At 40.7% G+C, this 115343-nt stretch carries 96 protein-coding genes, 4 tRNA genes and 3 pseudogenes (1 of these 103 only partly in view); 44 read left to right on the top strand and 59 right to left on the bottom strand.

Annotation, left to right across the window (positions count from 1 at the left end; all coding sequences use genetic code 11):
* From G399_RS0118040 to G399_RS0118065, 7 genes and pseudogenes are all read left to right on the top strand, one after another.
* Positions 1–2066 carry the 3' portion of a TonB-dependent receptor gene (locus G399_RS0118040; RefSeq protein WP_006010923.1) on the top strand. The gene continues 250 nt to the left of window position 1, outside the view, so only the last 2066 of its 2316 coding nucleotides appear in the window; its start codon lies beyond the left edge, outside the window; its stop codon occupies positions 2064–2066.
* A 331-nt stretch (positions 2067–2397) separates the two neighbouring features.
* Positions 2398–2568 (top strand): annotated as a pseudogene (locus G399_RS23085) (IS21 family transposase); the annotation flags it as partial.
* 258 nt (positions 2569–2826) lie between these two features.
* A complete protein-coding gene (locus G399_RS23090; RefSeq protein WP_211229871.1) occupies positions 2827–3027 on the top strand; it encodes an ATP-binding protein in 201 nt (66 codons plus the stop codon).
* Positions 3028–3240: 213 nt separating this feature from the next.
* Complete coding sequence (locus tag G399_RS0118050) at positions 3241–4041, top strand: SDR family NAD(P)-dependent oxidoreductase (protein WP_006010927.1); 801 nt, start codon at positions 3241–3243, stop codon at positions 4039–4041.
* Positions 4038–4796: an SDR family NAD(P)-dependent oxidoreductase gene (locus tag G399_RS0118055; protein WP_006010928.1), complete on the top strand. Its 759-nt coding sequence runs from the start codon at positions 4038–4040 to the stop codon at positions 4794–4796. Before G399_RS0118050 ends, G399_RS0118055 begins: the two co-directional genes overlap by 4 nt.
* Positions 4797–4966: 170 nt before the next feature.
* Positions 4967–5584, top strand: a pseudogene (locus G399_RS22670) (SDR family oxidoreductase).
* Between the two features lie 68 nt (positions 5585–5652).
* Positions 5653–6600, top strand: coding sequence for an alpha/beta hydrolase (locus G399_RS0118065; protein WP_006010932.1), 948 nt, complete (start codon positions 5653–5655; stop codon positions 6598–6600).
* 395 nt (positions 6601–6995) lie between these two features.
* Here the strand turns inward: G399_RS0118065 and G399_RS0118070 are convergent, their stop codons facing one another.
* Together G399_RS0118070 and G399_RS0118075 are read right to left on the bottom strand one after the other, a co-directional pair.
* On the bottom strand, positions 6996–7745 hold the full coding sequence (locus G399_RS0118070) for an SDR family NAD(P)-dependent oxidoreductase (protein WP_006010933.1): 750 nt from the start codon (positions 7743–7745) through the stop codon (positions 6996–6998).
* A 15-nt stretch (positions 7746–7760) separates the two neighbouring features.
* Positions 7761–8993, bottom strand: coding sequence for a cytochrome P450 (locus tag G399_RS0118075; protein ID WP_006010934.1), 1233 nt, complete (start codon positions 8991–8993; stop codon positions 7761–7763).
* A 170-nt stretch (positions 8994–9163) separates the two neighbouring features.
* On the opposite strand from G399_RS0118075, the gene G399_RS0118080 reads away from it, so the two are divergent.
* The 3 genes and pseudogenes from G399_RS0118080 (at position 9164) to G399_RS22675 (ending at position 10758) form a co-directional block, all read left to right on the top strand.
* Entirely contained in the window at positions 9164–10204 is a 1041-nt protein-coding gene (locus G399_RS0118080; RefSeq protein WP_026843866.1) for an NADP-dependent oxidoreductase, read from the top strand.
* Between the two features lie 144 nt (positions 10205–10348).
* Positions 10349–10509 (top strand): annotated as a pseudogene (locus G399_RS23040) (transposase); the annotation flags it as partial.
* Positions 10510–10608: 99 nt separating this feature from the next.
* Entirely contained in the window at positions 10609–10758 is a 150-nt protein-coding gene (locus G399_RS22675) for a sulfotransferase (protein WP_425304086.1), read from the top strand.
* Between the two features lie 18 nt (positions 10759–10776).
* On the opposite strand, the gene G399_RS0118085 is transcribed toward G399_RS22675, so the two are convergent.
* The 3 genes from G399_RS0118085 to G399_RS0118095 are packed head-to-tail and all read right to left on the bottom strand — an operon-like array spanning position 10777 to position 14237.
* Complete coding sequence (locus tag G399_RS0118085) at positions 10777–11562, bottom strand: RMD1 family protein (RefSeq protein WP_006010936.1); 786 nt, start codon at positions 11560–11562, stop codon at positions 10777–10779.
* Position 11563: 1 nt separating this feature from the next.
* On the bottom strand, positions 11564–12784 hold the full coding sequence (locus tag G399_RS0118090; protein ID WP_006010937.1) for a GNAT family N-acetyltransferase/peptidase C39 family protein: 1221 nt from the start codon (positions 12782–12784) through the stop codon (positions 11564–11566).
* Entirely contained in the window at positions 12774–14237 is a 1464-nt protein-coding gene (locus tag G399_RS0118095) for a RimK family protein (RefSeq protein ID WP_006010938.1), read from the bottom strand. Before G399_RS0118095 ends, G399_RS0118090 begins: the two co-directional genes overlap by 11 nt.
* A 195-nt stretch (positions 14238–14432) precedes the next feature.
* Here G399_RS0118095 and G399_RS0118100 point away from each other — a divergent pair, with 195 nt between their 5' ends.
* On the top strand, positions 14433–14660 hold the full coding sequence (locus G399_RS0118100; protein WP_006010939.1) for a hypothetical protein: 228 nt from the start codon (positions 14433–14435) through the stop codon (positions 14658–14660).
* 107 nt (positions 14661–14767) lie between these two features.
* On the opposite strand, the gene G399_RS0118105 is transcribed toward G399_RS0118100, so the two are convergent.
* The 3 genes from G399_RS0118105 to G399_RS0118115 all read right to left on the bottom strand — a co-directional run bounded on the left by G399_RS0118105 (position 14768) and on the right by G399_RS0118115 (position 17909).
* Complete coding sequence (locus G399_RS0118105; RefSeq protein WP_006010941.1) at positions 14768–15619, bottom strand: LysR family transcriptional regulator; 852 nt, start codon at positions 15617–15619, stop codon at positions 14768–14770.
* A gap of 90 nt (positions 15620–15709) precedes the next feature.
* The gene (locus tag G399_RS0118110; protein WP_006010943.1) at positions 15710–15901 is read right to left on the bottom strand and encodes a hypothetical protein; all 192 of its coding nucleotides are present in this window, start codon (positions 15899–15901) and stop codon (positions 15710–15712) included.
* A 94-nt stretch (positions 15902–15995) separates the two neighbouring features.
* Complete coding sequence (locus G399_RS0118115) at positions 15996–17909, bottom strand: M1 family metallopeptidase (RefSeq protein WP_006010945.1); 1914 nt, start codon at positions 17907–17909, stop codon at positions 15996–15998.
* A 347-nt stretch (positions 17910–18256) separates the two neighbouring features.
* On the opposite strand from G399_RS0118115, the gene modA reads away from it, so the two are divergent.
* Genes modA through modC form a run of 3 tightly spaced genes read left to right on the top strand, consistent with a single transcriptional unit; the run spans position 18257 to position 20933 of the window.
* The gene (gene modA, locus G399_RS0118120; RefSeq protein ID WP_006010946.1) at positions 18257–19069 is read left to right on the top strand and encodes a molybdate ABC transporter substrate-binding protein; all 813 of its coding nucleotides are present in this window, start codon (positions 18257–18259) and stop codon (positions 19067–19069) included.
* A 59-nt stretch (positions 19070–19128) separates the two neighbouring features.
* The gene (gene modB, locus G399_RS0118125; protein WP_006010947.1) at positions 19129–19824 is read left to right on the top strand and encodes a molybdate ABC transporter permease subunit; all 696 of its coding nucleotides are present in this window, start codon (positions 19129–19131) and stop codon (positions 19822–19824) included.
* A 2-nt stretch (positions 19825–19826) separates the two neighbouring features.
* Positions 19827–20933, top strand: coding sequence for a molybdenum ABC transporter ATP-binding protein (gene modC / locus G399_RS0118130; RefSeq protein ID WP_006010949.1), 1107 nt, complete (start codon positions 19827–19829; stop codon positions 20931–20933).
* A gap of 47 nt (positions 20934–20980) precedes the next feature.
* On the opposite strand, the gene G399_RS0118135 is transcribed toward modC, so the two are convergent.
* Positions 20981–21445: a DUF2721 domain-containing protein gene (locus G399_RS0118135; RefSeq protein ID WP_006010950.1), complete on the bottom strand. Its 465-nt coding sequence runs from the start codon at positions 21443–21445 to the stop codon at positions 20981–20983.
* An 84-nt stretch (positions 21446–21529) separates the two neighbouring features.
* A tRNA-Pro gene (locus G399_RS0118140) sits at positions 21530–21606 on the bottom strand.
* A 137-nt stretch (positions 21607–21743) separates the two neighbouring features.
* Between G399_RS0118140 and G399_RS0118145 the strand changes: the two genes are divergently transcribed.
* Positions 21744–22427 carry a 2OG-Fe(II) oxygenase gene (locus tag G399_RS0118145; protein ID WP_006010951.1) on the top strand — a complete coding sequence of 228 codons (684 nt, stop codon included), beginning with the start codon at positions 21744–21746 and terminating at the stop codon, positions 22425–22427.
* Between the two features lies 1 nt (position 22428).
* On the opposite strand, the gene dcd is transcribed toward G399_RS0118145, so the two are convergent.
* Positions 22429–23028, bottom strand: coding sequence for a dCTP deaminase (gene dcd / locus G399_RS0118150; protein WP_006010952.1), 600 nt, complete (start codon positions 23026–23028; stop codon positions 22429–22431).
* A gap of 108 nt (positions 23029–23136) precedes the next feature.
* Entirely contained in the window at positions 23137–24270 is a 1134-nt protein-coding gene (apbC, locus tag G399_RS0118155; RefSeq protein WP_006010953.1) for an iron-sulfur cluster carrier protein ApbC, read from the bottom strand.
* A gap of 121 nt (positions 24271–24391) precedes the next feature.
* Here apbC and metG point away from each other — a divergent pair, with 121 nt between their 5' ends.
* A complete protein-coding gene (gene metG, locus G399_RS0118160) occupies positions 24392–26497 on the top strand; it encodes a methionine--tRNA ligase (protein WP_026843869.1) in 2106 nt (701 codons plus the stop codon).
* A 139-nt stretch (positions 26498–26636) separates the two neighbouring features.
* On the opposite strand, the gene recQ is transcribed toward metG, so the two are convergent.
* Positions 26637–28838, bottom strand: coding sequence for a DNA helicase RecQ (gene recQ, locus G399_RS0118165; RefSeq protein ID WP_006010955.1), 2202 nt, complete (start codon positions 28836–28838; stop codon positions 26637–26639).
* A gap of 94 nt (positions 28839–28932) precedes the next feature.
* Positions 28933–29697 carry a methyltransferase domain-containing protein gene (locus G399_RS0118170; protein WP_006010957.1) on the bottom strand — a complete coding sequence of 255 codons (765 nt, stop codon included), beginning with the start codon at positions 29695–29697 and terminating at the stop codon, positions 28933–28935.
* A 175-nt stretch (positions 29698–29872) separates the two neighbouring features.
* Between G399_RS0118170 and gloB the strand changes: the two genes are divergently transcribed.
* Both gloB and G399_RS0118185 read left to right on the top strand, forming a co-directional pair.
* A complete protein-coding gene (gene gloB / locus G399_RS0118180; protein WP_006010961.1) occupies positions 29873–30640 on the top strand; it encodes a hydroxyacylglutathione hydrolase in 768 nt (255 codons plus the stop codon).
* 135 nt (positions 30641–30775) lie between these two features.
* Entirely contained in the window at positions 30776–32422 is a 1647-nt protein-coding gene (locus G399_RS0118185; protein WP_006010964.1) for a lytic transglycosylase, read from the top strand.
* Positions 32423–32582: 160 nt separating this feature from the next.
* Here the strand turns inward: G399_RS0118185 and cysS are convergent, their stop codons facing one another.
* Complete coding sequence (cysS, locus tag G399_RS0118190; protein ID WP_026843870.1) at positions 32583–33974, bottom strand: cysteine--tRNA ligase; 1392 nt, start codon at positions 33972–33974, stop codon at positions 32583–32585.
* A 248-nt stretch (positions 33975–34222) separates the two neighbouring features.
* Here cysS and G399_RS0118195 point away from each other — a divergent pair, with 248 nt between their 5' ends.
* From G399_RS0118195 to G399_RS0118205, 3 genes are all read left to right on the top strand, one after another.
* Positions 34223–34717 (top strand): peptidylprolyl isomerase, encoded by a 495-nt coding sequence (locus tag G399_RS0118195; protein ID WP_026843871.1) that lies wholly within the window; start codon positions 34223–34225, stop codon positions 34715–34717.
* Between the two features lie 29 nt (positions 34718–34746).
* A complete protein-coding gene (gene lpxH, locus G399_RS0118200; protein ID WP_006010969.1) occupies positions 34747–35469 on the top strand; it encodes a UDP-2,3-diacylglucosamine diphosphatase in 723 nt (240 codons plus the stop codon).
* Positions 35470–35703: 234 nt separating this feature from the next.
* On the top strand, positions 35704–36591 hold the full coding sequence (locus G399_RS0118205) for a hypothetical protein (protein ID WP_006010970.1): 888 nt from the start codon (positions 35704–35706) through the stop codon (positions 36589–36591).
* Positions 36592–36647: 56 nt separating this feature from the next.
* Here the strand turns inward: G399_RS0118205 and miaE are convergent, their stop codons facing one another.
* From miaE to G399_RS0118275, 13 genes are all read right to left on the bottom strand, one after another.
* Positions 36648–37454, bottom strand: coding sequence for a tRNA isopentenyl-2-thiomethyl-A-37 hydroxylase MiaE (gene miaE / locus G399_RS0118210; protein WP_006010971.1), 807 nt, complete (start codon positions 37452–37454; stop codon positions 36648–36650).
* Positions 37455–37632: 178 nt separating this feature from the next.
* Positions 37633–38811: an MFS transporter gene (locus G399_RS0118215; protein ID WP_006010972.1), complete on the bottom strand. Its 1179-nt coding sequence runs from the start codon at positions 38809–38811 to the stop codon at positions 37633–37635.
* A gap of 23 nt (positions 38812–38834) precedes the next feature.
* Positions 38835–40295 (bottom strand): serine hydrolase, encoded by a 1461-nt coding sequence (locus G399_RS0118220; RefSeq protein WP_006010973.1) that lies wholly within the window; start codon positions 40293–40295, stop codon positions 38835–38837.
* 600 nt (positions 40296–40895) lie between these two features.
* Positions 40896–42503 carry a tetratricopeptide repeat-containing sulfotransferase family protein gene (locus G399_RS0118225; protein WP_006010975.1) on the bottom strand — a complete coding sequence of 536 codons (1608 nt, stop codon included), beginning with the start codon at positions 42501–42503 and terminating at the stop codon, positions 40896–40898.
* A 338-nt stretch (positions 42504–42841) separates the two neighbouring features.
* Positions 42842–45316 carry a TonB-dependent receptor gene (locus G399_RS0118230; RefSeq protein ID WP_006010976.1) on the bottom strand — a complete coding sequence of 825 codons (2475 nt, stop codon included), beginning with the start codon at positions 45314–45316 and terminating at the stop codon, positions 42842–42844.
* Between the two features lie 103 nt (positions 45317–45419).
* Positions 45420–46283, bottom strand: a complete 864-nt coding sequence (locus tag G399_RS0118235; RefSeq protein WP_006010979.1) for a carbon-nitrogen hydrolase family protein — start codon at positions 46281–46283, stop codon at positions 45420–45422.
* 98 nt (positions 46284–46381) lie between these two features.
* Positions 46382–48211, bottom strand: coding sequence for a MocR-like pyridoxine biosynthesis transcription factor PdxR (gene pdxR, locus G399_RS0118240; RefSeq protein WP_006010981.1), 1830 nt, complete (start codon positions 48209–48211; stop codon positions 46382–46384).
* A gap of 188 nt (positions 48212–48399) precedes the next feature.
* Entirely contained in the window at positions 48400–51471 is a 3072-nt protein-coding gene (locus tag G399_RS0118250) for an efflux RND transporter permease subunit (protein ID WP_006010983.1), read from the bottom strand.
* Positions 51464–54838 (bottom strand): efflux RND transporter permease subunit, encoded by a 3375-nt coding sequence (locus tag G399_RS0118255; protein WP_006010984.1) that lies wholly within the window; start codon positions 54836–54838, stop codon positions 51464–51466. Before G399_RS0118255 ends, G399_RS0118250 begins: the two co-directional genes overlap by 8 nt.
* Positions 54839–54852: 14 nt before the next feature.
* The gene (locus tag G399_RS0118260) at positions 54853–55968 is read right to left on the bottom strand and encodes an efflux RND transporter periplasmic adaptor subunit (RefSeq protein WP_006010985.1); all 1116 of its coding nucleotides are present in this window, start codon (positions 55966–55968) and stop codon (positions 54853–54855) included.
* A gap of 214 nt (positions 55969–56182) precedes the next feature.
* Positions 56183–56740, bottom strand: a complete 558-nt coding sequence (locus G399_RS0118265) for a sugar O-acetyltransferase (RefSeq protein ID WP_006010986.1) — start codon at positions 56738–56740, stop codon at positions 56183–56185.
* 104 nt (positions 56741–56844) lie between these two features.
* Entirely contained in the window at positions 56845–57405 is a 561-nt protein-coding gene (locus G399_RS0118270; RefSeq protein WP_006010987.1) for a LemA family protein, read from the bottom strand.
* Positions 57406–57413: 8 nt separating this feature from the next.
* The gene (locus tag G399_RS0118275; RefSeq protein WP_006010988.1) at positions 57414–58367 is read right to left on the bottom strand and encodes a hypothetical protein; all 954 of its coding nucleotides are present in this window, start codon (positions 58365–58367) and stop codon (positions 57414–57416) included.
* 421 nt (positions 58368–58788) lie between these two features.
* On the opposite strand from G399_RS0118275, the gene G399_RS0118280 reads away from it, so the two are divergent.
* A complete protein-coding gene (locus tag G399_RS0118280; RefSeq protein WP_006010990.1) occupies positions 58789–59394 on the top strand; it encodes a Yip1 family protein in 606 nt (201 codons plus the stop codon).
* 97 nt (positions 59395–59491) lie between these two features.
* Here the strand turns inward: G399_RS0118280 and purF are convergent, their stop codons facing one another.
* From purF to G399_RS0118340, 11 genes are all read right to left on the bottom strand, one after another.
* Positions 59492–61009: an amidophosphoribosyltransferase gene (purF, locus tag G399_RS0118285; protein WP_006010991.1), complete on the bottom strand. Its 1518-nt coding sequence runs from the start codon at positions 61007–61009 to the stop codon at positions 59492–59494.
* A gap of 11 nt (positions 61010–61020) precedes the next feature.
* On the bottom strand, positions 61021–61512 hold the full coding sequence (locus tag G399_RS0118290) for a CvpA family protein (RefSeq protein ID WP_006010993.1): 492 nt from the start codon (positions 61510–61512) through the stop codon (positions 61021–61023).
* Between the two features lie 156 nt (positions 61513–61668).
* Complete coding sequence (locus G399_RS0118295; RefSeq protein WP_006010994.1) at positions 61669–62406, bottom strand: SPOR domain-containing protein; 738 nt, start codon at positions 62404–62406, stop codon at positions 61669–61671.
* 46 nt (positions 62407–62452) lie between these two features.
* Entirely contained in the window at positions 62453–63793 is a 1341-nt protein-coding gene (gene folC, locus G399_RS0118300) for a bifunctional tetrahydrofolate synthase/dihydrofolate synthase (protein WP_026843873.1), read from the bottom strand.
* Positions 63794–63842: 49 nt separating this feature from the next.
* Positions 63843–64697 (bottom strand): acetyl-CoA carboxylase, carboxyltransferase subunit beta, encoded by an 855-nt coding sequence (accD, locus tag G399_RS0118305; RefSeq protein WP_026843874.1) that lies wholly within the window; start codon positions 64695–64697, stop codon positions 63843–63845.
* Positions 64698–64893: 196 nt separating this feature from the next.
* On the bottom strand, positions 64894–65673 hold the full coding sequence (gene truA, locus G399_RS0118310) for a tRNA pseudouridine(38-40) synthase TruA (protein WP_006010998.1): 780 nt from the start codon (positions 65671–65673) through the stop codon (positions 64894–64896).
* A 24-nt stretch (positions 65674–65697) separates the two neighbouring features.
* Complete coding sequence (gene rluB, locus G399_RS0118315; protein ID WP_026843875.1) at positions 65698–66597, bottom strand: 23S rRNA pseudouridine(2605) synthase RluB; 900 nt, start codon at positions 66595–66597, stop codon at positions 65698–65700.
* Between the two features lie 152 nt (positions 66598–66749).
* Entirely contained in the window at positions 66750–67349 is a 600-nt protein-coding gene (gene scpB, locus G399_RS0118325) for an SMC-Scp complex subunit ScpB (protein WP_006011003.1), read from the bottom strand.
* 199 nt (positions 67350–67548) lie between these two features.
* A complete protein-coding gene (locus tag G399_RS0118330; RefSeq protein ID WP_006011005.1) occupies positions 67549–68409 on the bottom strand; it encodes a segregation and condensation protein A in 861 nt (286 codons plus the stop codon).
* Positions 68406–69026 (bottom strand): L-threonylcarbamoyladenylate synthase, encoded by a 621-nt coding sequence (locus tag G399_RS0118335; protein ID WP_006011007.1) that lies wholly within the window; start codon positions 69024–69026, stop codon positions 68406–68408. Before G399_RS0118335 ends, G399_RS0118330 begins: the two co-directional genes overlap by 4 nt.
* 11 nt (positions 69027–69037) lie before the next feature.
* On the bottom strand, positions 69038–69880 hold the full coding sequence (locus tag G399_RS0118340) for a PHP domain-containing protein (protein ID WP_006011009.1): 843 nt from the start codon (positions 69878–69880) through the stop codon (positions 69038–69040).
* 449 nt (positions 69881–70329) lie between these two features.
* Between G399_RS0118340 and G399_RS0118345 the strand changes: the two genes are divergently transcribed.
* From G399_RS0118345 to G399_RS0118395, 11 genes are all read left to right on the top strand, one after another.
* The gene (locus tag G399_RS0118345) at positions 70330–71973 is read left to right on the top strand and encodes an anthranilate synthase component 1 (protein ID WP_006011011.1); all 1644 of its coding nucleotides are present in this window, start codon (positions 70330–70332) and stop codon (positions 71971–71973) included.
* A complete protein-coding gene (locus G399_RS0118350) occupies positions 71970–72593 on the top strand; it encodes an aminodeoxychorismate/anthranilate synthase component II (RefSeq protein ID WP_006011013.1) in 624 nt (207 codons plus the stop codon). Before G399_RS0118345 ends, G399_RS0118350 begins: the two co-directional genes overlap by 4 nt.
* Positions 72594–72710: 117 nt before the next feature.
* Entirely contained in the window at positions 72711–73763 is a 1053-nt protein-coding gene (gene trpD / locus G399_RS0118355; RefSeq protein ID WP_026843876.1) for an anthranilate phosphoribosyltransferase, read from the top strand.
* 31 nt (positions 73764–73794) lie between these two features.
* Positions 73795–75213 (top strand): bifunctional indole-3-glycerol-phosphate synthase TrpC/phosphoribosylanthranilate isomerase TrpF, encoded by a 1419-nt coding sequence (gene trpCF, locus G399_RS0118360; RefSeq protein WP_006011017.1) that lies wholly within the window; start codon positions 73795–73797, stop codon positions 75211–75213.
* A gap of 40 nt (positions 75214–75253) precedes the next feature.
* A complete protein-coding gene (trpB, locus tag G399_RS0118365) occupies positions 75254–76435 on the top strand; it encodes a tryptophan synthase subunit beta (protein WP_006011019.1) in 1182 nt (393 codons plus the stop codon).
* Positions 76432–77244 carry a tryptophan synthase subunit alpha gene (gene trpA / locus G399_RS0118370; RefSeq protein ID WP_006011020.1) on the top strand — a complete coding sequence of 271 codons (813 nt, stop codon included), beginning with the start codon at positions 76432–76434 and terminating at the stop codon, positions 77242–77244. Before trpB ends, trpA begins: the two co-directional genes overlap by 4 nt.
* Positions 77245–77278: 34 nt before the next feature.
* Positions 77279–77578 carry a YciI family protein gene (locus G399_RS0118375; RefSeq protein WP_006011022.1) on the top strand — a complete coding sequence of 100 codons (300 nt, stop codon included), beginning with the start codon at positions 77279–77281 and terminating at the stop codon, positions 77576–77578.
* Positions 77579–77655: 77 nt separating this feature from the next.
* Positions 77656–78072 carry an alternative ribosome rescue aminoacyl-tRNA hydrolase ArfB gene (arfB, locus tag G399_RS0118380; protein ID WP_006011024.1) on the top strand — a complete coding sequence of 139 codons (417 nt, stop codon included), beginning with the start codon at positions 77656–77658 and terminating at the stop codon, positions 78070–78072.
* A 174-nt stretch (positions 78073–78246) separates the two neighbouring features.
* Positions 78247–78513, top strand: a complete 267-nt coding sequence (locus G399_RS0118385; RefSeq protein WP_006011025.1) for a PepSY domain-containing protein — start codon at positions 78247–78249, stop codon at positions 78511–78513.
* Positions 78514–78575: 62 nt separating this feature from the next.
* Positions 78576–79253 (top strand): response regulator transcription factor, encoded by a 678-nt coding sequence (locus tag G399_RS0118390; RefSeq protein ID WP_006011026.1) that lies wholly within the window; start codon positions 78576–78578, stop codon positions 79251–79253.
* A 96-nt stretch (positions 79254–79349) separates the two neighbouring features.
* A complete protein-coding gene (locus G399_RS0118395) occupies positions 79350–80627 on the top strand; it encodes an ATP-binding protein (RefSeq protein ID WP_244877413.1) in 1278 nt (425 codons plus the stop codon).
* A 48-nt stretch (positions 80628–80675) separates the two neighbouring features.
* On the opposite strand, the gene G399_RS0118400 is transcribed toward G399_RS0118395, so the two are convergent.
* Both G399_RS0118400 and G399_RS0118405 read right to left on the bottom strand, forming a co-directional pair.
* Entirely contained in the window at positions 80676–81311 is a 636-nt protein-coding gene (locus G399_RS0118400) for a bifunctional 4-hydroxy-2-oxoglutarate aldolase/2-dehydro-3-deoxy-phosphogluconate aldolase (RefSeq protein WP_006011028.1), read from the bottom strand.
* A gap of 81 nt (positions 81312–81392) precedes the next feature.
* Positions 81393–82496, bottom strand: coding sequence for an AI-2E family transporter (locus tag G399_RS0118405; RefSeq protein ID WP_006011029.1), 1104 nt, complete (start codon positions 82494–82496; stop codon positions 81393–81395).
* A gap of 204 nt (positions 82497–82700) precedes the next feature.
* Here G399_RS0118405 and folX point away from each other — a divergent pair, with 204 nt between their 5' ends.
* Positions 82701–83066 (top strand): dihydroneopterin triphosphate 2'-epimerase, encoded by a 366-nt coding sequence (gene folX, locus G399_RS0118410; RefSeq protein ID WP_006011030.1) that lies wholly within the window; start codon positions 82701–82703, stop codon positions 83064–83066.
* Between the two features lie 5 nt (positions 83067–83071).
* Complete coding sequence (locus G399_RS0118415; protein WP_006011031.1) at positions 83072–83962, top strand: TIGR01777 family oxidoreductase; 891 nt, start codon at positions 83072–83074, stop codon at positions 83960–83962.
* A 51-nt stretch (positions 83963–84013) separates the two neighbouring features.
* Here the strand turns inward: G399_RS0118415 and G399_RS0118420 are convergent, their stop codons facing one another.
* Positions 84014–85597, bottom strand: coding sequence for a sensor domain-containing diguanylate cyclase (locus G399_RS0118420; protein ID WP_034897692.1), 1584 nt, complete (start codon positions 85595–85597; stop codon positions 84014–84016).
* A 117-nt stretch (positions 85598–85714) separates the two neighbouring features.
* Entirely contained in the window at positions 85715–85999 is a 285-nt protein-coding gene (locus G399_RS0118430; protein WP_006011034.1) for a hypothetical protein, read from the bottom strand.
* Between the two features lie 401 nt (positions 86000–86400).
* On the opposite strand from G399_RS0118430, the gene G399_RS0118435 reads away from it, so the two are divergent.
* On the top strand, positions 86401–87012 hold the full coding sequence (locus G399_RS0118435) for a flavin reductase family protein (RefSeq protein WP_006011036.1): 612 nt from the start codon (positions 86401–86403) through the stop codon (positions 87010–87012).
* 35 nt (positions 87013–87047) lie between these two features.
* Here G399_RS0118435 and G399_RS0118440 read toward each other — a convergent pair whose 3' ends face one another.
* Positions 87048–88556, bottom strand: a complete 1509-nt coding sequence (locus G399_RS0118440) for a flavin-containing monooxygenase (RefSeq protein ID WP_006011038.1) — start codon at positions 88554–88556, stop codon at positions 87048–87050.
* Positions 88557–89467: 911 nt separating this feature from the next.
* Here G399_RS0118440 and G399_RS0118450 point away from each other — a divergent pair.
* From G399_RS0118450 to G399_RS0118465, 4 genes are read left to right on the top strand one after another with little or no spacing between them, the layout of a single operon-like run.
* Positions 89468–90733 (top strand): hypothetical protein, encoded by a 1266-nt coding sequence (locus G399_RS0118450; RefSeq protein ID WP_006011040.1) that lies wholly within the window; start codon positions 89468–89470, stop codon positions 90731–90733.
* The gene (locus tag G399_RS21050; protein WP_006011042.1) at positions 90733–91170 is read left to right on the top strand and encodes a type 2 periplasmic-binding domain-containing protein; all 438 of its coding nucleotides are present in this window, start codon (positions 90733–90735) and stop codon (positions 91168–91170) included. Before G399_RS0118450 ends, G399_RS21050 begins: the two co-directional genes overlap by 1 nt.
* Positions 91163–92761 carry a sensor domain-containing diguanylate cyclase gene (locus G399_RS21055; protein WP_034897699.1) on the top strand — a complete coding sequence of 533 codons (1599 nt, stop codon included), beginning with the start codon at positions 91163–91165 and terminating at the stop codon, positions 92759–92761. The genes G399_RS21050 and G399_RS21055 overlap by 8 nt, the downstream gene beginning before the upstream one ends.
* Positions 92745–94658: a putative bifunctional diguanylate cyclase/phosphodiesterase gene (locus G399_RS0118465; RefSeq protein ID WP_006011044.1), complete on the top strand. Its 1914-nt coding sequence runs from the start codon at positions 92745–92747 to the stop codon at positions 94656–94658. The genes G399_RS21055 and G399_RS0118465 overlap by 17 nt, the downstream gene beginning before the upstream one ends.
* Positions 94659–94711: 53 nt before the next feature.
* On the opposite strand, the gene ilvD is transcribed toward G399_RS0118465, so the two are convergent.
* Positions 94712–96391, bottom strand: coding sequence for a dihydroxy-acid dehydratase (gene ilvD / locus G399_RS0118470; RefSeq protein WP_006011045.1), 1680 nt, complete (start codon positions 96389–96391; stop codon positions 94712–94714).
* 344 nt (positions 96392–96735) lie between these two features.
* Between ilvD and G399_RS0118475 the strand changes: the two genes are divergently transcribed.
* Positions 96736–97440: a DUF445 family protein gene (locus G399_RS0118475; RefSeq protein ID WP_006011046.1), complete on the top strand. Its 705-nt coding sequence runs from the start codon at positions 96736–96738 to the stop codon at positions 97438–97440.
* Positions 97441–97544: 104 nt separating this feature from the next.
* Here the strand turns inward: G399_RS0118475 and G399_RS0118480 are convergent, their stop codons facing one another.
* Complete coding sequence (locus tag G399_RS0118480; RefSeq protein ID WP_006011047.1) at positions 97545–99443, bottom strand: DNA topoisomerase III; 1899 nt, start codon at positions 99441–99443, stop codon at positions 97545–97547.
* 265 nt (positions 99444–99708) lie between these two features.
* Here G399_RS0118480 and G399_RS0118485 point away from each other — a divergent pair, with 265 nt between their 5' ends.
* Positions 99709–100326, top strand: a complete 618-nt coding sequence (locus G399_RS0118485) for a glutathione S-transferase family protein (RefSeq protein WP_026843878.1) — start codon at positions 99709–99711, stop codon at positions 100324–100326.
* Positions 100327–100381: 55 nt separating this feature from the next.
* On the opposite strand, the gene G399_RS0118490 is transcribed toward G399_RS0118485, so the two are convergent.
* Positions 100382–101380, bottom strand: a complete 999-nt coding sequence (locus G399_RS0118490; RefSeq protein ID WP_006011049.1) for an NADP-dependent oxidoreductase — start codon at positions 101378–101380, stop codon at positions 100382–100384.
* 283 nt (positions 101381–101663) lie between these two features.
* On the opposite strand from G399_RS0118490, the gene G399_RS0118495 reads away from it, so the two are divergent.
* Positions 101664–102632, top strand: a complete 969-nt coding sequence (locus G399_RS0118495) for a sensor domain-containing diguanylate cyclase (protein WP_006011051.1) — start codon at positions 101664–101666, stop codon at positions 102630–102632.
* A 76-nt stretch (positions 102633–102708) separates the two neighbouring features.
* On the opposite strand, the gene G399_RS0118500 is transcribed toward G399_RS0118495, so the two are convergent.
* Together G399_RS0118500 and G399_RS0118505 are read right to left on the bottom strand one after the other, a co-directional pair.
* Positions 102709–105225, bottom strand: coding sequence for an ABC transporter permease (locus G399_RS0118500; protein ID WP_006011055.1), 2517 nt, complete (start codon positions 105223–105225; stop codon positions 102709–102711).
* A gap of 1 nt (position 105226) precedes the next feature.
* Complete coding sequence (locus G399_RS0118505; protein WP_026843879.1) at positions 105227–105919, bottom strand: ABC transporter ATP-binding protein; 693 nt, start codon at positions 105917–105919, stop codon at positions 105227–105229.
* Positions 105920–105938: 19 nt separating this feature from the next.
* On the opposite strand from G399_RS0118505, the gene G399_RS0118510 reads away from it, so the two are divergent.
* Positions 105939–106676: an arylesterase gene (locus tag G399_RS0118510; protein WP_006011058.1), complete on the top strand. Its 738-nt coding sequence runs from the start codon at positions 105939–105941 to the stop codon at positions 106674–106676.
* A 134-nt stretch (positions 106677–106810) separates the two neighbouring features.
* On the opposite strand, the gene G399_RS0118515 is transcribed toward G399_RS0118510, so the two are convergent.
* From G399_RS0118515 to gltX, 10 genes are all read right to left on the bottom strand, one after another.
* Entirely contained in the window at positions 106811–108343 is a 1533-nt protein-coding gene (locus tag G399_RS0118515) for an acyl-CoA carboxylase subunit beta (protein ID WP_006011059.1), read from the bottom strand.
* Between the two features lie 160 nt (positions 108344–108503).
* Positions 108504–108728, bottom strand: a complete 225-nt coding sequence (locus tag G399_RS0118520; RefSeq protein ID WP_006011060.1) for a helix-turn-helix transcriptional regulator — start codon at positions 108726–108728, stop codon at positions 108504–108506.
* 2 nt (positions 108729–108730) lie between these two features.
* Entirely contained in the window at positions 108731–109210 is a 480-nt protein-coding gene (locus tag G399_RS21410) for a hypothetical protein (protein ID WP_026843881.1), read from the bottom strand.
* A 46-nt stretch (positions 109211–109256) separates the two neighbouring features.
* On the bottom strand, positions 109257–110549 hold the full coding sequence (locus G399_RS0118530; protein ID WP_006011062.1) for an amidohydrolase family protein: 1293 nt from the start codon (positions 110547–110549) through the stop codon (positions 109257–109259).
* Positions 110546–111958 carry an amidohydrolase gene (locus G399_RS0118535; RefSeq protein WP_006011063.1) on the bottom strand — a complete coding sequence of 471 codons (1413 nt, stop codon included), beginning with the start codon at positions 111956–111958 and terminating at the stop codon, positions 110546–110548. Before G399_RS0118535 ends, G399_RS0118530 begins: the two co-directional genes overlap by 4 nt.
* Before the next feature lie 262 nt (positions 111959–112220).
* Positions 112221–113147: a tRNA dihydrouridine(16) synthase DusC gene (gene dusC / locus G399_RS0118540; protein WP_006011064.1), complete on the bottom strand. Its 927-nt coding sequence runs from the start codon at positions 113145–113147 to the stop codon at positions 112221–112223.
* Positions 113148–113306: 159 nt separating this feature from the next.
* Positions 113307–113382: transfer RNA gene (locus G399_RS0118545), tRNA-Glu, on the bottom strand.
* Between the two features lie 146 nt (positions 113383–113528).
* A tRNA-Glu gene (locus G399_RS0118550) sits at positions 113529–113604 on the bottom strand.
* A gap of 140 nt (positions 113605–113744) precedes the next feature.
* Positions 113745–113820, bottom strand: a tRNA-Ala gene (locus tag G399_RS0118555).
* A 95-nt stretch (positions 113821–113915) separates the two neighbouring features.
* A complete protein-coding gene (gltX, locus tag G399_RS0118560; protein ID WP_006014478.1) occupies positions 113916–115325 on the bottom strand; it encodes a glutamate--tRNA ligase in 1410 nt (469 codons plus the stop codon).
* Positions 115326–115343: the final 18 nt, after the last annotated feature.

Genomic DNA, 115343 nt, shown 5'->3' on the forward strand with positions numbered 1-115343 from the left:
TTGAATTAGGAAAAATGCAATTTGGTGGTGGCGCAATTACGGCCGGTATTCGTGGTATTAGCTATGCAGAGGTTGAGAGAACATTTGAACCAGCAGTAGGGGTATCTGTCGATGGTGTCTTTTTTGGTACGGGTGTTGGTGCCATGGCAGATATGTTTGATGTTTCCTCAATTGAAATATTACGTGGACCGCAAGGTACACTCTTTGGTCGGAATACGATGGGTGGTGTTATAAACATAAAACGTAAAAAACCAACAGAAGAACTCGGTCTAAAAGCAGAAATTGGTTACGGTTCTTATAATGCGACGCATGTAAAAGCAGTATTTAACACTGGCATGCTTAACGATCAATTAGCAGCAAAGTTTTCCGTTTTCAAAAATCAAAACGATTTGTTCACCAAAAACTTCTATACAGGTCAACATGAAGATGGACTCGACCAATTAACGTTAGCCGCTAAAATCTTATATACACCAACTGATGAAGTAGAAATAATTCTTGCTTATGACAAGGTAGACGATAACTCAAATTATCCTCAAATAGTAAACCTTAGCGGAAGCAATAACTTATTCTGTTTTGGATTACCTGCAGCTGTCCCCGCATTAGGTAATACTTCATGTCAATCTGGTACTGCCGAATTAGCTGCTACTAAAGGTTACGATTATGATGATAATGATGTCGATTTTTCGAATAGTCCATTCACTGCTTCTATACAAAGCGATCTTTGGAGTCTTAATGTCTCAGTTGATATTAATGATGAATTAACATTCGAATCAATTACAGGCTATCAAGATGTAAAAGATAGGCTTATTGGCGAAGTTACTGGTATTCCAGATTTATTAGGATCTGTAGGTGTATTCGTAGTAGACAGACAACAAGAATATGACCAACTGAGTCAAGAAATAAGATTATCAAGTGACTACAGTGGTCCAATTAACTTTGTAAGTGGTTTATATTATTTTGAATCAGAATATTCTATGCAGCCACAAACAGGTATCTTCTTTGGCTCTGAAGTCTTCAAGTCTTTTGTTAATCAAAAATTAAACGCTTTTGCTGCTTTTTCTGAGGTTAACTATGAAATATCGCCAAAGCTTAGATTAGCTGTAGGCCTAAGATATACCGTGGAAGAAAAAGAATTTTCGATTAATAGGCTCGAGCGTAACCCAGCAGATCCGACAGATGAGAGGATAGCTTATGAATGTCCAAATCCTTCTTCTAGTTATGAACCTTGCGTTGATCCTAAAGAAGATTGGTCAAAACTGACACCTAGAGTATCTGTAGATTATAAAATTACAGATGACCTTATGGCATATGCTTCTTATTCACAAGGTTTCAGAAGCGGCGGTTGGGTAGGTCGAGCAGCAACTGAAACTGCTATTGGCACTTTTGAGCCTGAAGTATTAAACAGCTATGAAACAGGCTTTAGAAGTGAGTGGTTAGATAATTCTCTTAGAATTAACGGTACTGTTTTTTATATGGATTATAAGGATAAGCAAGAAGATTTTACAATTGCTTATACGGATGTTTTTGGCACTTCTAGTACAACTTCGAAAGTCGAGAATGGAGCATCAGCTACAGTAAAAGGCTTAGAGCTTGAAATTCGATATTCTCCAACTTTAGACTTAATAATCAATTCAGCTTTAGGTCTTTTAGATGCAGAATATGATAAATACAATGCACCTGAAGGTCCTAATGGAAGTGAAATTAACGTAGCCGACCAGCGACATTATCGTTTTGCCCCTGATTACACATTTTCTTTAGGAGCAGATTATTTCTTTGAAATATCAGGGAATGAATTGGTATTGACTGCTAATTATAAATATACCGATAAATTCTGGGTAACTCCATTGTTTGATTCACTCAATCAAGGTCGTGATCAGATTGAAGGTCATGATCAATTGGACGTGTCAATCAATGCGACATTTGACAATGTTAAGGTATCAATCTTTGGGGATAACATTACCCAGAGTCATGGTAGAGTCTTCCGTAAATTTGATGGAGGTGCATACCATTTTGGTGATAAAGAAGTGGGCCGTACTTTTGGCATAACTTTGGGTGTTGAATTTTAACTAGCATAACGTAAATCTCGGGGGGTAAGCCCCGAGTAAATGCTATCCAGCCCATGAAAAATCAAAGAAATGCTACAGAATATTAAGCGACAATCAACGTGAACCGTCAGCGGCAATCATCTTGACCGGTCGGATCTGTTAAGGCTCGACATTGAAATTCGGAGGAAAATCAGTGTCGAGAACTCACATTACAGAAAGACAAGTCAGGTTATATATGAAGCTACGAAAAGATTCCATGCAAGAAATCGTCGCCAGTAAAGCGAGCGTCTCCGTCAGCACTGCTCGGCGTATTGAAAATGAGCGTCATCAACTCAAAAAAGCTAAACGTAAAGGTGTACTCCAAGAAGTGCGCACTGACAGCTTGAGTGCCGCGTATAAAAACAATGGCACGCTTGAAGATTTTACAGCTCGTTATGAAGAGTTAATCGCGCATTATGGCTTTATTGCTAAGCGCAATAATCGAGGTGTAGCGCATGGGAATGGCGCGATTGAGTCGAGTAATCGCCATGTTAAATATCAAGTTGAGCAAGCACTTAGAGTGCGAGGCCCATTTGATTTTAATTGTTGCGCGGATTATGAAGCGTCTGTTGGAAGTGTCAGCGCTAGGCACAATAAACGAATCGCAAATAAATTCAAAGAAGAGCAGCGACGATTACAAACCTTACCTGCCTGTAAGAGCGTCAATTACTCACAAGAACATGTGCGCGTCAGGTGCACCAGTAACATTAACATTAACCGTGCCTACTCTGCTAGCGCCTTGATGCAGCAGCTCCAAGAGGCAAAACAGAGCAAGAAACCAGCGTCCGTGTTCGAGCTGATTGCCCATCGCTACGAAAGACATCGTTTAATCATCACCTCAAATCAGTCATTCGAAGACTGGGATACGTTATTTACTGACGTCACTATGACTGTCGCGGCAATCGACAGACTGGTTCATCACGCACATATTGTTCGATTATGAGGAGATAATTACAGAAGAAAAACAGCAATTAAAAAAAGAAATAAAACAGTGGCAACCGGTCAAGTTGCTTGACGCGCTATGACAGAAGAAGTTGTTAGAAAACATGTTCAAAACCAACTGGTAGAATAAGACCCTAAAGAAATCAACTTAGACCAGCTGGATTTGTTTTAAAAATAGGTCGCTTGCGACCAGTATATTTATAAAGGATCAATAATGGACGGCATTAAAGATAAGGTTATTTTAGTTACTGGTGCCGCTAGCGGTATCGGTGCAGAAATATCAAATTATTTATGTAGAGAAGGGGCTATTGTTATTGCCTCAGATTTAAAAAAAGATGATGTTCAAAAACGAGTTGATGAATTAAACAAACAAGGGGGTAGAGCTTATTCACTTAGTCTTGATGTTACTCAAGAAAATGATTGGAAAGAAGCAATGAATTTTGTGAGGATTAATTTTAATCGACTAGATGGCCTTGTTAATAATGCAGGGATATTTTTTAAAGCACCAATAGAAGAAACATCTCTGGATGCGTTTAATCGAGTTATGAAGGTAAATGTGTCTGGAGTTTTCTTAGGCGTTAAATATGCCATATCTTTCTTTAGGGAGCAGGCAAAAGACAATCAAAAACCAACGGGCTCTATAGTTAACTTAGCTTCCCTTGCAGGATTATTAGCTATCAAAGATATGGGTGCTTATTGTGCTTCAAAAGCAGCTGTTAGGAATATGACAAAATCGATTGCTGTCGAATGTGGCAACAATGGTGAGCGGATCAGAATAAATTCTATTAACCCTGGAACTATCAAAACTGAAATGACTATAGATGGCTTTGGTGCTGAGTTTTTTGATGAATATGAACAGGATACCTTACCTATTCCTTTTGGAGAGTACGGTTTACCTGAGGATATATCTCCGGCTGTCGCTTTTTTACTCTCTGAGGAATCAGAAATTATAACTGGGGCAGAGATAACCATAGATGGTGGTTGGTCAGCAGGTTTAACAGGAGTCAGCTTATGAGTAACAGATTATTAGGAAAAGGTATTATTATAACTGGTGGGACAAGTGGCATTGGAGAAGATGCAGTTTATCGTTGCTTAAAGGAGGGCGCACATGTTGTATTCACAGGCCGAGATAAAACACGATCAGATGCCGTATTAAAGCATGCAAAAGAAATATCTCAGCATGTAAAATTCTTCAAACAAGATGTAACTAATGAGGAGGATTGGATTAATTTAGCAAAATACAGTCAGACATTTTTACCGGATCTCGATGGTTTACTCAATAATGCGGGAACTTTTGAGGTTGGCCCAATAGAAGATCTAACGCTAGATAGCTTTGAATCGATAATGAACCTTAATGTGAATAGTATTTTTCTTGGATTAAAACACATACTCCCTATTATGAGAAAAAATAAAAAGGGGGTGGTTTTAAATAATGCATCTTTATCCGGTTTAGTCGGCCATGAACATTGTGTTGCATACTGCACTAGTAAAGCCGCAGCAATCCAGCTAGGAAATGTAGCTGCACTTGAAGCTGCTAAAGACAAGGTTAGAGTATTATCTTTAGCGCCAGGACCTGTTTGGAATAGTATGTTGGCAGATCGGTTTGGTGACAATCCCGAAACAAAACAATATTTTATAGATACTCAGCCATACAAAGAATTATGTGTACCAAAGCATATTTCTGACGCCATCGTATTCTTTATGTCAGATCAAGCAAGATATATAACAGGTACTGCTGTAAAAATAGACTGTGGCCGTGGTGCTGACTAAAAAGTTCAATTATGTTTGAGAAGCAGAAAAATATATTGGTTATGGGAGCATCTAAACCAGGTAATATGGGTCAGATAATCGCTAATGCTTTTATAGATCAGGGTAATAATGTAATTATTTCAGGACGTAGTAATCAAAAGCTTTAAAAGTTTAGTGAATACAATAATGCTATGTCGATACCTTGTGATATTTCATCTGAAATAGAGTTTAAAAATCTAGCAAAAACAATAGATGAAAAATTAGGACATATTGACGTAATAATTCAAGCTTCTGGTTACGGTGTTTCTGTTCCCTCTTTGGGTATGAAAGACAGTAATTTAACTGATATTGTTAACATACAATTTAAAGGCCCATTTAAATTATTTAAGGCATGCATTCCTTTAATGAAAAATGGGGCCGCAATAATTCAAATATCATCAGCTACTGCAAGCATTATGTAAGTAAACTATGCTGCTTACATGGGCACCAAAGCAGGAATAGATCATGTTGTGCTATGTATAGCTAATGAATTTGGTAACAAAAGTATACGGGCTAATTCTATTTCACCCGGATTAACTGATACATCTATGACAGCTGATAGTGCCAGTTTACCCGGATTAGAAAGTGCATTTGTAAAAGAATACGTTTTAGGACGAATTGGAATTAGCGAAGATATTGCTCGCACGACTTTGTTTTTAGCTGATGAGAACTGTTTTATAACGAGCCAAAATATCCAAGTTAGCGGTGGTTTAACATTAAAAAGAAATCCATTAGTTTCTGAAATAACATCCAGTATAGATAGTAATTGATACATCCTCAGATAATTGGTGTGAGGAACCCTTTAACTATTTTCTCGTAATAGGTAACCGATATCCACATGACCACTTATATAAATGATAGAGACAAACTAAATTACGCCGCTGGTGTTTTAGATATAGCATCATTGATACCTAAGTTAGACACGAAAGACGTTAATAAACTCAGAAATAGCTATCGTAAATTCGTGGGGGATGATTTGCATGATGATGTCAAAAATTATGATGTTAAAATATGCGATTATTTAGTGACGAATATTTATGACAAATACTCAATACGCATAAAAGTATTTAAGCCTAATAACAACCATATAAAACTACCAGGACTCGTTCATTTTCACGGTGGTGGCTTTATACTTGGTGACATTAATACTGACTCTGAACGATGTGCACGATTAGCCGAAGCGTTACAAATGTGTATTATTAATGTTGAATATCGATTGTCACCTGAATCACCCTACCCTACAGCCATTTATGATGGTTTTTCAGTATTAAGTTGGTTACAAACACATGGTGAATATATTGGCTTAGATATTAAACGCTTAGGTATATCTGGTGTAAGTGCTGGTGCAGCGATAGCAGCATCGATTTGTTTATTGTGTAGAGATAAAGATTTAGATTGGTTAAAGTTACAGTTTTTTTGGTATCCCGCACTCGATAACAATCGTGATACCGAATCTATGAAAAATGGACATCATGCATTTGTATGGAATACTCATAATGTAAATCATATGTGGCAATATTATTTAGGCGAATTAGACGATAATTGTAATGCTGTCCCAGTTAAAGCTAATAGATTTGATGGTTTACCTCAATGTTTTTTAATAAGTTGTGAACATGATCCTTTAAAGGATGGAGCTGAAATTTATGCTCAATTTCTAGTAGATGCAAATGTAGAATGTCACTCCATCTGTTATCTAGGTACGGTTCATGGTTTTGATACCTTCGGAGACTTAGATATCGTTAATAGAGCTTATGAACAAAGTATACAATGGCTAGGTATTTTATAAAAATTATTAACTATTAATTGAATATTTGTGAGCGTCTCGCCAAACGCACATACCGTTAATTGAGCGCTCATCCTAGATTTGTACCAGCGTCATAAAGGAGTTATGTATGGGCTGCAAAATTTCGTAAACGTCCGGTAATCCGACCTATAGCTTAGCGTCGTCCCATGGTGCATGTTTCGGTCGAAACCGGCCTACCATTTCGGTTCAATCCGCACACTGGTTCCTTGAAAAATAGCGTTATAAAGCGACCGGGTAAAACCGAAATGACTGACGTTTTTACCGAAATACGCACCATGAGCAGGCACCTGACTGTTAAATAGCCGGCTATTGGGAATAAAAGCAAAAATACTATTACATTATTTTGGATGAAATAATTGATTTTTATTGCATATAATTTATATGCAATATCCACCATCTACAACAAATTCAGCACCTGTAATATGTTGTGCTTTATCAGAATCTAAAAAAAGTGCCATTTCAGCAATACTTTGCGTACTTACTAAGTCATTTATTGGGCTTAATTTTTTAAAACCAGACAACAAAGACTCAGGGTCATCACTATCTTTAAGGGCTTGATCCATCATCGCAGTTCGTGTAAAACCAGGTAATATTGTATTACACCTTACGGGATAATTATTTTCTGCGGCCCAAAGTGCCATCGTTTTAGTGAGGCTTATTACACCTGCCTTACTAGCAGCATAAGCAGGTATATTTGACATTGGCTTTTTACCCATAATAGAAGAAATATTTATTATACTCCCACCATGTTGCTTTATTTCTTTTAAGCCAAAATGACAGCCCCACATTACTCCCTTTAAATTAATGTCTAACGTCATATCCCAATGTTTTTCACAAATTTTTTCAATATCATTTGGGCTTCCAATCCCAGCATTATTAATTAAACAGTTTAATTTCCCAGTTTGCTTTACTATTTCATCAATTGTTGATGTCCATTGCTTTTTACTTGTTACATCAAGAATTAAAGAAATAACATCAACGCCTACTTTTTTTGCAGATTGATACAATAGCTCAGGATCTTTATCTGTCATAACAACTTGATAACCTGCATTATAAAAAACCTTTGCAATATTGAATCCAATTCCTGAAGCTGCGCCAGTTATTAATACTGTTTTATTATTAGACATAATTTCACATACTTCTTAATCAAAGTTAATATATAGTTTTTCTAATCCACGTAATAATAAATTAGGTAAACGTTTTAAGTCATTTTTGTTTGCATCGAGAGTTATATTATCTAATCTATCTAATAATAAATTAAACGCCACAGCAGATTCTTTTCTTGAAAGCATAGCCCCGATACAGGTATGAATTCCATGTCCGAAAGCCAAATGCTTTTTGGTAAATTTTCGTTGTACGTCAAATTTATCAGGGTTTTCAAAAACCTTTTCATCACGATTAGCGGAGCCATATCTTAGCAATACAGTTGATCCTTTTGGTATATTTATACCATTAATTTCACTGTCTGCCGTTGAGGTTCGCCACATAGTGTTGCTTGGGCTTTCTAACCTTAGCATTTCTTCTATCATGTTGGGTATTAAGGTACGATCGTCTTTAACTATTGCCATCTGATCTGGGTTTTGAAGCAATAATAATAAGCCACCCGACATGAGGTTTGTAGTGGTTTCATTCCCAGCTACCAATAATTGTTGTGCTACATTTAATAACTCTGAGGTTTTTAATGATACACCATCATCTGTTTTAGCATGAGCCAAATCTGATAACATATCATTAGTTGGTGTTATTAATCGTTCATCTAGATAAGATTTCATTTTATGCTGAAATTCTACGACCCTTTTCGCATTAGCAATATCTTCTTCATCAGAACGCATACTTCCAATTAAATCAATAAATGCGTCAGACCATTCTTTAACTAAAAAATGGTCACTTTCTGGTATTCCTAATTGGTCTCCAATAATTTTTACAGGCATAGGAACCGAAAACTGTGATATAAATTCACAGCTCTTTTGTGAAATAAAAGAATCAATCAATTTGTTTGAAATTGATTCCATACTTGATTCCATTCTTTTTACTTTTGCAAACGTAAATGCAGTATTTACAAGTTTTCTAAATCTTTCATGAGAAGGAGGATCGTTTGTTAGAAGAGTAGCTGATTGAGGCCAACCTTCATCATATATTTTTATACAATCTTTATTTTTCAGTGACTTACCTAATAATGGGCTACTTGATTTACTCGAATACAAAAGAGGTTGGGCGTTAATCTCACATATATGTTCGTAAGAAAATACCATATACGTATTATCCATTTGAGGTACTTTATATATTGGAGCATATTTACGAGCTAATGAATTTGCCTCAAAAGGGTTTTGTACTATTTCTGGTGCTAAAAAATTTATTTCGTCTAGTGGACCCATAATATTTTATCTATATTTTATTCTTAGAATGGTTTAGTAAAGCACATACTTAAAAAACAGTCAAGATTGATTGTTTTATAACACCATGTTATCATCAAACCCATGCATTTAATTGGTTTAACTAAATGAATTTATCCATTATATGAAATTCATAACTATCGGGGAAAAACATGCAATTACCAAAAAAAAATAAGCAATTTATCCTAAAGTCTAGGCCCAAAGGAATACCTTGTAGAGACAATTACGAATTAACAGAATCTGTCGTAAAACCCCTGGAAGAAGGGTCGTTTTTAATGAAAAATGACTTTATTTCTTTAGATCCTGCTATCAGGGGCTGGATGAGTGAAAGTGAGGAAAGTTATATGCCTCCAATCAAGCTCGGAGATCCAATACGTTCAAGTACATTAAGTACTGTGATAGCGAGTAAAAATCCAGATTATGACGTGGGTGATTTAGTACTTGGTTTAAATGCGTGGGAAGAATATACCTGCTTAAATACAGTAAGACACATACATTCTTTTGCTACAAAAATGCCAAAGAATCTGGGTATTCCACACGAATGCCTTATTTCAGTACTCGGTGCTACTGGTATGACAGCTTATTTTGGTTTACTTGAATTAGGACAGCCTAAAAGTGGAGATACCCTTGTAATATCAAGTGCAGCTGGTGCTGTAGGCTCTATCGTAGGTCAAATTGGTAAGATCAAAGGTTGTAAAGTTATAGGTATTGCAGGAAGTGATGAAAAATGCAATGTGTTAAAAGATGAATATGGCTTTGATGAAGCAATTAACTATAAAACATTTTCAAACAGAGATAGCTTATCTAAACGGTTGAATGAGGTTTGCCCTAACGGTATCGATATATACTTTGAAAATGTGGGTGGATATATTTTAGAATCAGTACTCGATAATATTGCTGAAAAAGCTCGTATTGTTATTTGTGGCATGATTGCTCAGTATAACAGTTCTCAAGAACTGCCAGGCCCTTCTAATTTGTGGCAATTAGTTGTCAAATCAGCAACTATGAAGGGATTTTTAATTCGTGATTATGTAGATCAAATGGACAGTGCTGCAATTGAATTAGGTACTTGGCTGTCTGAAGGAAAAATTAAAAATAAAGTACATATTGAATACGGTTTTGAAAACATTCCTGAGGTGTTTTTAAAATTATTTGATGGTACAAATAATGGAAAATTAATGGTTAAGCTTTGATTTATAAAGCATTCTTAAAAAATATATATTTGAATATTAACGGGGTTTAATAGATCCAACTATTCCAGTTAAGAGTTAATAAACTTAACTGGGATAGAAAATAAAAAACGTAAAAAACAACCAAAATAATTTAAGCTCGATGCCATAGTATTAGTTGTTGAAAAACATTATTCCTAGGCTCAAGCGTCTGGAACTTTAGGTGTTAATCCTAACATTTTGGCCGTTGGTTAAAATAATCTGATAATAATGATGGACACGCTTTTTGTGGCAACGGCAAACCAACACCAGAGCAAGAAGAAATTCGACACTAGAAAACGCAAGTAAAACGTCTTGAAACAAAGATAAAACTGCCTGCCCAGCACCCTCTCCCACATCAAAATAGAAACACGCTTTGTACGATTAATATTTATGCAGATGCGATTAAGAAAAGGCCATTAAGCACGCCATTTGTGATTGATAAACTGCCTGCTAACTTTCAATCTATCGGCTTATTTAAGAACTTATTTCCACACGCAAAAATCATTCATCTGACGCGACAGTTTGCTGATAGTTAGTGATTAATACAACACACATTATCCGAAAAAGAAGAGCCCAATTTCTGTCGCAATCAAAATAATAACTATCGATCCCAAAAACGATAAATGCTTGTGGTTTTGCTCGGCCGCCAACATGTCATATAGATCATGCATAGTCTGCAGTTTTAGATTTAACAATTCAATTCTTGGTTTAAGTTCTAAGTATCTTGATAAGCTCAAATACAAGTGTTCCACCACAGGGAAATCCCCAAAAAATTCAGGTGTGTCCAACACGCGGTAATGCAACATAATGTCACTTCTTGTTTGCAATAGTAGGCCTCTCAATTTGGCTAACGCTCTGCGACTTAAGGGAAGCTTACCAGTTTGTGACAAGGTATTAATCAAATACTGATTATTACTAATTGTATGCTCGGCCAGTATCTCAAAATACTGCAATTTGGCTGACTGAGCAAAAGCATGACTCAAGGTTAACAAACTATCAACCTGCACATTAGGCAACGAGAGCTGGTTATCCACAATGACTAACTGACTGGATTCTTTGCCTGCTTTAACAAACTCATATCTGTCTGTTTGCGCGGGATTTACTCCTTTAGCGATGTGTTTTAGAACGGTCAGATATTGATCTTGTTTTGCAGGGTTAACTCCCCACGCCACCAATACCCCATAATCAAAAATAAAAAAGTGACCTTTGGGCATTTCGATGTGCACTGCATCGCGGTACCTTTGCACAATAAATAGTTTTTCAAACTGCGTTTTGACTTGGTCCAAATCAATTTGCGCTGCAAATAAGATAATTTCTGCGTTGTTATTGAAAAAACTCATTTCATCCCTCTCTTATGGATTCATTTTTTTGTTTGCCTGACTTTATAACTAAGCAAGTTCTTAATTTGCTTTTTCCAAAAACCGAAAGTGATGCAAAATCTTCTTTTAAAATCGGTAAATGCTGATAGTCCAAATCAATATCTTCACTTTCCCCTGCATCGCTTTGACTATTGCCATCCAGCCTAGTGCCTGTTTTATTGTAGAAACCTTCGCTACCATCAGGGTCATGCAAATATAAGCACCTGTCATCAGCATGGGTAATGGCCACCCAGTGTGGCGTTTTTTTACCGTCAAATTGATAAGTACTAATAAGACAAATAACAGCGAAACCTTTAGCCAGTGCTTTTTCAATCTGCGATAGTTGTATTTCATTTTTATGTACCCGCACATTCGCTTCAGTGGCTTTCTCTATAAAGTCTTGTTCTACAATGCGCATAATTGATTTTTTATGCTCACTGCGAACCCCATCAACAAACAAATCATTAACTTGTGTTGAATAAACTGCAACTTCAAATCCACGTTTACGAGCTGCTAATGCAAGTCCTAATGGGTGGCAACCACCATGTCCTGATGTCATAAAAATAGTCGTTGCATGGCGCCAAATATCGATTTCGGTGGCTTGATCAAATCGGGTATTTTTATGCAAATACTTCATCGCCATCATCAAAGCGCTTGGACCACAGGTAAATTCGGTGGTTTGCTTGTACCACGGGTAATAGCCAATATTGTCGGCCATCGTGGTTTGTTGTATGGCTTTTTGAAACCGCAAGGCATCGGCACCAGTTTCATAATACTGACGATAAATGCCAAACTTACGATAGCCCAACTTTTTATACATTTTTATGGCACCGAGGTTATCCTCGGCTACTTCCAAGCGCATAAACAAACGTTGCTCCGTTAACGCTAACGCTTCAAGCTTAAGCAACAACGCTGGTGCAATACTGTAACCTCTAGCTTTGGGCAGCACAGCAAGTGAATATAAGCGTGCTGAGCGACTACCTTTACGCAAAATAACCAGACCATAACCGACCACTTCAGCCGCCTTTTGGGCTAAAACTAAAATACCATTGTCTGCTTTTATCCAATAACTCATGCGCCTGCGCGACAACCTATCATTGTCAAAACACGCAAGCTCGATACGTTCTAAAGCATCTAAATCTTGAATAGCGGCTATTCGCAACTGCATATCATGCAAATCAACGACCTCGGCGTTAGCGGCCACGTGCTTCCAACCTGTTAGCAAATTCTTGCATAATAATCATGTACAATTCCTTGCCAAGATATAAATCTTCTACTTTTGACTCAATACTCGGGTTGTCGTTTACCTCAATGACATAAACTTTGCCATTAGCTTGTTTAATATCAACACCGTACAAGCTCTTACCAATCATTGAACAGGCTTTAACGGCAGCATCGAGCACCGGTTTTGGTACTTCAAACGTTGGCAATGTTTCAAAACCGCCGGTTGTATTGGTTTTTGAATCATGGTTGTAAATTTGCCAGTGGCCTCTGGCCATATGATAGCGGCAAGCGTAAATAGGACGACCGTTTAAGACGCCAATTCGCCAATCAAATTCGGTAAAAATGTATTCTTGTACTAACACTAGTGCCGACTCATTCAGCATTTTTTCTAGCTTGAGCTTAAGTTCTTGAATATCTTTAACCTTAAATACGCCCATAGAAAATGAACTCTCTGGCAGTTTTAATACCATGGGAAACCCAAAATCTTCAGCTAATTTTTCACAGGTTAGCATCTCGTTATCTGACACAAAATGACTGCGTGGCGAGGGTACTTTGTGATAGCTAAAAGCGTCATGTAAGAATACTTTGTTGCAGCATTTTAAAATACTCGTGGCATCGTCCATCACCACCAGACCTTCTTGCTCGGCTTTACGAGCAATATGGTAAGTTGGGTGATTGATAGCGGTGGTTTCACGTATAAATAGTGCGTCATAATGCGCAATATTGGTCGCTTGCGTTGAGTTAATAACTTCCGCATTAATACCAACAAGTTTTGCCGCTTTTATAAAATGCTTAATCGCTTTTGCATCGCTTGGCGGCGTAGCTTCGTTTTCATTACACAAAATAGCCATGTCCCAACGCGCCTGTTTTCTTTTACTGCCCCGTCGCCACGTTTTTAACATATAGTCATGTAATGCTTTCGCCAATTCGGTCTTGTCATTATTTTCAGCTGACTGCCAATCACCAAAGCCCACAGTCATGACAGTTGCATTGGCTTGTTTAATTACCGACACACTTAAGAACGGCGCAGGGAAACGTTCAAAGGCGAACTTTGCAATGGGGGCCATAGAGGCTGATTTTGTGCTACCGAAAAACACGTCACAGTGGCTACCATCCTGCACTTCATCACTCAAGGCTTTTGGTAGTGTAATAGTCTTCATCTGCAAAGATTGTTCTTGGCTCTCAATAATCAAATCATTTATGGTATTGACGCTAGGTAATACTTTGTGTGTTCTTGCTTCAGCTAAAAGCGAACAATAATATCCTTTACTCAAATATCTGTCCGTGGCACACAAATTAATGACACGCATTTTGCCTTCATCACGTTTAGGGAATTCAGATAAATACCTATCAAAATCAATTACTTCACAATCATGTAAATCTAATTGACTAAATTCATTCGGCGAGTCAACAACAATTAATGTCGTTATCATTTTTGCTTCCAAGTATAAGTAAAATTACGGGCTTAACATCGCGCGAAATATAGTCTTTACGTGCACTATATCAAGATAAAAATAAGCTAATTTGAGTGAAATAAATTGTTCCTCAAGAACATTTTATTTTGCTCGCATTTATACATTTGCGACATACACTTGGCACGTTAAAACACATTTTGATTCGGAGATTTTATGAAATATACATTACTATTGGTTGGCCTATTTTTTGCTGCATCGACTATCGCGGACGATCGTCCTGTCGCTGATACTCAGCTTATTGTGGAATATAAAGAATACTGTAAGGAAATTGCAGACGACGAGGGAACCGGAAAGTTATCAATGGAGGAATTCTTACTTGTATGTGTAAACGACGAGCTTGAGTCTGAAGGGTATCAACCAATTACCAAGTTACCAAAATAATAAAAAACTGCACCTTTTCATGAAGGTGCAGTTTTTATGAAGGTTCAATTTTTATGCAGGTTCATCTTATAAAAACAGGTAGTCACCAAGCCGATTTTTTGACACCATCACCCTACTTTTAATTGCATATAAGCAATAACGTCTTCTACTCCCCGGTTTTTTTGATTCTTCAATTGATTTAAGTAGACCGGTATTTTAACTTCTTGAGTCAACTGCGAGGGCGCAAAACTGGCTAGCACCCGTCGTAAATTAGTATCCAAAAATGCATGTGATTTTATCGGTAATATCAAACGACAGGCTTCAGCATCAGCCATTGTTAATGCAACGTCTATTGAAGATGTGCGCAACTTAGCTTTTCGTAATTCGGGATGCAGTTTACCTAATTTGTCGTTAATAGAGGGTGACCATTCAATATTGATATCATGGATTTCGATGCCAGGCTCGCCGTGCGAACTATTTGAGTGATACATACAAAGTAAGACTTCAAACAACAAAGTACTGTCAATATCATCCGACTTAACCTGTGATGTGGTTAACGCAACGTCAATACTGTGTTCATGTAGTTGTCTGGTGATTTGTTCAACAGTGGCAATTTCATGCTGAAAGCTAACGCTATTGAAGTGCGTCAGCAAGTTTGGTAGCCAATTAGAAAAGCACAGTAAAAATGCATTCTGGGTTGAAGCACAGCTAATGTGCTGGCACTCCTCTTGTGCCAATAACTTTCTGGCTTTTGACAATGTATTCGAAAGCTCTTGGGCATAAGGGATGAGCTTTTCGCCTGCTGGCGTAATTTGAATACTATTACGATTTCGAATGAACAATGCAGTGTTGAAATACTCTTCCAACAATTTAATACGAGCACTAACTGCAGACTGAGTTAAATATAAGTTTTCGGCAGCACGACCAAAGTGTCTGGTTTCAGCTACTTCAAGAAAGGTAGTTAAAAATCTAATATCCACAAAAAAACCAGTAATCGATTGATTACTGGTTTATAACGTGGTTTTTACTATGAATGCAATGCTTAATGTCGCAACCCAGCAAGAAATAGCTCAGTGCACACTCTCGGCATCGTCGTTTTGCTTATTGCGAGCAGCCGCCATATCCTTACTGGCACGCTTTTTACGCACCAACTCGGCTTTGGTTTGTTCAACCTTGCTCTCATCGTTTTGCTTACCCACGACCCAATCTTGGTTATCAAAATCGTCACTTTCTTCTTTGCGAAATCTGTAATCTTTACTCATAACACTTAGCCATAAATCAGGAATCTCTATAATAAAAAAAAAGAGCCAAATAAGTACAACAAATTATTTATTTCTTTACGGCAAAAATAATTGATTACTCAACATAACCTTCATTCGCGCTCACCGTTAGCGGATGATAACCCGGCTTTGCCTGCTCAAATGCTTTTTTCGCAAACGCTTTGCCATCGGGTGTCTTTGATAACTCACGATACAGCGGCTTGACTAATTTGTTACGGCCAATGCTCGTCAAATATGCATACAAACGTTCATACGCAGGTTTGTATTGATTTTTCACCGCAATCATCAGCCAGCTATGTGCTATTTCATTATTTTTGCTTGCCGTTAACGAAAATGCAGCATCCAGCTCTGCTAACTGCTTTTCATCTAAAAGCTCAGGCATATTATTCAAAAAATACAACCATTGGTGCACTGTCCACTCTTGCGTTTGGGTCATGTTAGCGCTGGTTTCTCCTGCTAACCATTGCTCTCTCGCTTTGTCGACATTCACAAAAGCGTCAGATTCTGGTACCGGGGCACCTTCAGGAATTCCAGGCTCAAAGATCCACGCATTAATGCGTGCTTTATCGAGCTTGTCGGCATATTGGCTTAGCAAGGTTACATCTAGGTAAGCTATAAACTCTTCGGTAGTAATACTTTTAAATGAAAAGTGCTCAAAATAACTTAACAGGAATTTATCAAAATTATCACGCCCTATTTTTTGCTCTATCTCGCGTAAAAATAGCGCTCCCTTTTCATATGGAATATTAGAAAATACATCATCCGGATTTCTACCACGCAAATCGATCGCTAGGATTTGGTCAGCTGGGGTGAGTGAATTTATATCAGCTTGCAAGTCTTGATAACCGAGCACTGCTTCCATATTGTAACGGTCTTCACCGTACACCATTTCCATAATGCGGTAGGTCAAATAAGTAGTAAAACCTTCATTTAGCCATAAATCACGCCATGTTGCATTGGTCACGGTATTACCTGACCAGCTATGTGCTAGTTCATGCGCGATTAACGATACCAGGCTTTTGTCGCCAGCAATCACGGTTGGCGTTATAAACGACAATCTGGGGTTTTCCATACCTCCAAAAGGAAATGAAGGGGGTAAAATCAATAGATCGTAGCGATCCCAGCTATAAGGACCATATTTATTTTCAGTCGCAATTAGCATGCTTTCAGTATCTTCAAACTCAGCGGCCGCAGACTCTAATATAGCGGGTTCGGCATATACACCGGTGCGCTCACCCATTGCTTTAAAATGCAGATCGCCAATAGCTAAGGCAATCAAGTACGATGGAATAGGTTGTGGCATATTGAATTCGTAGACGCCATCACGTTCAGTGTCAGGGTCATTGGACGCACTCATTACGGCTAACAGCTCTTTAGGTGTTCTGATGGTTGCTGTATAGGTTACGCGGACTTGTGGGGAGTCTTGCAAAGGAATGAAGCTTCGTGCATGGATTGCTTGCGCTTGGGTAAACAAAAATGGGTGTTTTTTACCTGCTGTTTGCGCTGGGGTTAACCACTGTGCACCGGAAGCTGTTGGTGATGTTTCATAATTAATAGTCACGGTGTCTGCCCCGTTGGGCATTTTGATATGCAACGCGGCACCTAAGTTTTCATCTGCCGCTTTCAATTCAAAAGGAACATCATTGCCTTGGCTTGTGACGCTAAAGATAACTAGATCACGAGTGTCCAATATCAGTTCATGTGCATTTTCTTGTTGACGCTTTACGGTCACTTGCACACTACCGATGAGTTTTTTAGTACTGAAATCAGCTGTTAAATCTAGGTTTAGATGCGTTACTAAGACCTCTTCTGGATTGGCATAAGAATGGTAGTCTTTGCCTACATCGATTGCAGAACTGGTTGCCGTGTCATTTTGCACGTTTTGACTAAGCATACTCTCAGTATTAACCGAAGGGACTTCCTCAACCGGAGAGCAAGCGACCAAGGATACAGCTAAAGTAAACACGCTTAGTCTAAAAAAGTTTTTCATTTGATTTTTTCCATCAGTATATTTTTGAATGAGTTTTAATTATTTGTTTTTTCAAAATTTGGCTTTTGTTTGCGGCCAATTATAGACGATTACAACGGATTGAGTTTGACATAAAACAAGATACGTGAAAACTGTCCCTTTTTATTAACCCTCGTCTGCACCCTCGTCACTTCTACTTTTAGCTACGTTATGTCGACTAAATATTGATACTAGTCACGCCAATAGGACGCTAAATATTCATACCCAATTAATCAAAAGCCGTCTTAAGTTTTAGACATTAAAGGAACATTACTGCTATCATTATCGGTCTGTCATGTTGTATCTCGTCGAATCTAAAAAAACCAACTATGAAATTTAATGTAACATTCACTCTGCTATTAAGCATGCTTTGTATCTACTTATTGCTGCATCCGTTCAAACTAAGTAATGCCGTTGACTTTAATCAACCAGCTTTTGCAAACTCATCTTCGGTCAAGTCAGAAGCGCAACATGCAAATGTGGCCGTTGCCTCAAATTTTATTAAACCGATGCAAGAGCTCAAGGCAAAATTCGAACTAAAAACACCGTATAAAATACGCGTTTCCTACAGTTCATCGGGAAAGTTTTTTGCCCAAATAGTGAATGGCGCGCCCTACGATCTGTTTCTTTCCGCTGATCAAGTAAAGCCTGACGAACTCATAAAGCGTGGAAAAGCAAGTGCTCTTGGACGCTTTACTTATGCACAGGGAACACTCATTTTGTGGTCATCCAATGCTACATTAGTTAATAACTCACCGGATGTTTTATACGATAATCAGTTCAGAAAAGTAGCCCTTGCCAATCCTAAATTTGCACCCTACGGTCAAGCCGCGGTTGATGTTTTAAAACATCTGTCAATAGTTGAACAGACCAAACCAAAATGGGTAATGGGGGAAAGTATTTCTCAAACCTATCAATTTGTTGCAACCGGTAATGCGGATATCGGATTTATCTCTTTTTCACAAAAACCAGAGCACGGTTCATATTGGCTGATCCCTGAATATTATTACAATCCAATAAAACAAGATGCTGTTTTATTAGAAAACGCAGAGCAAAATCCAGCGGCATTGGCTTTCTTTGAATTTTTGAACAGCAAAGACGCGAAAAACATCATACAATCACATCATTATACCGTTAATTGATACCGTTGATTGATTTTCACAATAATAAAATCGTGGCGTATTGCTAACAAGGAACTTGCATGGGACTCACCGAATCTGACATTAATGCTATTTGGCTGACCATAAAGCTAGCTTTTACCGTCACCATCATTCTATTGATAATAGGCACACCTATCGCTGTCTGGTTGGCAAAAACAAAGTCTTGGCTGCGCGGGCCGATAAATGCAATTGTTGCATTGCCATTAGTATTGCCGCCAACTGTTTTAGGTTTTTATCTATTAATCGCAATGGGACCGGATGGTCCTATCGGTCAACTTACTGAGCAACTTGGCTTAGGACTGCTGCCTTTTACCTTTTGGGGCTTGGTTATTGCCTCATTATTTTATTCGTTACCATTTGTTGTACAACCGATTCAAAATGCCGTAGAAGCTATTGGCAAAAAGCCATTAGAAGCTGCTGCCACGCTGCACTCTAAGCCTATAGATACGTTTTTTTACGTGATCTTGCCACTTGCTAGACCAGGTTTTATTAGTGCCGCTATATTAGGCTTTGCGCACACAGTAGGTGAGTTTGGTATTGTACTGATGATAGGTGGTAATATACCCGCAGAAACCAAAGTTGTTTCAATTCAGATTTACGATCAAGTTGAAGCCTTAGAGTACGCCGGTGCGCATCGTCTATCGGCTATTATGCTCGGCTTTTCATTTATTGCACTGTTGCTACTGTATAGTTTCCAAAAGCGCGGTATTGCGACCAAATTTAGAATTGGACGTTGATTATGACTCAAATTAACAGCACGTCGTCCACTATTATTGCTAATTTTCAGATCAGTTTACATAGCGGTTCTCAAGTATTCGAACTTAGCGTAAATAGCGAATTTCCCAGTACCGGTATCACCGCAATTTTAGGTGAGTCGGGCAGCGGCAAAACCACATTACTTAGATGCATTGCAGGACTTGAAAAAAGTGCCAAAGGCCTATTAAAAGTAGGCGAAACAACGTGGCTTGATGATAAGCATTGTGTTCCTACTTATGAGCGTGAAATTGGATATGTGTTTCAAGATGCGCGATTATTTGAGCACTTAAATGTGCAAGGAAATTTACAATTTGCAATAAAACGTAGCCATGAAAAAGTGCAAAAAGCATTTTATGCAGAAGTGATTAATGCATTAGACATTGGACATTTAATGCAGCACAAGCCAGATCAATTATCGGGCGGTGAAAAACAACGCGTCGCTATTGCTCGTGCCTTGTTAGTGAAACCAAAAATGCTGATCATGGATGAACCACTTGCTTCTCTGGACAATGCGCGCAAACAGGATGTACTGCCCTACTTAGCCGCACTGCAAAATATGTTTCATTTGCCGGTGCTCTACGTAAGTCACTCAACAGATGAAGTGTGCCGGTTAGCCGACCATGTCATTGTGCTCCACCAAGGCAAAGTCGTTGCTCAGGGTGGTATCAATGACGTATTTGCCAGTACTCAATTGCCACACATCTATAAGCAAGAAACTAGCACTATTATTAAAGCCAAAATCATTGAAAAAGATGAACGCTGGCATTTGGTAAAAGCGGAATTTGACGGCAACACACTTTGGCTACAAGATCACAATCAAGCGATAGGCAAAGCGGTCAGGCTAAGAATTATAGCGAGCGACGTCAGCTTGTCACTACAGGATGAAAAAGAAAGTACTATTTTAAATAGACTAGAAGGGCGTATTGGCGGTATCGAAATAGATAAAAAAAGCGCCACCGCTCTTGTTACCGTTGACTTAATGAATTCAGAGGTTGTTGCTCAAGTGACCCGTAAATCTATTGATGATTTATTCTTAATGGTAGGAATGAAAATTTGGGCCCAGATAAAATCGGTAGCTATTTTGGCTTAATAGCAGGTTGCCTGAGACATTTTTCAGCTTGAAAATTGGCAGTTTGCTTACTTATCTTTCGTCAGCCTTTGTACCTTTAGCACATTTATTTTTAGCGATGCGGTTGCTAAGCTAACTTCAAAGAAAAATGCGATGAGTCCCCCAGTCAACAATGCAATGCTGATCATAAACGTGACTAATATGGTGGTGTCTAGGTTGACACTAATTAAACCATTAATCATCAATAAAATAATATCAAAACAAATCACAAGGGCAGAGGCAATAAGGAAGTTGATGGACCAATTCGCCAGTCGCAAGCGTTTGTTTAGTGCCCGAATTTCGAGTCGAGCTTCACCATCAATGCACGACGGTTGTTGACGGCCTAAAGCTTCAAACCAGCGTGCTCTGTCAATCACTCTTCCTACTCGGCCTGTGGCGACATTAACTAGCGTTCCTATACCCACAATGAGGAAAATAGGCGCTAACGCTAATTGAATGATGTCGACAGCATTTGGGCTTAAAATAAATTCCACATTTCACTCTTTTTAGTCATCACTAAGTAGTTACATGTTATTGATTATTTGTTGCTTTGAATAGGATCTGAGGAAATACTTAATTGGTCGGTGTGATAGGATTCGAACCTACGACCCCTTCACCCCCAGCGAAGTGCGCTACCAAGCTGCGCCACACACCGACCGAAGGGTGTATTATATTGATTACATTGTATAATTCCACCGTTATTTTGTTTTTATCTTGATTGTGCTGTATTTAAGTATTGTCAAACCCAACTTTCACCTGTAAAAGTATGTTTTTTAATCATAAGTATTGTATATGGAAGTTCTCAACCTTCATCAATTGCAAACACCAGTTCATCTGATTGAGCAACAAAACCAATTATTATTTGCAAAAGTCGCTACCGACCTAACAGATAAGGGATACAGTATTCAGCCGTTTGCTTTGCCACTTGAGTTATCCAACAACTTGTTAAAACAAGTTTCATCAATGTCCTCACAAGCGTTTGTGGAAGCTGGGATTGGGCGTTTACGCAGGCATATGCACAACGATTTTGTTCGGCGTGACGAGATTTGTTGGATAACAGGCAATAGTGAAGCTGGGGCACAATGGTTAGACTGGACCGCTCAACTGCAACGCTATTTGAACCAACACTTGTTTTTAGGGCTATTCTCATTCGAAAGCCACTTTGCGCACTATGCTACCGGCTCTTTTTATAAGCGGCATTTAGATGCGTTCAAAGGTGAGGCAAACCGGGTTCTATCTGTGGTTGCGTATTTAAACCCGCATTGGCAGATGGGGGACGGTGGCGAGTTAGTGCTCTATCAAGATGAATTTGATGCACAAGGATTAAAGGTCATTCCAGCACTTGGCACACTAGCTATATTTTTAAGCGAAGCGTTTCCACATGAAGTGTTACCAGCTCAACGCGACCGCTACTCAATTGCGGGTTGGTATAGGATCAATGCAAGTTCAGCGGATCGAGTTGACCCACCAAGATAGACTATTCTCTGTCGGTTCTATCGTCAGAACTGATACGACTAGCAATGGCACCCGTTTGACCTTTGTACTTAGCATCAACTCTGGCGTTATAAGGCTTTTCGGCACTGCCACTGAGAACTTCAAAGCTAATAGCGCCTATTTTCATTTTTGGCTTCAGCGCTAGTGGCAATTTACCACTGTTAAAGAATTCCAGTACGATTTGACCAGACCAACCCGGGTCAATACGATGCGCAGTGACGTGTATCATTAAGCCTAATCTTGCTAACGAAGAGCGTCCATCCAACCAACCCACAATATTATCCGGTAGGGTAATAGATTCATGCGTAACAGCAATCGCAAGTTCACCTGGGTGCAGATAAAACGAATCGTTTTCACCTATGGTTATTTCGTCACTCATTACTGAATCAAGCGCCTTTTGTACGCTTTCTTTTTCACCGCTCAAATCAATATACGGCGCTGCATGGTCTTGAAATACCCTAAATTTATTACTTAAACGAACATCTACCGTTAGGCCGCTAATTTGGTCATAGTCAGGTGTCGGGTCAATTTTAATTTTCCCTTCTTGAATATGCTGGTAAATATCCTTGTCACATAAACGCATGCTTTGTTTCCCCAAGCTATATTGTCGAATGTTATCAGTCGCAGTACCGTATTATGATCACAGTTGGCGCAGGTTGCAACAGACTATTGTCTGCCTTTATGCGGGTAGCTAGCTTTTATTTACGACCTGTATATTGACGCCATTTTTACCCTCTGCGGCGGTCTTATCTCGGGTAAGCTGATGTGGCTGCAAAGTTGTACCTACTTTTATGGATACCTTACGCGCAATGCTTTGATAAATTGCAGTTACATTGCTGTCGGGCAATGCATTAACAACAGGTTTTCCATTATCAGCATGTTCTCGAATGTCATTGCTTAATGGCAACTCCCCTAATACTTCAGTGCCATGCTGCTCGGCTAAGAGAACTGAACCACCTTGGGAGAATGGATATGATTTTTCGCCACATTTACATTCGAAGTAGCTCATATTTTCAACGATACCAAGCACCGGGATCGCCAATTTTTCAAACATCGCGATGCCCTTTTTGGCATCTGCCGTCGCGATCGTCTGCGGTGTGGTCACAATCACCGCTGCCGACAATGGCACTTGCTGCGATAAGGTGAGGTGAATATCGCCCGTGCCCGGGGGCAAATCAACAATTAAGTAGTCGAGTAATGGCCATTTCGTTTCATAAATCAATTGTTTTAGCGCTTTTGTTGCCATCGGGCCACGCCAAATTGAGGCACTTTCACCGTCAACTAAGTAACCAATCGAATTAGCCGCAATCCCTTCAACCATCAATGGATACATGGTGCGGTTATCTTTACTATCTGGGTGTGCCTGGGGATTACCCAACATGATGGGAACGGAGGGCCCATAAATATCAGCATCCAATATTCCAACCCGAGCGCCCTCTTTTTGTAATGCATAAGCTAAGTTAACGCTCGTTGCCGACTTTCCTACGCCTCCCTTGCCAGAGGAAACAGCAATCACATTTTTCACGTTAGGAATGGGTGCAACCTTGGCTTGAGTAATTGGAACATTAAATGAGATGTCTATGTTGCAGTTAACAATATTGGGTAATTTTTGCTGTAACGCATTTTTTAAAGCCTCAAGTGTACTTTTTACAGTGAAGCCTAAACTGATTTCGATAGTCTGTTTTTTGCCTACTGCATATTTTGCAGGATCAGCCAAAACCACTATCGCATCGGTTTTTGTATATACGCGGTCAACTGCATAATAATCAGCTATCGCTTGTTCAATATCTTGAATTCTTTCTCGCTTGTTTTTCGAAAAAAACACTCTTTGCTCCTTAAACGTACTAAAACTGCTCGAAACAACCAATTACGTAATGCAAATTGGTGTTGTTTGGGCTACCATCTTGGCACATTTTTAATTTTGTGAAACTGACTAAAAATCATCTATGCCTACTACTTCAGCACAACCTGTTTCAAAGCGTCGAATTCTGACTACTAGCGCCCTGCCATATGCTAATGGCTCTATTCACTTGGGTCATCTTTTAGAACATATACAAACTGACATTTGGACTCGTTTCCAGCGCATGCGCGGTCACGAGTGTTACAGTGTCTGTGCAGATGATGCGCATGGTACACCTGTTATGCTCAAAGCCCAAGAACTGGGTATTACACCAGAACAAATGATTGAGCAAACACGTAATGAACACCACCAGGATTTGACTGATTTTCATGTAGATTACAATAACTATTATGTGACTCATTCGCCAGAAAACAAGGAGCTTTGCGAATTAGTATATAACCGATTGGATGAAGCCGGTTATATAAGCAAGCGCATCATCAGTCAGTTGTACGATCCTGAAAAAGAAATGTTTTTACCTGACCGTTTTATTAAAGGTGACTGCCCCAGCTGTGGCGCTGAAAACCAAAATGGCGACAACTGCGATGTCTGCGGTGCGACTTATAACCCGACTGAAGTTAAAAATCCTCGTTCAGTAGTATCCGGCGCAACACCCATTCTAAAAGATTCTGAGCATTACTTTTTTGATTTGCCCAAGTTTGAAGAAATGTTAAAAAGTTGGATCCGCTCCGGTGCTATTCAAAACGAAATGGCCAATAAGCTAGAAGAATGGTTTGAGAAAGGTTTACAGCAATGGGATATTAGCCGTGATGCGCCCTATTTTGGCTTTGAAATTCCAAATGCGCCAGGCAAGTTTTTTTATGTTTGGGTAGATGCACCTGTTGGCTATATGGCTAGCTTTAAGAATTTCTGTAACGCCAACGGTATTGATGACACTCCTTTTTGGGCAAAAAACACGGACACCGAGGTGTATCACTTTATCGGTAAAGACATTGCCTACTTCCATTGTTTATTTTGGCCTGCCATGCTCGATGGTGCTGGTTTTAGAAAACCCACCGGCGTTAATATTCACGGTTTTGTGACAGTCAACGGAGCAAAAATGTCAAAATCGACGGGTACTTTTATCAAGGCTCGAACCTATTTACAGCATCTCAATCCAGAATATTTACGCTATTACTTCGCATCAAAATTGAATGATTCGGTGGCTGACATCGACTTAAACTTTGAAGACTTTGTGTTAAAAGTTAATTCAGACTTAGTCGGTAAGGTGGTCAACATTGCCAGCCGCTGCGCGGGTTTTATTACCAAGCGTTTCGATGGCAAGCTAGCTAACAACATCGAGGCTCCTGAATTGTTAGCTGAGTTTCAAAATGCCAGCGAGACCATTGCCAGTTATATTGAAGCTCGTCACTACAACAAAGCAATACGCGACATCATGGCGCTTGCTGACAAAGCAAACCAATATATTGATGGGCAAGCGCCTTGGGTAACCGTAAAGGACGAATCTAAGCAGGCACTGACCCACGATGTTTGCTCGATGGGTATTCATCTATTCAGAATATTGGTGATATATCTTACCCCAGTAATACCAAAACTGTCAGAGCAAGCACAAGCATTCCTTAACGATAAGTTTACTTGGGACAGCGCACAAGAAGTTAAATTGGGTCACCCTATCAATAAGTTTAAAGCCTTATTGCAGAGAGTCGAAATGGATAAAGTGAATGCCATTATAGAAGATTCAAGAGATAGCTTGGGTTTGCCAAAAATTGACGAGCCTAAAAGCGACAGCAAGACAAATACGAAAGCAAAGGAATCAAACGTTTTAAAAGACGATGGCTTAACGCCACTAGAACGTGACCCTATTGCTGAAACCATTAGTTTTGAGGACTTTGCAAAAATTGATTTACGAGTTGCACTTATATCCAAAGCTGAACATGTGGAAAAAGCCGATAAACTTCTGCGCTTAGAATTGGATTTAGGTGGTGAGACAAAACAAGTATTTGCCGGTATTAAGTCAGCTTACAAGCCAGAAGATTTAGTCGGTAAAATGACGGTTGTGGTAGCCAACTTGGCCCCCAGGAAAATGCGTTTTGGTATGTCCGAGGGTATGGTTTTGGCTGCAGGGCCCGGTGGCAGTGATTTATTTATTCTTGAGCCACATGATGGCGCGCAGCCTGGTATGAAGGTTAAATAGAGCAAAGCTATTTAAATAAACGTAAATGACCGGCGCATGTCGGTCTTTTTTTGCCTAAACACCCATTAAATTAGAATACAAACGCTCATTTTTTTAACTGCAAGTGCCCTTAGGATACAATGCCACATGGCTTAATTTGTCAATGCAGATAAAAAGCGCGAAGCAGATGCAATTGCTCATATTTGATATCTTCACCTAAGGCTTCAAACACAGGCTTTAAACGTTCACTGCCATGTTCTTCAAATGCAGCAATACCCTCTTGAACTTGTTCCTGTGTTAACTTTGCCTCTTGTATCAGACGTTGAGGCTCAACTAATTTGTTTCCCAATTGGGCATATTTGTATAAATGACTATAGATGGTATTGTCTTTTACCTTGAGTAAAAGAGATAAGTCTGCCACTGATCTACCATTCTCAAATTGCTCCACCACCTCTTTTGTTTTGCTGCCTACGCTAGACGATTTAGCTATTTCTTTTTTAACCTGAGAGCTAGCAGTTTGCTTATTGGCAATCTCGTGCAAATCATGCTGCACGCAAAAGTCGACAATGATTGATAAAAATAGCTCGGCGTACTTAAGCAACTTTGCGCTACCTACACCATGAACTTGCAACAGACTTTGTTCTGAGTGAGGCATATAATAAGCCATTTCTTGTAGGCTGCGGTCCGAAAAAATGGCATAGGGAGGCACGTTCGCCTTATCTGCACTCTTTTTTCGTTCAGTTTTAAGCAGTGCCACTAACTCAACATTACCAATCACATCTGACGTTGAGGCCCTCTGACGTTTTTCTGGCGTCGCTTGCTGCAACATTGCATAAAAAGGCACCTTACCCTTTAACACATCAGTTGCTAACTGAGTCAGCTTTAAACCGCCAAACTGTTCATCTTGTTGGAGTAACTTCTTTTGAATAAGTTGTCGCGATAATGTCATCCACTGTTTTTTATTTAACTCATGACCAATATCGTAAGTTGATAATAGATTATGTTGATTTTGCAATACTTTTTCAGCGTTTGACCCACGTAGCACGTCTACGATGTGTCCAGCGCCAAAACGCTGACCGGTGCGGTGCACACAGGAAAGAAATTTTTGAGCCGCAACGGTTAAATCTGATTTTTGTTTATCGTCATTTAAACAGTTGTCACACTTAACACAGGTTTCGCTAACCTCAGACTCACCAAAGTACTGAAGTAACGGCACACGTCGACAATCCTCCGTTTCAGCTAAAGCAAGCATTTCGTTTAGGTGCATAGTAGCAAGTCGTTTCTCATGTTCATTATTCATTTGATCAATAAAAAATCTAATTTTCCCGGTATCACCGTAGCCAAATAGTAATAGACAGTCAGCATCTTGCCCATCACGACCCGCTCGCCCAATTTGTTGATAATAGCTTTCAATGTTTTTAGGTAAATCGTAGTGCACTACATAACGCACATCAGGCTTATTAATGCCCATACCGAAGGCAATAGTAGCAACAATGATGTCGGCATCGTCGCGCACAAACTTCTCTTGATTTGTTGCGCGCTTTTGACTATTTAAGCCAGCATGATAAGGCAATACAGAATACCCATCTTGTTTAAGTTTCGCCGTCAATTCATCGACGCCAGAGCGCGACTGACAGTAAACAATGCCGGATTGTTTTTGATGTTTTTGTATAAAAGCCCTTGTTTGCGCATACGCCGATTCTTTTGGTGCGACTTCAAGATATAAATTAGGACGGTCAAAACTAGCAATATACTCACTGTCATCCGTGATGTTAAGCTGGCGTTTGATATCATCCCGAACTCTTGGTGTTGCTGTCGCCGTGAGGGCAATTGTTACGGCATCAGGAAAACAGGATACAAGGCGATCTAATTGACGATATTCTGGCCGAAATTCATGCCCCCACTCTGAAATACAATGTGCTTCATCAATAGCGATAAAAGGCACATTTATACTTTGTAACAAGCCAAGAATAGAGGGTTGCAGTGCTGTTTCAGGCGCCAAAAACAGAAGTTTGACTTTTCCGTCTTTTAAACTCGCTATATTATCTTGATATACATCGGTAGTTAACGCGCTATTTAACACCACTGCAGGAATATCGAGCTCAACTAATTGCCTAACTTGGTCTTGCATTAATGAGATTAAGGGGGAGATAACAATTGTCAGGCCATCAAATACCATCGCGGGAATTTGGTAACACAAGGACTTGCCTCCGCCTGTAGGCATTATGGCTAGTGTGTTACGTTGCTGAAGCACGCTGTTAATAATATCTTGCTGCGTGGAACGAAATTGCTCAAAGCCAAATACATTTTTGAGAATGTGTTTGGCACTTTTAAATTCAGTGGTATTGGTGGCTAACTTCATACTCAAAAAACAGTCCGTAGTAGGTTATAAGATACGATTTCCACCATGGGTATTCGCAATATGAATGCATAAAGGGTTGCTTTGATGTGCGTCGCTAGATTACTTTTTTAGAGACTGTCGCTTGTGAATGTCCTACTCTTGCGCTAGCAGCAGCAAAATTCGGCTTTTTTACCTTCCATTTTGGTTTAATTGTCGACAGCGGTATTTCCCGTTTTCTCGCTACTAAAATGTACATCGACGAGAAAGCTGGTAAGTAGCGTTTGCAAAAGAGTTGCAACTTTGAACCCGATAAAAATCGTTTATTAGCGAACAAAGATGAATACATTACATATTCTTGCTCTACAATTTCAAAACCTAATAATTGCAACCAATCTTTGATCCGTGCACTGGTAAAAAACCGACCTTGATGCAGTAAGTTGTCTCTATTTATTGGCAAGTACTTTAACACACCAGCTAAACTATACGGGTTAAACCCAGCGATAATCAACTGACCATTAGCAGTGATTGCGCGGTTAACTTCTCGCAATATTTGATGCGGATCTTGGGCAAAATCAAGTTCGGCAGCTAATAAAAATGCATCAACCGAATTTTGTTGTAGTGGTAGTTCTCTGGAAATGCCGCGTACACTGGTTTTTTCATATTCTACGTCAGTTATATTTACGACGTGTTTTATTGAGCAGGTTGGGATATTGATATCGCTACTCAAACTACCCAGTCTCACAAAATGATAACCAAATATTCGCTCAACTAGCGGCGCACAAGCATTCTCGAGCTCAACTCGAATTTGTTCGCCTTGACTGAGTGCCTTCCACGAATCCGGATATGGAGGCTTAGTGTCACTTAACGCTGAACGCATCACGTAAAATTTACTTCCCTTAAACATAGTAAAATAGTAGTAACCAAGGTTATAGTGAACGTGCATCCTTATGCAAGTGTAATCAGATTAATTTGCGAGATACTGCTCAGCATCGCCAATCATATTCACTAAATGCAGTAAACCGCTACCTTTAACCACATCTATAAAATGAGTTTGTATGAATACTATTTTTGCCATTCCTGCCTTTTCTGACAATTACATATGGTGTATCCATGACAGCAAACATGCAATAGTTGTTGATCCCGGTGATGCATCACCCGTGATCAAAACACTGAATGAAAAACAACTGACGCTCACACATATTCTAATCACGCACCATCATCACGATCATATCGGTGGTATTAACGAGTTAAAGGAAACATATCCTGACGTTATCGTGTATGGTCCGCAAAATCCGCGTATTGACGGCATTGACCAACGGTTAGTGGAAGGGTCAAACATTACTTTGCACAATCCTAATATTGACCTAAAAGTAATGAAAACACCCGGTCACACCATGGATCATATTGTGTTTTATAACGAGCAACTTTTATTTTGCGGTGACACGCTATTCTCTGCTGGCTGCGGACGCATGTTTGAAGGCACACCGGCCGTATTTTACCGTTCATTGCAGAAACTCGCGCAATTACCAGAGCAAATAAAAGTGTATTGCACGCATGAGTATACGCTGGCAAACCTTGCCTTCGCGGTGCATGTAGACCCAGAAAATGCGCTATTGCGCGACTATCAAACTTGGGCCACTGCACAACGTGAAAAAGACCAAATTACGTTGCCTAGTAATATCGCTGAACAAAAACAGATAAATCCATTCCTTCGTTGTGGTAGCCAAAAAATAAAACAAAATATTGAAAGTATCATGAACTTATCGACAGAGTCTGAAGTCGAAGTGTTTGCGGCACTGAGACTATGCAAGGACAATTTTTAATTAAAGGTTAAATTTGCTATGATTGATGCCAATAGAAGGTGCAAACGCCAGAGCTATGTGCACAAAGGTGCTTGATAGACATAATAAAAACGACATTGAAAAATAATTTAGTGCGCAACTAGAAATTGGGAACGAATGAAATATATTACAGCTTTATTGCTGCCCCTCATATTGAGCGGCTGCGCGTTAACTGAGCAAAATACAAAGCAACAACAAATTTCTGAAGCGAGCACGCCAGAACATGATGAATTTGCTTGCGTTGTCTCTAGCGAACTTGGTCAAGAGATGTGCGAAGCATCCGGCGAAGGCGTCTTGTCAGTGATTCATCCGGCTGAGCCAATAGAGTTGAATCTGAATAAAGAGACAGTTCCTACACCGATACAAATCACCGATACTTGGGATCGTGTTAGAAAAAGCTTCACCTTTGATGTGCCTGATAGAAAACGAGTAAGCAGTCAAAAAAATTGGTATTTGCGCCATCCTAGTTATATGAAGCGAGTATCAAAGCGTGCTGAACCCTTTCTTTATTATATTGTTCAAGAATTAGAAAAAGCCGGAATGCCCACCGAACTAGCGCTTCTCCCGATAGTGGAAAGTGCATTCGACCCCTTCGCATATTCGCACGGTCGAGCCGCTGGCATGTGGCAGTTTATACCCGGCACGGGCAAAAGTTATGGTATGAAACAAACCTGGTGGTATGACGGACGTCGTGATGTTATTGCTTCAACTGAAGGTGCCATAAAATACCTTCAACGACTGCATAAAATGTTTGACGGCGATTGGCTGCACGCGCTAGCTGCTTATAATAGTGGTGAAGGACGTGTCATGCGCTCTATTCGCAAAAATAAGCGTCGCGGCAAACCAACTGACTTTTGGTCTCTCGACTTGCCCAGAGAAACACGTGCCTACGTGCCTAAACTGTTAGCGCTTGCCGACATAGACATACTGGCGAATAAAGAGTCTTACGCTTTCGATTGGCCAACTATTAGTAATCAAGCGGTCATTGAAATTGTCGATGTAGGGTCACAAATTGATCTAGCGGTTGCTGCTAAAAAGGCAGGACTAACTACCAAAGAACTTCACGCGCTCAATCCAGGATATAACCGCTGGGCGACCGATCCAGATGGACCGCACAGACTCGTTGTACCTCGCCGGCTTGCACAAGAATTTATCGCCGCATTGGCTGCAACTGAGCCAAAAGATAGGTTAAATTGGGTTCGTCATAAAGTAAAATCAGGTGAAAGTTTAGGCTTAATAGCGAATAAATATAATACAACGATTGACGTAATTCAGAATATTAATGGCATGAAAAACAATGTGATATATGCAAATGACTTTTTGTTGGTGCCAATTGCGTTAAAAAGTATGGACGAGTATTCACTTTCGGCTGACCAGCGACTCGCTCGTACCCAAGCGGAAAAAAAGGGTGCATATCAGCTAACCCACAAAATTAAGAGTGGAGATACTTTTTGGGATCTATCACGTGCCTACAACGTGTCCGTGCGAGACTTAGCAAAATGGAATGGTATGGCGCCGCGAGACCCGTTAATACCGGGCAAAGAACTGGTCGTTTGGGTTAATCAAGTGTCTGAACAGCAAACCGACAACAGCATTATGCGCACACTCACCTACACTGTGCGCAACGGTGATTCATTGTCTCGAATAGCAGACAAGTTCAATGTCAAAATCAGTGACATCACGAAGTGGAATAGCCTAAATGGAAAGCGGTATCTGCAACCTGGTCAAAGGCTCAAATTGCATGTGGACGTAACTCGTACCTAAAGTAAAACCCAAACGTTGATTTGACTGGACGATAAAGTGGCGCCGTTACTGATTAAGCAAAAGAGCGCATTTAACGCAATGCGCTGTTGTTAAAAGCGCTCTTGTTAAAAGCGCTCTTGTTAAAAGTGCTCTGTGTTTGGAAAGGCGTTTTTTTAGCTGTTTACGCCTTTCTCCAAGTCGTTCCAGTAGGGCCATCCTCCAGCACCACGCCCATTTCATTTAAACCATCACGAGCGGCGTCGGCTGAAGGCCAGTCTTTGTTTTCGCGTGCAGTGTTGCGTTGTGCTATAAAAGCGTCAACCTTCATAGCAAATTCATCATCGTCTTCGCCAGCAATATTGCCTTGTAAATAATCAGTCGGGTGCATTTGTAGAATTCCCAAAATAGCCCCTAGCTTTTTCAAAATACCAGCGAGGTCTTTGGCTGCATCTGGGTCAGCAGCCGCTTTGTTTAAGTCCTTTGCCACGTCGAACAACACCGAAAATGCAATGGGCATATTGAAATCATCGTTCATTGCTGTTTCAAATCGAGCTAAATAACCACCCTGCGATAAGCTTACATCCATATTTGGCACTACATCACGTAATGATGTGTACAGTCGCTCAAGTCCGGCTTTGGCTTGTGAGATACTATCCTGAGAGTAGCTTAATTGGCTGCGATAATGAGCCGACATTAGGAAAAATCTCAAAGTTTCAGGATCATGTACTTTTAGTACATCGCGTAAAGTAAAAAAGTTACCTAATGATTTAGACATTTTAACGTCATCTACCTGCACCATACCCGCATGCATCCAAGTATTGACATAAGGTGTATCAAATGCACAGCAGGACTGCGCAATCTCATTCTCATGGTGTGGAAACATCAAATCTGACCCGCCACCATGTATATCAAAATGCTCGCCTAAGTGTTTATAGTTCATTGCTGAACATTCAATATGCCAACCCGGACGCCCGTTACCCCAAGGTGACGCCCAACTAGGCTCATCAGGTTTTGCTGACTTCCATAACACAAAATCAAGCGGATCGTCTTTATCGCTGCTGGTTTCCACGCGAGCACCAATGTTTAACTGGGACAAATCTTGCTTGCTCAAGCGACCATATTGCTTATAGGAACTAACATCAAACAATACGTCACCAGATGGTGCTTGATAAGCATGTTTTTTATCAACTAAACGTTGAATAATATCCACTATTTCATCCATATGTTGAGTAACACGTGGTTCGATGTTTGGTTCTAATAGGTTTATTGATGCAAAATCTGCGTGCATCATGGCAATCGTTCGTTCGGTTAATTGCTCAGGCGTTTCGTTGTTAGCGATGGCTCGCTGAATAATTTTGTCATCAACATCAGTAATGTTGCGCACATAATTTACGTCGTAGCCAACGTGACGGAGGTATCGAACCATAATATCGAAACTCAGATAAGTTCGAGCATGGCCCATATGACAGAGATCATACACGGTAATTCCGCACACATATAAGCCGATTTTATTCTCAACTATTGGAGTAAAGGGCTCTTTCTTGCGCGTTAAAGTGTTGTAAATCTGTAGCATATTTTGTGCTTACCTCATGGTTTTGTTAATTAGCTTTGCTTTGTAACAACGTTGAAATTTGACGAATTCTAGCATCGACACCATAAATGTGAACCGGTTTTATGAATAATGTAGTAAAAACATCAGCATCTCATTGGTCTTACAGGTATTTTACGCTACCATTACGCTATTCAAATTTCATGTTTTTGACTTTTATTCATGCAAAGCCAAAAACTGACCAAAAAATCTATTTCTTACAGGACGACACAATGGTTATTTTAAAAACAAATCACGGCGACATTAAGTTAGCAATGTTTGCAGACGCAGCGCCAAACACAGTAGCGAACTTTTTGAGCTATGTTGAAGAAGGTTTTTACAATGGAACCGTATTTCATCGCGTGATCAGTAACTTTATGGTTCAAGGTGGAGGTTTCGAACCTGGTCTTGAGCAAAAAACACCGAAAGCAGCTATCGAAAACGAAGCTGACAATGGTAAAAGTAACAAAATAGGCACCCTTGCAATGGCTCGAACTAGTGACCCTCATTCAGCCACGGCTCAATTTTTCATTAATGTGAAAGATAATGACTTTCTAGATTTTACTGCGGCTAATTCACAAGGCTACGGCTATTGCGTATTTGCTGAAGTGGTTGAAGGTATGGACATTGTTGAAAAAATCAAAGGTGTTACTACGGGTAACATGGGTATGCATCAAGACGTACCACTGGAAGATGTGGTCCTTGAATCTGCTGAAATCGTTGAATAATCTCGACCTAAACTCTTAGGTTTATAACAATGTCTGCCACCTACTTTATCTCCGATCTGCATCTAAGTGCAGATCGGCAAGATATTAGCGACTGCTTATTTCGCTTTTTACAAACAGAAGCCGTCACTGCTGATGCTCTTTACATACTAGGCGATTTGTTTGAGGTATGGATCGGTGATGACGATATCACTCCCTTTTCTGAAAGCATTGCCATCGCCTTAAAAACGGTAAGTGCAACGGTGCCTATTTATTTCATTCACGGCAATCGAGACTTCGCGATCCGCCATTCTTTTGCACACCGAGCGGGTATGACTATTCTCCCCGAGCAATACGTAATTGATTTGTATGGCCGCAAAGCATTGCTGATGCATGGCGATGAGCTTTGTACTCGCGATATTGAATATCAAAAGTTTCGTAAAAAGTCTCGTGGTTGGTGGTGGCCTAGATTAATGTTGTTACTACCATTGAAAACGCGGCAAAAAATTGCTAAAAACGGTCGCCAAACAAGCAAAAAACATCAAAAACAACTTACCCCTGAGATTATGGACGTGACCCAAAGTGAAGTAGCGTTGGCGATGCAAAAACATGGCGTTGATTTACTAATACATGGCCATACACACCGCCCTAAAGTGCATGAGTTCATCCTTGATAATAAATCCATGAAACGCATTGTACTAGGTGATTGGTATGACCAAGGCAGTATACTAATTGCTGGCAAACAACAGTTATCTTTGGAAAACCGCATTTTCTAATTGCTTGTTGTCGTTTATTCTATACTTTTAGTTTAGATGGTCACATAAATAAGCGCCATGCCGAGACTTTGGTCCTAATTCTAGTATTTATCTTGCTTGGTATGGTGAAAACGTTTGTAAACTAATCCATTCCTCTCTATCATTCTGAGCGAGACCATTAAGTTGATGAGCTTGTATCGCGCTATGAGGGTTGTTAGCGCTAAACCCTATAGAGAATAGAAGAGGACATCAACAATGTTCAACCGCAGCATCAAGTACTTAGTACTGGTGATTATTAATATCGTAATTATTACTATATTACTAATGGATGAGGACCAAAAATCAGATGTGTTCGATACAGACTATGTCATTAACCTCTTGGACAATAGCAAGCAGTTAGAGAGACAGGTAACTAACCTTACTGCACAAAACAAATTCTTAGAAACCTCAAGTGAAAATGTTCAGCGACAAATCATGCAAACCCGAGACATGATTGATGGTAGTATTGAGAGACTACGACAATGTAAAAGCGAACAAGCTTCAATGGTCGCACTAAGCGAACAACAATCGTTGCAGCGCAGTAAAATGGCTTCCTCACAGTCCTTCAGTGCACAAGTCTGCAGTGATAACGCAGTACAAGTTAGCTTTTTGAATAAACAAATGATATCACTAAAAGAACAATTAACTGCTGCCAATGCGGGGGCCCGTTCTGCCAACACTGAAAAACAAATACTGCAAAGCCAGCTTGAAAAGCTAAATTCGAGTATAGAAAAGTTTGATGAAGAAAAGAGGCTACTTCAAGAAATTAACCAGCAACTAGAGAGTGATTTGTCGAGCAATATTTATGTGAAGCAAATATACACGGCTCCAACCTACTGCCAACCACCTCGCTTTGAGGAATTAGTTTGTGTTCAGCGCTTATTAGTGCGACCGCAGTTCAGTAAGAAACCATTTACTGACGTGCAAACGACACTGACAAACCCGAGAGGAAAAATCATTGGTAAATTTAGTTTTGAGGCAACGAAAGCGAAATTAGTTAACTTCCCATTCCCTGAGAATACTGAACAGCCTGCAGGCGAATATACAGTCAACTTCGCTGTAGATGGTCAATCACTATCAGAGAAAATAATACTTAAGCACTAGTCAAAGTGATGTTAGAGCCTTGTAACTCTAACAACATGAACCGTCAGATAAGTGTTTTATGCCACTGTTGTATTGCTCAAGTTAGTTTTTGGTAATATCAAACTCCCAGGGGCGCCACTGTGAAATCGAAACTCCCCGCTATCTGATGAATGGATAAGGTCGGCTTCAACTTCCGCAAACACAGCCACACGCGCTGAAATATCCTTACCTGAAATGGATTGAGCCAACGCAAGATAATCCTCAAAATGCCGCGCTTCGGAGCGCAGTAGCGACATATAAAAGTCACCTAGCTTAGTATCAACATGCGGCGCTAATTTCGCGAAACGTTCGCAAGAACGAGCTTCAATAAAGGCACCACAAATCAGTTTATCTATAAGTGCATCAGGTTCATGGGTTTTCACATGACGCAGCATACCTTTTGCATAGCGACTTGAAGAGATGTTTTCATAAGGAACTTGGTAGTACTCCATCATCTCTAACACTTGATAAAAATGATGAAGTTCTTCCTTTATTAACATGACCATTTTGTCTATTAGGTCCTGCCCATATACCGAGTTTTGCGCAGGCATCATCGATTTTGTTAATTTGTTGTGCTTTGCTAATAAACGCCAATCACCCTGCATTCGATAGGTAAAATCTTCATATGGCTTTAGCCACTGCAACAAAGCCTGGCTGCTCTCTTTATCTACCGCGTAGCGACGGATCAAAAACATGGCACTTTGCGCTGCTTTTAACTCACAAATCAAATGATCGAGCAGTATTACTGATAAGTTCGCTGGCTTAATGGCCTCATCAACCCAGCTTTGAGGGCTTGGGCATTTTAAAAAGTGGTTAATTGGAGATAACAGTTTTTCGGTCGACAATTATTTAACTTCTTAATTTTAGCTATTTTATAGTGCCAGAGTTTACCATACATTTATTATATGCCACGATGATATCCATATGGAAAAACAAAAGTCCGTCAATATCGCTACGTTTATCCATCTACGCCCTTTAAGCTAAGAATTGCAGACTGCTGTATTATGGATAATACCCCTGCATCTACGAGCGCTTCGCGTCCAATACTTTAGCTGGTTTTATGACACATATCGCGCAAAGAATTAAGGTGACAACAGCCACATTAATTACTAAGTCGTATTGTTCACCCGTTAATATAAGTGCTCCTACCATTGGCCCTGAAGCCAATCCCACTTTAGATGCAAATCCCCCCATTGCGGCTAATTGCCCTGCTTTATCTAACTCCGAACAAATACCAAACATATAAGGCAGTGAGAACGCCCAAGTCACTCCAATAATTATATTTGCAATTAAATAAACTTGAGCACTATCGCTGTAATGTAGCAACAAACTGCATAATGCCGTGCTTAGAATTGACGTCACTAAGGGGATAGTTCGGCCGTATTTAGTGCCTATAAGAATGACTAAAAATGGTCCTATTAAAGCTAACCAACTTGCCGAAGCCAGCGCAGGACTCATAAATTCGATACTTAAACCTTGTGCTTTTCCTAGTCCAATTATGTAGGCAAACAGTCCCATATTTGCCGCCTGAAACAGGAAAATGGCGACCAGATTTAAAAGCAATAAGGTTTTGCTCAATTGCGTCTTAGACTGCTGAGTAGATTGATTTTGTTCTACTTTATAATGCGGAATAAATGGCATCATCAATAAGGTGACTAAGGTAAAAGCGATTAAAGACAAGAATAAAGCCGCTGTCCCATAACTTGGTACTAATTCAGGCAGAAACATCAAGCCAAAACCGCCTAAGCTCCATTGAATAAATAACAGATAACCAAAGGTTTTGTCCGCTTCAGTGGTGCGAGAAATGATGCCAAATCCTATTCCTACAAGCAATCCGCCAGTTAAACCATGTATAAAACGGACAACAACCATTAACGTCGGATCCTCTATAAAAATACATATGCCGTCTATTACAAGCAAACTTATTAATAAGGCATATGACCAGACACGCCAGTTAATCCGTTTTATTAAAAAAACCGCTGTTAACGCGCCAATCGCAGCACCATATAAGTTGGCAGAACTGACAAACCCAGCTTGTTGATTGGTAAAAGCTAATCCTTCTTTTAAACCGCTCACTACAGCCGGCATAATATTAATGTAAAAGATGCCTGCTGTAGTTAAGAAAGCAAGAAAAACGCGCGCCATCATGCTGTTGGCACCTACTTTGTATTTTGAAATGGCATCATTATCACTGTTTAGCATTTATCTCTCCTTTGCGAGTACATCTAATTATCTGCAGTTATGCTTGGACAGATAAGATTCAATTCTTGAAGTTCGGGAATAGCTTCAGACCAATCAAAATGAAAACTATCACTGACGTAGTAATAGACAGACGATTTAGCTAGCAGTGCAACGGTTATTCCCCCATAGCCAGACATAAAAGGTATCCACTGTGGTTTTTTACAAACTAACTTATTTGTGACTTTTCTTGCCCAAAATCCATGCTGGTAACGAATATGGCTATAGTCCGTAGTCAGCCCAGGATTTTGGGGCTTTTGTTGTAACGCTACTTGAAGTGGATCCTGAGCCAAAATCGAAGCATTAATATCAACTTGTGCTTGCTGACTAACGAAACGGCTCAGTCTTACTAAGTCATCCCTAGTAAAAAACAAACCATAACCCACGTAAGGCTGGCCGTTCAGATCAGAGGTTCGTCGACTTTGGGCACTTACTTGACTAAGGCCCAACGGTTTAAATATCTTTTCATACAATACATCACTGAATAAATCAGCTTTCTTTCCCAATTTTTCCTTTACGTAAGCACTTAAACCAGCACCTAGCAGATAGGTATCTGATGTGTGGTAAACAAATATCTTTCCTGGTTTACTTTTACGTGAAAAGTGACCGCAAGCAAATGCGAGTCTTTGCTCATTTGTTTTAGCAGTAAAGAATGCTAATTTTTCTGTAGAAGCTTCATCCGCAGAATACTTCACCGATCCATAATGCCCTGTACTCATGTCCAACAAATTGGAAAAAGTAACATCATCCCAATCATCACCAGCGCACTGCTTTATCCATTTACCGATTGGTTGAGAAAATACATCTCCATATTCGCGTTCAAGGTAAAACATAGTGGCAGCAGCAAATAATGATTTGGCAGTTGAATATGAAGGCAATACCATTTGATCACAAAACGGATAATTACCAGCTCGGGTTTGACAATCTGATACATAGTGCACGTCATCTAACAACACCCCATATGCTGTCATATCGTTAGGCGAAATCCCACTTGGTAACGCTAGCATCTCAGGACGTATATCGTTAGCTTGCTGTGCAATCATCGCAATTGGCTTTGTTCTGACCCTATGCTTTTTTTCGATCGCATACTCAGTCATACTGTTTTCTAGATCTGCATCTATTAAGACCTTATTTGTCACATCCCCCCGCCCCCAGAAGTCAGCTTTAAAATACGCACATGTCTCACTACTAATTTGAAAGTAAAAGTAGCCCTCAGAGGAAGCGCTATCAAAAACAAGCACACCGTTGTGTGTGCAGTTTTGATTTTTTTCGACCAAAGTAAACGGCATACTAACCCGTCTAATTTCCTCTCCTGTGGTTGCTGGCCAGATTTCACCAACACCAAGAATATAATCCCAATACGCACTATCGGAAACCACTAAATGTCTTATACTCGGGATCACCTCACCCGCTTCGTTTTGCACCCAATCAAATGAGATATTTGGCATAGTCTGGCGCCCATCCCTAATCTTTTCTCCTGTCACTATATTTACTAGCGCTGACATTTCGGGTCTCATTGAAATGCGTGTTCTTCCCTGCCTAATTACGAGTTTAGTTTTTAAGGGAGGAGGGTTAAGGAAGGACATTGAGATAGGGGCAGTCGGCACTGCGTATTCGTTTTTAAGTATCTCATCTAAAGTTACTGAGAAGGCAGAACAGCTAACCGTCACAAGGGTAAGCAATAATATTAAACGCATAAAGTACCTTCGACTTTAAAACTCAGTTCTAATATGCATAACGGTGTATTAGAAGCATTCCAACGAGCAAAATAATTAGTGCATGAGCTTAGTCTAATTTGATGACTTATCGCGTTACATTCTGATCTCAGTTTTGCAAAGACGTGATTACTACCTAAGAAGAACGCTGGTTGAAATCCAGTAATTGAGAAGTCACTCATACATACTCACTCTATGTCACTTTTAGCATGACGTTTTTATTCAGTGCGTTTACTTTCCAACATATCACCTGCCCTGAGTAGTACCAGTTTTACGACAGCTATGGTGCCAGATTATGTTTTCTTTTAAACGCACTTACTCATAATTTCAAGCTTAATCACATGATATTCCAGCCTGCTCCAACATAACTTGCAAGGGTCGCAGTTGCTGGCTATATTCGCGCCATCGGTCAATTGAGGTGTTATAGATAGGTAGCCTTACTTGCGCTGCACTGGCTGTAGTTGATGCACTCTTATTTTCATGAAATCGTAAACATTGATCTTGCCATGGCAAATCGCAAAAGGTTAATAAAGCCTGACTCTGAGCTTGCTGATTATGGACCATATCTTCATATTTTACGTCATACATTACGCCTGGAATAACGGTTTTCCAATGTTGAATCAATCGATGATAGGCAATATAGTACTTTGCTAAATCCTGTAAATCATAAGAAAACGGATAAGCATCTTTAAACAGTTGTTTATAAACAGCGTAACAAGCAGCCATTGGATGTCGAGTCATATTAATTATTTTCGCATTAGGTAATGCTAAATGAATTAAACCGGCATACAACATATTGATAGGAAGTTTATCTATAAACCGTTTAGTATGGCCTGTGGAAGGCTTTGTACTGTTGATATAATTTAACCCTAAGCTAGCAAAATCTACTGAGGCACTTTTTTTTACCAGTTCAGTAAGTGATAACGTTGATGTATCAGTATTCACGTTAATTTGTTTTACTAATTCCAGACTAAAGTTACTCAACTCTCCCGCAGCGTATACATCGCTATGGCTTCCCAAAATACGCTCGACTAATGTCGTCCCTGTGCGCGGAAGTCCAATAATAAAAATAGCTTCCTCATTTACATTACCCACAATATTTTTTTCAAACATCTCTTTTTGGTAAGTGTTTTTTATGGTATCAATTGTGTTAATTTCATTATTGACATCATAAGACATTCGAGCACGGCGGTTTTTAGCGCCCTGCTGTAAATAGCTAAAGGATTTTTTAAATTCGCCAAGATCATCGTATTCTTTAGCTAAACCATAACAAATATTAACTTTACCCTGCACCGGCAGTTTTTTATCTTCCAAGATACTTTCTAATTCGTGGATATGATTAGATTCTTTAGTTTGCTTGCGCAACGAAGAACGCATTGCCTGAGCTTCAAAGTCGAATGGATTTAGTGCGAGGCATTTATCCAAAACCGCCTCTGATCTTTCTATTTTACCTGCAAAACGAAGTCCAGTAGATAAATTATAAAGTAATATAGGATTTTTAGGATCCAAGGAAACCGCTAATTCGGTCTGTAACAACGCTTCTTTTCGCAGTTCCTGCACCCCCAGCAACATCGAGGTTTTATCTAGTACATAGAGGCTTAATTGTTTTTTCCATTTCTTGATATTACGTTGATTCGTTTTCGCAATTTCAAGTAATAACTCTCTGGCTTCTACCAGTTTTTGCATCGCAAGCAAACATTCAACTTTTTGTAATGTGACTCTTGGCTCCGCTGGTTGCAACGCTAAAGCATGGGCAATTGAAAGCAAACTGGTTTCAGGTTTATTTAATTTAAAATAAAGCTCAGCAGTAATATGCCAACCCTCGAAAAACGCCGGAAATTGAACATTGAGTAACCGACAAGCCTCAATAGCCTGTTTAACATTCTTACTTTCCAAAGACTGAACCGCAATTTGATATAATTGATTTTTAGTATATTGCACTGCTAAGACTCTTAAATTTGGTATTATTCATTGTAAATAAAACTCGCTATGGACAAGATTACCATCCATGAAAGTAAGTAGCACCCTCGTTTCTGACATTCTACATTGTCCACATCAAACAAATTTTTATGTAAAATCACTGTATCTATAAACTTATCGCCGCCTAATGATCCTGTGGTACTTTGTGGATCATAAACGTATATTCCTCGGCTACTAAAAAGATCTGAATGAGCGCATCCTGACTGGTTTTTTATTATTTCATAATTCTTCGTTACCACGTTTATTGAGATTAAAAAGCCGAGACATTCTCGGCTTTTTAAGTAATAACTAAGGCATTATTAAAAGAAATAAGACCCATATACAGTGACTGTTCTTGGGGTAGATATAAAGTCTTTCTGGCCGGTTCCCGAAAAGTTATAGAAGGAGCCATCTCCACCCATATATTCTTCTGTAAACGTACCCGTTGTGCCTTTTTCATTGGTGATATTCTTTATTGCTAAGCCAATCGTCCAGGTCTCAGCTACCACTGTAAACGACGCATTCAACATAGAGAATGAAGGTAGCGTTTGTGCAAATCGATCACCTTCAAATGCGGTTAGAATTGAGTTTTCAGAAGACGACTGGTAATAATAACTAACACGACTATCTAAATAGAGATCACTGGTCAACGTTTGATAATTAGTAAGCGCTAAATTGAGTGTATTCTTGGCAGTGCCAGGCAAAGTATCACCATCTAAGGCTTGAAGTCTTGATGCACCATTAGTTGTATAATCAGCATCGTGCGTGAAGAAATCTGCCGTTAGTTCTGCATCAACATAAGTATAACCACCAGACAAGGTCGTCGTCTCAGTCAGCGACCAAGTAAATTCGGTTTCAAGCCCAACACTTTTAGCACTTTCACCGTTTGCTACTGCAAAATAGAAGCCAGATGGTGTGGAAGTATTTAATTGAGGATTAGACCAGTCAACATAAAACAAATTAGCCGTGTATCGAAGGCTATCAGTACTACCTTTAACACCAAACTCATAATTGACCACGGTATCTACATCAAAAGAAGCCCATTCTGGATCATTAGGGTCTTGTTGTGCCTGACCTAAATCACTTTCCTCGGTCCTGACTGGTGCAGCATTTGAGCCACCACGACGATAGCCTTCTGATATAGTGGCGTAAAGCATCATATCTTTACTTAATTTATAAGAAATATTTCCTTTAAATAAAATATCGCTGTCTTTTTGTTTATCTTCAACTAGTTGCCCCGGTATGCCAAAAATTGGGAAGCCCGTTTGTGATACAACGTCTGATTCATTCTCAAAATAGCGGAATCCAATACTTGTTTGTAATTTATCACTAACATGATAAGTGATTTCACCAAATACGGCGGTATCTTCAAAGTCATTGGCATAGGTCCAAAGAAATGATTCCGCTGGATTATTGCTTAAATCGTAAAAATTACCTAAATAGGCACTAGCTAACCTAGGATCAAGTCCTGCCGCTATGCGCCAATCAGTGAATCCACTGACTTCGGTAGATTGTCGAGCTGTCGTATCTTTTTGCTGGTAGTAAAGCCCAGCAACCCAATCAACCTTGCTGTCATCGGAATTAGAAACTAATCGTACTTCTTGTGTAAATGCTTCTGAGCTATTGTCGCGTATTGCGGCAAAAGCTAAACGAGGCATATTTCCATAACCATACCAATAGGCAATATTGTTTGTAATCTGGAAACCAGTATTATCGGCTACTTGATCGTATTCACGCTCACTTAAAGAGCTACTCGAACTTAAAGTCGCAAAACCCAGATTATATTCTACCTCTAAGCTGAGTACTTCATTGTCACTTGATGCAGGTTCTAATAGCGCTGCGCCAAGTTCATCATCAGCATAATTTTCACCGTTAAGTGCATTAATTCCTGTACTGATTGCGCGGCGACCGCCAAAGTCTCCACTTTGATTCATATAAGTGAACAGTGCATTAAAATCGTCAGATGGCTCAAACAAAACCGATAGACGCTGATAATCAATTTCAACGGTATCTGCATCCTTAATAGATTGAATAACCGGGCCGCCTAAGACAAAATCACCGCCCTGGGAAACGGGTGATCCACCATCGTCTACTTGGTATGCATTAACATAATCAATCACTCCATCGTTAGAAATTGTTCCTACATTAAAACGAATTGCGAAGTCATCATTAAGGGGCATATTTAGCATGATATTTGCAGACTGATTATTACCATCAGAACCGTCAGTTTGGCCATATGTGCCATCAATTTTGCCATAAAATCTTGATACATCAGGTCTGTTCATAATATAACGTACCGTTCCACCTAATGAACCTGAACCATACAGTGTTCCTTGTGGTCCGCGCAGAATTTCAACACGCTCAATATCTTTTAGGATAAAGTTGCCAAATGCAGGGGTATCATTCACATAAGTACTTACGGTTGGATCGGTTAGGAATACGGCATCCGTTCCTGACAGGCTGAGGTTTAGGCCTCGAATAGTAATAGCATTATTATTCGCAGCTGCCCGCGCACCGCCGTCAGGCACTGATATACCCGGCATTTCACGCAGTAAGTCTGCAGTGTCAACCCAGCCAGCAGCATCAATTTCCTCCTGACCCACGGCTGAAATATTAAATGGAACGTCTTGAATATTTTGCGCCCTGCGGCTAGCTGTAACCTCTATAATTTCCATTCCCTTTTTCACTACCGGCTCGACTTCTTGGGCGTGCACACTAGCAGAAGACACGGACATAAATATTGCTGTACTAACAGCCCCCGATATTATTGACTTGTTAAATGTAGCTGCTTTCATGTTGTGGCTCCAGATAGTGTAAGGATATTTTACGCATTTTCGAGACTAAACTAGCCTATATATTTTTCGTAGTACCAGTTTTGCACTTATGTTAGGTCCAGTTTTAATTTCTTTTTATTGTATTGATTTTAGGTATGGCTAGAGGCCCTAGTTCTTTTAGTATGGTCTTCAGTGGCGCTTTATCTGCATAGACTGAAAATTGAATTTGATTATTTGCAAAACTTTTAAGGGGCTGACCTAAACAATGTAAACCTCGCTCGCGATTGCGACGTGTCAGCTCAAAATCAACTTCTATGGGGATGATTTCAACGCCTACTCCTGCTTGATAAATAATATTACCTTGCGGTCCAACCGCGATTGATTGCCCGTTTCCTAACTCTCCTGCAGCGTTAATAGCGATTACGTAACTTTGATTAGTGGCAGCAGTTGCCTGCGCCATTATAAGTTCTATAGGGCGGTCGATGGTGCCAGTTAACGTTGGATAAATGAGGACTTCAGCTCCCATACTAGTTAGTTGTCTTGCAACTTCAGGGAACCAAAGGTCATAGCAGATTGCGACTCCAATACGCCCCTGAGGCACGTCAAAAACAACAAAGTCTTGTCCACATGACACACCCTCTTCGTAGGGGAAGAAAGGATAAATTTTTCGATACCGTTTAACTACTTCACCTTTGTTATTGATTACAGTAGTTGTGTTAAACACCTCCGAGCCTGCTTGTTCATAAAAAGAGCCCGGAATTAACCAAACATCCTGCTCTTTGGCTAACTGACAGTAGACGTTTTCTGTTTTATTGGGCAACTCACTTGCATACTTTTTCTCGGGCCCATAAGTGCCTAATTCGCTCAGGACAATCATGTCTACCCAAGGGAAACGTAGTTTTGTTTTAATTATTTCATTTGCTAAAACGTCTAGATTATCTCCAGCATGAAGCGCTAATTGAAGTCCAGCAATTGAGAAGTGACTCATAAATATTCACTCAATATCACTTTTATCGTGATGTTATTTTTAAGTGCATTTACTTTCTAATATAACCTCTACTCTTAGTAGTACCAGTTTAACTCGAGCTATGGTGCCAGATGTTGATTAGTGTAACCCTTAAGTTCTAGTTGCCTTACAAAACAATAATCCTTATCAAACCATTTCATTTCATTACCGTCCATGATTACGTAAAAACCTTTGGTCTCTGCATATCCCCATAACTTCCATTGACGGTAAAACATACCGTTTTCAATCCACCAATTGCCGCTATCAATTTCTCGATTTTTACCTCCAGTACTGCCATACATTGAACCATCGGCAATCAATTCAATAACACATGGCACACCATAAACCATTTGGCATTCAAGTATTACATCAGGTAAAACTTGTTGTAATGTTTCATTACTGAGTAATTTACCTTTAGCGTTAGATAGTTTTTCTTCAAATTCAGCAGTTAGCAAGTGAATAAGTTCTGCCAGTTTATTCACTCCTTCTCTTATTTTTTCGTTCCTAATACTCGTAATACCTAAGCGGAAGCAGTTTTCAGGATGTTCTTGTTTAGCAAAATAACGTTTTACCGGCTCAATGAGTATGCCTAACTCGGCGGCTTTTTTTCTTAAATATTCACCATCTAATTGTTTCGGTCCCGTTACCCAATATGCAGTGCCTCCTTGTATTGGTCCGGTATCGATGCAATTAGGTAAATAAATATTAAGCGCTTCTCTTAACGTTAACCAACGTTCAAAGAACACTTTGTGTAATTGCATCATATAAGAGTCGTAATAGCCTAGTGATAGAAAATAAGCCACGGTACGTTGATTATGTAAAGGTGGATTCCGCATCATCAATTTTCTCAGTTTCTTCAATTCAGCTATCACATTTTTATCAGTAACAATAAAACCTATTTGTACCCCCGCGGCCAAGACCTTGGATAAACAGGACACGTACACTACCCGATTGTCCTTATCTAAACTGCGAAGCGCCGGATGCGGATGACCTAAAAAATTACTTTCAAATTCAAAGTCATCTTCAATAATTAGTAGATCTTGTTGGTTAGCTTTTTTAAGTAATTCGTCTCTGCGTGCCATTGACATGGTAATACTGGTTGGCGTTTGATGACTAGGTGTGGTGTAGATAATATCGCAGTTATCTAGATTTTCATTAACTACAATGCCGCGATCATCAATGGCTTGATAAACAAGTTTCGCCCCTTTGTTAGTTAATAGTTCGCGCATTTCAGGATAACCAGGTTCTTCCACAGCCACCGTAACGTTGCTGTCTACAAAAAGTTGAGTCAGCAAATATAACGCTTGTTGACTGCCAGCCGTGATCAGAATTTCATCACGTCCGGCTTGTATTCCCCTGCGTGGCAATATTTTAGTGCGAATTTCATCCAGCAACATAGGATCGTCTTCTGCACCTTGGGTTTCTGACCACTTGTAAATTTCACGCGTTGTATTGGCTTTGTTGTTTGCTTCTCGCCATTCTTTTACTGGGTACAACGAAGAATCAAACTTGCCATCAATAAACGAGTAAGGAAAACTTCGCCAATTAGAAGGACATGAGGTTTCATTTGTGGTGGCAATGGCACCTTTGAAACGATGGTTATTGATACTTGAATTAGTATCAAAGCTCGCAGGGTAGTTGTTCGCAACCTTGCCATATTCAACGTTAGAGGTCACATAAATACCACTACGTTCACGACTCTCTAGGTAGCCTTCATCGATTAAAGCCTGAAACACCAGCACCACTGTATTACGCGAGACTTCTAATTGTTTTGCTAATTTACGAGAAGAAGGTAATTTGCTGCCAGCCGCAAAAGAGCCAACTAAGATCCCCTCTACCAATTTCTGGCGAATTTGACTCTGCAAGCTGTCTTCTTGGTTCTGCTCAATATGGATTAAACGGCTGTTCATGACATCACTAATCTTGCGCTCGAAAACGACAACAGTAACCTATTCAACTCAGCTAGCAAATAAATGACTAAATTTAACAAGCCCTTTGTTGATAAATTCAGAAAAATATTTGTAGCTTGTACTCTCAGCATAACGACCATATCCATCGCTCTCCAGATATATAGTTTAGCTTGCTGAACTATATTTCATCACGCAGCTTTAATTAATTTAGACACCATCATTTTACTTTCACTTATCATTTCTACCGTCGCTCGGCGTAATTTCAGTAATAGCAGGTAAGCCAAAGGCACTAAGAATAAACTGGTAATAGTACTGAATAAAAGACCGCCAATAATCGCTATCGCCATCGGTGCATAAGGAGGGCCATCACCACCAATATTGACATCGCCAACAGCCAGTGGTAGCAGTCCTAACACGGTGGTTAACACCGTCATTAATATAGGCCTAACGCGAGTTAAACAACCTTCAATTATGGCATCCGGCACACTCATTCCCCTATTAGCCAAATAATTTATTCGATCGACCAGCACGATACCGTTGTTGACTACTATACCCATTAAAATCAACATGCCTATCATGCCCATCACCGTCATCGCGTTACCGGTTATCAAAAACGCCCAGAATACACCGGTAAATGAAAAGATAAGTGAGGTAAGTACCGCTGTTGGCAACAACAATGATTCAAACAATGCGGCCATCACGATATAAATCATGATAATGGCTAATACCATATTTGTTAGCATTATTGCTTCGTCCTCATCCTGGCGCTGAAAACTTCCCTCTAATGACCATGAATAACCGGCCGGCAGTTCGATATTCTGCATGATTAACTCAATCCGTTCGCGAGCTTCGTCCACAGTTATATCAGCCTCCAAATTGCCACCAATACTCAATGACGTTTGACGTGAAGTGCGTTGAATTTGGGATAAGCGTGGCTCGACTTTCATACTCGCCACCATATCCAAGGTCACGTTTTGATTTTCATCGCGAAAAATAGTTAGGTTACGTAGCTTTTCAACTGAGGTTTGCAGCGACTCGTCATACATCAAGCGTATACTGACCTCACCGTCGGTCTCGCCTCTGAATGTGCGTAAGTTTGAACCACGCAATGCGGTGCCGACAATAGTCGCCACATCGCTTGAACTCAAACCAAAGCGAAATGCTTTTTCTCTATCTACGGTTAACTGCAGTTCAAAATCTTGACCATCGACATCAGTTTTCACATCCGTTAAGCCTTCAATACTGTCCAATACCGGTACGATTTGATTGGCTAATCGCAATAGGTTTTCTGAACTCTGACCAAATAAGGTGAGACGTACACCTCCACCCGAGCCTTGATCCCATTGAAACGAAGGCCTTGCTCGTACAAATAATGGCAGCGTTTGTTTAATCTCATTTTTTAAGTCGGCTACTTTTACAGGTAGGTCGTCTTCTAAGGTAATTCCGGAGACGGCAAAACCGGCGGTGTAGTAGCTATAAACTTGCTTAATGTGAAATTTTTCTTTATTTGCATATAAATACGCTTCCATTTTGGCAACGGACTTCTCTACTTCACCTAAACTATAATTCCCTTGAATATCATAATTCAACCAAATACGATCTTGGTTATTGTTGCTGTCATCATCGCTTTGCAATAATGTCATTGGAATACTCGTACTTAGCAAAATCGCAACAGCAATGGCTGCAGTCGCTTTTTGGTGCGCAAGTGTCCACCTTAAAACCTGTTCATAGATTGCTTTTAATTTTGACGGTTTTTGTTGCGCACATTTCGGTTTAATTTTAAGTTTTGTAGTGAGCAGAGGAATAAGGGTTTGAGCAATCAGTAGTGACGCCAAGAGTGATATACAAATTGACACCGCTACGTGCTCCAAGAACACCGTTAGCTCTGCTTTTACGCCGACAATATTGGGCAAAAATACAATCACCGTGGTCGCCGTACCAGCAATAACCGCTAAGCTGACTAACGAAACCCCTTTTTTAGTCGCTTCTACTATATCATCAGACTTTTCTCGTTCTTGAAAAATGCTTTCCGTGACTACCACCGCATTGTCTACCAACATTCCTACCGCAAGCATTAAGCCCATAAGAGACAAAATATTTAGCGTGTAACCCATAAAGTACATACAAGCGAGTGTGATACAAATAGCGAAAGGGACTGATAACACAACCACCAACGTCGTGGCCAAATTACGTAAAAACAAATACAACACAATGATCGATAATAAGCCCCCAACTAGACCTGAATTTATCAGGTCTTGCAGCGACTGAGTGACACTTGTAGCCTCATCTTGCATAACAAAAACATTAATACCATTGAATGAACTGCTATTTTTCGCATTTTCAATTTCGGTCATGACCGCTTCAGACACGTCGACCAAATTGGCACCCGACTCTCTGAAAATATTCAAACCAATTGCATGGGTCCTATCTAAATGGCGACCTTCCACAGCCTTCGGTGTTTCGTAAATAACCTCGGCAATGTCGCTGAGCCGAACATTACGCATCACAATTAAGTCTGCAATTTCCTCTTTACTTCTATATTCCCCGCTTGGATTAACGGTAATTTTTTGCTCTAGGTCAAAAAATTGTCCGGCGGTCATCGAAAAGTTAGCTGCGCGCAAGGTTCTGGTCAATATGTCAACATCAACATGCAATGCAGCTACTCGGTCAGGATCAAGAAGAATGGAAATTTGTTTTTTTTGAACACCGTATAACTCAACTCTGGAAACACCTTTAATGCGTTCAATCGGCATTTTTAAATTGCGCTCTAGCAAGTCAAATGAATTTGAAATATCACGATCACTGGATAGGCGTAATTGAAATACCGGCATATCAGATAAATTGAATTTGTATACCATGACACGTTCAACATCGCTTGGCAGAAGATGACGTATGGCATCAATTTTCTCACGAGCCTCTATACTTTTCGCTTTTATATTTGCGTCCCAGTCAAAACGAATGTTGATTTCAGCGCTGTTTTCATTTGACACCGAACGCAATCGCTTAATACCCGACATGGTCGCTAGCGCCTCTTCAACTGGGCGCGTAATCATTTTCTCTATTTCCGCAGGCGTTGCATCTTGATACGGTACTTGAATAAAGAGTTCTGGGAAGTCGATACCGGGAAACTTTTCCAAGGGTAAATAACGACTTGCACCCAATCCCATAACAAGTAATGAAAAAAACAACATCGTAATTGTGACAGGACGACGCATAGCGAATGACGCCAACGCTGCGGCTGCGTGGTCGAACTTATCCATGACTAGGCTCCTGGGCAGCCGTTACTCTTGGCATAGCACTATTCTCACCTGAAACCGCAACGTGCTTAAATTGTTTACGATCAAACAAGCTGTACAACACTGGAATAAGGAATAGGGTTAGTAATGACGCAAATAACAAACCAAAGATGACGGTTACTGCCATTGGGGTGCGGATCTCTGAGCCTTCGCCTAGACCAATAGCCATGGGTAGCAAGCCTAACACCGTGGTTAACGTTGTCATCAAAATTGGGCGTAATCGACTTTGTGCGGCCTGGATGATGGCTTCACTCTTTGCAACACCACTTTGACGAAGCTGGTTTATGCGATCAATCAATACAATCGCGTTATTCACAACAATACCGGCCAGCATAATTAGCCCTATAAACACAACAACACTGACATTTGTGCCGGTTAGCACAAGACCATAAATCGAGCCTGCGCAGGCCATCGGTACAGTAAACAAAATCAGAAATGGGTGTAGAAAAGATTCAAATTGTGAAGCCATCACGATATACACCATAAATACGGCTAATGCTAAAGCAAAGTAAAGCGATTTGAAGCTGGCTTTCATTTCCTCACTTTGCCCAGCTACATTTGCTTGTAGAGTGATAGGCAGTTGAATGTTATCGATAGCTTGTTGTGCATCAATTACGGCTCCACCTAGATCGCCATAGGCTAGGTTAGCTGACACTAAAACAACACGTTGTTGATTTACACGGCTAATTTCACTTGGGCCTACTGACATTACAATATCAGCAACTGCCGACAATGGAATGGCGGGCGAGGCTCCTGGGTTAACAATAATTTGTCCAATATCAGCCACTGAATCTCGCTGGCGATCTTGACTACGTACCAAAATATCGACTTTCCTGTCATCAACACTGAATTTACTTGCAATTTCACCACCAACTTTAGTGGCAATTAACTTAGATACGTCCGGCGCGTTCAAACCTAATTGAGCTAGTTTTGAGTGCTCAAAATTAATTTTCAATTCAGGATTGCCACTTTGTAAAGAGCTTTCAATGTCAGCAAATCGATTATTTTTGCCGAGTTCTTCTGCTAGGACATCACCATAACGTTTTAAATTAATCAAGTCATAGCCAATGATTTCAATTTCCAGTGGTGTTGAAAAACTAAACAGCGCTGGAGCGCCAAACTTACTTTGTATGCCCGCCACATTTGTCAAGTAAGCGCGCATGGCACCAATGACTTGTTGCTCTTGTTCAACACTGGCCGCATCTGACATCACCACATTGAGTTTACCCCAATGATCGCCTCCTTGTGCCGGTGAGGCGTTCATCAAACTACCTGTACCTGCTAATGAATAAGTTCGTTCAACGCCCTCTTGTTGTTGTGTAAAAATAGCTAATTGGGAAAGAAGTTCATCAGTATTTTCCAATCTTGAGCCAGTAGGTAAGGTAATTTCCACATCAAACTCGCCTTGCGACATGGGTGGTATTAATTCGATACCAAGCTTTGGAATAAACAGTATCGAGAATAACGAAACTGAAATAATCGCAGTCAACACTACGAGTCTGGCCTGCATTACCCAATCCAATAATTTGAAATAAGTGACAGACAAGGCATCATATATTTTATCAAACGCCCAAAGAGCGGGTTTAAATAGCCAGCTTAACCCGCTGCTAACGATCCTAAACAAAGACACGATAAAACCGACAGTTACAGCAGGGATAAAGTAAAAAATGGTTTTAAATATCCAGCGTAAAGGAGCCCCTAAGTACCAGAGAAAGCGTCTGGCTTTGCCGCTTGGTTTATCTTTTTTAAAATGCGGGCCTAAATCAAGTTCATTATCTTGAGTTGCAACGGTGACATGAGATTGATCGCGCGCTGCCAACATAGGAATAAGTGTAAGCGCAACAATCAGCGAAACTAACAAAGCGAAGGCAACAGTTAACGCTTGATCGCTAAACAATTGCCCCGCAATTCCCTCAACAAATACTAATGGAAAGAAAACCGCCATTGTGGTCAACGTAGATGCAACAATCGCCATAGAAACTTCTGACGTGCCTATTGAAGCTGCTTGCATGGCATCCACATTATTCTTTTTGTGGCGATCAATATTTTCTAATACCACAATACTGTTATCGACTAATAAACCTATCGCCAATGCAATACCGCCTAAGCTCATTATGTTTAAACTAATATCATAGCTATTCATCAAGTTAAACGTAGCGATAATGGAAACCGGAATTGAAATCGAGATGATTAGCGTGGCCCAAATATTCTTGAGAAAGAAATACAAAATGAACATGGCTAAGATACCACCGACCACGGCAGCTGATTTCACTTCATCTATGGCACTGGAGATAAATTCGGATTGGTCATACACTTTTTGTAGCTCATAGTTTCCTGGTAAACTATTACGAATGCTTTCTAAGCGTCGAGTCACCGCATTCGCCACATCAACTGTATTTGCATCACCTTCTTTATAAACGGCTATTTCAACGCCCTCAAAGCCATTAAAACGAGTAATTGAATCACGCTCTTTATACGAGTCAACTATTTGCGCAACGTCATTCAACTTTATAAACTTGCCTTCTCGTGTCGCAATATAAAGGTTGCGAATATCATCTAAGCTTTCAAACTGGTTAATGGTGCGCACTAAATATTCTTGCGCACCATCTTCAACTCGGCCACCTGATGCATTTACATTTTCATCTTTAAGTCGTTGAATGATCTCACTGATAGGGATATTAAGTTGACTGGTTCTTTGTTGATCGATAAGCACTTGGACTTCATTTTCAAGTCCGCCGCCGATGCGCACTGAAGCAACTCCTTCAATCGACTCTAATTTGCGTTTTATTTCTTCTTCAGCATAAGTTCGAATGCGTTTGGTGGTGTCAATATCCATAGCAACCAAGCTTTTAGCTTGCATGCTAGCTTGGTCGATAACTTGGGCACTAGCTTGCTTACTAACGGCGCCTAGACCGAAACGCATAACCGGGTCAAGACTGGGATTAAAACGCAATAGTAAAGGGCGTTTTACATCTAATGGTAAAAACAAAACATCGAGCTTTTCACGAACTTCTAAGCTGGCTAAATCCATTTCAGTGCCCCACTCAAATTCAAGCACCACGTCAGATTGCTCAGCCTTGGATGCCGACACAACTTTGCGCACGCCTTTTACCACACCAACCACTTCTTCAATAGGTTTAGTAACCAGTTGCTCTACCTCACCAGGCGCTGCGCCAATATAATCAGTGCGGATAGTTAGGGTAGGATATGATAATTCAGGTAGTAAGTTTATTGATAAACGAGAGAGTGACACAAAGCCAAACAACAACACGGCCAAAGTAAACATCCACACGGTGACGGGTCGCTTCACTGCAACATCAATTAAATTCATGATGATCCCCTCAATTAACCGTTAACAACATTGACAAGCGCTTTGTCTTTTAGGTTTTGATGACCGGTAATCACCACCGTTTCATTACCCGATAGCCCTTCAACTACCTCTACAAAATCACCTTCTTGGTAGCCTGTTTTTATAGCTACCTTGTTAGCTATCCCGGTATTATCAACAACGAATACGTTAATTGTGTCGTCCAGGGCAAGCATGGCCTTTTTTGGTAATAAGGTCGCATTATCGCGAGTGTTATAATTTAAACTAACCTGAGTAAACATACCTGCCATCAGCTTTTTATCTTTGTTTGGTACGCGTAATGTGACTTTAAATGTCCCTGTTTTAGAATCAATCACGGGGCTAATTCTTTCCACAAGTGCGTTAATTTTCTTGTCATTCAAGGCCGTGATGATTAAGCTCGCTTTCTGATCTTTATGTACTTTAGAAAGTTCTTTCTCAGGTAAATATACAATTCCGTACAACTCTTTCTGCTGGACAATATGAAACATTCTCTCACGTTGGAAAGATTCTGTGAGGTTACCTACTTTTGCATTTCGCTCTGCAATATACCCACTGATAGGCGCCACGATAGTCGCTTCTTTCAAATCTAACTGCGCTAACGCAAGCGTTGCTTTTGCTGATTCATATTGTGCAGTGATTTTGTCGTAAATGTCATCACTGACTAATTTCTGATGATACACTTTATTGATTTTCGCTAGCTCTTTCTCAATCCCGGTCATATCTGCTTGAGCGCGTCTAAGGTTGAGCTCATATCTTTGTGGCTCTAACTTCGCAAGAATTTGGCCTTTTTCCACATAATCACCCTCTTCGACCATTATGTGCTCAATGATGCCGGATGCTCTGCCGACTACAAATGCCTCTTCCTTCGCTTCTAACACCGCAGTCGTTGTGTAATTTGAGGAAATACTGCCTTTTTGAACTAGACTAACTTCAACCGGAATGGGAATAACTTTCTGTGCTTCTTCCTCAGCAATTTCACTCTCAGTTTTAGTTGCCTCCGCTCTGCCACATCCATTCAACCAAACGACGCTACTGAGGAGAGCAACGAGTGCTGCCATTTTAAATTTATTGTTCATTGAGCCAGCTACATTTAAAGACGTTGGGGCATTCATAGTGAGTTCCTTGATTGAACTTATTGTTTTAATTCATCTACGCCAAAGTTTGCATCGAATGTGCCAGTTAATGAAAAACGAGTAAAAACAATCGCTTAATAATTTAACCACGATGTAATTTAGTATTCTCGCCATTACAGTTGGCGAATTAAACTAATTCTTGGTTGAATTATTACAGCCTGTGAATTGTGTGTACGGATAACGGGGGGATTTTTTATAACAGCTTAATCAGTCGCGCAGGTACACCTGCAACAAGGGTATTAGCAGCAACTGATTTATTCACTACAGCACCGGCAGCAATAACAGCATTGTCACCAATAGTCACGCCTGGCAGGATTTTTGCGCCCATACCAATCCAAACACTGTTTCCTATGGTGATCGCATGCGCAGTTTCAATGCCTTTATTACGCTTTTCAGCCTCTAAGGGATGTGTTGCAGTAGATATCAAAACGCCAGGCGCTAGCATAACATCATCGCCAATTGTCACCGGCGCTCCATCCAATATAACGCAGCCATGATTAGCATAAAACTGCTTACCTAAATAAATATTGTAACCATAGTCACAATAAAACTGCGGCTCAATCCAAAATGATTGAGTACGACCAAAAAGTTCCTTTAATACCTTCATACCTTGTTTAAACTGATTGGGAGGCAGTTGATTAAAGTGATGACATATTGTCTTGGCGTTCATTCGGTCTGCTTGCAACTGCTTGTTGCTAGGAAAATACGCTTCTGCTGCTAGCATTTTTTGCTTTTCGGTCTTTTCAGTCATTAACTTTATTCTTCACTTTACTTAGGACCTTAAACAAGTGATTGCAGATAGCAGCTAAACCGTGGTCTGCGCATCAATCATAGTAAACTTATTTGACGTTATTATTAAAAATTAGGCTTATAGTCATACGATTCAACCGTGCCCGATTGATGAAAATTATCTAACTTTTCTTTTTTGGTAAACAAACTGTTGACTACATTATACGGCACCATTTCGATGGAGTTATTAAAGTGTTCAACACTGCGGTTATAAATCGTAATAGCCGCCGCGACATTTTCGTTTTTATCGCTAATTTCATCCATTAGTTCTTGTACGATCTTAGTAGAACCTAATTCAGGATAGTTTTCAGCTGTCGCCCTAAAAGCAGAAAATACAGCATTTGATTTTGTCTCAACGTTAGCCAATGCTTTTACATCAATTTCATCTTTGTCCAATACAGAAATAGATTCTCTAAGCGCAGTTACCTTATGAATAAAGTCACTTTCGAACTGCGTAAAGTTATCGGTTAACTCGGTTAATTGTGGGATCACGTCTTGCTTTAGTTTTTCATAAGTGATCACGTCAGACCAAGCACGTTTAGCCCTATTTAAATTGCCGACAATTTGGTTGTATACGATTATAATACCAATGATGATGACAACGGCGACAATGAGAGAAGTAAGCATATAAAGTCCTATTTATTTTGGTTAATAAAGTGGAGCAAATTTTTAGCATTTTCCAACATTGGAATTTGCATTGGATGCTGTAATTGTTTTACAAAATCAGCCTGTTTGCGTAACGATGGTTTTTTCACTTGGCTTGGAAAAATGCTTTTCGGTAGCTCAAAGCAAGCAACAGATTGAGCGTTAACATCCATTGACTTAATAAAGTTAAAATTATCGGCGAAGGCTAAGACAACTTTAGGATTAAAAAATTTAGCCGCTTGAATTTCTGTTGCACATCTGACCTTGAACAACTTATTAAAGGTGCGGCTAGCTGAATCCCATTTCTCGGAGAAACGCTTCGCATTTAATGAAATATAGTTAAAGTGAGTGAATTGCACCAGCATGCCATACTTATAGATTGTACTTTTTGACTGAGAGGCTCTTGAGTTTCCGTTATTGTCGGTTGTGTAGTGTGTGGTGACATTAACGTATTTAAACTCAAATAGGGTAAATGGCGTCGAATCAACTCCACCTAAATAGCGTTTGGTAATTTTCTGGCCCTCATCACCACAATTAAAGAGTGGAAATATGGATTTTAATTCATGCCAATAGGCTTTGCCATCAAAGCTATAATCTCTTTCAATACCGGCATTAATAGCAACGGCTCGCACATATAACTGATCGCCGATACTCTTGATTGACGCGGATCGCAGCCAAATATTTACAATACAAGCAATTCCTATTACAAAACCACCAATACGCATCCAATTACGCTGTTCATAAGACAAATCCATTTGCGCCCAAAAAGACAGCAGTAATGCAAGACCTGCAAGCACAAACCCGACGATTGCCAGACTATGATTAAACTTATAAGCACTACGCTGAGAAAATCGCAAAATATGCTGCGCGACCTTGTCAATATCATCTTTTGATTTAGCCATTATTGCATGAGCTTTGAGCTCACCTAAATGCGCTTTTAACATTTTGTTTCTTGAATTCTGTTGCATCAGTTATCTCAGCAAATAAATCATGTGTTACAGCAGTTTGCTGCTTTTAAATACTTCTGTTGGAAACAACAAAGCGCCTCACGCGACTATATCACACCAATCCTATTTGCGATTTGATTTACGCACGTGAAAATAAGGTGCATGAATAGAGATGAAAAACTAAATCACGAATTTGTATTTGACCGATTAACTCAGATGCAACAAACTCTTGTTAAAGTTTTGTTAATAAATTATATTACATGTCACTTTTTAACAACACTCTATTAAATAGCAATATGCCATTATGGCAATCACTAGAGTGATTTATAAATAAGTTGGGGAAATGCTAATATCGGTGAGCAGCATTACCAACGTCATTATTACTATTTACAACAGTTGTGTTGTAGCAGGAGTCACAGTGATTTTAAACCATTTATGGGGTATTTATACTAACCCGAAGGAAGAATGGCAGACTATTGATGAACGCCATGAATCCTACTTTTACGCTTTAAGCCACATTATGTTAATTGCGCTTATTCCCGCTGGTATGGCTTATTACGCCTCTACTTATTTAGGATGGGACATTGGTGCTGGAGGCACCGCTAACACGATTAAGCTAACCCAAGAAAGCGCAATGCTAATGGCAATTGCGATGTATTTTGGTTTAATTATTGGTGTTGTCGCGCTAGCTGTAATAATCAACGAGTTAGCCAAATCATTTGACTCATCTCCAACGTACACACAATCACTAGAACTTGCTGCATACACGGCAACGCCACTATTTATGACCGGGTTTAGCGCATTCTATCCAGAGTTATGGTTTATTATGTGTATAGGACTTGTTGGCCTCTCCTACTCCGTTTACCTCTTATACTCTGGGGTACCTATCATGCTGCACATTCCTGAGGAAAAGGGCTTTATTTACAGTAGCTCAGTGGTAACTTGTGGCTTGGTATTATTGATTATACTGATGGCTTCTTCAGTTATTCTGTGGAGTGTGGGTGTTGGACCACAATATATGTAAATAGAGAAATATGAAGACATAAAAAAGCCCGCTAACTGCGGACTTTTTTGTTTTAATAAGCAAACTTAAGTGACCTCGGGGTCAACTCGCTTAGTTGCTAATTGGTGCCTATATTATGCATTTCAAGGTTACTCAACTCTTCTTGAATAACGGGAGACTTGGCTTTTTCACTTCTTGATTTATCAATACTCTCGAGGTACTCCTGATTCACATCACCGGTAATATAATTACCATCAAATACAGATGTTTCAAATTGAGTCAGTGCATTGTTTTCTTCTCTAACTGCATCTACTAGGTCAGCAATATCTTGAAAGATCAAACCGTCAGCCTTAATACATTCACAAATTTGCTCAATTTCGCGACCGTATGCAATAAGTTCGTTAGCAGAAGGCATATCGATACCATAAACATTGGGAAACCGAATTTCAGGTGCTGCAGAGGCAAAATACACTTTATTGGCACCGGATTCGCGAGCCATTTCTATAATTTGTTCAGACGTTGTGCCGCGCACAATAGAGTCATCAACCAATAATACATTTTTACCTTTAAATTCAGACGGAATGGCATTTAGCTTACGACGTACTGATTTTCTGCGTTGTATTTGGCCCGGCATAATAAAAGTTCGGCCAATATAGCGATTTTTTACGAAACCTTGGCGATAAGGCTTATTTAAGGTATTCGCAATTTGTAACGCCACATCCATCGACGTTTCAGGAATTGGGATCACCACATCAATATCATAATCAGCCCATTCTCTGGCTATCTTCTCACCTAATTTACGTCCCATATTTACCCGGGATGCGTAAACACTAATGCCGTCAATAAAGGAATCGGGGCGTGCAAAGTAAACGAACTCAAAGATACAAGGATTGCAACTAGGATTTTTTGCGCATTGCTTCGTAAATAACTCACCATTTTGATTAACGTAAACCGCTTCTCCTGGTGCAACATCTCTAACAAAATTAAAGCCCACAGAGTCTAAAGCAACACTTTCAGAAGCAACCATATATTCATCTCCATGTTCTGATTGACGTTTGCCAAGCACAAGCGGACGAATTCCAAAGGGGTCTCTAAATGCGACCATGCCGTTACCGATAATGGCAGCAACAACCGCATACGCACCTCTAATCTTGCTATGTACTGTTTCTACCGCAGAAAATATTTCTTCTGGTTTTACTTCAAACCCAGCCGCATTTTGTAAAGCATGAGCAAATATATTGAGCAATAGTTCTGAATCTGAAGTTGTATTGATATGGCGTCGCGCAATACTAAAGACCTCAGCTTGGAGTTCATGTGCATTGGTTAAGTTACCGTTGTGTGCAAATGCAATACCAAATGGAGAGTTCACATAAAAGGGCTGCGCTTCAGCTGAACTTGAAGAACCCGCGGTAGGGTAGCGACAGTGTCCGATGCCAACATTCCCAGTAAGACGCTTCATATGGCGAGTACGAAATACATCCCTTACCAGGCCGTTCTCTTTGCGTAAATGAAACATCCCATTATCAATTGTCATGATGCCAGCCGCATCTTGACCACGATGTTGCAACACAGTTAACGCATCATAGATGTCTTGATTGACAGGACCTTTACTAACAATACCAACGATACCACACATATAGAAACCTTCTATTCGATAGGAGAAAGGAAGCTTGAGCTTCCTTTAACGTATTCAAAAAACCACTCAATAATGACTGAAAACTCAGGCACCAATATAGATTGTAACCACCATTTGCTATCCGCAAATGGGGTAAAAGTGTCCATAAAGAAAAGCAATGCACTGACAATAAGTAAGCCTCGTAATGCGCCAAAAACTGCGCCTAGAGCTCTATCGGTGCCACTTAATCCGGTGGCTTTGACTAACTGAGAAAAAACATAATTTACGAGAGCACCGACAATCAATGTCGAAATAAATAAGATAGCAATAGCCACACCGTTTCTGAATAGTTCATCTGAGATACGGCTTAGAAATTTTGCCACTTGAGGATATAATTGACTAGAGATGATAAACGCAGAAAACCACACAACGAGTGAAATGGCTTCTTTCACAAAGCCACGAATGAGGCTGATGACTGCCGATAAGGCAATGACGCCTAAAATGGTAAAATCAAACCAGTTCATATTGAGAAGTGCATCGTAGGTTGAAATTCAGTCATAAACCTGTTCTAAATGTTGTTACTGCCAACATTAAAGTGTGCTTTCTAGTATGCGGCGCATTCTATCAGAAGGTGCCATTCAGTCCAATGATAAAATAGACAAATATCGGCGTTTGTTAACTTAATCAGAGACAACGTCGAAGGTAGTAATTTTACCCGTCAGTCCTGTCGTCTCTTTCAGGTGAGGTAAGGCCAAGTCCAATTTTTCTTTATCTAACTCGGGACCAACAAATACTTTGGTTAAACGTCCAGCGCTGGTTTGTACTTTTCTGCTGAAAGAACGATAGCCAGCTTTTTCCAGCTTTTGTAGCAACTCATTCACATTTTTTTGGTTACCGAAACTGCCTAATTGCACTACCCAACCGGCGTTATTATTCGCCGTATCTGGCTTACTTTTAACCACGGTTTGCTGAGCCAGTGAATTGTTTTTTGCGGTACTGCCACCTGAGTTATTTGTGTTGTCTACTGGCGCGTTGTCGTCTGCCTTAGCTGCTTGCAGATTCTTAGCCATGAGTTGAGCCATGCGGCGTTCTTCATCAGTTTGTTTCGGTTGTTGTGAGGTCTTTTCTGGGTTATCAGTCGGTTGATCGATAAGTTGGTCGTTTTGTGCTTGCTCTAACAACGCATCGGCGGCTTGTTCGTCAATCACGACGACTTCTCTGCGCGTTGCGTTGGCGACCTTCTGTGCAGGGAAAGTATCCGGTGCTGTTGCAGATAAACTTGACGTTGAGCTAGGAAAATCCACAAAAGTTTCAGTATTGGTTTGTTTTTTTCCATCCAGGTAATCTGGTAGAAAAATAACCGTCACGGCAACTAGGATAACCGTTCCCACTAGCCTATTTTGTAGCGCATTTGACACTGATGATTCCTCAACAAATTAATTCGTGATGTCCACTTAACTTTGATTATGCACTAGCATGGTATGCGAGAACAGCCGCAACAGTTAAAAAAGACCCCATAACCAAAATAATATCATTGGATTGAGCATTAATTAACGCCTGTTTATATGCCATATCTACATTGCCAAAGGCATCTACTTTTGAATTTTCATTCAATTGTGCGCTTGAATTTACGGCCCTAACTAGACGTTCTGCATCTTCCCCCCTGGCGGTAGGTAAGGTTGCACAATACCAATGTGCTTGAATATCAGAAAAAGCCTGTAAACTAACTTCGATATTTTTATCCTTTAACATGCCCGCAACAATGTGACAGGTATTAAATGAATAAGTTCTAATTAAACGACTCAATTGCCTTGCACTGTCTTCATTATGCGCGACATCGAGTATCACAGCGCAATATTCGCCGTTTTGCTGTTGACGCAGGACATGATGACGACCTAAGACCTGAGTTTTATCGATAATCGCTTGAACGGCTTTGCTTGTGGTTAAAAATGGCAATGCCGTTACTAACTTTCTGCTCAATACGTTATCACTGCCTGAAAATACGCTTCGACTTAATGCATTCACTGCGGCTAAAGCTGTTGCAACATTCTGTTTTGGTATTTTGGCGTTTTCAGTTGAGAATTGTTCTCCATGAATACTAACAAGGTTGCTTGTTTCATCAAAAATGAAGTCTTTACCGCGACATATTAATTGAGCGCCAAGCTGTTGAGCATAATCTAGCATTGATTGCTGTGGTGCTTCTTCTCCGATAATCACTGGCTTACAAGTGCGAAAAATACCGGCTTTTTCAAATGCTATTTTTTCTTTTGTATCACCTAGCCATGCTTGATGATCAAGTCCTATGCTGGTAATGACCGCGACATCGCTGTCGATTACATTCACAGCGTCGAGTCGACCGCCTAAGCCGACTTCTAGAATAACAACATCAACTTTCTGGTCCGAAAAGGCTTTAAGCGCGGCTAATGTAGCAAATTCAAAATAAGTAAGTTCAATTGTTTTTTGCGCCGTTTCTTTTCGGCTGATATCTATTTGCTCAAATATCTCGCAAAGCATTGTTTGTGCAATTAACTCACCGTTGAGGCGAATTCGCTCACAAAAACTAATTAAATGCGGGGAACTATAAACGCCTACGGTGAGACCCGCATGCAGACAAATTTGTTCAATAAGCGCACAGGTTGTGCCCTTACCGTTGGTGCCTCCGACAGTGACGACACATTGCTCTGTGAAGTCAATGTTAAGACGATTTACCAGGTCCTTAGTACGCGACAAGCCCATATCAATTTCCTTGGTATGGGCTTGTTCGATATAAGTCAACCAGTCAGATAGACTTGTTTTTTTATTCATTACCGATATTTATCTACTATATGTTTATCTACTATAAAGCGACTAAATTTTAGTTAGCGAGATGTTGGTGATGTAGTTTCGACAACACAGAAAACAACTTATCTCGCATTAGTCGACGGTCAACAATCATGTCAATTGCGCCTTTTTCAATCAAAAACTCGCTGCGTTGAAAACCTTCTGGCAATGTCTCTCTCACGGTTTGTTCTATAACCCGAGGACCAGCAAAACCAATAAGTGCTTTTGGTTCAGCTACGTTAATATCACCCAGCATGGCCAAACTCGCAGAAACACCGCCCATTGTAGGGTCGGTTAATACCGAAATATATGGCAGTCCCTTTTTACTCATTTTGGCTAATGCAGCGCTTGTTTTCGCCATTTGCATTAGCGATAAAAGAGCTTCTTGCATTCGCGCACCACCGCTTGTAGAGAAACACACCAACGGTGTATTGTTTTCCAAACAAGAATTAACTGCAGCAACAAACTTTGCGCCCACAACAGAAGCCATTGAGCCACCCATGAAGGCAAACTCAAAGCTAGCTACAACGATCGGCATACCATTTAATTTACCTTTCATCACAACTAATGCGTCTTTCTCATTTGTCGCCTTTTGTGCAGCCGTAATGCGATCTTTGTACTTTTTACTGTCCCTGAACTTCAATATATCTTGTGGCTCAAGGTCAGCTGCAATTTCTTCGCGGTCGTTTGTATCTAAAAAGGCATTTATCCGAGCCCGCGCCGTGATCCGCATATGATGATCACACTTTGGACATACTTCCAGTTGTTTTTCCAATTCAGTTTTGTACAGTACTGAATTACAAGAACCACATTTTGTCCAAATCCCTTCTGGGACGTTGCTTTTAATTGAAGACTGCGTACGTGGAAGTATTTTCTCTATCCAACTCATGAAACATTCCTATTTTAATTCTTTTTCAATCGCAATTTGATGGTTATCGGCTTATTGTCGAGTGCTAATTTTGCGCTAAACACGCATTTTTCTTTTTTTTCCGAGCTCCGACGGCGCTTATATTCTCATTAAATCATACTATTGTTGAATGACGAAAGTAAAACTGGTCTAAGAAGTACTAAAACCGTCCTACTTTCTATAAAAAGATAGGTCCTAACTGGCTTATTGGCATATCAAACTCTTGCGGATAGATAACATCGACTAAATACAGACCATTTGGCCTAGCTGTCGTGCCTGCTACTTTGCGGTCTTTAGCGTCAAGAGTATCTTTCATCCAACCGACCGTTTCCTCATTAGTACCTACTCTTATTAATGAGCCGACAATATTGCGCACCATATGATGTAAGAAAGCATTAGCAGCTACTTCCACGATAATGTAATCACCTTTTCGAGTCACCGATATTTCTTCCATACGACGCACCGGTGAATTCGATTGGCAATTGGCTCCGCGAAATGATGAAAAGTCGTTACTTCCAACTAAGCACTGTGCTGCTTGATGCATTCTATCCGCATCCAAGGGATAATAAACATGCGTAATGCCAGCGTGTAATATGGCTGTACGCAGTGGATTATTATAGATGATGTAGCGATAACGTCTACAGGTAGCTGAAAATCGAGCATGAAATGCGGCTGTTGTCACCTTTGCCCATTTTACACTGATATTCTTTGGCAAGTGAGTGCAAACACCACGAGTCCATGCTTTATTTGGCCTTTGTACGTCGGTGTCAAAGTGCACGACCTGATAGGTTGCGTGAACACCAGCATCAGTGCGTCCAGCACAAGTCACAACAATTTTTTCTAAGGCTATTTTCTCTAATGCTATTTCAAGCTTTTCTTGCACGCTAATAAAATCATTCTGACGTTGCCAACCATAATATTTTGAGCCATCATATTCTACGCCTAGCGCTATTCGCATGGTATTAAAATCATTATCTTCAGCTTACTTCTTGGTTCTTGCTTGAGCGGCATTTCGTCTTCCCTGCCCTGCTTTATTTAGCTTGTGCTTCTTAACTGAACGACGCATTCTGCTCAACCGAGTGTGATCCAATTTATCGTCTTGCATAGTCAATCCAGATTCAGTTTCGTTTGGCAACTGCACCATCTTTCTTAGTTGATTGACTCTGACTAAATCTAATTCAATCCAAGCGCCCTGAGGTAAGCGTTTTTGCAGTTCTAAGTTGCCGTAGCGCACGCGCATTAAGCGACTAACTTGAACGCCTTGCGATTCCCATAAACGTCTGACTTCGCGATTGCGACCCTCTGATAAGGTCACATTAAACCACTGATTTTGGCTTTCATCGTCGGTTGGTCGCACATGAATATGAGTGAACTTTGCGATCCCGTCATCAAGTTCAACGCCTTTTTGCAATAGTCTTAGCATCTGCGGTGTCACTTCCCCGAAAATTCTAACCGCATATTCACGCTCAATTTCATGACGGGGGTGCATCAAACGGTTGGCTAGCTCGCCATCATTTGTAAACAACAATAGTCCACTTGTATTGATATCTAGTCTGCCCACAGCGATCCAACGATCAGCTATTATTTTTGGTAAACGTTCAAATACAGTGGCTCGCCCTTCTGGGTCATTACGCGAGCAAAGTTCACCTTCAGGCTTGTTGTACATTAATATGCGACAAGTGGATTTCTCTACACTACGTGCAATCAGGTGTCCATCGACACGAATTTGGTCAGTTGGCGTAACGCGATCGCCTAACGTTGCCATTTGACCGTTAACTGAAACACGCCCGTCTTGGATCCAACGTTCCATCTCTCTCCTCGAACCCACGCCATTGTTCGCCAGTGCCTTTTGTAACTTTACTGTGTCTTGACTATCCGTCATGTTTTTTCTTCACTTAATTTAATGTTGAACTCCATATTGAAATTCAATAAAACGTATAGGCCGTGCAGACTTTTATATTCCAATTTTAGTGCTCCTAAATATAGTGCTTCTAAATATAGTGCTTCTAAAAAAGCAGTGAAAGTCATCACGTCTTAATGTAGCTTTTCGTTATCTAGTGTATTATCTTCGATATTAGATGCAGCCATCGCCTGCTCTAAACTATCAACAAAGTTGTCAGCCGAGGGCAGTTCGGCTAGCGTTGATAATGAAAAATAATCCAAAAATGTTTTTGTTGTTGCTAGAAGTGCCGGCCTGCCGGGTACTTCTTTATGCCCAATCACTTTTACCCAATTTCTTTCTAACAGTGACTTCACAATGTGACTACTCACTGACACACCTCTTACCGCTTCAATTTCACCACGTGTAATAGGCTGACGGTAAGCAATCAGTGCTAATGTTTCCATCATAGCACGGCTGTATCTGGGCGCATTTTCTTGCCATAGCTTACTGAGTAGAATGCCCAGTCCTTCATCTGACTGAAAGCGATAACCACTTGCCACCTTGACCAAATGAATACCACGAGGCGCGTAGTCTAATTCAAGTTCTGCTAAGGCTTTCTTAATTTGTGCCGTTGACACCGAAAAATCAGCTAAAAACGTAACCTTCATTAGATCAATACTCAGTGCACCATCGGCCACAAAAATACCAGCTTCGATTAACTGCTTTAGTTGAATTTCATTCAGTTTTTGCATTTGCGTTATCCACCGTCAAAATGCGTATCATCATATCTACAAAAAATGACTCACTTCAAAAACTTTGTGCAATTTACGTAATTGAAACACTCTCTATCCCGCATTTTACCTTATTTTAAAGCAAACCACTGAGGTAATTGTCAGTACCTAGTACTTTTGACCATTATCATGCAATCCCATCGTCAACGTTAGGCCTATTTTACACTTCTGCATATTCAATTTCACCCAACTTAACATGAACATTTGTAAATACACCCTCTTGTGAACACAAAATTAATCCGCTCTTTACCAATTCCAAAATCGCAATAAAAGTGACCACAACGCCGGCTTTGCCCTCGGACAATGAAATAAGACTGGAAAGGTCAGTATAGGTCTGATGGTTGAGTCGTTGTAAAATATAAGACATGCGTTCACGCGTGGATAACGCTTCTTTTTGAATTTGATGATGCTCGAATGCTTGAGCGCGACGCATTGCACTATGAAAAGCAAAGGCAATTTCTTGTAGCCTTACTTGAGGAAGGTGTTTAATAGCTTGCACATTGTCACTTGTTTGTGCGGTCGCTGTAAAATTATCACGCTCCATTCTTGGAATTTCGTCAAGTTGTTGCGCCGCTTTTTTCATTTTTTCATATTCTTTCAAACGACGAATTAATTCTGCGCGCGGATCATCTTCATCTTCCGCAGCGTCGCCGCGTTTAGGCAGCAATAAACGAGACTTTATTTCCGCTAACATGGCAGCCATTAACAGATATTCGCCTGCCAGTTCGAGTTTCGCATCAGTCATCACATCTACGTATTTCATATACTGCTGAGTGATCTGCAATACCGGTAACTCAACAATATCGAACTTTTGACGACGGATAAGATAAAGCAGCAGATCAAGTGGCCCTTCAAACCTATCTAATATCACTTCAAGTGCATCGGGAGGAATATACAGGTCTTCCGGTTTTTCAATAAAAGCTTCACCATTGACAAAAGCCAATGCCAGTGGTTGCTGCTCCTTTATTTGAGCAACATCTAAGGCCGGCTTATTCTCGGTAGGCGTGCGGTTTTGACTCATTCAAAAGGCGAAGGGTCGCCATTTCCAACCCGAATAATTTTTGTTTCTCCGTCAGACATATCAATAACAGTGGTTGGCTCTTCGCCCAAGTAACCGCCATGAATAATCAAACCAACGAGTTTCTCAAGCTTGTCTCTGATTTCCTCTGGGTCGGTTTCAGCCATCGATGCATTACGTAATATTAATGTCGTTGACATTATCGGCTCACCGAATTCTTCCAGCAAAGCGAGCGCAATAGGATGGTCTGGTACACGAATACCAATGGTTCTGCGTTTTGGGTTTTGCAGGCGTTTGGGAACTTCTTTTGTCGCTTTTAAAATAAATGTGTACGGCCCTGGGGTGTTATTTTTTATTTGCCTAAATGCCGCGTTATCCACTCTTGCATATACTGACAATTCAGACATGTCCCTGCACATAAGGGTGAAATTATGGTCTTTGCCAATATCTCGAATGCGACAAATTTGCTCCAAGGCCTTTTTGTTTTCCATCTGACAACCAATGGCATAACCTGAGTCTGTTGGATAAACAATCACTTCGCCCGCGCGAATGATTTCGCAAGCCTGTTTGATTAGCCTTGCTTGAGGATTGTCTGGATGAACGTAAAAAAACTGACTCATTAAATTCCCTCTTAAGTTGTCGCTAAATTCCAGCTGTGCCACACCGGTTTGCAAGATAAAGGAATGTCTAAACGACGGCCTAATTCGGTAAAACGACTTGGAAAATGAAAGTCAGACCCTGCCGAAGCAAGCAAGGCATTGTCGAACATAATTTCTTGTAATAATTTTTTCTTTTCAGCAGCCATGTTGGGATGCGTTATTTCCATTGCATCTCCACCTGCTTGAGCAAATTCAGCGACCAATTTGCGCAACCATTTTGTGGTCATATCATAGTGACCAGGATGCGCTAATACTGCTTGACCACCAGCGTCATGTATCCATTGAATGGCCTCATCAATACTGATCCACTTTGGTGTGACATGTGCTTTTTTATTCTTACCTAAATACTTAGTAAATGCTTGCTGTGGGTGCGTGCAAATTGATCTTTGTACCAACGCCCTGGCGATATGGTTTCGTGAAATTTGCGCACCACCTGCAATTTCTAAGGCGGCATCATAAATGCCTTCATGACCGCATTTAGCTAATTTTTCACAAATCCGCTCAGCTCGTTTATCACGCTCGGCGAGTTGCCCTTCCAAACGTTTTAAAAAAACACAATCATCTTTATCAACTCGCAACCCAACGACATGAATATCAAATCCATGCCATGACGTAGAAAGTTCAATACCCGCAATGATATTTAATTTGATATTGCTATTTTTAGCGTAATCACGCGCAGCAGAGATACCGGCCACCGTGTCATGATCGGTAATAGCTAGCACGTCAACTTGCATTTGCTGTGCACGTTGAACCAATTCAACCGGCGTTAATGCGCCATCTGAGCAAGTTGAATGACAGTGTAAATCTATTTTCAAAGCACCTTCTTCTTAAATATAACAACTAAAATAGCCACTATGCTTGACATAAAGACCGATTTGTTTTCTTCTATGCATTATACATGAAAGCAAAACGTATACATATGCCTTATGCAAAAATACGCTTGGCTACGAGATAAAGTTAAGAATTAACATTTAGATATTAAGAGAGCACGTGACAACAACTCAAATACAAATAGCCGATATTGACTTTGCAATCCCGTTTGTAACCGTGAGCTGTATTGCGCAGAAAAACATTTGGTGGTGGCACAACCTCAACTAAGGGCTGTGTGAACGTGTTCGTTTCGCAATACTTAAGCCCGTTTAACGGGCTTTTTTTTTGATTAGTTTTTACCCGACAATAAATAATAAAAATCAAACGAGTAAGAATGAGATAATAATTTGAAGCCAATCCAACGGCTTACAGTAGCCATAGAACGAGAATGAAAATGAGTTTAGCAGAGTTAGGACAACAATCTGGTCAGGTTGAAAGTATTATCATTGATGGCCCCTATGTTAGTGACCCGTTATTAGCATACCAAGCGCTTGGAAAAGAAAACAGTTTATTGCTGGAGTCTGCCGAAATTGAAAGCAAAGCAAACCTAACAAGTCTATTGTTAATTGACGCTGCGATCCGCATTGAATGTAATGACCAAAGTGTCACGATTACCGCACTTACGGCGAATGGACGTTCTGTTTTTCCAGTTTTAATAGAAAAGTTAACACCCTATCATTCGACTCAGGAAGTGTCAGAGAATAACATTCGTTTTGAATTCCCAGCGGTTGATCAAAATTTAGATGAAGATTCTCGGCTTAAGCAAGCCAGCGTATTTGATGTATTGCGCACCTTAACTGAGAATATTCAAACCTTGCGTGATCATCCTAACGCACTGTTTTTAGGTGGTGTATTTTCATATGACTTACTCGGTACTTTTGAAAAATTACCGGAGGCGATATTTGGCAACAACAACTGTCCTGAATATGTTTTTTATCTAGCTGAAACTTTATTATTGATTGATCATCAAAATGCACATACGCAAATAATTGGTTCCGTATTTAGTGGCCCGCACGTTGCTCAGCATTATTTTAGTATTCATCAACGCTTAGAACAAATAAAGCAAGAATTAGACTCTCTTCCTAAGCAAATATCAGTGCCAGAAATAATTAAAAATATGGAGTTAAAAGTAGACAAATCTGACGCTGAATATTGTGCTGACGTTGTTGCATTAAAAGAACACATACTCGACGGTGACATTTTTCAAGTTGTACCCTCTCGGTCATTTAGTCTGCCATGCCCATCTCCATTGGCCGCATATCAACAGTTGAAAATACAGAACCCCTCTCCCTACATGTTTTATTTAAATGATCAAGATTTTACAATGTTTGGCGCATCACCGGAGTCGGCATTAAAATATGACAAACAAAGCAACGTGGTGGAAGTATATCCAATAGCAGGCACCAGACCCAGAGGCAAAAGAGCCAACGGCTCAATTGACTATGATTTAGACAGTCGATTAGAGCTCAATTTACGCCAAGATGAAAAAGAAAAATCAGAGCACATTATGTTGGTTGATTTGGCCAGAAATGACGTTGCGAAGGTCAGTAAAGCTGGCACCCGACACGTTAAAGAACTTTTAAAGGTCGACCGGTATTCACATGTTATGCACCTCGTTTCACGTGTTGTTGGTGAACTACGCGACGATTTAGACGCATTGCATGCCTATCAAGCTTGCATGAATATGGGAACCTTAGTAGGTGCGCCTAAAGTCAGTGCCGCGTCGTTAATTAGAGATACTGAAAAACAGAAACGCGGCAGTTACGGTGGTGCTGTTGGCTATATCAATGGCAATGGTGATATGGACACCTGCATTGTGATCCGTTCCGCTTTCGTGAGGTTAAAAACAGCTTATATACAAGCAGGCGCGGGCGTAGTCAACGATTCAGTACCGCAAGCTGAAGCCGATGAAACACGTGCGAAAGCGCAAGCGGTGATTTCGGCTATTATTGCTGCTCACGCTCCTAAATCAGATAAAGAGCAAAACGACCAGAGCATGTTGACCTGCGATGATAAGCAACAAGGAGAGTCGACATGAGCGAACAAATCAACTTAGTACTGATAGATAATATCGATTCGTTTACCTATAACTTGGTTGATGAAATTAGAAGCTTGGGCATCGAAATGACCATTTATCGCAATACGGTGGGCGCTCAAACCGTATTGGATAAATTAGCTGTATATAAAAAGGCCGGGCCGACATTATTAATGTTATCACCAGGCCCCGGTGCGCCTGCTGATGCCGGATGCATGCCTGAGGTACTGCAAAAAGTGCGCGGAAAATACCCCGTACTTGGGATTTGTTTGGGTCATCAAGCAATCGTGGAGGCTTACGGTGGGTTAGTCGCAAGGGCAACAGAGGTGATGCATGGTAAAGCCTCGCAAATGAGTTATACCGAAACCAAGGAAACCCAATCGATTTTTGCTGGCTTAAGTAATCCTCTATCTATTGCTCGGTATCACTCTTTGGTCGCCACCCAAATACCTGAAAGTTTACAGGTTATTGCTAACATAGATGGATTGGTTATGGCAGTTTTGCAGTCGAATGATAGAATGTTGGGATTCCAGTTTCACCCCGAATCTATACTTACTTGCGATGGCAGCGTGTTACTTATGCAAAGTATTGCGTTTTTAGTAAACCAGAGACCAGAGCTTTAGATAATAAAGTAAGCGCCTGTTTTTAGTTAGCGCTGATACTAGCGGGCAAACAGATAAACACAAGGGTGGAACCCAATGAATACAGAATCTAACGAGATTGCCTTTGGGCCAAAAGAAATGCTCAACGCACTAGAAAAACTTTATGCTAAACAGTCACTGAGTTTTATTGAAGCCGAGGCTGTTTTTAACCGAGTTATGCGCGGTAATGTGAGTGAAATTGAGTTATCTGCATTGTTAGTGGCGTTAAAAATAAAAACTGAAACTACCGATGAAATAGCCGGAGCCGCAGCTGCGATGATCAGCAATGCAAAATCATTCCCACGCCCCGATTATAATTTTAGCGATATTGTTGGTACCGGTGGTGATGGTCATAATACGATTAACGTATCCAGTGCAGCCGCTGTTGTGGCAGCTAGTTGTGGCGTTAAAGTAGCTAAACATGGCAACAGAAGTGTCTCAAGTAAGTCGGGGTCGTCGGACTTATTTGCCGCATTTGGCTTAGCCTTGGATATGAGCCCGGACACAGCCCGCAAATGTCTTGATGAAGCGAATTTGTGCTTTTTAGCCGCTCCTTCGTATCACTCAGGTGTGAGGTTTGCGATGCCGGTTCGTTTAGCCCTCAAAACAAGAACATTGTTCAATATTTTAGGGCCACTGGCAAATCCATCTAAACCAACACATAGCTTACTGGGTGTTTACACGCCTGACCTGCTCGATACTTATGCACAAACATTAGTAACGCTAGGGCATAATAGAGCCTATGTTGTGCATGGTAGCGGTCTTGATGAACTTGCATTGCACGGCGACAGCCAAATTGTAGAAGTAAATCATGGTGTTATTACTAGAAGCCAAGTGTTACCTGCAGATTTTGGTTTAAGCAATTATCCGTTAAAAGCCATAGAAGGTGGCGACCCAGAGCAAAATAGAGCACTCATTGCCGACGTTTTTAATGGCTGTGGCACACCAGCTCATACGGCAGCTATTGCGATGAATGCGGCAGCGTTGATTAAGCTAAACAATCTAGCTGATAGTTTTGCACAGGCATGTGATATGGCGATGGCATCAATAGACGCTGGCAAGCCGATGCAGACTATCGAGAAAACGGCTCAATTGAGCCAAGTAGGCAACAGCACAACCAACATGAACGCGACAAACAGTAACAAAGTTTAATCCTATCAACTGGAAGACGTAAGAGAATATTGTGGCTAAAAACGTATTAGAACAAATTGTTGATGACAAAAAATTAGAAATCGCTCAGCGCAAAATTGATTTCCCTTTAAGCAAGTTTGTCGACACCTTAACCCTTTGCAAGAAAGATTTTTTTGCGGCCTTAACTGCACCTAATGCAAGCTTTATTCTGGAATGCAAAAAAGCATCACCTTCTAAAGGCTTAATTAGAGAGAACTTCGACTTAGACGAAATTATACAGGCTTATGCGCCGCACGCATCGTGTTTATCTGTATTAACCGACGAAAAGTACTTTCAGGGTAAATTTGAATACCTTAACTATATAACGTCTAGAGTATCTCAACCGGTAATTAACAAAGACTTTTTTGTTGATGAATATCAGATTTATTTAGCCCGTTATTATAATGCTGACGCTGTGCTACTAATGCTGTCCATTTTAAGTGATGAAGAGTTTACAACGCTCAGCGCCCTCACTCACAAATTGGGTATGCATGTGTTAACAGAGGTGAGTAACGAAGAAGAAGTACAAAGAGCGTTAGCACTTAGTGCCAACATTATTGGTATTAATAATCGTAATTTACGTGACTTGAGTACCGACTTAGCGACAACAGAGCGTTTGGTGCCATTGATTAAAAAAGACGGCTTTGATGGTGTAATTTTGTCTGAGTCAGGTATCTATAAACACTCAGAAGTACAACGCTTAAGTCCTCTTGTTAACGGTTTCTTGGTCGGAAGCGCATTAATGGCTGAAGCTAATTTGATTAATGCGGTTGAAAAACTCATATTTGGTGAAGTTAAAATATGTGGTATAAATTCAGTCGAAAATGCGCGCAAAGTGATGGCTACACCGGCCAGTTATATGGGCCTAATATTTGCGACAAAATCACCTCGCTATGTGTCACTTGAACGCGCGATGGAAATAGCTAGTTTAGCCACGAGTAAAAAGAGAGTGGGTGTTTTTTTAGACAATCCAATAGAAGTGGTCGCAGATTATGCACGTAAGTTAACGTTAGCAGCGGTTCAGCTGCATGGCAATGAATCCATTGAGTATATGCAGACATTACGTACGTTATTGCCTGAGTCATGCGAGATTTGGGCTGTTGAGTCAGTACTGCAAACGCAAGCAGATTTGACCGTTTTTATTGCCCATACGCTGGCCCCAAAACTGCAAGTCGCAGACAAAGTATTGCTTGACTGTAAAATTGGCGATCAAGTCGGTGGAACTGGAGCAACCTTTAATTGGCAATTGTTAGAGGATGTGCCTCAAAAACACAGGCTGATATTGGCTGGCGGATTAACCCCAAGCAATATTCAGGCAGCGAGAAAAACCCAAGTTGCCATATTAGACGTAAATTCAGGTGTTGAAGAGTCACCTGCTGAAAAATCAGAATCCAAACTAAGCAGTTTATTTAACTCACTACGAGAGTATTAATTGAACTGTTTGGTTAAAATTAACAGAAGCGAGCCTTAAGATGAATAAGTTAGACAGTAAATTTGGTGATTTTGGTGGTATGTATGTTCCAGAACTACTTGTCCCTGCCCTTGACCAATTAGAGCAGGCTTTTTTAGATGCTAAAGAAGACCCAAGCTTTCAAAAAGAATTTATGGGTTTATTAAAAGATTATGCCGGTCGTCCGACTGCGATGACGCTGACCCGCAATATAGTATCCAACCCACTGGTTAAACTTTATTTAAAACGTGAAGATCTATTACATGGCGGCGCACACAAAACCAACCAAGTATTGGGTCAGGCTTTGCTAACAAAACGTATGGGAAAGACTGAAGTTATTGCCGAAACAGGCGCCGGTCAACACGGCGTTGCAACTGCATTGGCATGCGCTTTGCTTGGCTTAAAAGCACGCATTTATATGGGTGCAAAAGACATAGAACGACAATCACCTAACGTCTTTAGAATGCGTTTAATGGGTGCCGAAGTCATTCCAGTGAATTCAGGTTCAGGCACGTTAAAAGACGCGGTCAATGAAGCGATGCGCGACTGGTCTGCAAACTACGATAAAGCGCATTATTTACTCGGTACTGCAGCAGGTCCGCATCCATTCCCAACAATTGTACGTGAATATCATCGTATGATTGGCGAAGAGACTCGTGCGCAAATTATGGAAAAAGAAGGTCGCTTACCGGATGCCGTTGTTGCCTGTGTTGGCGGTGGGTCTAACGCGATTGGCATGTTTGCCGATTTTATTGATGAACCATCAGTTCGCCTAATCGGTGTTGAGCCAGCTGGCAAAGGGATCCACACAAAAGAGCATGGCGCGACGATCGTAACCGGCACCAAGGGTGTTTTACACGGCGCATATACGTATATTATGCAAGACAAAGACGGACAAATTGAGGAATCTTATTCGGTGTCTGCTGGTTTAGATTATCCTGCTGTTGGTCCACAACACGCCTTTTTAGCTGAAACAGGACGAGCAGAATACTATGCAATTACTGATGAAGAAGCATTAAATGCATTTCAACTATTAGCCAAAAAAGAAGGTATTATCCCCGCATTAGAACCAGCTCATGCCCTTGCTCATGCCTTGAATATGGCGGATGAAGCAACTGAGGAAACCATTATCGTATTAAATTTATCAGGTCGTGGTGACAAAGATTTAGAGCATGTAGTTAAGATTTTAGGAGACAAACTATGAGTACCACACGCTATGCTGATATGTTTGCCAACCTAAAAGCAAAAAATCAGGGTGCATTTGTTCCATTTGTAATGGTTGGTGATCCTAACAAAGAGACATCCCTTGCTATCATCAATCAATTAGTTGAAAGCGGTGCTGATGCCTTAGAGCTAGGTATTCCTTTTTCTGATCCGATTGCGGATGGCCCTACAATCCAGAAAGCCGGTATCCGTGCTTTGCGCAGCGGCGTAAGGACGCAAGTCTGCTTTGATATACTAAGCGAAATCCGTAACAACCACCCAACCGTGCCGATTGGTTTATTGTTGTATAGCAATTTGGTGTTAGCTAATGGTATCGACAACTTCTATGCAAAAGCCGCAGCCGCAGGTGTCGATTCAATCCTTATCGCAGATGTACCATTAAGAGAAGCTGACCGCTTTATTACTATTGCTAAACAGAACAACATTCATCAGATACTAATTGCACCACCAAATGCAAGCAACGAAACCTTGAAGGCCATTGGCGAGAAGTCAGACGGCTACACCTATTTATTAGGTAGATCAGGAGTAACAGGCACTGAAACAGCGGTAGAAATTCCAGCCGCTGAGCTGATCGCAAAGCTAACACAATTCAAAGTTGCGCCTCCTTTACTTGGTTTTGGTATCAGCACGCCTGAACAAGTAGCAAATGCGATTCAATCTGGTGCGGCAGGTGCTATTTCAGGCTCAGCTACGGTCAATATTATTGAAGCCAACTTAACAGATCAAGACAAAATGCTCGCAGATTTAGGTAGTTTTGTGTCTAGAATGAAAGCGGCTACCTTACTTTAAGCAACTGTATAGCCTGTAAAAAAAGGGAAACAACATGTGGTATATTATTTATGCTGAAGATGTCGATAACAGCTTAGCGCTGCGACTGAAAGCGCGACCGGCTCACTTGGAAAGGATTAGTGCGCTGGTTGATGAAGGCCGAATTTTAGTCGCTGGTCCAACCCCAGCAATTGATAGTGAGGACCCGGCAGAAGCCGGTTTCACCGGTTCATTGATCATTGCACAGTTTGAGTCATTGGGTGACGCAAAGGCTTGGGCTGATGCTGACCCTTACGTTAGCGGTGGTGTATTTAAATCAGTTACCGTTAAACCCTACAAAAGAGTGCTACCCTAATCTGCTCTGTAGGTTTGCAACACGGTGAATTACTGTAACTGCAAAGTCACTAAGCAACCCGAGATACTATACGTAATATGGCTGTATTTATTACCCACCAAATCAGTATTGATGAAAGTGAGTTTAGTTTAACCGCTACTCGCTCTCAAGGTGCGGGTGGGCAACACGTCAATAAAGTTGCCACAGCCATTTATTTACGTTTTGATATCAATCAATCCTCACTCCCCGATAAAATCAAAACCAAGCTACTTGAGAGTAATGACACCCGCATCACATCCGATGGTGTAATGGTTATTCGCGCACAAAATCATCGCACACAAGAACAAAATAAACGAGATGCAATTAAACGACTTGCCAACGTTATCAAAGAAAGTACTTACGAAAAACCGGTTCGAAAGCCAACAAGGCCGAGCCGCTCATCACAACGAAAGCGTATGGATAGCAAAACCAAAAGTGGCCAGCAAAAACAGCTTAGAAAAAAAATCGATATGTAGTTATACCTAGTTACGATAACCTACTGTTTATGTTTGCCATAAACTCGTGATAATATTGTCCAATAACGATGTGATGAATGCGTAGCTATTCAGCTTAAGTTCAGTAAAACACCCCATAATAGGCGCTAGACATTCGCTAAACCGAGTTATTAATAAATAAATAGGTACTCCACTTTGATCACGCTACGCTCTTTTTTTATAGCCGCCACGCTTGTACTCGCCAGTCAGTTAGTATTGGTTCCTGTTGCTATGGCTAAAGACAAGCAGGAACAGCAAAGAATTAGCAAATCACAAGCCGCACAAAAAGCCCAAAAAGCGGTTGCAGGCAAAGTCTTAAAAGTAGAAATGCGTGGAAATGTCTATCGAGTTAAAATTCATCAAACCTCTGGACGCGTAATTTATGTCACCGTTGATGCCATAACGGGGAAAGTTAGTAAATAGTCCATGTGTTGAGTACATAAAAATTATCCATATCATTTTAAGTTATATAAACGGAGTTACTCATGCGAATTTTGATAGTCGAAGATGATAGCCGCTTGTTGCTTCAACTAGACCAATATATGCAGTCACAAGGATTTAGTGTCGACCTAGCTGACGACGGTGAAAAAGCGCTATATCAACTACAAGAATATGACTACGATTTAGCTATAATCGATGTTGGGCTGCCCAGTATTGACGGCTTTGAAGTTGTTCAACGAGCCCGCGCCATGGACATATCCTGCCCGATTATTATTCTGACCGCCCGGGACCGTTGGCAAGAGAAGGTAAAAGGCTTGGAATGCGGCGCTGATGATTATCTAACTAAGCCATTTGTGCACGAAGAGCTACTAGCAAGAGTGAAAGCCTTAATTCGACGCAGTGCAGGTCAAGCAAGTCCGATAGTACAAAAAGGCCCCTTGTCGCTAGATACTAGTGCGAATCAACTTTATGTTAATGAACAAGCCGTGGAATTAACCGCATACGAATATAAGGTAATTGAATATTTGATGATGAACCCGAATAAAGTCGTTTCAAAAACTGAGATGGTTGAACATATTTACGACCAAGACTTTGATTTGGATAGCAACGTTATTGAAGTATTTGTTGGCAGACTGCGACGTAAAATTGATAAAGACAACATTATCAAACCAATTGAAACGTTGCGCGGTAGAGGTTATCGACTCAATGTCAACTTGCAGTAGGTCCTTGTTAAAATGAAAACTTGGTCAATTACACGACGCATATTCTTAACTTGCATCTTGTTTGTTGCTATCTTTTTTCCAGCGATTATATTTTCAATGCAAAATTCGTACGAACGCAGTTTAACGTTGGCTAAAAAAGAAGAACTATCGACCACTGCCTTCGCTATGATTTCCGAATTTGAATTTGAAGACGGCGACGTCGTCATGCCCTCTCGGCTATTTGTAGAAGACTTAAACCTGCCCGGTTCCGACTTAGTGGCAACAATAAAGTGGAGAAAACAACAAGTTTGGCAATCGCAATCGTCTATTGATAACGATATCAATGCCAATCTGTTTAATTTGCTATTTAGGCAAACTGAAGAGCACTTGCCAGGAGAGACCATCTTCTTATCCGACTTCAATGAAGAAAATCCACATTTTGCTTTATCCAAAAAGGCCGAGTTTCTGATTGACGGTAATTTTGAGGAAGTTAGCTTTTTAGTCATTAACAATAAAAATACTTATCAACGCGAACTCAGCACGTTTATTAACCGCCTATGGGGTTGGATAGTCGTTTTAAGCTTGGTTTTACTTGGTTTGATTACCTTATCCTTGCGCAGCGTATTTATGCCGGTGCAGAATATTATTGCTCGTATTGGCGAAATTGAAGAAGGTAAGATTGATCAAATTAACGATAATTATCCACTCGAGTTGCAACCATTACAAAAAAGCATTAACAAGCTCCTTAATAGCGAGAAACAGCAAAGAGAGCGCTATAAGAAGAGTTTAGACGATTTAGCGCACAGTATAAAAACACCTTTGAGCATTATTCTCGGCCAAGCTGACTTAAGGAACGACATTAAAGAGCCTATTCTACATATTGATAATATTGTTAAACGCCAGCTAAAACGAGCCACTATTAACGTTGTGGGTTTTTTACCGAGCATCGACGTTGCTCCCTTAACAAAGTCATTACTTGATGCCATGACAAAAATACACCAACAAAAAGCATTGTCACTGACATTAGAAATGCCCGAATCAGCATCTCTTTCAATTGACCCAACCGACTACATGGAAATACTCGGAAACTTGCTGGACAACGCGTGCAAAGCGGCTAGATCGACAGTCAACGTTACCTATAAAAAGCAAGCAACGTCCACTTTAGTGTGTGTAGAAGACGATGGAAAAGGCATCTCCGAATTAGCCATTTCTGCGATAACACAACGTGGTCGACGTCTAGATACCTATTCCGAAGGTCAAGGCCTGGGCTTAGCTTTAGTCGTTGATATGCTAGAAAGTTATGGAGGTAAATTACAGATACAAAGTGAACCCGATGCAGGCAGCCGATTTTGTATGCAGTTACCTCATCAACGCTTTAGCAATAGCGTCGATTAACTTATAAAATTATAAATAAACGCTATTCATAAACGCTATTCATAAACGCTATTCATAAACGCTTTCAATAAACTGTTTTATAGAGCGAATATGCTCTGTCATCGCATTCTCACTGGTTATTTCTTTCGCCAATTCACTGCCAACGCCAACACCTTGTATTCCAGAACTCAACCAAGCGCTGGCATTGTTTGAACTTATACCACCCACAGCGAACATTGGTGTGTCTGCAAAAGGACCTTTTAGCGCTTGATAATAGTCGATAGACAATGCGTTTGCCGGAAACAACTTAACGATGTCGGCGCCATAGGCAATGGCATTTGCAATTTCGGTTGGGGTCGTGGCACCCATTAATACCGGGATATTATTGTCATGAGCTATTTCAACCACGTCGGCGTTGACGTTAGGTGTAACTAAAAACTGAGCACCAGCTGCAATAGCTTGCTTGGCTAACTCCCTATTCAAAATAGTCCCAGCCCCGACTAAAACAGCTGGAAACTGTTGCCTTGCCAATTCGATATGCAAGCAAAAATCGGGTGTGTTAGAGGTTATCTCCAATGCATTAACACCGCCTTGCACAAGACAGCTAAGCGTCGCCTGCACCGAAGAAGAATTATTCAGACGAATAATGGCAATAAGCTTATGTGAAATAATTTGTTGTGCAATCTTGTTGCGAGCCGATGGCATCAATTCATTCCTAGAGTTTATTAATTAAAAATAAGACTACATCAATCTATTTGGCCACTGTTAAGCGACACGAGGTCAATACTAAGTCTGTTTATCAATGCTTTTTACCTCTTTTGATTCTTCATCAATCGCTTTTGTCGCCATCGCTTTTGTAGCATTAGTTTGTGTTTCGTCACTGGATAGCAATATAGCTAACCACCTACTCTCCTCTCTTGATTCAAGAGCGATTTTTACTACCATGGTTAATGGCACAGAAAGTAACATACCAACGCTTCCCAATAACCAACCCCAGAATATCAAGGATAAAAACACCACTAAGGTAGAGAGGCCAAGACCACGTCCCATAAAACGCGGTTCAATGACGTTACCCATAATCATATTTACCACCACAAAGCCTAATCCTGTCAGGCCTGCTTTGTAAAAACCGAATTCGACAAACGCCATTAATACCGCAGGCACAGCGGCGATGATTGAACCAATGTTAGGAATAAAATTAAACATGAAGGCGAGCACTGACCACAGTAAAAAGTGATCAATCCCAAGAAAATACAACCAACTACCAATGCTGATACCGGTACCCAAACTGACTAACATTTTAATACCTAGGTAGCTATTAACCGATTGTAGAAATCGGTCTATATGTGTCATTTTCATTTCAGGGTCTGACAATGCGATGTGAAGGCGTTTTGGCATGCTTTCAGCTTCAAATAGCATAAAAATAACCGTTAATAATATAAGCACTAAATTAGATAATACGCTGCCCATGCCACTTAAAAAACCAGTGGCGACTGACATTGCGGCACCTGGATCGAGATAAGTCAAAAACAAATTTTTATCGATATTGATGTTTAATACGTTGAGTTTATTTACTATCCACGCAAATTCACCCGTCAACTGTTCTCGATAAACAGGCATGTTTTGCTGAAATTCGCTCAATGATTGTGTAATTAAGCCAGCTAACATAAAACCAATCACCAGTATTATCAGTATAACTAAGGTAACGGATACCCAACGAGGGACTCTGTATCGGCTGGCCCAATTAATCAGCGGGCTACAGGCTATAGCGATGAAAGCTGACAAAAGAAATGGCACCATAATGACGCTTGCTGCTTTAATACCAGCAAGAACAATAATGATGCAAGCCATGACAATCATAGCTTTTGCGATGGGTGATTTAATATCCATGTAGCCTCTTTTGCGAAAATAATAAATGCCAGTGATACAAATTTGTCTACAGTTAACTCAGTTGCTTGTTAATATGAGTGAGCATTCTTAGCTAGATAGGTATCGTTGATGATTTAGTTTATATACACGGTTAGTATGACAAATTTTAAAAGTAATCACATAGAAAGTTTAAGATGATTAAGAACAAAGGGAAAAATTGAATAAATGAATTTAAATCAAGCAACAATAAGAATTAAAAATTTACGACTTCGTACCTATATTGGCATTAACGATGATGAAATTAAAAATCAACAAGACGTGGTCATTAACGTCAAAATTCATTACGACGCTAAAAAAGCAACAGATTCAGATTTAATGGATCATGCCTTAAATTATAAAACAATTACCAAAGCGATTATTAGACTCGTAGAGGATAATCGTTTTTATTTGCTGGAAAAATTAACCCACGACATATTAAACATTGCAGCAGAACATCCCTGGGTCACTTTTGCAGAAGCGGAAGTTGATAAACCGCATGCGCTTCGTTTCTCCGATTCAGTTTCACTATCTCTATCTTGTACTAAGGAATAAATACCATGTCAAAGCATATATTAATTACCGGAGGCACTGGTTTAATTGGTCGCACACTAATCACTGCGCTAGAAAAAAAATATGCGATGACGGTGGTAACGCGAGATCCAAGTAGAGCAACGCGCTTGCTTGGCGAACAAATAAATTGCATTACTAGTGAGGAATTAACCTCAGTAGACAAGTTTGACGCTATTATCAATTTGGCCGGCGAACCGATTGCAGACAAACGTTGGTCTGACGCTCAAAAAGAACGAATTTGTAATAGCCGTTGGAAAATAACCCAACAACTAGTCGACTTAATTAATACATCAAGTAATGCGCCAAGTGTATTTATCAGTGGTTCAGCAATTGGAGTTTATGGACGTCAAGGTGACACTGTAGTGACCGAAGACTTCACCGATTTTCATGATGAATTCAGTCGAGCCGTATGCCAGAAGTGGGAAAATATAGCGCTGCAAGCCAACACCCGAGTTTGTATAATGCGAACGGGTGTCGTGTTATCAGATGGAGGCGGTGCATTATCCAAGATGCTGATGCCATTTCGCTTAGGTTTAGGCGGCCCTATAAGCTCTGGTAAGCAGTTTATGGCATGGATACATATGCAGGATATGATCGATGCTATTCAACACTTGCTAAGCAATGAAGACGCGCATGGTGTTTATAACTTTACCTCCCCTAACCCTAATACCAATTCTTTTTTCTCTATAGCCCTTGCCAAACGACTAGAACGCCCTTGTATTTTTAGAGTACCTGCATTTGTAATAAAAGCACTAATGGGTGAATCATCAGATCTTGTACTATATGGTCAAAAAGTGATTCCAAAAAGGTTACTTGGTGAAGGGTTTACGTTTACATTTCCTACATTGAAAGAAGCGTTAGCTGATTTAGATTTATAGCATGCTATTGTCTGACTATTTTAATGATGGTGATAGTGATCGTAGCCGTCATTAATAATTTTTAATAAGCTTGCTACCTTGTTTGACCTTGTACATTGATTTATCTGCTGATTTTAACATTTTCGCAACCGAATCAGGCGCTGATTCGAAAATAACGTGTCCGACGCTTGCACTTACTTTGATATTATCTAATCCATCAATTCGAATAGATAAATCTCGAAGCGTTTGATCTATTCTTAATGCAAATTGGTTTGCTTCATATGTGTTGTCAAAATGCCCTAAAGCAACAAATTCGTCGCCGCCAACTCGACCAACAAGGTCCTTGGTACGTATTTGATTTTGAATGATTTTAGCAATTATCTGCAGTACCTGATCGCCACAATCATGTCCGTGGGTATCATTGATCACTTTGAAATCGTTAATATCAATGTAAAGTAAACTAAGCACGCCTTGATTTTGCTCTTGGTACTGCAATAATTCGTCTGCTTTATTTCCCCAACCACGTCTATTTAATACATTGCACAGCACATCAGTATTTGCATCAATTTGTGCTTTTATTTTATCTAACTTAAGATCTTTAATTCGCGACGATACCACTACCGCCAGCATAAATGCTTCGACAGCAAAGGCTATTATCAGGGCATAACGGTTTAAGAAAGGGTTCACATCGGTTAAAACCAAACGAAAGATCATGGCTATTACCATCAGTAGCAAGCTGAATAATACTAACCACGCCATTCTTACACCTCTATAAGATTGCGTAATAAGTAAATAAAGTAGGATCAACATAATAATAAGGGTTAGATTCGACATCACTTTACCCAGCCAAAACGAGACCATATTATGCTCAAGAAATGACATCGCAATAGAGGCTAGAAGTACTATTGTTGCATTTCCATGTAGCCCATATCGGCTTACTTTAGGCCAAGCTAAATGTAAGTCAGTGAGTCGCACGATGAATATAGTCGCAGTGAAAACAGTGAGACCGGCAAAAATCAGGAAGAATTGATGACTCAGGACAAAAGCATGCTCAGGCACGAATAGATTAAGTTGACCTTCCTGCAATAGAAAAAATATTGCTGCGCAAAAGACATATAGACTGTAAAGTTCAAAGCGCTTATCGCTTAAAATTCTGCCCATAAAAAACACGTACAAAATTAAGGTTAAGCATAATCCGTAAAAGGCACCCATCGTAATGTTATTAATAAGGCTTTGGTTTACATAGCTAGCAAAATCTTGCCATACAAATTGTTGTAGATATTCATGGTGACTGACAATTGTAAAGTCTGCTGAAAATTCTCCAATCGGCAACACAAAAGAAGGTTTATTTGCTCTAATCTGACTGATTGAACCGCCTTGATCACCCAACGTAAAATTAACGATTTCATCCCGATTAAAGCTAAACACTGCTTGCTGACTCAAGGAACAGGTTAAACGTATAACACTTTTTCCTAAGGGCATTCGAATACGGGTCTTTTCGGATTGTTGTGGCGATACTTCTGTCACAATCTGTTGGTCTACCAAGAGTATCATTTGGCAACTATTATCTTGAGTTCGGGTTGCTTGTGCGCTGCTGCTGAAGGAGAAAAGAAGGATAATCGAAAAGAATAGACAAAAAGAAGAAAAATATTTCATTTATTAATAACCGGATTTATAAAAGTGGTATGTATAAAAAATATCTAGCGCCTAAAACGCAAAAACAAACTGCAAACATTCAGGGTTTACAGCGACAAGAAAATGTAAGCAACAGTATTATTTAATCAGCGTTAGAGTCGGTACTTGAATAACGGAAATTGCATTGGCGCGATCAATTATTTTGATCAATGCAGTTTGGATAGTTTCATTTTCTCTTGCATCAGATTGACTTGCAAAGCGCTCCTCCTGAACTTCACTACCCTCCTCCAAAGTAAATTGAACCACGACTACTGTTGCGCAACTGGCGTCTGTACCAAAATATTCTATCGAAATTTGAGGATAACCTTTAAAGCCTTTCTTCACTTGTTTTGCAATTCGCTTTTTAGCTTTATCTACGTGCATAGTAAATCCTAGTCTATGTTTTCATTTTGTTGTTTTAATATCGATGTCTCTATATCGATACGATAATAAAGAATAGCACACTAAAGATCCGCATAATCATGCTAATTTAGCGGTTTCATTAGCGTATTTCTTACTAATCTGACTAATAACTAATTCCATGTAGAGAGCCTTTTTATTTGTTTGCTAATTAGTCACTGGCTGTTAGTGTCTAAAAATCTATAGTTAGCATGTGTAAACTATGTCAAATAGGACTCTGGACTAGGTGATTATTGATTTGTTACACTAACTAATCAATAAACCATGATAGCTTAATTAGCCCTAATTTTGTGTCCAACATAATATATACTTAGCGTGTAAAATACGAGGCAAAACAGCAATCTATTACAAAAAAGGAAGCACCATTGAATATACAATTAAACGACATGCCGAGCACCGCCATTTATCATTTAATGACCCAAACTGTCATACCGCGTCCAATAGCTTGGGTGTTATCCAAAAATAGCGATGACTCCCTTAACCTTGCTCCCTTCTCTTATTTTAATGCCGTGTGTAGCGATCCGCCTTTATGTATGCTTTCAATGGGCAAAAAGCCAAATGGGACGACTAAGGATACTGTTGCTAACTTAATTGATGAGGCTTATTGCGTTGTTCATATTGCCCACGCACAACAAGCTGATATCGTCACTGCCACTGCCGCTAGTTTGAACTATGGTGAAAGTGAAATTAAAGACAATCAAATCAAATTGATTGACCATGCCGATTGGCCTTTGCAGCGCATTGAAGATTGCCCTATTGCGTATTTATGCAAAGTGCATAGCACTCAACAAATTGGTAACGCGCCACAACAAATTATTTTTGTAGAGGCTATTGAATTATACGTAGACGATGATGCCGTTAATCAAAGCAATAATCGTATTGAAATTGATGCACTTAAAATAAATCCATTGGCAAGGCTGGGAGCGAGTCAATACGCAAACTTAGGTGGGGTTTTTACAAAGGCTCGACCCGCTTAGAAAATGTCATGATTTAAACCTAGATAACCGGCATATTATTGTCTTAGCGGTGTTTCTTGATCTATCAGCGGACCTGCATTAGTGCTTGAATAGGTTTCAGTAAATGTCAAAACACCGTCATTCACAGGCTCTTTTAGCAACACGTTTTTTTCAAATCGATAGTCTTGCGTTATACGCCATGGCATTGTTGTGCTTTGGCGAGGTAATATGTTGCTAGCCCGTTTCACATAACCCGAAGAAAAATCGAACAGCGCCTCTTCTTCAAGGGCGTCTGGATCATCTAACCGAGGATTGGCAATAGTTAGATTGTGCTGCTGCATATACTTAAGCAACCGGCACACATAATGAGACACAATGTCTGCTTTTAATGTCCAAGATGCATTCAAGTAACCAAATACAATGGCCATGTTTGGTATATTTGAGAACATACAGCCTTTGTAATAAAAATGCTCAGCGAGGTTTATTTTGGCGCCGTCGACGGTGAAGACTACCTTCCCTGCCATAGCAAGTTTTAACCCCGTTGCGGTGATAATAATATCTGCGTCTAGGTGTTTACCTGAATTCAGTTGAATACCGGTTTTCGTAAAATACTTAATCTGATCGGTTTCAATACTCGCCTTACCTTCGCGCATTGCGGTGAACATGTCTCCGTCAGGCACTAAACAAAGTCGTTGTTCCCAAGGATTATAAGGCGGGGTGAAGTCAGTAGAATTAGGCTCATGTCCTAATGCTTTACGCACGTCTTTCATCAATAATTTGATTACTCGTTCGGGCTTACTACGTGCATATTTATACAATATGCTTTGCAACCACACATTGCGTTTACGGATAATATTATAAGCCCATTTACTAGGCATAATCTTCCCTAAACCATTTGCAATACGATCCTCCGAGGGACGCACTGCATACCAAGTAGGCGTTCGCTGCAACATTGTGACATGCTCGGCGGTTTTTGCCATGGCGGGCAAAAGCGTTACTGCAGTTGCGCCAGAGCCTATTACCACTACTTTTTTGTTAGCATAATCTAAACCTTGAGGCCAAAATTGGGGATGAATAATTTGACCTGAAAACTCTCCACGCCCATCAAATGAAGCATCGTGGCCTTGCTCATAGTCGTAATATCCAGTTCCCATAAACAAAAAACGTCCGCATTTTTTATGCTGTTCACCAAATTTATCTGCCATTGTCAGAGTCCAAAGAGCCTCTTCGCTTGACCAACTAGCGGAAACAATTGTTTGGCTAAACGCAATATTCTTGTGCAGCTTATACTTTTCAACAATGCTCGTGATATATGCAAGAATAGATGGACCATCAGCGATGGCTTTTTTATGTGTCCAAGGTTCAAAATCAAAACCGAGCGTATGCATGTCGCTGTCAGAGCGCACACCAGGGTAATTAAATAGACTCCAAGTTCCGCCGATATCGTCGCGCTGCTCAAACATGGTAAAGGTAAGCGCAGGGCATTGGCGTTTGAGATGTACGCCCATTCCAATTCCGGAAATACCAGCTCCAGCGATCAGCACATCCACTATCTGTTCAGTCATTCATTACTCTCCACGCCATATACACGCTATTAAAATATCTTTTTGCAATATTTTTGATTAAATTGCAGACCATAAGCCTGCTATTTATATATGTGTTAGTAGAAGAATAAACACTAAATCTGAGCGGTGCAAATAATGAGTGTCGTATGACGCCGGTTGCGTCAATATAATTCCACCATGGTGAAATAATGCGGATATACTTATCGCCAATCTACGAGCAACACGGAAATGCTGTCGGAGCAATAGACACCAGGGTAAAAAAGTGCTTCATTGATAACAGATGGTCACGAGTTTGGTAGCATTTTGCATCAGATAGATAGGATACAAAAAATTGCTGTACAGGAGAACTCCAGATACAGCCAATAACTGACAAATATCTGCAGAATTTAAAGGTTTTTTAGAGTCATACAAATTCGTCCAAATTGGTTCGAAGAAACCGTACTATTTTCACTCTTTTGTCGCTCTTGCTTTGGTCAAATGTGATAATTTCTAAGTCATCTAATTGATGTATTATCTTTCTCGCTGTTGGCATTGATACATAAGCGGCTAAGTATCTTTCAATATCACATATCTTGACTTCTTTCAGGGTTGCGAACTGTTTGACAACTCTAAAGTGATGAATATTCAACGCCTTCCGTATTTTTGATTTCACAAACTACTTGCCTTTTAATTAATCCCAACGACTGTAGGCTTATTACCGAAAATATAAAACACAAATAAGTTAGGTAATAACTTTGGCGTTAATAAAATTCACTAACGCCTCACCATTTGTTATGCATACACAGGTATCATGCCAAGTCATAAAAATGAGTATATTGCCGAGCGTATTAGGATAACATTAAGAATTGGGTAGACACAATAAGTGAATAAATCATGGCTTGTTTTTCAAGTGTTTTAAGGCTCTATTAATTATGACAAAATGTGTTTTCCTGCTACTGCTAGTATCAAACCTCGTACTAGCAGCGCCAGAGGTTCGTGTATCCGGATTTGGTACCATAGGGGTTGTAACCACGGATTCTAATGAGTTTGGTTATCGCGCCGATTTTTCTAAGACCGCAAGTGTATTCAAAAATGACTTTGATTTTGCTGAGAACACAAATTTAGGCATCCAATTTGATATTATAGCCACTGAAGAAATCGATATTGTGGTTCAAGCCATCTACAGAGACCAGCGAGAGCTTAATCTCAAGACGGCACTGAACTTAGCCTTTATAAGGTACTCACCAAACGCCAATTGGTCATTTAGAGTTGGCCGCACCGCTTACGATTTATTCTTATTAACCGAATATCGAGACATCGGCTATGCTTATACGTGGGCTCATGTACCAAGCGAAATTTATGGTGTCTTACCCCATCGCTATCTTGATGGTGTTGACTTAACTTACAGCAAACCTCTGGGCGATTTAACGTTTTCAGCCAAGCTATTCTATGGCAAGAATGAATTTGCTGTGACCGCATTTAGTGCGCCTGATGCCCCTCCATTTCGTTTTGATAATATTATTGGCTTAGCTTTAGATTTTCAATCTATTAATTGGGATATCGCCGTTAACCATACTCAGCTAAAGTTCGATTCACAAGTGATAAAACCGCTAATTATTGGCCTTACGCAACTCGAAGCGTTTGTACCTAACTTTTCGGTAATCTGGCCTAACGCAGTCAATTTCGCAAATGCTGCTGACTTAGATAATAAAACAGGCAGCTACAGTTCCTTAAGTGGCCAATATAGATTCAACAACGTCACGCTGATTTCTGAACTAGCAACAATAAGGACGAATACTTTGTCTGTTCAAGGCGTCGAAAGCGGCTATTTAAGTGGTATTTATCACACCAATGCGCATAACTTCTTTGCATCCATCGCGTTCAGTCAGTCAGAAAAGTTTGATCTTGATAGCAGCGGTATTATCTTGCCTGCACTGGAGCAGGTACCAAGTGGCATAGAAGCTTATAATGCATCGAAGTTGTTGCTTAATTATTACAGTCTTAATCAAAAAACCGTATCCATAGGTTGGCGCTGGGATTTTGACGAAAACATGTCATTCAAACTTCAATTAGATCATACCCGCATAGATGATGGAGGAAGCACTTTTTGGCAACCGCCTAAGGTGGATGCGACGCTAAACGTTAATAGAACCGGGCATGTTAATGTTTTGTTTGCCAACGTGAGCTTTTTATACTGATGTTACAATTAACCTTACTCAAAACAATGATCTTGATGGGTGGACTGAGTTTCACCACTCTTGCCATCAGCAGTGAATTAGTGTTAGTTGTACACAAAGATAATCCTACTTCTATGCTTTCGCGCTCTCAGGTTATCGACTTGTACATGGGCAAATATGTTGCATTTCCTGACGGGTCAAAAGCGGTCCCAGTGGATATTGAAAATGACTTAGTGATCAGAACAAAATTCTACGATTCTTTAGTCGGTATGTCATTAGCGCGAGTTAATGCTTACTGGTCAAAAGTAAAGTTTTCTGGCCGAGCCAGACCTCCTACTCAACAAAAAGACGAAAAAGCAATTTTAGCTTTTGTAAAACAAACAGAGAATGCCATCGCCTACATTCACGAAAGTAGTGTGACAGACGATGTTAAAGTGGTTTATCGTTTCTATGAATAAAAGTGCATTATTGGTTCGACTGGCAATAGTCATTGGTTTTGCATCCATTGCAATTGGTTTTCTTTCATCACAGTTATTCTACAAATTGACCTTCAATCAAGAGGTCGCAATCACTCAGCAAAGTCTTGGCAGTTTATATAAAACTATCGCGGCTACTGCGGCAACGGCTGCATATTTAGCTGAAAAAGATCTGGCTCAAGAAGTGGTCGATGGGCTTGCTACTAACGAGGTCGTTCTTAATGCTAAGATGAATTTTGAAAATATCGACGTTGTCAGTAATACAAACACCTTTGTTGAGCCAGTAGTTTTTCCTATTCAATCCTTATTTGAAGTAGATAAATCAATTGGTACTTTAGTTATTGCACCTAATATTCAATACATTGAAGAAAGAGCTAGACAATTAGCATTCGATAACTCTAAAGCCATGATTTTGCAGGCATTCGTGGTAACAATTGTGGCAATATTCGTGGCTTTCTTCCTGATCACCCGACCCATGATCGAAATTGCCCGCGCATTACATAAAACCGTTCCGGGTGAAGGAAATCGCTTGACTGTGCCTGATTTTCATCAAAACAGTGAACTTGGTGAATTAGTCAACGACGTCAATGTTTTACTTGATAAAACCGAACAACAATTTACCAGAGAGAGAAAGCTTAGAAAAGAAATTGAAGCTTTGGAAAAACGCTTTAGGATGCTGTTTGAAAATTCAATGTCGCCTATTATATTAATGGAACCCCGAGGTAATATTATACTGTTTAATGTCGCTTTTGAGACGATCCTTGAAAAACTTAACCTCCAATTAAAAAAGAGCTTTGGACCATTACTGGAAAATTTGTTTGCAGAGCCCGAGAAGCTTTTAGGCTGTGTGGAGTTGGCTTTTGCGAATGATGAAATAGCAACAGGGGAATTTAAACTACAAACCTCCGAGGACTCAGCTTCAGTTTGGGTGCAAGTGGTGGTGACCTCAGTTGTTAATGAGGACTTACGTGAATATTATCAAATTACCCTGCATGATATTTCTAAGCGAAAGAAAGAATTAGAATCGTTAGCTTATCAAGCTGATTACGATAAGCTCACCAAACTTTATAATCGCCAAGGTCTAGAAAAAGAGATTGACGTATTTGCTGAACAGCAGCGCCCCTTTTGTCTGGCTTTGATTGACTTAAACTGGTTCAAGCGGATCAATGACATTTACGGTCATGAGTCGGGCGACGAAATATTAATCTTTGTCGCTGACCGCATTAAAAAGACCCTCAGGACCCAAGACTTTGGTGGTCGATGGGGAGGCGATGAATTTGTTTTGTTACTTGACGGCGCCGACGAAGCCACTACTAAAGATATTGTTACACGTTTGGTGCAACGAATTTCTAAGCCTTACTTTTTACGTAAATTCAACCAAAATGTAGCTGTTGGAGCCAGTGTAGGAGCTGCCTTTTACCCAGAGAATGGCGTGAAAATACAAGAGATTATCAATCTCGCCGACCAAGCCATGTACATTGTAAAGAACGACAGAGACACAGATCCTGAAAAGTCCCTAAAGTTTGCCCATGAATTAGTTACTCAAGAAATAATCCATGTTAAAAGAAAGTAAAAGTGTATTAACACCCATGGGTTCTTCAGGGCTTATCTTACAAGATATAAAGTCGCGAGTTGCACAAGTCCAATCGGTTATTTATGTATTTATCGGCCTGTTTCTGATTATGTCTGCAATTGCTTTGTGGCAAGACGATACTAAATGGTTAATTGACGGCTTGGTAGTGGTGGTTTTTTTTATTGGTCTATTAAAACTATTAAACTCAGACACATGGAATATTGTTGCCGGAATGACACTTTGGACCGTCATTATCTTTGCATCATCAAAAGCATTCTATTATGACGGTTTGTACGACACCTCTTTGCTGCTGTATCCATGTGTGCTGATATTTGCATCCTTGCTTGGCGGCAAGACCATGATCATTCCTTTGTCCTGCTATATGCTTATTAGCTTTTATTTCTTCGCTTATGCAATTTCCATCGATTTAGTTGAACCTAAAGTAGTTACCGACTATTCGAGCTGGGCAAAAGCAACCGATATGGCGATAGTTTTGTCCGTTTATGGCATGGGTATCATACTTATATCAGGCTATATTAAAGCTCTTATTTTGCGATTAACTGAGCAGAGAGTGCGTTACGACGTGATTAAGGAAAACGCCGAAAAACGTATTTTGTATGATGAACTTACGCAGCTACCTAATGCCGAGAAATGTAAACTAGATCTAGTTGAGCTATTTAGCGACACACCGAAAGATAGCTATATGCTTGGTTTTATTACCTTGCATATGAATAATTTTAATTGGATAAATTCCACATTAGGGCACAAGTTTGGTGATCAAGTTTTAAACATCCTCGCTGAACGCTTCATTAAGCTGCAAGATGAGCATACGTTTGTATATCGGACTTCGGGCATCGAGTTTACGTTTGTCAAACGCGTACCTGACTATGCCGCTCTGCAAGATTTTTGCCATCAAGCTATTCGTGTCAGTATATTACCGCTATCTATTTCTGAATATAACTTTGAATTGAGTTGTGCTCTAGGAGTCTCTGTTGCGCCATTTGATGGCAACACCTTTAACGAATTAAATAGAAAAGCAAGCTTTGCGGTTTACAAAGCAAGAGAAGAAGAACCAAACAGCTATCATTTCTATGAAAGTGACATGGAAGCCTCCATCAATAGGCGCTTGAATATGAACCATGAACTTAAAACGGCCATAGAAGAAGAACAATTCGAATTGTATTATCAGCCAAAGGTTGACTTGGCCACTAATCAATTCGTCGGTGCAGAAGCCTTAATCCGTTGGCGAAAGGACGATACCATTATTTCTCCTGCAGAGTTCATCCCGGTTGCTGAGGAGTCTGGTTTAATTATTGAAATCGGGCGCTGGGCCCTCGAAACTGCTTGTGCAGAGTGTGCAAAATGGCAGACCAATGGATTAAAGGGAATGACGGTCGCAGTCAACTTGTCACCTGTACAGTTTAAGCGCGGAAATTTACCTAACCATGTTTTTAGAGCCCTACAAAAAGCGGGACTGGATCCAAGTTTATTAGAGTTGGAAATTACCGAATCACTGTTTATAGAGGATACGCAACATATAGAACAACAAATCTTCTTGATGGTAGAACGCGGCGTGTATTTCGCTATTGACGATTTTGGAACGGGATACTCAAACCTAAACTATTTGTCAAAATTTAATGCTTCTACTTTGAAAATAGACATGTCATTTGTTCGAGATATGGTGGGCAATTTACAACTACAACACATTGTAAATGCCATAATAAAAATGAGCCATGTAATGGAATTAGAAAATGTTGCAGAGGGAGTTGAAGATGAAGCAACTGCCGCAATACTGAAAGCACAGGGCTGTGTTTATGGACAAGGCTACTATTGGTCCAAACCCCTTCCAGCTAAAGAATTTATTAAACTAGCGCAAGCACAAGTTAAGCTAAGCTAAGCTAAGCCGATATTAAACCGGATCACCAGCGCTGGTGATCCGGTTAGAATTGCTTAATCAGGTTTATCCGTAACCGCTCCAGTGGAGGCCGAGCTTACTGTTCTCGCATATTTTGCTAACAGTCCTCTGGTATATTTTGCTGCCGGCTGTTGCCAATTGTTCTTTCTGCTAGCCATCTCTTCATCACTGATATTGAGCGTCATGACACGGTTTTGCGCGTCAATTGTAATGCTATCGCCATTTTCTATCAACGCAATAGGACCGCCCTCGTATGCTTCAGGCGTGATATGACCAACCACAAAGCCCCTACTGCCGCCTGAAAATCGACCGTCGGTGATGAGCGCAACATCATTGCCTAATCCTTTGCCCATAATTGCGGAAGTAGGGCTTAACATTTCACGCATACCAGGCCCTCCTCTTGGGCCTTCATAGCGAATGACAATTACATCACCGGCTAGCACTTGGCCATCAATAATAGCAGCAAAACCCTGCTCTTCTGAATCATACACTTTCGCTGCGCCAGTGAAGCTTAACCCCTCTTTTCCTGTGATTTTCGAAACGGCACCTTCTGGTGCTAAATTACCATTGAGTATAACCAAATGACTGTCTTTTTTGATTGGTTTATCAAAAGGTAAAATAATAGTCTGTCCGTCAGGATAATCTGCTACACCAGCCAAATTTTCAGCCATGGTTTTGCCAGTTACTGTCATGCAATCACCGTGCAACATACCAGCATCTAATAAACGCTTCATCAGAGGTTGAATGCCACCAATTTCAATTAATTCGGACATCAAATATTGACCACTTGGACGTAAGTCGGCTATCACCGGTGTTTTATCACCTATACGCACAAAATCATCCAATGTCACTTCTACACCAATTGCGTCTGCCATGGCTATTAAATGCAGTACTGCATTGGTGGAACCTCCTAGGGTTATGACCATCGTGATCGCATTCTCAAATGCCTTTTTGGTCATAATATCAGACGGCTTAATATCATGTTCGAGTAAGTAAACAATCGCTTTTCCTGCGTCAACGCAGTCTTGTTTTTTGTTATCTGAAACCGCATTTTGTGCCGAACTATTGGGCATACTCATACCCAAAGCTTCAATCGCTGAGGCTAGAGTATTTGCCGTATACATGCCGCCACAGGAACCTGGGCCGGGGATCGCGGTTTTCTCAATATGTTCCAACTGAGTGATCGGAATATCGCCGTTAGCATAACTACCCACAGCTTCAAATACTGATACGATATCGGTGTGGTTTTCACCCGGCAAAATAGTCCCGCCATACACAAAAATTGAAGGACGATTCAGGCGTGCTAGCCCCATTAAACAGCCAGGCATATTTTTGTCGCAGCCACCAATAGCGATGATGCCGTCGTGGCCCATACCAGCCGATACAGCCTCTATCGAATCGCAAATAACTTCACGTGATACCAAAGAATACTTCATACCTTCGGTACCCATGGAAATACCGTCAGATATGGTAATAGTATTATAAATCACGCTTTTAGCACCGGCGCTATCTACACCCTTACCCACCTCTTCTGCCAGGGTGTTAATGTGCATGTTGCATGGCGTTACCATTGACCAAGTTGAAGCAATACCCACCTGCGATTTTTTGAAATCTTCGTCGCCAAAGCCCACAGCCCTCAACATAGATCGGCTTGGAGCCTGAGCTGCACCATCTACGATTTTTTGAGAATATTTGCGTGATTTATCTGTACTCATATTTTACTCTTCGTTTTCAGCTTCAGTGGATGTACTATAGAATTGTATAAGTTAATAAACAATCTAAGTTAATGAATTCGTTCGTCTTATTTACCTAACTTGTTAAAAAAGTCTATTTTGAGCAATAATTGGGGCAAGAAAATAATTAACTACGAAGTTGCTACCATCGCTAACCCGCTTCAATGATACGATATTGTAGCGTACAGTTGGATTCAATCAACTATGTTGCATACAACAAATATAGCATTTACGCCTCGTATAATACATTATAGCATCAGCATCTTGACAGTATTTATTTTACTATTATCAACCTTTCTAAATTAAACAATCTTGGAGTCCTTTCTTTGAATAAAAGTATAATCACCAGTGGATTAGCCATTGCCTTAGTGCTGATTGGTTTTTTCTTAGACAATGTCATAATCAAAACTGTCGGGTTGTTTGCGGTATCAGGTGCCATCACCAATTGGATAGCGGTGCATATGCTATTTGAAAAAGTACCTGGACTGTATGGCTCTGGGGTCATACCAGAACGCTTCGAGGATTTTAAGAGCGGTATTCGAACGCTCGTGATGGAACAGTTTTTTAGTGAAGAGAACATCCAACGTTTTATGGCTGACCGTAACCAACCTCTGCAACTAGACTTATCCCCTATTATCAAAAAAGTAGACTTGGCACCCACATTTGACTCCTTGGTTGAGGTTGTCAAAGCGTCTTCATTTGGACAGATGCTAGGAATGTTCGGCGGTGTTGAGGCCTTAGAGCCGATGCGACAACCTTTTATCGATAAGATGGGGCTGGCACTAGAAGATATTACGCAAGATCCTGAGTTTATATTATTGCTGCAAGAGGAGTTAGCTCAGCCTAATGTGCAGCAGGACTTGCACGAAAAAATTAAGCAAATTGTTGAGCAACGTCTGAATGAACTAACACCTAAAATGGTCAAGGACATTATTCAGAATATGATCAGAAAACACTTGGGTTGGCTAGTTGTGTGGGGCGGCGTCTTTGGCGGATTAATTGGACTATTAGCCACGTTACTCAAGTTCTAAAGTAGATAGGAATAAAACGGGCTGGGCCAAGTCACCTTGTTTTGTTATCGCGAGCATGTCTGATAATTTTTGGTTAGGGCAGAACAAATCTGTTTATTTACTTTCTAAGATTTTTTCTTAAAAAAACGTTTTTTACGGGCAGGCCGTGCACTCTTCAAGCCCCCAAAGTGAGTGGTGTCCAGCTGCTGGCTGCGACTAATCAACTGTGTAATGGATTCAGTTAAAGGCTGCATAAAGGCTTCATAGCGTAATTGTCGCTGAGCGATTTTATCTAGGTTGGCTTCCCAGATAGCGGTCATATCTGGATGGGTAGTTTCACTTGGTAAGGCGTTAATTAGGGCTTTACCGGTCTCAGTGGCATGGATTTCTTTACCTATTTTATGCATAAACTGGCGTCTAAACAATAAATCAATAATTGAAGCGCGCGTTGCCTCCGTGCCAAGTCCATCGGTCTCTTTTAAGATTTTCTTAATTTTACTGTCTTGCACATAACGCGCGATCCCGGTCATTGCCCCAAGCAAAGTAGCATCAGTAAAATGTTTAGGCGCCGATGTTTGTTTTTCCAAAAGTTGCGAATCAATGCAATGTAAAGACTCACCCTTACTTAAGTTTGGTAATACTGTTTCGGTTTTGGTGTTTTCACTTTTAGTCAGCGCCAGCCAGCCTAGGTCGTTAGTCGATTTACCTTTGGCAATAAATTCACCACCCGCAATATCAATCTTCGCTACTTGTTCTTGATATTTATGTGGCCCGTAAAACTGCATCAAGTATTGGGTAGCAATGAGCTGATAAATTTTAGCTTCATCTGGCGTTAAACTCGCTAAAGCCTTATTCCGGTTAGTTGGAATAATAGCATGATGGGCATCGACTTTACTGTCATCCCAAGCTTTAGATTTTAACTTCGGGTCAGCATTGTCGACGGCACTTGTGAAACTCGGTACATTCGACTTGATCACACTTAACACCTTAGTGGCCTGCACAAACTGATCTTTAGGCAAATAACGCGAATCGGATCGGGGATACGTAATCAGTTGGTATTTTTCATACAATGACTGACACACATCCAATATCTTCTTAGGCGATAAGTTAAAACGCTTAGAGGCATCGATTTGCAATATCGATAAGCTGTAAGGTAAAGGAGGAAGACTTTGTTTATTTTGTACCTTGTAATCTGTGACCGAGGCCTCTTGACCTTGAGTTTTATTTACCACCGTTTGCGCTAATTTACGCGACAGCACTCTACCCTCTTCGTCTTGATAAGGACCGCATGCTTCGCTTGGTTGCCATTTAGCAGTAAAAGTCATTTTGTTTAGCGTTTCCAAAGTGGAGATAACGTCAAAAAAGGGTGTCGACGTAAAATGGGCAATGTCTTGATCGCGCCTGACCACTAAACCTAAAACTGGCGTTTGTACTCGACCTACCGACAGCACGCCACTGTAACCGGCACGTTGACCCAGCAAAGTATAAGCACGAGTTAGATTTAAACCATATAGCCAGTCGGCACGAGAACGCGCTAAGGCTGATATAGATAAGCCTAAAAACTCGCGATTAGCACGCATATTCTGTAAGGCTTTTTTCACCGCGCTGGTATTTAAGTCATTGATTAATAGACGTCCTGCGTTTTCAATAATCGACGTTTTCACCCCGCAATAAGTAATTACTTCATCTACCAGTAATTGTCCTTCACGGTCAGGATCGCCTGCATTGACGATATGCGTCGCTGTTTTGAGTAGCCGTTTCACCACGCTTAGTTGTTTTTGTGTGTTCTTTTTAGGCACCAGTTGCCACTTTACGGGTACAATCGGCAGATGTTGCAGTGACCACTTGCCATAGGCTGCATCATATTTATCTGGCTCAGCTTGTTCTAATAGATGACCGATGCACCATGTCACGCAATCGCCATTATCAAGCTCGATATAACCATCGCGCTTTTGTTGTCGACCATCAAACCCGGTAGCTATTGCACGGCCTAAACTTGGTTTCTCAGCGATATACACAATCATACAAAAACAACTGGATAGAAAAACAGTATTCTAGCAAGCTTTGACACATAACGTTAGTCTATAGTGAAGGCGTTGACGATCATTTGCATAAAGCCCCCACCAAAAACAGCGATCTATCAAGGGCGAAAACACTTATGAGCAATTTATTAGTCTCGGGCAATTTGCAGTAACCAGCTTCTTTTAGTAGATTAAGCATAATAGATAGGGTGTTAATCCTTGCTATATTTTTTTATAAATTTTGTGTGTCAATAACGGAGTAAATATAGTGGTAACAATACATCATTTGAGAATTGGACGATCCATCTTTACAGTTTGGTTGATGGAAGAGCTGGGCATGCAGTATGAACTCAAAGAATACCTGCGCGATCCAGCCACCATGCGTGCCCCAGATAGTCTGAAGGTGATCCACCCATTAGGTAAGTCGCCGGTAATTGAAGATGATGGTTTGGTTCTCGCCGAGTCAGGCGCGATCACCACTTATTTTTTAGAAAAGTTCGATACAGAACACAAATTTTCGCCTCGTCGCGAAGACCTAAACGCATGGGCCACTTATTCGCAGTGGCTGCACTATTCAGAAGGTTCGGTGTTTGCACCGCTGTTGATTCAGATGTTATTGATGCGCGATGAATCGCCCAGTGCAATGCTGGGCGGATTTAGTCAGGGTGAAGTGACTTTGCACCTGGATAATATTGCAGCACAACTGGATGACAATGAATTTATATTGGGTGAGCAAATCAGTGGAGCAGATTTTGGAATTAGTTACGCGGTGCACATGGCTGATCGCTTAGGTAAGCTTGAAGGCCATCCGACCTTGCAAGCCTACATCAGTCGAAATATGGCTCGCCCTGCATTCCGAGACGCATTAAAACGAGCTGTAGAGTAACCCCATCGCGCATAGCCCGCTCACGCGGGCTTGAACGACTTTGTTTGTCAGATATTTACAGCTTAACGATCAACTTACCGTTATTGCCGCCAGTTAGTAGTAAATTTAAACCATCAATTGCGGATTCTAAACCATCCAATATATGCGCCCGATGCTTTATCTTACCTTGCATCACGTAAGGTGTCAGTTTAGTAATCAACCCCGGTATCTCTGCGTAATGATCTGGCATAGTGAAGCCCTGTATGCTCAAACGCTTCTTGATGATCGGGATCCAATTAGGTCCGGCGCTTGGGGAGTCAGTGCCATAATCAGCTATCATTCCACAAACGGCTATTCGACCATGCGCATTCATCGCTTCAAAGATATGCTTTTGGATCGCACCACCGGTATTTTCAAAATAAATATCAACCCCATCCGGCGCTAGTTCGGCAAGTTTTGCAGAAATATCATCTGTCTTATAGTTAATTGCACCATCAAATCCTAAGTCATCCACAATCCAGTGACACTTCTCGGCATTTCCAGCCACACCGATCACAGTTAAGCCATCGGCCTTTGCCAATTGACCTACAATTGAGCCTACAGAACCCGCCGCACCACTTACCACAATGGTTTCTCCGGCTTTAGGTTTAGCCACTCCATATAATCCCTGCATTGCAGTTATGCCAGGCAGGGCAAATACCGATAACACCATAGTTGGATCCAAACCCGCTTGCACTTTGTTCAAGCCTGGGCCTGAACTTAGAAAATATTCTGTCCATCCCATTAAACCCATAACTCGCTCACCGACATGAAAATCAGGGTGATTACTTTCGACAATTTCGCCTAAACCTGAGGAGCGCATAACATCTCCTAAAACAACTGGTGGAATATAACTTTTAGTGTCAGAACTCATCCAACCGATCATAGCAGGATCAAGTGACATATAAGTTTGTTTTACTAGAAACTGACCCGGCCCAACCTTCGGTGTCTCTTTTTTAACCACTTCAAATGTATCTGAGCGAATAGGTCCAGGAACTGGACGTTGTGCTAGATTAATTGCGGTGTAGGTGCTCATAATAGACTCTCCATTGACGTTGTAGATACCGATATACCTAGTATAGTTTAGGCACTTGTATTGATTTTTACTATCGAAGCTTAAGTGGTCCATTATTACTACATAAAGTGGTAAAATATATAACTAATGATGCAAATCTTTATTCTTTACAAAACATCAGTATCTGATGTCTAAAGTTAACGCACTTGTGGACTTGTTTAGTCGCACAGATAAAAGGTAAACCTGGTTCACAATTCCTCGGGGCATCATAATTTAAAAGCTATTGTACGTTGAGGACAGATCGATGATTAAACCTGAAATTCCAAAAAATGAAACTGAACGTTTACTCGCTTTGAGAACCTTACAGATCCTTGACACTACAGATGAGGAACGATTTGATCGTGTGACTCGCATCGCTAAACGTATGTTTGGTGTGTCTCTTTCACTCGTTACTCTTATCGACGAGGACCGTCAGTGGTTTAAATCTAAGCAAGGACTTGAGTTAACTGAAACTCCAAGAGAAATCTCCTTCTGCAGTCACGCGATTAATAAAGATGGACTATTCATCATTCCAGATGCGGCTATAGACGAACGATTTTTTGATAATCCATTGGTCACTAATCCACCGTACATTCGGTTTTATGCAGGCTACCCACTGACAATTAGGAAAGATTTAAGCATAGGTACCTTATGTCTTATCGACCAAGTACCGAGAACGATGAATGAAGAGGACCAGCAGCTTCTAAAAGATTTAGGTGCAATGGTCGAGCAAGAGATAAAATCTATACAATTAGCTACGCTGGACGAGTTGACACTGATTGCCAATAGACGCGGCTTTTTAACACTCGTCGATTGTAGTTTAAAAATATGCAGACGAAATAAAGTATCAATGTCATTTTTATTCTTTGATCTCAATAAATTTAAAATCATTAACGATAAATATGGGCATCATGAAGGTGACTTCGTGCTGAACAAGTTTGCTCAACTAATGCTTGAGACTTTTAGAGATAGTGATGTGATCGGCAGACTCGGCGGAGATGAATTCGTTGCGATGCTGAACGATTCAAGCAAAAAGAACGTTGACGAAATAGTAGCGCGATTTGCCGTCGCTATTGAAGCTGCTAATGCGACTATAAACAAACCCTACAAAATCGAATATAGTGTAGGTGTAGAACATTTTCAACATGACAGCACAAAATCTGCAGAAGAAATGATCCAAGAAGCTGACGTTGCGATGTATGAGCACAAAAGAACACAACGCTCTTATAGTTGATTTTTACCAAACCGCTGTCGCCGGTAATGGTTCGCGGATAGTTAATACTGCTAACTACCCGCAACGTCTGAAATGCTTAAACCATTTTCCTTAGTAATTCACCGGTATTTAAGCTTAGTAAACGCCAGCACCCGATGGCACCAAGAAAACCGACGGTCAACGCACCTACGATTGGGGCTATCACCCAATATTCGAGATGTAAACCAGCTTCCATTTGGAATACTTGGGTTTGCAACATATACAAACTAAATTCATTTGCTATGGCCGCCATTAATCCAGCAACGAACCCAATAATAAGGAATTCGTTGATAACACTAAAGCGTATCATCCACCCTTTTGCACCCAGTGTTCGAAGAATAGTGAGCTCTTGCAAGCGTTCATCCATACTGGCTTGAACTTGAGCTATCAGCACTAAGGCCCCCGCAATAAGCACCAGTATTAAAATAAATTCTACGGCCATAGACACTTGGTCAATAATTTCTCTAAGTTGATTAATCCTCGCGTCCACGTCAAATAAGGTAACACTGGCAAAAGGTGCCATTAGACTGGTTATCTCTGCCTTGCGCGATTCATCCAGGCTAAAACTAGTAATATAGGTAGGGACAAAGTTCTCTACCGCTTTAGGGTGCAGCACAAAATAGAAATTGGGTTGCATTGTTTGCCAATTAACTTCGCGCAAACTGGTTACTGTGGATTTAATGACTTCGCTACCAATATTGAACGTCAGCTCATCGCCTAATTTAACTCCCAAGCGTCCCGCAATCTGACTTTCAATTGATAGCGGATAGGGTTCGCCCTCTTGCCAAGAATCTAGCCATTCGCCTTCAACGATCTTATTACCCGTTTGAAGTTCTGTACCCCAAGTCAGGTTGGCTTCACGACCTAAACCTTGACGACCCTCGTTAGCAACTTCGGCATCTTCTTTGGTCACTTCAGTACGGATTTTTTCGTCATTAATAGCAACAAAACGTCCACGAGCAACCGGATAGAAACCACCGCCTGTAACATTGTTTTGTGCAAATTGGTCCTCTAAACCAATCCGTTGGCTCTCTGTTACATTTGATACGAAGTAGTTTGGTGTGCCTTCTGGCAACTGGTCACGCCATTGTTCGACCATGTCATTTCGCATGACTAAAACAACCAATAACAACATGATGGTAATAGAAAAACTTATCAATTGAACACTGTTACCCATGGCTCTGCGGCGTATACGCGCCCAGGCTAATGTCCAAGAGCCCATGCTGCCACTACCTAGCTTGCGCCCCAGCGCAATGAGAACATGAGTAACACCCAGTAACAGCACAACTAAAATAATGCCCGATATAAATAATATGGCACTGATCATCAGGTCTTGGCTGTAAACCCACATCAACAAGAATACAGCGATGCCTGAGGTAGAAAATTGCAATACTTTTGACGATAACGTGGTATTAATATCTCGCCTTAATACACGCAGAGGGGGCACTGAGAATAGCTGTAATAAGGGATATAGCGAGAACAGTACCGAGCAGATAATGCCAGTGAATATGGCAATAGCCAATGGTCGCCAATGCCAAATATCAAGGGAAACCTCTACAATGTCCGCCAAAAACATGACCACAACTTGCTGCAAAATAAAACCGGCGGTGACACCCAAAATAATGCCCAGTAAGGTGATAAAGCAAATTTGCAGCAAATAAATGCGCTGCACCATGGACTTACCTGCCCCAAGGGTCTTCATTATCGCGACGGGATCGTAGTGACGCTGACTGTAACGCTGCGCTGCAACCGCAATAGAGACAGCGGCTAGAACAATAGCTAATAAACTGGCTAGCAAAAAGAATTGTTCCGCACGGGCAATAGATCGTCCAATAGCAGAGTCATCGTCTTCAATTGATGTCCAGCGATGAACATCTCTGTTTAGTTGTGGGCGAAGCCAATCATAATAGTCGTCCAAATCACTCGTTTCGCCAGTAAAATAATACTTATAACTCACCCGCGAACCAGGACCGGTGACATTAGTTTTGGCCAAGTCCTCAGTCGACATCAATACAATGGGCTCAGTATTAAAAACACTAAACCCTGCGTCTGGAATTTCACTGAGCACCTTAGTAATCTTAAAACTCGCGTCGCCGATATCAACATTACCGCCTAATTCAACCTGAACTAATTGAAAAAGACGTGAATCAATCCAAACCTCACCTGATTTAGGCGATTCAGTAGTTGCCTCCGGCACGCCAAACGCTTGCAACGCGACTTTAATGCTGCCTTTAAGTGGATAATTAGCGTCCACAGCACGAAGGTCTGCTAACGCCAGTTCTTTTGCGCCAAATACCATCGACCTTGTACTAACTTGATAAGCACTGTTGAGATTAAATTCGGATGCTTTGCTTAGCCAATCGTCATCGACAAGCTCTCTGGAGCGCAATTGTCTATCTGCTGCAATAAACTCTGCCGAACGGTCGGTTAGCGCACCCTGTAAACGTTCGCTGAATAAAGATAGTGACAAAACAGAACCAACAGAAAGCACTATGGCGAGTAAAATAATAGTTAATTCACCGCGTTTAGCTTCGTGTTTGAACAGCCGCCAGGCTAATTGAAATACGGTAGACATGTTATTCTCCAGAAACGACTTTGAGCGGCTTGGTTTGCTCAGTCAATTCACCGGCATCCATGTGCAACTGACGCTGGCAACGCTGCGCAAGTTTATGGTCATGGGTAACTAGCACTAATGTCGTATTGGATTTTTTATTCAGGTCAAAAAGTAAATTCTCGACCTTGGTTGAGTTGGTAGAATCAAGATTACCCGTCGGTTCATCAGCAAAAAGAATTTTAGGATTTGTAATAAATGCTCTAGCAATAGCAACACGCTGCTGCTCGCCACCCGATAGTTGATTAGGAAAATGATTGGCTCGATGATCAAGTCCTACTTGCTCAAGTATTTTTTGAGCACGCTTTTTAGGCTCTGATAGCCCCGCTATTTCAGCTGGCAGCATAATGTTTTCGAGCGCAGTTAAACTCTGCACCAACATAAAGCTTTGAAAAATAAATCCGACTTTTTCGCCACGTAATCTTGCTCGCTGCTCTTCATCCATAGAATGCAAAGCCTCACCATCTATCATTATGTGTCCGCCCGAGACTTCATCTAAGCCAGCTAGCAGACCAAGAAGTGTTGACTTACCCGAACCAGATGCGCCTATAATGGCAATCGATTCACCTGGTTTTACCGTGAAGCTGATGGGTTGAAGGATCTGTAATTCGCCTTCACTCGTATCCACCTTCTTTATGATACTTTTCGTTTCAATCATTGCAGGGGCTATTGTCATAGTGTTTTCTTTTTCAAAATCCGTAAAAATTAGTTCGATTAAGCGTGCAAAAAATCAATCGCTTATCAATGTATGTAGGGCTTTTGCTTTACAGCAACGCGGTAATGTATCAAAAATTCTTCGCAATAGCCTACTGGTATGTCTTTTATTCCCTTTTTATAGCTATTCAGATCAGCAAGAATTACAAGAACATAAGTTATTAGTGCTTGGCGACAGCTTAAGTGCCGCGTATGGGTTAACACAACAGCAGGGTTGGGTTTATTTGTTACAAAATGCGTGGATAAGTGAGAATAAACCAATTGCAGTCATCAATGCTGCTATCAGTGGCGACACTACCGATGGCGGCCTATCTCGCCTTCCCCGCTTACTCGACCTACATAAACCCACTCATCTATTAATTGAACTTGGCGGAAACGATGCGCTGCAAGGCCATAATCCGAAGAAGATAAAAGCCAACATTAATAAGATGGTGCGGTTGGCTAAAAAAAGTAATGTTACTGTTTTACTGCAAGAAATGCAGATACCTACAAATTACGGAAGACGTTATACACAGATGTTTATGCAAGTATTTACGGACATCGCCCAAGAGAATAACATTCCGCTAATTCCGTTCTTTTTAGAAGATATAGCACTAGACAAGGCATTGATGCAAAACGACGGCATCCACCCAACTGCAGAAGCACAACCTATGATTACTGAGTTGTTAAAGCCACAGTTGGAGGCTTATATATTAAATTGAGTCAGGGCTGAGTTCTACAATTCACGATGGGCAGTGAGGTATTAATTAAGATGGATAAAAGATGAAAATCGTTACATTTAATTTGAATAAAGTAAAAAAATTGCCTTTTGATCTCCCCACTTATGGCTAGAAAGTTAATTCAATGCAGCAAGTACTATTTTTCTGGTATCCCGAGGTTCAATTACAGCATCAATTTCAAGCACTGTGGCAACTTCTAGCGCCTTGCCTTTCTGATATTGCTGAGCCAGTAGCTTATCAAATAATGCTTGGCGCATTGCCGGCTCGGTTTGTTTTTCTAATTCTTTCTTAAAGCCCAACTTTATTGCTCCTTCAAGTCCCATGGCACCGAATTCACCCGTTGGCCAAGACAGCATATAACTCGGGCTAGAGATGCTACCCGACAGCATAGCTTGAGCACCTAATCCATAACACTTACGAATAGCGACTGCGACAAAGTCGATAGATAAATTTGCGCCGGTTGCAAATAATTCACTAAGGTAGCGAACAGCCCCATTCTTTTCGTGTTCAGGGCCCACCATAAAACCAGGGGTATCACAAAGAGACAGTATAGGAATAGCGAATTGATCGCATAGCTTCATAAAGCGATTTAGCTTTTTAGCCGCATCAACATCAATGGCACCGCCTAGTACTTTGCAATTGCTTGCTATCACACCAATGGGTTTACCTTCGATTCGAGCAAAGCCTTGAATAATGGCTGTGCCGTATTGCTTTGCAATCTCTATAAAAGAATCTTTATCAACAATGCCTGATATCACTTTATGCATGTCATACACAAAACGTCGGTCGTCGGGCAACACATCATCAAGTGCATCATCTTCTGGCGCAGACCAATTAGCATGATGCCCTTGGAAAAAGCTTAGACAGTTTTTGGCAATTTCAATAGCATGGTTTTCGTTTTCGGCGACAATATCAACCACTCCGTTTTTGGCTTGCATGTCAATAGGACCAATATCTGTGGGACTAAACTTACCTAATCCACCGCCTTCAATCATGGCTGGCCCTGCCATGCCGATGAACGAAGACGTTGTAGCAATGGTTATGTCAGCAGCGCCAAATAGTGCTGCGTTGCCAGCAAAACAGTAGCCATTATTGACAGCTATGCGTGGCACTTTACCAATTAGACCAGCCCAACGACCAAACGTAGTGCATTGTAAGCCTGAATTAATCGTAGAAATATCAGTATCACCCGGACGACCTCCACCACCCTCAGTTAACATGATAATAGGTAACTGCTTTTTCAGCGCAATCTCAATCATTCTATCGAGTTTTAGATGATGGAAATAACCTTGAGTACCAGCTAAAACGGAGTAGTCATTAACAATAATGACGGTGTCATGTGAACTAACTTTAGCCTTGTTGCCCAATGTAATGAACCCATTATTAATCGGAGAAATACCAGTAATAACGCCATCAGCAGCGGTTTCCGTTTGCAGTTCCTCATAGTCACGACGCTGACGTTGGGCAGCAACCGCTAGTTGACCGTATTCTCTAAATAAGTTACCCGAGCATAATTTTTCAACGTTCTCGCGCGCCGTGTTAAATCCCTTAGCGTGTCGCTTTGCTGCTTGAGTTGAACGGACATCGTCTTGTGTATTCGCGAGCCTCGATTCTAATTCTTTTAAGGCCTGCTCAGTGTTATTTGTCATTATCATTCTTCATTGTTATTAGCGACTATTGTTAGCGACTATTGTTAGCTGTATCAGTCGCGAATTAAAGCTAACATCGTTGTCAATTATGCTAGTAATCTAAACTCATCTTTGAATAAAAAAATCATAAACTATTTATTTTGTATTTTAAAAAAACAACTTATTCAATAGCAACATCATAGCTAAAAACATCCTCAAGAGATTTTTGAAACACCAGTGCAATTTTAAAAGCGACCTCAAGAGAAGGACTATACTTTCCTTTTTCTATTGCCATGATAGTTTGTCGAGTGACTCCTACCCTTTCAGCTAAACCTTGTTGGGTCATTTCATTTGCAAAGAAACGACACTCGCGGACTTTATTATTAATCTTGTTTACTGAGGCCATTGTTACACAGCATCCTTTCTATAAAGATAGATTTGGTGACTAAAGCGAACTATTTCAGCCACAATAAAACTGAACAACAATAAGTGCATTTCAAACATCGGAATATTGGTGTGTTCTTCAAGCGAGAATTGCATACCGGATACATGTGACAAAATTAACTGGCCAAGGGTAATGATACCGCCAATACTTAACACCCAATAACCTGAGTTATTCGAGGTTAGGCTAATTAACTTATCACGCTCATCCCCGTCAAACTCGATTTTATTGCGACGGCCAGCCGCAATTAATGACTGAAATATGATTTCAACCATAATAATGAGTAACACCGCTGAACTCAAATTATGCATTGCCACTTCAATCATTTCATCGGGATTAAGTACATTGGCATCGATTGTGAATACGGAAATTGCGTAGTCACCAAAAATAAGCAAGGCAGCCAAAAGGGATAGCCAAGACTGAACAGAAACTCTGGCCCTTAGCACTTACTTTCTCTTCTTGAGAACAACAGTGCTCTAATTTCTTGTTGCGCTATGGTCTGGTATAGCCAACCGGCTTTAGTGCATTGCGTTTCAAATAGCGGTCGCGTAATTTCGTTTGACGAGAAGTCATGTCAATTTGCTCACCTTGTATAAACACTTGCTCTGCCGTTTGCGTAACTTCAAGCGGATCACCACTCCAAATTACGAGGTCTGCAACCTTACCAGATTCCAAGCTACCTATTTGTTCGTCCATGCCAAATATCTTAGCGACATTAATGGTTAATGCAGCGATACCCGCAGAATGTGGCAAACCATTAGCAACCGCATTACCCGCATGTTGGGTTGCCAGGCGAATATTATGGGTATCCATTCCGATCACAACCGTAACTCCTGCTTTGTGCAATCTTGCTGCATTTTCCAAGGTTGCACCAATTTGATCAAAAGCACCGGGTAAATTCGATTCAGGATCAAGTATGACCGGTATATTGTTTTTGGCTAACTCATCAGCGACACGCCATGCTTCAACACCACTGGCCAAAATGATATTTAAGTCAGTGTGACGCTTTTTAAGCGCAATCACCTGCACGATATCAGCGGCTCTGTCGGCATTAACAACCAGTGGCATTTTACCATCAAGCACAGGAATTAAGGCTTTTGCGTCAGCCATCGTAGTCAAACCAAGCCAATTTTGACTTGGATCCATGGCATACGACTTGGCAAATTTGGCTTCATCAAATGACTGATTAATGGCAACCCACAATGCGGCTCTACTGCCGCCGTTATTATCCACACCAGAATTACCCACATTTAGCTTCATAAAAGCCTGTGCTTTGAGTACTGGTCGATAGGTTGTTGCTAATGTAATAAAAGCACCTTGGCCCAAAAATAATTGATCGCTACCACCTAATCCAGTTGCTGCCGAGGTAAAACCTTCAATTCGGGTTATCGGTATGAGTGTGGAGTCATTGTTTAGTGCATATTGCACGTCCAATGCTGCCCCAACTGTTGAAATCGCATGTGGTTCCGCTTGCGCATCGACCGTTCCTGCAGAAGAACTGACTTCAACGAGACCTAGTGAAGTCGCTGCGCCGATAAAGCCTGGCGTGATTACTTTGCCCTCAGCATCTATTGTACGGTATCCGCTGGGTACATCCGTCCCCTCAATAACTTGTTGAATACGACCGTCTTTGATTAAAACAGTCCCTTTATAAATGATACCTGCAGCAGATACAGTATGGATTTTAGCACCAACAATCGCGATATTTTCAGCCCATGCTGATGCACTTAAACTTAAGCCTATGGCAATGCTTGAGGCTAATGCCGCTTTCTTAAATAAATTCATTTTGCATCTCCTTCAGCAATTTGTCCGAGCTCGAAATCACTCACCGGCCATGACTCGGGATTACTGCGGTCATAGACCATTGCGCCATCGATAAATACTTTATCCGCTTGTGCGTAAGTAGAAAACGGGTCTGTGCTCCACAAAACAACATCTGCATTTTTACCTGCTTCTAAAGACCCTGTTTTATCAAAAATCCCTAGCGATTTCGCGGGGTTTGCGGATAACCACTGCCAAGCATCAGCTTGACTAATATCAATACCAGCGCGTTTACCATCAGCCCATGCTTTTGCAGCTTCTTGATTCAAGCGTTGAATACCAAGGTCACTGTCAGAGTGAACAATGGCACAAGCATTCGCCGCATGTACCATGGGAATATTTTCTTTAATGCCGTCATAAGCTTCCATTTTGAAGCCCCACCAATCAGCCCACATTGCCGAGCACACGTTATTTTCAGCTAACTTGTCAGCAATTTTATAAGCCTCTATTGCATGATGGAAGGTACCAATCTTATAGTTAAATTCCTTCATGACATCCATCATGGTGCCCATGTCATCAGCACGGTAGCAATGCATATGCACAATAATATCGCCGTCTAACACACCTGCAAGTGTATCTAAATTGAGGTCTCTGCTTGGTCGTTTAGGTGACCCACCCGCTTCAAGTTCAGTTTCATATTGGGCCCATTTAGTTTGATATTCTTGTGCTTGGATCCAAGCTTGGCGATAGCCAGCGACATTACCCATGCGAGTCATTGGACCGCCTTTATCTCCATATACACGCTTCGGGTTTTCGCCACAGGCCATTTTTATACCATAAGGCGCTTCTGGAAACTTCATGTCTTGTATGGTTCTATTCGGTAAGTTTTTCACAGTCACACTGCGACCACCGAATAAATTAGCAGAACCTGGAAGGATCTGAAGGGAAGTAACACCGCCTGCAAGTGCTCGCTGAAAACCTGGATCTTGCGGCCATATTGAATGCTCGGCCCACACTTCAGCGGTTACTGGCGAGGTCATTTCGTTGCCGTCAGAATGTGAACGAGTTGATGGCGAAGGATAAACGCCTAAGTGGCTGTGATTATCAATAATACCTGGGGTAAGCCACTTTCCTTTACCATCAATTTCAATTGCACCGGAGGGCAAACGGATACCCTTACCTACTTCTACAATGACACCATCTTTAAGTAGTATCTCACCGTCTTCAATTTTACCGCCTATGCCATCAAGAATAGTCACGTTGGTGATGACAATCGGCTTACTATCAATCTTTTGATAAGTACTTGGAAATGGGTTTTTATCAATACCCGTTACACTTTCTTGTCTTTCCTCTTGCTTGTCATCGCTACAGCCAGTGACTAAAGCAACTGAAACTGCTAGTGCAAGCCCGAGTTTTAGTTTTGTATTAAGCATATCTTTCCTTGTTGTTGGACAACGCCATTTTTGGTTTTATATGAAGATTGAGTGTATTTAAGAAGATGAAAATCCACATAAAATATCAATTTTTGCTGCAACTACTTTACTATAAAATCAATGAAAAACGATAAAAAACTGCAATAACATTTCGTTAACTAGTTTTTATATCGGTTTTGAGCGCAGTTTATCTGCCTTTAGTTCAGCATTGATTAATATAGCTCTAGGGTCAAGCGTAGCAGATTTTTCAATAGCGGTTTATTTATGTAGCCAACATTCGCACAATATCATCTGCGTTTTTAAGCTTTCTCAACTCAACAAACATGGCTTCAGCTTCAGGATATTGTCTTTTTAGATAATTGAACCATTGCTTTATCCTATTAGGGTAATAACGCCCTTTATCAGAATAAATTTCATAACCAGAGTATGACACAAGTAATTCTTTTGTTTGCTGCCAAGACATCGGTGCATGATTATTTTTAATTGTTTGTGCCAAATTAGGCATTGCCAATGCGCCACGTCCAATCATTAAATTTTGGCAACCGCTACGCTGCTGGCATAGCAATGCATCTTCAGCATTCCATATTTCGCCATTCGCAATGATAGGAATATCGGTGACTTCTTTAATTTTTGCAATCCATTCCCAATAGGCTGGAGGTCTGTAGCCATCCGCCTTGGTTCTTGCATGAACGGTTAATAAATCTGCACCAGCTTGAGTGATTGCATCAGCGTTTTCCAATACGAGTGAAGTATCGTCAAAACCGAGTCGTATTTTGGCACTCACAGGCTGATCTTTTGGCACTGCATCGCGCACAGCTTTGATAATTTGATAAAGCGTTTCAGGCTCTTTTAAGAGCACTGCACCCCCTCTACTTTTATTCACTGTTTTTGCCGGACATCCAAAGTTTAAATCGATACCAGGAGAGCCTAATTCGACTGCTCGTACTGCATTTTCGGCCAACCATTGTGGATGCTGCCCCAGTAATTGCACCCTAACTGGCACACCCGACGACGTAACCGCACCATTGCGCAGTTCAGGACACAGGCGATAGAATGTTTTTGCAGGAAGTAGTTGCTCAACAACCCTCACAAATTCAGTGATGCACAAGTCGAAGCCACCGACTCTTGTCAGCATATCTCGCATAAGGTGATCGACAACACCTTCCATTGGAGCTAATACAATTTTCATAGCGACAAGTATGCCTCAATTGATAGTTTTTACAGTGGTTAGTCTGAATTATTTAACTAATTTATTTGCTGTGCTATTTATCTGGATATGTATCGATATAGTTGATACAAGCCGAAAAGCAAACAAAAAAAAACCACCCGTTTGGGTGGTTTCTCTAATTGGCGTCCCCTAGGGGATTCGAACCCCTGTTACCGCCGTGAAAGGGCGGTGTCCTAGGCCTCTAGACGAAGGGGACAAAAAACTTTTGCTCAAAGCGAACCTTGATAGTTTTTTGTTAAGATAAGCGAAAACCGTAAAGTAAGCGACGCTATCCTAACCTAGACCAAACCACGACAGCTTGGATTTTTTTATTACTATCTCCCAGATTTACCACTGGGAAAATGGCGTCCCCTAGGGGATTCGAACCCCTGTTACCGCCGTGAAAGGGCGGTGTCCTAGGCCTCTAGACGAAGGGGACAAAAAACTTTTTATCAAAGCGAACCTTGATAGTTTTTTGTTAGCATAACCGAAAACTATAAAGTAAACGACGTTATCCTAACCTAGACCAAGCCGCGACAGCTTGGATTTTTTTACTAACATGACACACTAAATGAAACTTGGTGGAGCTAGGCGGGATCGAACCGCCGACCTCTTGCATGCCATGCAAGCGCTCTCCCAGCTGAGCTATAGCCCCGTGTCCAAATAGACCTGCGAGCTATGTTTTACGCTACAGTTCCGTGACAGCGGGGCGCATTCTAGGCATCTGACTTAATTATGTCAACGATTTTTTTAAGAATTTTCTCTATTTGTTATGTAAATGAGCGCCTTGTCTATTCTTTGTGCAACTTCCTCTTTATTCATGAGGTTTAAGGTCACATCTAAAGCCGGAGAATTGCCTGAGCCAGTGGCTGCAACCCGCAGTGGCATGCCAATCTTGCCCATACCAACATCTAGTTTCTCGGCTGTTGCATCAATAGCCGCTTTTATATTTTCAGGAGACCAGTCTTCAACAGCAAGAAGGGCTTCTTTTACCGCTTGCAACGGCTCCCTGGCGACAACACGCAAATGTTTCTTTGCGGCTTTTTCATCAAAGTCTTCAAAGCTAGTGTAAAAATAAGTGCTAATCGCTGCCAATTCTTTTAAGGTCGTTACCCGCTCTGCTTGAATTTCAATAACACTTTCTAAACTCGGTCCGTTGCTGCAATCTATGCCCTGTTGATCAAAATGCCATTTTGCATATGGAGCAACTTCAGCTGGCGGCAATGTTTTAATATAGTGCTCGTTCAACCAATTTAGCTTTTCTGTATTAAATGCACTCGCCGACTTACTAATCGAATCAAGACTGAAATGTTCAATCATTTCATCAATACTGAATATTTCTTGGTCACCATATGACCAACCTAAGCGAACAAGGTAGTTTAAAACAGCTTTAGGTAGATAACCGTCATCTCTGTATTGCATCACGCTGACAGCACCATGACGTTTAGATAATTTTTTGCCGTCATCGCCTAAAATCATAGACACATGGGCATATTCAGGAACCGGCGCTCCCAAGGCGTTGAGAATATTAATTTGACGCGGCGTGTTGTTAATGTGGTCTTCGCCTCTTACAACATGGGTGATACCCATATCCCAATCATCAACAACAACACAAAAGTTATATGTCGGCGCACCGTCGGTTCGCTTAATAATTAAGTCGTCGAGCTCAGTATTAGATATCCGAATTTCGCCGCGAATGTGGTCATTGATGACGACGTCACCTTCTAACGGATTTTTGAATCGAATAACAAAAGGTTGTCCTTCAGGATGCTCCGTTCTGTTGCGCCAAGTACCGGGGTAACGTGGCTTTTCTCCGTTCTTTTCCTGTTCTTCACGAATTGCGTCAAGTTCTGCAATTGACATGAAGCACTTATACGCTAACTCTTTATCGAGTAACTCATCAATAATTTGGTTGTAACGGTCAAAGCGCTCCGTTTGATAATATGGTCCTTTGTCATGATATAAGCCTAACCAATCCATACCATCTAAAATGGCTTGTTTTGCTTCATCTGTAGAACGCTCAAGATCTGTATCTTCTATTCTTAATACAAATTCGCCTCCTTTACTCTTAGCATACAACCAAGAATAAAGAGCAGTACGAGCACCACCAACATGCAAATAGCCGGTAGGACTTGGAGCAAAACGAGTTACCACTGTCATTATAATATTATTCCTAAA

It is taken from the genome of Brumicola pallidula DSM 14239 = ACAM 615 (assembly GCF_000428905.1).
Taxonomy (GTDB): Bacteria; Pseudomonadota; Gammaproteobacteria; order Enterobacterales; family Alteromonadaceae; genus Glaciecola; species Glaciecola pallidula.

Coding starts and splice junctions, on each gene's coding strand:
- G399_RS0118420 (WP_034897692.1), bottom strand. CDS start 85,597: ATGAAATATTTTTCTTCTTTTTGTCTATTCTTTTCGATTATCCTTCTT.
- gloB (WP_006010961.1), top strand. CDS start 29,873: ATGAATACTATTTTTGCCATTCCTGCCTTTTCTGACAATTACATATGG.
- G399_RS0118520 (WP_006011060.1), bottom strand. CDS start 108,728: ATGGCCTCAGTAAACAAGATTAATAATAAAGTCCGCGAGTGTCGTTTC.
- G399_RS0118480 (WP_006011047.1), bottom strand. CDS start 99,443: ATGATTGTGTATATCGCTGAGAAACCAAGTTTAGGCCGTGCAATAGCT.
- G399_RS0118400 (WP_006011028.1), bottom strand. CDS start 81,311: ATGCCATCGGCTCGCAACAAGATTGCACAACAAATTATTTCACATAAG.
- purF (WP_006010991.1), bottom strand. CDS start 61,009: ATGTGTGGTATCGTTGGTATTGTTAGTAAAGGTCCTGTCAATCAAGAC.
- G399_RS0118205 (WP_006010970.1), top strand. CDS start 35,704: ATGTTCAACCGCAGCATCAAGTACTTAGTACTGGTGATTATTAATATC.
- G399_RS0118075 (WP_006010934.1), bottom strand. CDS start 8,993: ATGGGTCCACTAGACGAAATAAATTTTTTAGCACCAGAAATAGTACAA.
- G399_RS0118080 (WP_026843866.1), top strand. CDS start 9,164: ATGCAATTACCAAAAAAAAATAAGCAATTTATCCTAAAGTCTAGGCCC.
- G399_RS0118255 (WP_006010984.1), bottom strand. CDS start 54,838: ATGAATTTAATTGATGTTGCAGTGAAGCGACCCGTCACCGTGTGGATG.
- G399_RS0118055 (WP_006010928.1), top strand. CDS start 4,038: ATGAGTAACAGATTATTAGGAAAAGGTATTATTATAACTGGTGGGACA.
- G399_RS0118275 (WP_006010988.1), bottom strand. CDS start 58,367: ATGTTAAAAGCGCATTTAGGTGAGCTCAAAGCTCATGCAATAATGGCT.
- G399_RS0118495 (WP_006011051.1), top strand. CDS start 101,664: ATGATTAAACCTGAAATTCCAAAAAATGAAACTGAACGTTTACTCGCT.
- G399_RS0118260 (WP_006010985.1), bottom strand. CDS start 55,968: ATGAATGCCCCAACGTCTTTAAATGTAGCTGGCTCAATGAACAATAAA.
- dcd (WP_006010952.1), bottom strand. CDS start 23,028: ATGCGTTTATGTGACAAGGATATTTACCAGCATATTCAAGAAGGGAAA.
- G399_RS0118290 (WP_006010993.1), bottom strand. CDS start 61,512: ATGAACTGGTTTGATTTTACCATTTTAGGCGTCATTGCCTTATCGGCA.
- G399_RS0118505 (WP_026843879.1), bottom strand. CDS start 105,919: ATGATTGAAACGAAAAGTATCATAAAGAAGGTGGATACGAGTGAAGGC.
- G399_RS0118250 (WP_006010983.1), bottom strand. CDS start 51,471: ATGGATAAGTTCGACCACGCAGCCGCAGCGTTGGCGTCATTCGCTATG.
- accD (WP_026843874.1), bottom strand. CDS start 64,697: ATGAGTTGGATAGAGAAAATACTTCCACGTACGCAGTCTTCAATTAAA.
- G399_RS0118530 (WP_006011062.1), bottom strand. CDS start 110,549: ATGAATTTATTTAAGAAAGCGGCATTAGCCTCAAGCATTGCCATAGGC.
- G399_RS21050 (WP_006011042.1), top strand. CDS start 90,733: ATGTTACAATTAACCTTACTCAAAACAATGATCTTGATGGGTGGACTG.
- gltX (WP_006014478.1), bottom strand. CDS start 115,325: ATGACAGTGGTAACTCGTTTTGCTCCAAGTCCTACCGGCTATTTGCAT.
- G399_RS0118450 (WP_006011040.1), top strand. CDS start 89,468: ATGACAAAATGTGTTTTCCTGCTACTGCTAGTATCAAACCTCGTACTA.
- arfB (WP_006011024.1), top strand. CDS start 77,656: ATGGCTGTATTTATTACCCACCAAATCAGTATTGATGAAAGTGAGTTT.
- G399_RS0118490 (WP_006011049.1), bottom strand. CDS start 101,380: ATGAGCACCTACACCGCAATTAATCTAGCACAACGTCCAGTTCCTGGA.
- G399_RS0118535 (WP_006011063.1), bottom strand. CDS start 111,958: ATGCTTAATACAAAACTAAAACTCGGGCTTGCACTAGCAGTTTCAGTT.
- scpB (WP_006011003.1), bottom strand. CDS start 67,349: ATGCAAAAACTGAATGAAATTCAACTAAAGCAGTTAATCGAAGCTGGT.
- folC (WP_026843873.1), bottom strand. CDS start 63,793: ATGAATAAAAAAACAAGTCTATCTGACTGGTTGACTTATATCGAACAA.
- recQ (WP_006010955.1), bottom strand. CDS start 28,838: ATGAAGTTAGCCACCAATACCACTGAATTTAAAAGTGCCAAACACATT.
- rluB (WP_026843875.1), bottom strand. CDS start 66,597: ATGACGGATAGTCAAGACACAGTAAAGTTACAAAAGGCACTGGCGAAC.
- G399_RS0118345 (WP_006011011.1), top strand. CDS start 70,330: ATGAGTTTAGCAGAGTTAGGACAACAATCTGGTCAGGTTGAAAGTATT.
- pdxR (WP_006010981.1), bottom strand. CDS start 48,211: ATGAACAGCCGTTTAATCCATATTGAGCAGAACCAAGAAGACAGCTTG.
- G399_RS0118395 (WP_244877413.1), top strand. CDS start 79,350: ATGCAAAATTCGTACGAACGCAGTTTAACGTTGGCTAAAAAAGAAGAA.
- G399_RS0118350 (WP_006011013.1), top strand. CDS start 71,970: ATGAGCGAACAAATCAACTTAGTACTGATAGATAATATCGATTCGTTT.
- G399_RS0118050 (WP_006010927.1), top strand. CDS start 3,241: ATGGACGGCATTAAAGATAAGGTTATTTTAGTTACTGGTGCCGCTAGC.
- G399_RS21055 (WP_034897699.1), top strand. CDS start 91,163: ATGAATAAAAGTGCATTATTGGTTCGACTGGCAATAGTCATTGGTTTT.
- G399_RS0118115 (WP_006010945.1), bottom strand. CDS start 17,909: ATGAAAAACTTTTTTAGACTAAGCGTGTTTACTTTAGCTGTATCCTTG.
- modC (WP_006010949.1), top strand. CDS start 19,827: ATGACTCAAATTAACAGCACGTCGTCCACTATTATTGCTAATTTTCAG.
- G399_RS0118335 (WP_006011007.1), bottom strand. CDS start 69,026: ATGAGTCAGTTTTTTTACGTTCATCCAGACAATCCTCAAGCAAGGCTA.
- G399_RS23090 (WP_211229871.1), top strand. CDS start 2,827: ATGCAGCAGCTCCAAGAGGCAAAACAGAGCAAGAAACCAGCGTCCGTG.
- G399_RS0118110 (WP_006010943.1), bottom strand. CDS start 15,901: ATGAGTAAAGATTACAGATTTCGCAAAGAAGAAAGTGACGATTTTGAT.
- trpD (WP_026843876.1), top strand. CDS start 72,711: ATGCTCAACGCACTAGAAAAACTTTATGCTAAACAGTCACTGAGTTTT.
- G399_RS0118100 (WP_006010939.1), top strand. CDS start 14,433: ATGAAATATACATTACTATTGGTTGGCCTATTTTTTGCTGCATCGACT.
- metG (WP_026843869.1), top strand. CDS start 24,392: ATGCCTACTACTTCAGCACAACCTGTTTCAAAGCGTCGAATTCTGACT.
- G399_RS0118215 (WP_006010972.1), bottom strand. CDS start 38,811: ATGCTAAACAGTGATAATGATGCCATTTCAAAATACAAAGTAGGTGCC.
- G399_RS0118230 (WP_006010976.1), bottom strand. CDS start 45,316: ATGAAAGCAGCTACATTTAACAAGTCAATAATATCGGGGGCTGTTAGT.
- cysS (WP_026843870.1), bottom strand. CDS start 33,974: ATGCTACAGATTTACAACACTTTAACGCGCAAGAAAGAGCCCTTTACT.
- G399_RS0118515 (WP_006011059.1), bottom strand. CDS start 108,343: ATGACAAATAACACTGAGCAGGCCTTAAAAGAATTAGAATCGAGGCTC.
- ilvD (WP_006011045.1), bottom strand. CDS start 96,391: ATGAGTACAGATAAATCACGCAAATATTCTCAAAAAATCGTAGATGGT.
- G399_RS0118430 (WP_006011034.1), bottom strand. CDS start 85,999: ATGCACGTAGATAAAGCTAAAAAGCGAATTGCAAAACAAGTGAAGAAA.
- G399_RS0118330 (WP_006011005.1), bottom strand. CDS start 68,409: ATGAGTCAAAACCGCACGCCTACCGAGAATAAGCCGGCCTTAGATGTT.
- folX (WP_006011030.1), top strand. CDS start 82,701: ATGAATTTAAATCAAGCAACAATAAGAATTAAAAATTTACGACTTCGT.
- G399_RS0118145 (WP_006010951.1), top strand. CDS start 21,744: ATGGAAGTTCTCAACCTTCATCAATTGCAAACACCAGTTCATCTGATT.
- G399_RS0118265 (WP_006010986.1), bottom strand. CDS start 56,740: ATGACTGAAAAGACCGAAAAGCAAAAAATGCTAGCAGCAGAAGCGTAT.
- G399_RS0118095 (WP_006010938.1), bottom strand. CDS start 14,237: ATGATAACGACATTAATTGTTGTTGACTCGCCGAATGAATTTAGTCAA.
- G399_RS0118070 (WP_006010933.1), bottom strand. CDS start 7,745: ATGTCTAATAATAAAACAGTATTAATAACTGGCGCAGCTTCAGGAATT.
- lpxH (WP_006010969.1), top strand. CDS start 34,747: ATGTCTGCCACCTACTTTATCTCCGATCTGCATCTAAGTGCAGATCGG.
- modB (WP_006010947.1), top strand. CDS start 19,129: ATGGGACTCACCGAATCTGACATTAATGCTATTTGGCTGACCATAAAG.
- G399_RS0118085 (WP_006010936.1), bottom strand. CDS start 11,562: ATGAGTTTTTTCAATAACAACGCAGAAATTATCTTATTTGCAGCGCAA.
- G399_RS0118270 (WP_006010987.1), bottom strand. CDS start 57,405: ATGCTTACTTCTCTCATTGTCGCCGTTGTCATCATCATTGGTATTATA.
- G399_RS0118195 (WP_026843871.1), top strand. CDS start 34,223: ATGGTTATTTTAAAAACAAATCACGGCGACATTAAGTTAGCAATGTTT.
- G399_RS0118500 (WP_006011055.1), bottom strand. CDS start 105,225: ATGTCTACCGTATTTCAATTAGCCTGGCGGCTGTTCAAACACGAAGCT.
- G399_RS0118235 (WP_006010979.1), bottom strand. CDS start 46,283: ATGAGTCACTTCTCAATTGCTGGACTTCAATTAGCGCTTCATGCTGGA.
- G399_RS0118390 (WP_006011026.1), top strand. CDS start 78,576: ATGCGAATTTTGATAGTCGAAGATGATAGCCGCTTGTTGCTTCAACTA.
- truA (WP_006010998.1), bottom strand. CDS start 65,673: ATGCGAATAGCGCTAGGCGTAGAATATGATGGCTCAAAATATTATGGT.
- G399_RS0118440 (WP_006011038.1), bottom strand. CDS start 88,556: ATGACTGAACAGATAGTGGATGTGCTGATCGCTGGAGCTGGTATTTCC.
- G399_RS0118375 (WP_006011022.1), top strand. CDS start 77,279: ATGTGGTATATTATTTATGCTGAAGATGTCGATAACAGCTTAGCGCTG.
- trpA (WP_006011020.1), top strand. CDS start 76,432: ATGAGTACCACACGCTATGCTGATATGTTTGCCAACCTAAAAGCAAAA.
- modA (WP_006010946.1), top strand. CDS start 18,257: ATGAAATTTAATGTAACATTCACTCTGCTATTAAGCATGCTTTGTATC.
- dusC (WP_006011064.1), bottom strand. CDS start 113,147: ATGAAAATTGTATTAGCTCCAATGGAAGGTGTTGTCGATCACCTTATG.
- G399_RS0118415 (WP_006011031.1), top strand. CDS start 83,072: ATGTCAAAGCATATATTAATTACCGGAGGCACTGGTTTAATTGGTCGC.
- G399_RS0118220 (WP_006010973.1), bottom strand. CDS start 40,295: ATGCCAAATATCTCATTTGATTGGGTGCAAAACGAAGCGGGTGAGGTG.
- trpB (WP_006011019.1), top strand. CDS start 75,254: ATGAATAAGTTAGACAGTAAATTTGGTGATTTTGGTGGTATGTATGTT.
- G399_RS0118065 (WP_006010932.1), top strand. CDS start 5,653: ATGACCACTTATATAAATGATAGAGACAAACTAAATTACGCCGCTGGT.
- G399_RS0118405 (WP_006011029.1), bottom strand. CDS start 82,496: ATGGATATTAAATCACCCATCGCAAAAGCTATGATTGTCATGGCTTGC.
- G399_RS0118185 (WP_006010964.1), top strand. CDS start 30,776: ATGAAATATATTACAGCTTTATTGCTGCCCCTCATATTGAGCGGCTGC.
- G399_RS0118465 (WP_006011044.1), top strand. CDS start 92,745: ATGTTAAAAGAAAGTAAAAGTGTATTAACACCCATGGGTTCTTCAGGG.